Origin of the sequence: Nonomuraea sp. NPDC049309 (assembly GCF_043196965.1) — a bacterium.
Taxonomy (GTDB): Bacteria; Actinomycetota; Actinomycetes; order Streptosporangiales; family Streptosporangiaceae; genus Nonomuraea; species Nonomuraea fastidiosa.
Map to the genome: position 1 here is coordinate 563535 of NZ_JBICSH010000001.1, position 110596 is coordinate 674130.

112 protein-coding genes and 3 pseudogenes are annotated in these 110596 nt (G+C 72.8%); 63 read left to right on the forward strand and 52 right to left on the reverse strand.

Features of this window, described 5'->3' with window-relative positions; all coding sequences use genetic code 11:
* Positions 1-616 precede the first annotated feature (616 nt).
* From ACGFIM_RS02655 to ACGFIM_RS02665, 3 genes are all read left to right on the forward strand, one after another.
* Entirely contained in the window at positions 617-1036 is a 420-nt protein-coding gene (locus tag ACGFIM_RS02655) for a VOC family protein (RefSeq protein ID WP_393193455.1), read from the forward strand.
* Between the two features lie 83 nt (positions 1037-1119).
* Positions 1120-2520, forward strand: coding sequence for a hypothetical protein (locus ACGFIM_RS02660; RefSeq protein WP_393193458.1), 1401 nt, complete (start codon positions 1120-1122; stop codon positions 2518-2520).
* 210 nt (positions 2521-2730) lie between these two features.
* Positions 2731-3345, forward strand: coding sequence for a response regulator transcription factor (locus ACGFIM_RS02665; RefSeq protein ID WP_393193461.1), 615 nt, complete (start codon positions 2731-2733; stop codon positions 3343-3345).
* A 247-nt stretch (positions 3346-3592) separates the two neighbouring features.
* On the opposite strand, the gene ACGFIM_RS02670 is transcribed toward ACGFIM_RS02665, so the two are convergent.
* Genes ACGFIM_RS02670 through ACGFIM_RS02690 form a run of 5 tightly spaced genes read right to left on the reverse strand, consistent with a single transcriptional unit; the run spans position 3593 to position 9542 of the window.
* Positions 3593-5119, reverse strand: a complete 1527-nt coding sequence (locus tag ACGFIM_RS02670; RefSeq protein WP_393193464.1) for a glycoside hydrolase family 76 protein — start codon at positions 5117-5119, stop codon at positions 3593-3595.
* 24 nt (positions 5120-5143) lie between these two features.
* A complete protein-coding gene (locus ACGFIM_RS02675) occupies positions 5144-6421 on the reverse strand; it encodes an ABC transporter substrate-binding protein (protein ID WP_393193467.1) in 1278 nt (425 codons plus the stop codon).
* A 42-nt stretch (positions 6422-6463) separates the two neighbouring features.
* Complete coding sequence (locus ACGFIM_RS02680; protein ID WP_393193470.1) at positions 6464-7336, reverse strand: carbohydrate ABC transporter permease; 873 nt, start codon at positions 7334-7336, stop codon at positions 6464-6466.
* Positions 7333-8271: a carbohydrate ABC transporter permease gene (locus tag ACGFIM_RS02685; protein WP_393193473.1), complete on the reverse strand. Its 939-nt coding sequence runs from the start codon at positions 8269-8271 to the stop codon at positions 7333-7335. Before ACGFIM_RS02685 ends, ACGFIM_RS02680 begins: the two co-directional genes overlap by 4 nt.
* A complete protein-coding gene (locus ACGFIM_RS02690) occupies positions 8268-9542 on the reverse strand; it encodes a glycoside hydrolase family 125 protein (protein WP_393193476.1) in 1275 nt (424 codons plus the stop codon). The genes ACGFIM_RS02685 and ACGFIM_RS02690 overlap by 4 nt, the downstream gene beginning before the upstream one ends.
* A 143-nt stretch (positions 9543-9685) precedes the next feature.
* Here ACGFIM_RS02690 and ACGFIM_RS02695 point away from each other — a divergent pair, with 143 nt between their 5' ends.
* Together ACGFIM_RS02695 and ACGFIM_RS02700 are read left to right on the forward strand one after the other, a co-directional pair.
* Positions 9686-10813 carry a GntR family transcriptional regulator gene (locus tag ACGFIM_RS02695; protein ID WP_393193479.1) on the forward strand — a complete coding sequence of 376 codons (1128 nt, stop codon included), beginning with the start codon at positions 9686-9688 and terminating at the stop codon, positions 10811-10813.
* 14 nt (positions 10814-10827) lie between these two features.
* Positions 10828-11862: a glycoside hydrolase family 76 protein gene (locus ACGFIM_RS02700; RefSeq protein WP_393193482.1), complete on the forward strand. Its 1035-nt coding sequence runs from the start codon at positions 10828-10830 to the stop codon at positions 11860-11862.
* On the opposite strand, the gene ACGFIM_RS02705 is transcribed toward ACGFIM_RS02700, so the two are convergent.
* Both ACGFIM_RS02705 and ACGFIM_RS02710 read right to left on the reverse strand, forming a co-directional pair.
* The gene (locus tag ACGFIM_RS02705; protein ID WP_393193485.1) at positions 11854-12243 is read right to left on the reverse strand and encodes a VOC family protein; all 390 of its coding nucleotides are present in this window, start codon (positions 12241-12243) and stop codon (positions 11854-11856) included. The two genes, ACGFIM_RS02700 and ACGFIM_RS02705, sit on opposite strands and share 9 nt — an antisense overlap.
* Positions 12244-12310: 67 nt before the next feature.
* Complete coding sequence (locus ACGFIM_RS02710; RefSeq protein ID WP_393193488.1) at positions 12311-12559, reverse strand: helix-turn-helix domain-containing protein; 249 nt, start codon at positions 12557-12559, stop codon at positions 12311-12313.
* Between the two features lie 301 nt (positions 12560-12860).
* Between ACGFIM_RS02710 and ACGFIM_RS02715 the strand changes: the two genes are divergently transcribed.
* Entirely contained in the window at positions 12861-13604 is a 744-nt protein-coding gene (locus tag ACGFIM_RS02715; protein WP_393193491.1) for an alpha/beta fold hydrolase, read from the forward strand.
* A 4-nt stretch (positions 13605-13608) separates the two neighbouring features.
* On the opposite strand, the gene ACGFIM_RS02720 is transcribed toward ACGFIM_RS02715, so the two are convergent.
* A complete protein-coding gene (locus ACGFIM_RS02720) occupies positions 13609-13992 on the reverse strand; it encodes a hypothetical protein (RefSeq protein ID WP_393193493.1) in 384 nt (127 codons plus the stop codon).
* Positions 13993-13995: 3 nt separating this feature from the next.
* On the opposite strand from ACGFIM_RS02720, the gene ACGFIM_RS02725 reads away from it, so the two are divergent.
* The gene (locus ACGFIM_RS02725; RefSeq protein WP_393193496.1) at positions 13996-14418 is read left to right on the forward strand and encodes a sensor histidine kinase; all 423 of its coding nucleotides are present in this window, start codon (positions 13996-13998) and stop codon (positions 14416-14418) included.
* Between the two features lie 467 nt (positions 14419-14885).
* Here ACGFIM_RS02725 and ACGFIM_RS02730 read toward each other — a convergent pair whose 3' ends face one another.
* Entirely contained in the window at positions 14886-15635 is a 750-nt protein-coding gene (locus ACGFIM_RS02730) for an SDR family oxidoreductase (RefSeq protein WP_393193499.1), read from the reverse strand.
* 93 nt (positions 15636-15728) lie between these two features.
* Between ACGFIM_RS02730 and ACGFIM_RS02735 the strand changes: the two genes are divergently transcribed.
* Positions 15729-16346, forward strand: coding sequence for a TetR/AcrR family transcriptional regulator (locus ACGFIM_RS02735; protein ID WP_393193502.1), 618 nt, complete (start codon positions 15729-15731; stop codon positions 16344-16346).
* A 56-nt stretch (positions 16347-16402) separates the two neighbouring features.
* A complete protein-coding gene (locus tag ACGFIM_RS02740) occupies positions 16403-17239 on the forward strand; it encodes an alpha/beta fold hydrolase (protein ID WP_393193505.1) in 837 nt (278 codons plus the stop codon).
* Between the two features lie 444 nt (positions 17240-17683).
* Here ACGFIM_RS02740 and ACGFIM_RS02745 read toward each other — a convergent pair whose 3' ends face one another.
* Positions 17684-18340 (reverse strand): maleylpyruvate isomerase N-terminal domain-containing protein, encoded by a 657-nt coding sequence (locus tag ACGFIM_RS02745; RefSeq protein ID WP_393193508.1) that lies wholly within the window; start codon positions 18338-18340, stop codon positions 17684-17686.
* A 400-nt stretch (positions 18341-18740) separates the two neighbouring features.
* Positions 18741-19859: a LacI family DNA-binding transcriptional regulator gene (locus ACGFIM_RS02750; protein WP_393193511.1), complete on the reverse strand. Its 1119-nt coding sequence runs from the start codon at positions 19857-19859 to the stop codon at positions 18741-18743.
* Positions 19860-19891: 32 nt separating this feature from the next.
* Here ACGFIM_RS02750 and ACGFIM_RS02755 point away from each other — a divergent pair, with 32 nt between their 5' ends.
* On the forward strand, positions 19892-21139 hold the full coding sequence (locus ACGFIM_RS02755; protein ID WP_393193514.1) for an MFS transporter: 1248 nt from the start codon (positions 19892-19894) through the stop codon (positions 21137-21139).
* A gap of 20 nt (positions 21140-21159) precedes the next feature.
* Here ACGFIM_RS02755 and ACGFIM_RS02760 read toward each other — a convergent pair whose 3' ends face one another.
* From ACGFIM_RS02760 to ACGFIM_RS02775, 4 genes are all read right to left on the reverse strand, one after another.
* The gene (locus ACGFIM_RS02760) at positions 21160-23547 is read right to left on the reverse strand and encodes an ATP-binding cassette domain-containing protein (RefSeq protein ID WP_393193517.1); all 2388 of its coding nucleotides are present in this window, start codon (positions 23545-23547) and stop codon (positions 21160-21162) included.
* A 191-nt stretch (positions 23548-23738) separates the two neighbouring features.
* Positions 23739-24365 (reverse strand): TetR/AcrR family transcriptional regulator, encoded by a 627-nt coding sequence (locus ACGFIM_RS02765; RefSeq protein WP_393193520.1) that lies wholly within the window; start codon positions 24363-24365, stop codon positions 23739-23741.
* Positions 24365-25213, reverse strand: coding sequence for an oxidoreductase (locus ACGFIM_RS02770; protein ID WP_393193523.1), 849 nt, complete (start codon positions 25211-25213; stop codon positions 24365-24367). The genes ACGFIM_RS02765 and ACGFIM_RS02770 overlap by 1 nt, the downstream gene beginning before the upstream one ends.
* Positions 25214-25298: 85 nt before the next feature.
* The gene (locus tag ACGFIM_RS02775) at positions 25299-26654 is read right to left on the reverse strand and encodes an MFS transporter (protein ID WP_393193526.1); all 1356 of its coding nucleotides are present in this window, start codon (positions 26652-26654) and stop codon (positions 25299-25301) included.
* Positions 26655-26751: 97 nt separating this feature from the next.
* On the opposite strand from ACGFIM_RS02775, the gene ACGFIM_RS02780 reads away from it, so the two are divergent.
* The 6 genes from ACGFIM_RS02780 to ACGFIM_RS02805 all read left to right on the forward strand — a co-directional run bounded on the left by ACGFIM_RS02780 (position 26752) and on the right by ACGFIM_RS02805 (position 31438).
* Positions 26752-27633: a LysR family transcriptional regulator gene (locus tag ACGFIM_RS02780; protein ID WP_393193529.1), complete on the forward strand. Its 882-nt coding sequence runs from the start codon at positions 26752-26754 to the stop codon at positions 27631-27633.
* Between the two features lie 103 nt (positions 27634-27736).
* On the forward strand, positions 27737-28162 hold the full coding sequence (locus ACGFIM_RS02785; protein ID WP_393193532.1) for a hypothetical protein: 426 nt from the start codon (positions 27737-27739) through the stop codon (positions 28160-28162).
* A gap of 73 nt (positions 28163-28235) precedes the next feature.
* A complete protein-coding gene (locus ACGFIM_RS02790) occupies positions 28236-29009 on the forward strand; it encodes a maleylpyruvate isomerase family mycothiol-dependent enzyme (protein WP_393193535.1) in 774 nt (257 codons plus the stop codon).
* A 183-nt stretch (positions 29010-29192) separates the two neighbouring features.
* Entirely contained in the window at positions 29193-29918 is a 726-nt protein-coding gene (locus ACGFIM_RS02795) for an MgtC/SapB family protein (RefSeq protein ID WP_393193538.1), read from the forward strand.
* A 225-nt stretch (positions 29919-30143) separates the two neighbouring features.
* On the forward strand, positions 30144-30596 hold the full coding sequence (locus tag ACGFIM_RS02800; protein WP_393193541.1) for a GntR family transcriptional regulator: 453 nt from the start codon (positions 30144-30146) through the stop codon (positions 30594-30596).
* Positions 30593-31438, forward strand: coding sequence for an ABC transporter ATP-binding protein (locus ACGFIM_RS02805; protein ID WP_393193544.1), 846 nt, complete (start codon positions 30593-30595; stop codon positions 31436-31438). Before ACGFIM_RS02800 ends, ACGFIM_RS02805 begins: the two co-directional genes overlap by 4 nt.
* An 807-nt stretch (positions 31439-32245) precedes the next feature.
* Here ACGFIM_RS02805 and ACGFIM_RS02810 read toward each other — a convergent pair.
* Both ACGFIM_RS02810 and ACGFIM_RS02815 read right to left on the reverse strand, forming a co-directional pair.
* The gene (locus tag ACGFIM_RS02810; protein ID WP_393193547.1) at positions 32246-33697 is read right to left on the reverse strand and encodes an MFS transporter; all 1452 of its coding nucleotides are present in this window, start codon (positions 33695-33697) and stop codon (positions 32246-32248) included.
* A complete protein-coding gene (locus ACGFIM_RS02815) occupies positions 33694-34527 on the reverse strand; it encodes an alpha/beta hydrolase (RefSeq protein WP_393193550.1) in 834 nt (277 codons plus the stop codon). Before ACGFIM_RS02815 ends, ACGFIM_RS02810 begins: the two co-directional genes overlap by 4 nt.
* An 89-nt stretch (positions 34528-34616) precedes the next feature.
* Here ACGFIM_RS02815 and ACGFIM_RS02820 point away from each other — a divergent pair, with 89 nt between their 5' ends.
* From ACGFIM_RS02820 to ACGFIM_RS02830, 3 genes are read left to right on the forward strand one after another with little or no spacing between them, the layout of a single operon-like run.
* Positions 34617-35573 carry a LysR family transcriptional regulator gene (locus ACGFIM_RS02820; protein WP_393193553.1) on the forward strand — a complete coding sequence of 319 codons (957 nt, stop codon included), beginning with the start codon at positions 34617-34619 and terminating at the stop codon, positions 35571-35573.
* Positions 35574-35603: 30 nt separating this feature from the next.
* The gene (locus ACGFIM_RS02825; RefSeq protein ID WP_393193556.1) at positions 35604-36176 is read left to right on the forward strand and encodes a dienelactone hydrolase family protein; all 573 of its coding nucleotides are present in this window, start codon (positions 35604-35606) and stop codon (positions 36174-36176) included.
* A gap of 40 nt (positions 36177-36216) precedes the next feature.
* Positions 36217-36816 carry a TetR/AcrR family transcriptional regulator gene (locus tag ACGFIM_RS02830; protein ID WP_393193559.1) on the forward strand — a complete coding sequence of 200 codons (600 nt, stop codon included), beginning with the start codon at positions 36217-36219 and terminating at the stop codon, positions 36814-36816.
* 173 nt (positions 36817-36989) lie between these two features.
* On the opposite strand, the gene ACGFIM_RS02835 is transcribed toward ACGFIM_RS02830, so the two are convergent.
* Positions 36990-37772, reverse strand: a complete 783-nt coding sequence (locus tag ACGFIM_RS02835) for an SDR family NAD(P)-dependent oxidoreductase (RefSeq protein ID WP_393193562.1) — start codon at positions 37770-37772, stop codon at positions 36990-36992.
* 86 nt (positions 37773-37858) lie between these two features.
* Here ACGFIM_RS02835 and ACGFIM_RS02840 point away from each other — a divergent pair, with 86 nt between their 5' ends.
* The 4 genes from ACGFIM_RS02840 to ACGFIM_RS02855 all read left to right on the forward strand — a co-directional run bounded on the left by ACGFIM_RS02840 (position 37859) and on the right by ACGFIM_RS02855 (position 40777).
* Positions 37859-38704: a helix-turn-helix transcriptional regulator gene (locus ACGFIM_RS02840; protein WP_393193565.1), complete on the forward strand. Its 846-nt coding sequence runs from the start codon at positions 37859-37861 to the stop codon at positions 38702-38704.
* A 66-nt stretch (positions 38705-38770) separates the two neighbouring features.
* A complete protein-coding gene (locus ACGFIM_RS02845) occupies positions 38771-39361 on the forward strand; it encodes a TetR family transcriptional regulator (RefSeq protein WP_393193568.1) in 591 nt (196 codons plus the stop codon).
* A 64-nt stretch (positions 39362-39425) separates the two neighbouring features.
* The gene (locus ACGFIM_RS02850; RefSeq protein WP_393193571.1) at positions 39426-40637 is read left to right on the forward strand and encodes a cytochrome P450; all 1212 of its coding nucleotides are present in this window, start codon (positions 39426-39428) and stop codon (positions 40635-40637) included.
* Positions 40634-40777 (forward strand): hypothetical protein, encoded by a 144-nt coding sequence (locus ACGFIM_RS02855; protein WP_393193573.1) that lies wholly within the window; start codon positions 40634-40636, stop codon positions 40775-40777. Before ACGFIM_RS02850 ends, ACGFIM_RS02855 begins: the two co-directional genes overlap by 4 nt.
* A 5-nt stretch (positions 40778-40782) precedes the next feature.
* Here ACGFIM_RS02855 and ACGFIM_RS02860 read toward each other — a convergent pair whose 3' ends face one another.
* The 9 genes and pseudogenes from ACGFIM_RS02860 to trpB all read right to left on the reverse strand — a co-directional run bounded on the left by ACGFIM_RS02860 (position 40783) and on the right by trpB (position 47259).
* Complete coding sequence (locus ACGFIM_RS02860; RefSeq protein ID WP_393193576.1) at positions 40783-41133, reverse strand: alpha/beta fold hydrolase; 351 nt, start codon at positions 41131-41133, stop codon at positions 40783-40785.
* Entirely contained in the window at positions 41055-42521 is a 1467-nt protein-coding gene (locus tag ACGFIM_RS02865) for an alpha/beta fold hydrolase (RefSeq protein WP_393193579.1), read from the reverse strand. The genes ACGFIM_RS02860 and ACGFIM_RS02865 overlap by 79 nt, the downstream gene beginning before the upstream one ends.
* A gap of 11 nt (positions 42522-42532) precedes the next feature.
* Entirely contained in the window at positions 42533-43102 is a 570-nt protein-coding gene (locus ACGFIM_RS02870; protein ID WP_393193582.1) for a TetR/AcrR family transcriptional regulator, read from the reverse strand.
* Positions 43103-43343: 241 nt separating this feature from the next.
* Positions 43344-44057 (reverse strand): hypothetical protein, encoded by a 714-nt coding sequence (locus ACGFIM_RS02875; RefSeq protein ID WP_393193585.1) that lies wholly within the window; start codon positions 44055-44057, stop codon positions 43344-43346.
* 108 nt (positions 44058-44165) lie between these two features.
* The gene (locus tag ACGFIM_RS02880; RefSeq protein WP_393193588.1) at positions 44166-44315 is read right to left on the reverse strand and encodes a hypothetical protein; all 150 of its coding nucleotides are present in this window, start codon (positions 44313-44315) and stop codon (positions 44166-44168) included.
* A 178-nt stretch (positions 44316-44493) separates the two neighbouring features.
* Positions 44494-45249: a GntR family transcriptional regulator gene (locus tag ACGFIM_RS02885; protein WP_393193591.1), complete on the reverse strand. Its 756-nt coding sequence runs from the start codon at positions 45247-45249 to the stop codon at positions 44494-44496.
* Positions 45246-45768 (reverse strand): annotated as a pseudogene (gene trpA / locus ACGFIM_RS02890) (tryptophan synthase subunit alpha). Before trpA ends, ACGFIM_RS02885 begins: the two are co-directional and overlap by 4 nt.
* 109 nt (positions 45769-45877) lie before the next feature.
* Positions 45878-45982: pseudogene (locus tag ACGFIM_RS02895) on the reverse strand (tryptophan synthase subunit alpha); the annotation flags it as partial.
* A 71-nt stretch (positions 45983-46053) separates the two neighbouring features.
* Complete coding sequence (gene trpB / locus ACGFIM_RS02900) at positions 46054-47259, reverse strand: tryptophan synthase subunit beta (protein WP_393193594.1); 1206 nt, start codon at positions 47257-47259, stop codon at positions 46054-46056.
* A 207-nt stretch (positions 47260-47466) separates the two neighbouring features.
* On the opposite strand from trpB, the gene ACGFIM_RS02905 reads away from it, so the two are divergent.
* Positions 47467-48354, forward strand: coding sequence for an oxidoreductase (locus ACGFIM_RS02905; protein ID WP_393193597.1), 888 nt, complete (start codon positions 47467-47469; stop codon positions 48352-48354).
* Positions 48355-48386: 32 nt separating this feature from the next.
* Here the strand turns inward: ACGFIM_RS02905 and ACGFIM_RS02910 are convergent, their stop codons facing one another.
* Positions 48387-49148: a MerR family transcriptional regulator gene (locus ACGFIM_RS02910; protein WP_393193600.1), complete on the reverse strand. Its 762-nt coding sequence runs from the start codon at positions 49146-49148 to the stop codon at positions 48387-48389.
* 234 nt (positions 49149-49382) lie between these two features.
* Between ACGFIM_RS02910 and ACGFIM_RS02915 the strand changes: the two genes are divergently transcribed.
* A complete protein-coding gene (locus ACGFIM_RS02915) occupies positions 49383-50939 on the forward strand; it encodes an FAD-dependent monooxygenase (protein ID WP_393193603.1) in 1557 nt (518 codons plus the stop codon).
* On the opposite strand, the gene ACGFIM_RS02920 is transcribed toward ACGFIM_RS02915, so the two are convergent.
* Positions 50936-51124 carry a hypothetical protein gene (locus ACGFIM_RS02920; protein WP_393193606.1) on the reverse strand — a complete coding sequence of 63 codons (189 nt, stop codon included), beginning with the start codon at positions 51122-51124 and terminating at the stop codon, positions 50936-50938. The genes ACGFIM_RS02915 and ACGFIM_RS02920 overlap by 4 nt on opposite strands.
* Positions 51125-51136: 12 nt before the next feature.
* Between ACGFIM_RS02920 and ACGFIM_RS02925 the strand changes: the two genes are divergently transcribed.
* The gene (locus ACGFIM_RS02925; protein WP_393193609.1) at positions 51137-51481 is read left to right on the forward strand and encodes a hypothetical protein; all 345 of its coding nucleotides are present in this window, start codon (positions 51137-51139) and stop codon (positions 51479-51481) included.
* 313 nt (positions 51482-51794) lie between these two features.
* Here ACGFIM_RS02925 and ACGFIM_RS02930 read toward each other — a convergent pair whose 3' ends face one another.
* The 3 genes from ACGFIM_RS02930 to ACGFIM_RS02940 form a co-directional block, all read right to left on the reverse strand.
* Positions 51795-52664 carry an aldo/keto reductase gene (locus tag ACGFIM_RS02930; RefSeq protein ID WP_393193612.1) on the reverse strand — a complete coding sequence of 290 codons (870 nt, stop codon included), beginning with the start codon at positions 52662-52664 and terminating at the stop codon, positions 51795-51797.
* Positions 52665-52772: 108 nt separating this feature from the next.
* On the reverse strand, positions 52773-52919 hold the full coding sequence (locus ACGFIM_RS02935; RefSeq protein ID WP_393193615.1) for a hypothetical protein: 147 nt from the start codon (positions 52917-52919) through the stop codon (positions 52773-52775).
* 87 nt (positions 52920-53006) lie between these two features.
* Entirely contained in the window at positions 53007-53249 is a 243-nt protein-coding gene (locus ACGFIM_RS02940) for a winged helix-turn-helix transcriptional regulator (RefSeq protein ID WP_393193618.1), read from the reverse strand.
* A gap of 285 nt (positions 53250-53534) precedes the next feature.
* Between ACGFIM_RS02940 and ACGFIM_RS02945 the strand changes: the two genes are divergently transcribed.
* From ACGFIM_RS02945 to ACGFIM_RS02965, 5 genes are all read left to right on the forward strand, one after another.
* Positions 53535-54359 (forward strand): nitroreductase/quinone reductase family protein, encoded by an 825-nt coding sequence (locus ACGFIM_RS02945; protein ID WP_393193621.1) that lies wholly within the window; start codon positions 53535-53537, stop codon positions 54357-54359.
* 259 nt (positions 54360-54618) lie between these two features.
* The gene (locus tag ACGFIM_RS02950; RefSeq protein WP_393193624.1) at positions 54619-55257 is read left to right on the forward strand and encodes a TetR/AcrR family transcriptional regulator; all 639 of its coding nucleotides are present in this window, start codon (positions 54619-54621) and stop codon (positions 55255-55257) included.
* Positions 55238-55546 (forward strand): DUF6204 family protein, encoded by a 309-nt coding sequence (locus tag ACGFIM_RS02955; RefSeq protein ID WP_393193627.1) that lies wholly within the window; start codon positions 55238-55240, stop codon positions 55544-55546. The genes ACGFIM_RS02950 and ACGFIM_RS02955 overlap by 20 nt, the downstream gene beginning before the upstream one ends.
* 28 nt (positions 55547-55574) lie before the next feature.
* Positions 55575-56141, forward strand: a complete 567-nt coding sequence (locus ACGFIM_RS02960) for a helix-turn-helix domain-containing protein (RefSeq protein ID WP_393193630.1) — start codon at positions 55575-55577, stop codon at positions 56139-56141.
* A gap of 15 nt (positions 56142-56156) precedes the next feature.
* Entirely contained in the window at positions 56157-56684 is a 528-nt protein-coding gene (locus tag ACGFIM_RS02965) for a GNAT family N-acetyltransferase (protein WP_393193633.1), read from the forward strand.
* Here ACGFIM_RS02965 and ACGFIM_RS02970 read toward each other — a convergent pair.
* On the reverse strand, positions 56668-57492 hold the full coding sequence (locus ACGFIM_RS02970; RefSeq protein ID WP_393193636.1) for a MurR/RpiR family transcriptional regulator: 825 nt from the start codon (positions 57490-57492) through the stop codon (positions 56668-56670). The genes ACGFIM_RS02965 and ACGFIM_RS02970 overlap by 17 nt on opposite strands.
* A 64-nt stretch (positions 57493-57556) precedes the next feature.
* On the opposite strand from ACGFIM_RS02970, the gene thrC reads away from it, so the two are divergent.
* Positions 57557-58609: a threonine synthase gene (gene thrC, locus ACGFIM_RS02975; protein WP_393193639.1), complete on the forward strand. Its 1053-nt coding sequence runs from the start codon at positions 57557-57559 to the stop codon at positions 58607-58609.
* A 7-nt stretch (positions 58610-58616) separates the two neighbouring features.
* Here thrC and ACGFIM_RS02980 read toward each other — a convergent pair whose 3' ends face one another.
* Entirely contained in the window at positions 58617-60155 is a 1539-nt protein-coding gene (locus ACGFIM_RS02980; RefSeq protein WP_393193642.1) for a serine/threonine-protein kinase, read from the reverse strand.
* Between the two features lie 349 nt (positions 60156-60504).
* Here ACGFIM_RS02980 and ACGFIM_RS02985 point away from each other — a divergent pair, with 349 nt between their 5' ends.
* The 9 genes from ACGFIM_RS02985 (at position 60505) to ACGFIM_RS03025 (ending at position 67459) form a co-directional block, all read left to right on the forward strand.
* Complete coding sequence (locus ACGFIM_RS02985; protein ID WP_393193645.1) at positions 60505-61149, forward strand: DNA/RNA non-specific endonuclease; 645 nt, start codon at positions 60505-60507, stop codon at positions 61147-61149.
* Between the two features lie 91 nt (positions 61150-61240).
* Positions 61241-61852, forward strand: coding sequence for a biotin transporter BioY (locus ACGFIM_RS02990; protein ID WP_364051250.1), 612 nt, complete (start codon positions 61241-61243; stop codon positions 61850-61852).
* Positions 61853-61859: 7 nt separating this feature from the next.
* Entirely contained in the window at positions 61860-63335 is a 1476-nt protein-coding gene (locus ACGFIM_RS02995) for a class I adenylate-forming enzyme family protein (RefSeq protein ID WP_393193648.1), read from the forward strand.
* 1 nt (position 63336) lies between these two features.
* A complete protein-coding gene (locus ACGFIM_RS03000) occupies positions 63337-64467 on the forward strand; it encodes a thiolase family protein (RefSeq protein WP_393193651.1) in 1131 nt (376 codons plus the stop codon).
* Between the two features lie 3 nt (positions 64468-64470).
* Entirely contained in the window at positions 64471-65145 is a 675-nt protein-coding gene (locus ACGFIM_RS03005; RefSeq protein ID WP_393193654.1) for an energy-coupling factor ABC transporter ATP-binding protein, read from the forward strand.
* Complete coding sequence (locus ACGFIM_RS03010; protein WP_393193657.1) at positions 65142-65753, forward strand: energy-coupling factor transporter transmembrane component T family protein; 612 nt, start codon at positions 65142-65144, stop codon at positions 65751-65753. The genes ACGFIM_RS03005 and ACGFIM_RS03010 overlap by 4 nt, the downstream gene beginning before the upstream one ends.
* A 40-nt stretch (positions 65754-65793) precedes the next feature.
* Positions 65794-66144, forward strand: a complete 351-nt coding sequence (locus ACGFIM_RS03015) for an ArsR/SmtB family transcription factor (RefSeq protein WP_393193660.1) — start codon at positions 65794-65796, stop codon at positions 66142-66144.
* Between the two features lie 2 nt (positions 66145-66146).
* Positions 66147-66764 carry an SRPBCC family protein gene (locus tag ACGFIM_RS03020; RefSeq protein ID WP_393193663.1) on the forward strand — a complete coding sequence of 206 codons (618 nt, stop codon included), beginning with the start codon at positions 66147-66149 and terminating at the stop codon, positions 66762-66764.
* A gap of 59 nt (positions 66765-66823) precedes the next feature.
* Positions 66824-67459 carry an NAD(P)-dependent oxidoreductase gene (locus tag ACGFIM_RS03025; RefSeq protein WP_393193666.1) on the forward strand — a complete coding sequence of 212 codons (636 nt, stop codon included), beginning with the start codon at positions 66824-66826 and terminating at the stop codon, positions 67457-67459.
* 46 nt (positions 67460-67505) lie between these two features.
* On the opposite strand, the gene ACGFIM_RS03030 is transcribed toward ACGFIM_RS03025, so the two are convergent.
* Both ACGFIM_RS03030 and ACGFIM_RS03035 read right to left on the reverse strand, forming a co-directional pair.
* Positions 67506-68732: an SWIM zinc finger family protein gene (locus tag ACGFIM_RS03030; protein ID WP_393193669.1), complete on the reverse strand. Its 1227-nt coding sequence runs from the start codon at positions 68730-68732 to the stop codon at positions 67506-67508.
* Positions 68729-71632: a DEAD/DEAH box helicase gene (locus tag ACGFIM_RS03035; RefSeq protein WP_393193672.1), complete on the reverse strand. Its 2904-nt coding sequence runs from the start codon at positions 71630-71632 to the stop codon at positions 68729-68731. Before ACGFIM_RS03035 ends, ACGFIM_RS03030 begins: the two co-directional genes overlap by 4 nt.
* A 102-nt stretch (positions 71633-71734) precedes the next feature.
* Here ACGFIM_RS03035 and ACGFIM_RS03040 point away from each other — a divergent pair, with 102 nt between their 5' ends.
* The 5 genes from ACGFIM_RS03040 to ACGFIM_RS03060 all read left to right on the forward strand — a co-directional run bounded on the left by ACGFIM_RS03040 (position 71735) and on the right by ACGFIM_RS03060 (position 77658).
* On the forward strand, positions 71735-72352 hold the full coding sequence (locus tag ACGFIM_RS03040; protein ID WP_393193674.1) for a DedA family protein: 618 nt from the start codon (positions 71735-71737) through the stop codon (positions 72350-72352).
* Positions 72336-73439, forward strand: coding sequence for a sensor histidine kinase (locus ACGFIM_RS03045; protein ID WP_393193677.1), 1104 nt, complete (start codon positions 72336-72338; stop codon positions 73437-73439). The genes ACGFIM_RS03040 and ACGFIM_RS03045 overlap by 17 nt, the downstream gene beginning before the upstream one ends.
* Positions 73430-74074 carry a response regulator gene (locus tag ACGFIM_RS03050; RefSeq protein WP_393193680.1) on the forward strand — a complete coding sequence of 215 codons (645 nt, stop codon included), beginning with the start codon at positions 73430-73432 and terminating at the stop codon, positions 74072-74074. The genes ACGFIM_RS03045 and ACGFIM_RS03050 overlap by 10 nt, the downstream gene beginning before the upstream one ends.
* Before the next feature lie 81 nt (positions 74075-74155).
* Positions 74156-76759, forward strand: coding sequence for a DUF6493 family protein (locus tag ACGFIM_RS03055; RefSeq protein WP_393193683.1), 2604 nt, complete (start codon positions 74156-74158; stop codon positions 76757-76759).
* On the forward strand, positions 76756-77658 hold the full coding sequence (locus ACGFIM_RS03060; RefSeq protein WP_393193686.1) for a hypothetical protein: 903 nt from the start codon (positions 76756-76758) through the stop codon (positions 77656-77658). The genes ACGFIM_RS03055 and ACGFIM_RS03060 overlap by 4 nt, the downstream gene beginning before the upstream one ends.
* A gap of 2 nt (positions 77659-77660) precedes the next feature.
* On the opposite strand, the pseudogene mca reads toward ACGFIM_RS03060, so the two are convergent.
* From mca to ACGFIM_RS03080, 4 genes and pseudogenes are all read right to left on the reverse strand, one after another.
* Positions 77661-78523, reverse strand: a pseudogene (mca, locus tag ACGFIM_RS03065) (mycothiol conjugate amidase Mca).
* A 125-nt stretch (positions 78524-78648) separates the two neighbouring features.
* On the reverse strand, positions 78649-78777 hold the full coding sequence (locus ACGFIM_RS03070) for a hypothetical protein (protein WP_393199754.1): 129 nt from the start codon (positions 78775-78777) through the stop codon (positions 78649-78651).
* Positions 78753-79094 carry an NmrA family NAD(P)-binding protein gene (locus ACGFIM_RS03075; RefSeq protein WP_393193689.1) on the reverse strand — a complete coding sequence of 114 codons (342 nt, stop codon included), beginning with the start codon at positions 79092-79094 and terminating at the stop codon, positions 78753-78755. Before ACGFIM_RS03075 ends, ACGFIM_RS03070 begins: the two co-directional genes overlap by 25 nt.
* 161 nt (positions 79095-79255) lie before the next feature.
* Positions 79256-79966 carry a TetR/AcrR family transcriptional regulator gene (locus ACGFIM_RS03080; RefSeq protein ID WP_393193692.1) on the reverse strand — a complete coding sequence of 237 codons (711 nt, stop codon included), beginning with the start codon at positions 79964-79966 and terminating at the stop codon, positions 79256-79258.
* Between the two features lie 88 nt (positions 79967-80054).
* Here ACGFIM_RS03080 and ACGFIM_RS03085 point away from each other — a divergent pair, with 88 nt between their 5' ends.
* Positions 80055-80984 carry an aldo/keto reductase gene (locus ACGFIM_RS03085; protein ID WP_393193695.1) on the forward strand — a complete coding sequence of 310 codons (930 nt, stop codon included), beginning with the start codon at positions 80055-80057 and terminating at the stop codon, positions 80982-80984.
* A gap of 304 nt (positions 80985-81288) precedes the next feature.
* Here the strand turns inward: ACGFIM_RS03085 and ACGFIM_RS03090 are convergent, their stop codons facing one another.
* Positions 81289-82071, reverse strand: a complete 783-nt coding sequence (locus tag ACGFIM_RS03090; protein ID WP_393193698.1) for an SDR family oxidoreductase — start codon at positions 82069-82071, stop codon at positions 81289-81291.
* Between the two features lie 101 nt (positions 82072-82172).
* Between ACGFIM_RS03090 and ACGFIM_RS03095 the strand changes: the two genes are divergently transcribed.
* The 4 genes from ACGFIM_RS03095 (at position 82173) to ACGFIM_RS03110 (ending at position 84044) form a co-directional block, all read left to right on the forward strand.
* Entirely contained in the window at positions 82173-82775 is a 603-nt protein-coding gene (locus tag ACGFIM_RS03095; protein ID WP_393193700.1) for a TetR/AcrR family transcriptional regulator, read from the forward strand.
* Between the two features lie 71 nt (positions 82776-82846).
* Positions 82847-83272, forward strand: a complete 426-nt coding sequence (locus ACGFIM_RS03100) for an SRPBCC family protein (RefSeq protein WP_393193703.1) — start codon at positions 82847-82849, stop codon at positions 83270-83272.
* A 78-nt stretch (positions 83273-83350) separates the two neighbouring features.
* Positions 83351-83689: a hypothetical protein gene (locus ACGFIM_RS03105; protein WP_393193706.1), complete on the forward strand. Its 339-nt coding sequence runs from the start codon at positions 83351-83353 to the stop codon at positions 83687-83689.
* A 175-nt stretch (positions 83690-83864) separates the two neighbouring features.
* Positions 83865-84044, forward strand: coding sequence for a hypothetical protein (locus tag ACGFIM_RS03110; protein ID WP_393193709.1), 180 nt, complete (start codon positions 83865-83867; stop codon positions 84042-84044).
* Positions 84045-84156: 112 nt separating this feature from the next.
* Here ACGFIM_RS03110 and ACGFIM_RS03115 read toward each other — a convergent pair whose 3' ends face one another.
* Positions 84157-85488, reverse strand: coding sequence for a serine hydrolase domain-containing protein (locus tag ACGFIM_RS03115; protein ID WP_393193712.1), 1332 nt, complete (start codon positions 85486-85488; stop codon positions 84157-84159).
* Between the two features lie 126 nt (positions 85489-85614).
* Here ACGFIM_RS03115 and ACGFIM_RS03120 point away from each other — a divergent pair, with 126 nt between their 5' ends.
* The 3 genes from ACGFIM_RS03120 (at position 85615) to ACGFIM_RS03130 (ending at position 89660) form a co-directional block, all read left to right on the forward strand.
* A complete protein-coding gene (locus tag ACGFIM_RS03120; RefSeq protein WP_393193715.1) occupies positions 85615-87834 on the forward strand; it encodes an ATP-dependent RecD-like DNA helicase in 2220 nt (739 codons plus the stop codon).
* Between the two features lie 112 nt (positions 87835-87946).
* Complete coding sequence (locus tag ACGFIM_RS03125; RefSeq protein WP_393199598.1) at positions 87947-89128, forward strand: Ig-like domain-containing protein; 1182 nt, start codon at positions 87947-87949, stop codon at positions 89126-89128.
* 19 nt (positions 89129-89147) lie between these two features.
* The gene (locus tag ACGFIM_RS03130; RefSeq protein ID WP_393193718.1) at positions 89148-89660 is read left to right on the forward strand and encodes a GNAT family N-acetyltransferase; all 513 of its coding nucleotides are present in this window, start codon (positions 89148-89150) and stop codon (positions 89658-89660) included.
* 118 nt (positions 89661-89778) lie between these two features.
* On the opposite strand, the gene ACGFIM_RS03135 is transcribed toward ACGFIM_RS03130, so the two are convergent.
* Together ACGFIM_RS03135 and ACGFIM_RS03140 are read right to left on the reverse strand one after the other, a co-directional pair.
* Entirely contained in the window at positions 89779-90798 is a 1020-nt protein-coding gene (locus ACGFIM_RS03135; protein ID WP_393193721.1) for an NADPH:quinone reductase, read from the reverse strand.
* Positions 90799-91094: 296 nt separating this feature from the next.
* Positions 91095-91334, reverse strand: a complete 240-nt coding sequence (locus tag ACGFIM_RS03140) for a hypothetical protein (protein WP_393193724.1) — start codon at positions 91332-91334, stop codon at positions 91095-91097.
* Between the two features lie 490 nt (positions 91335-91824).
* Between ACGFIM_RS03140 and ACGFIM_RS03145 the strand changes: the two genes are divergently transcribed.
* From ACGFIM_RS03145 to ACGFIM_RS03155, 3 genes are read left to right on the forward strand one after another with little or no spacing between them, the layout of a single operon-like run.
* Positions 91825-92730, forward strand: coding sequence for a carbohydrate ABC transporter permease (locus tag ACGFIM_RS03145; RefSeq protein WP_393193727.1), 906 nt, complete (start codon positions 91825-91827; stop codon positions 92728-92730).
* Positions 92727-93581, forward strand: coding sequence for a carbohydrate ABC transporter permease (locus ACGFIM_RS03150; RefSeq protein ID WP_393193730.1), 855 nt, complete (start codon positions 92727-92729; stop codon positions 93579-93581). The genes ACGFIM_RS03145 and ACGFIM_RS03150 overlap by 4 nt, the downstream gene beginning before the upstream one ends.
* A gap of 26 nt (positions 93582-93607) precedes the next feature.
* Positions 93608-95002, forward strand: coding sequence for an ABC transporter substrate-binding protein (locus ACGFIM_RS03155; protein ID WP_393193733.1), 1395 nt, complete (start codon positions 93608-93610; stop codon positions 95000-95002).
* Positions 95003-95113: 111 nt separating this feature from the next.
* Here ACGFIM_RS03155 and ACGFIM_RS03160 read toward each other — a convergent pair whose 3' ends face one another.
* On the reverse strand, positions 95114-95770 hold the full coding sequence (locus ACGFIM_RS03160; protein WP_393193736.1) for a LuxR C-terminal-related transcriptional regulator: 657 nt from the start codon (positions 95768-95770) through the stop codon (positions 95114-95116).
* Positions 95755-96864, reverse strand: coding sequence for a sensor histidine kinase (locus ACGFIM_RS03165; RefSeq protein WP_393193739.1), 1110 nt, complete (start codon positions 96862-96864; stop codon positions 95755-95757). Before ACGFIM_RS03165 ends, ACGFIM_RS03160 begins: the two co-directional genes overlap by 16 nt.
* 133 nt (positions 96865-96997) lie before the next feature.
* Here ACGFIM_RS03165 and ACGFIM_RS03170 point away from each other — a divergent pair, with 133 nt between their 5' ends.
* Together ACGFIM_RS03170 and ACGFIM_RS03175 are read left to right on the forward strand one after the other, a co-directional pair.
* Complete coding sequence (locus ACGFIM_RS03170; protein ID WP_393193742.1) at positions 96998-97894, forward strand: ABC transporter ATP-binding protein; 897 nt, start codon at positions 96998-97000, stop codon at positions 97892-97894.
* Positions 97891-100149 carry an alpha/beta fold hydrolase gene (locus ACGFIM_RS03175; protein ID WP_393193745.1) on the forward strand — a complete coding sequence of 753 codons (2259 nt, stop codon included), beginning with the start codon at positions 97891-97893 and terminating at the stop codon, positions 100147-100149. The genes ACGFIM_RS03170 and ACGFIM_RS03175 overlap by 4 nt, the downstream gene beginning before the upstream one ends.
* 5 nt (positions 100150-100154) lie before the next feature.
* On the opposite strand, the gene ACGFIM_RS03180 is transcribed toward ACGFIM_RS03175, so the two are convergent.
* Positions 100155-101111, reverse strand: a complete 957-nt coding sequence (locus tag ACGFIM_RS03180) for a radical SAM protein (RefSeq protein ID WP_393193747.1) — start codon at positions 101109-101111, stop codon at positions 100155-100157.
* 154 nt (positions 101112-101265) lie between these two features.
* On the opposite strand from ACGFIM_RS03180, the gene ACGFIM_RS03185 reads away from it, so the two are divergent.
* Positions 101266-101589 (forward strand): DMT family transporter, encoded by a 324-nt coding sequence (locus tag ACGFIM_RS03185; RefSeq protein ID WP_393193750.1) that lies wholly within the window; start codon positions 101266-101268, stop codon positions 101587-101589.
* A complete protein-coding gene (locus ACGFIM_RS03190) occupies positions 101586-102458 on the forward strand; it encodes a DUF952 domain-containing protein (protein ID WP_393193753.1) in 873 nt (290 codons plus the stop codon). Before ACGFIM_RS03185 ends, ACGFIM_RS03190 begins: the two co-directional genes overlap by 4 nt.
* Before the next feature lie 55 nt (positions 102459-102513).
* On the opposite strand, the gene ACGFIM_RS03195 is transcribed toward ACGFIM_RS03190, so the two are convergent.
* Complete coding sequence (locus ACGFIM_RS03195) at positions 102514-102858, reverse strand: hypothetical protein (RefSeq protein ID WP_393193756.1); 345 nt, start codon at positions 102856-102858, stop codon at positions 102514-102516.
* Positions 102859-104514: 1656 nt separating this feature from the next.
* Here ACGFIM_RS03195 and ACGFIM_RS03200 point away from each other — a divergent pair.
* Positions 104515-104769 (forward strand): hypothetical protein, encoded by a 255-nt coding sequence (locus tag ACGFIM_RS03200; protein ID WP_393193759.1) that lies wholly within the window; start codon positions 104515-104517, stop codon positions 104767-104769.
* Between the two features lie 855 nt (positions 104770-105624).
* On the opposite strand, the gene ACGFIM_RS03205 is transcribed toward ACGFIM_RS03200, so the two are convergent.
* From ACGFIM_RS03205 to ACGFIM_RS03220, 4 genes are all read right to left on the reverse strand, one after another.
* Complete coding sequence (locus ACGFIM_RS03205; protein WP_393193762.1) at positions 105625-106521, reverse strand: RNA polymerase sigma-70 factor; 897 nt, start codon at positions 106519-106521, stop codon at positions 105625-105627.
* Between the two features lie 89 nt (positions 106522-106610).
* Positions 106611-106979 carry a hypothetical protein gene (locus ACGFIM_RS03210; protein ID WP_393193765.1) on the reverse strand — a complete coding sequence of 123 codons (369 nt, stop codon included), beginning with the start codon at positions 106977-106979 and terminating at the stop codon, positions 106611-106613.
* Between the two features lie 253 nt (positions 106980-107232).
* A complete protein-coding gene (locus tag ACGFIM_RS03215; protein ID WP_393193768.1) occupies positions 107233-107817 on the reverse strand; it encodes an NAD(P)/FAD-dependent oxidoreductase in 585 nt (194 codons plus the stop codon).
* Between the two features lie 89 nt (positions 107818-107906).
* Positions 107907-108284 carry a hypothetical protein gene (locus ACGFIM_RS03220; RefSeq protein WP_393193771.1) on the reverse strand — a complete coding sequence of 126 codons (378 nt, stop codon included), beginning with the start codon at positions 108282-108284 and terminating at the stop codon, positions 107907-107909.
* A gap of 607 nt (positions 108285-108891) precedes the next feature.
* Here ACGFIM_RS03220 and ACGFIM_RS03225 point away from each other — a divergent pair.
* A complete protein-coding gene (locus ACGFIM_RS03225; RefSeq protein ID WP_393193774.1) occupies positions 108892-110595 on the forward strand; it encodes an enoyl-CoA hydratase-related protein in 1704 nt (567 codons plus the stop codon).
* Position 110596: the final 1 nt, after the last annotated feature.

The following is a 110596-nucleotide window of genomic DNA, read 5'->3' on the forward strand; positions in this document are numbered from 1 at the left end:
GGCGTCCACCCCTCCGATCGCGTCCTGGCAGGCGGCGTTCATGAGCCACCGAATGTGCGCGCCACCGGCCAGGTGAGGCGGAACGGCGAATCACTCCAGGTGGATGAGACGCACGCCAGGTCTCGTGAGGGGACGACCCGCTCCGCGTGCCGTCTCGGGGGAGGCTGCGCCTGCCCCGAGAACCTCGCGCACACCGTTGCCGGAAGATCACTGTGAGCTACTTGCGGGAATTCTGCCTTCTCGCAAGTAGCTCCAGAGCATCGAACGTGCAACGGATCAGATTTTCTGATTTCTATTTTCTAGAAAATAGAAAATGGTAAGCTGGTCGGGTGACTCTGGAGATGGCCTCGGTGACTGTCTGTGCTCACGCGAGAAGGCGGATCATCGTCCGCCATGTCTCCGGTCTCTTCTGTCAGCAGTGCCCGCTGGCCTCGTGGCCGCCGCCTGCGCCAACGCGGGCCGGGCGCTCACCCATCCAACGGCACCGCGCGGCGCGGCACACCGGGGCTCCCCGCGCGACGGCCACCGCGCGCAGCGCGGCGGTGCGGTGGCATCGGCAAGCGGTCCTTTCCTCGCCCTCCCTGGGGGCTACGACGACACAGCGGAGGGTGAGGCCATGACGGGTGGGCCGGCGCGATTCGGTGGGCGAGAGGATGTCGCCCTGGTGATGGTCCTGGACTGCGCCGACCTCGATCGGTCGGCGGTGTTCTGGTGCGGGGTGCTCGAGTACGCCGCCGCGCCGGACGCGAACGCGCGCTACCGGGCGCTGCAACCGCCTGGCGGGAACGGCGTCGAGCTGCTTTTGCAGCGGGTTCCTGAGCCGAAGACGGCCAAGAACCGGATGCATCTGGACCTGCGCGTACCTGATGTGGAGGCGGAGGTGGCCCGGCTGGTGGCCCTGGGGGCGCGGCGCGTCACCGACGAGCCCATCGCGGAGGACGGCTGGACCTGGTACGTGCTCGCCGACCCCGACGGCAACGAGTTCTGCGTGTTGCAGCAGCCGAAGAAGCCCACGGATGGCGATCATGGCGACTAGCGCTCAAACCCAGGGCTTCGCATCGGTGCCTTTGCCCGTCCCGTTCCCGGAAAACCGCCAGTTGACGTGAGAGAGCGAGACCAGTGACCTTCCCCGAGACCAACGGCGAACCGCTGATCCCTGAGGCCGCCGCCCGCCGGCAGGCCGGTAAAGACGTCATCGTCACGCCGTGCAAGCACTGTGGGTCGCCGATCGAACAGCGGCGGGGGAGAGGGCGGCCGAAGTCGTACTGCCCGGAAAAGGACTGCCAGGCGGCGGCTAAGCGGGAACGCGAGCTGCGGCGGGCCACCCCCGGGCTTGAGGGGGCCCTGGCCAGGGCCGAGCAGCTGTACGAGCGCATGGAGGCCGGATTGGCGGCGGCGATCGAACCGCTGGCCAAAGCCCTGGCCGAGGAGCTGAGCCCGGCCGGGGTCGAGGCCAAGATCAGCGCGGTGCAGGCCGAGGCGCACACGCGGGTGGCGATCGCGCGTACGGAGCGGGAGCAGGCGTTCGAGCAGGTACGCCTGGCACGCGAGGCGGCCGAGCACGCCCGGCGGCAGACGGCGGAGATGCGCAAGCGGCTCGAGGAGGCCGAGAACGAGCGGGACACCGCGCTCGGCGACGCCGAACGGGCACGCGAGCAGGCGCTGGCGGCCCTGCGGGAGGCTGCCAGCACCGAACGCCAGGCGCTCCAGGCGGCCGAGGAGGCCAAGCGGCGGGCCGACCTGGCCGAGCGGCGCGCTGAGGAGGCGCTGCGGGAAGCGGAGCTGAACGCGCTGGCCAGGGACCAGGCCGTTCAGGAGCTGGCGGAACGGGTCGAGCTGGCCAACCAGAAGATCGCCGCAGCGCAGGCCCAGGCCGCCGAGGCCGAGGAACGTGCGCGAGCCGAGATCGAGCGGATCAGGGAGGAAGCGCAGGCGGAGATCCAGGCGGCCAGGGAAGAGGCCGAAACGCAGGTCGCGCAGGCGCGGGAGGCGGCGGACGCCCAGGTCGAGCGGGCCAAGGAGGAGGCGGAGGCGCAGGTCGTCCGGGCCAAGGAGGACGCCGCGCTGGCGCGCAAGGAGCGCGACCGCGCACGGAAGGAGGCGGCGGCGGCCGTACGGGAGCGCGAGCGTGCCGAGCGGGAGGCCGTCGGTGCGAAGGCCCGGGAAGAGGTGGCGGCGCAGGAACGCGAGCGTGCCGTCGAACGTGCCGTCACCGCCGAGCGCACCGCCGCCGAGGCCGAGCGGGACCGGGCGGTGGCGCTGAAGGACGCCGCGCGGGCCACGGCTGAGGCCGAACGCCTGGCCGAGCGGCTCGCGACGCTGGAAGAGCAGACCGCGGCGGAGCTGGCACGCGAGCGGTCCCGCGCGGACGCGGCGGCCAGGGAACGCGACCAGGCGCAGGCGGAGCTGCGGTTGGAGCGGGCGCGGTTGGAGGATCTGCGGGCCGAGCTCGAGACGGTACGGAGCGAGGCGGCGCAACTGCGGGAACGCGCGGTGGCGGCGGAACTCCGGTCGTCATAAGGCGGCGGTCCTCGTGAGGCGGGCGTTGGTCGCCGGTCGGGCCGTCCCTCGCACCGCCGCTTCCGCATCGGCGCCACGTACTCCGTTCGGTGTAGTGCGTACCGCGAACGGAGCAGGGCGAAGTGACGGTCAACGGACGATGTGCCCCTGGCGCCGCCGGGCCTAGCGTCTCTCACCGAGATGATCGAAGCCCGACGGAGAGGAACCGTAATGAGGGAAGATCGTGTGCTCGCCGCGATCGCCGGACTCGGCCTGACCGCCGGTCTGCTCGCCACGGCGAGCGCGCCGGCCGGTGCCCAAGCGGCTCAAGCGGCCCGACCGGTCCAGGCGGCCCAGACGGGTCAGGCGGGTACGGCGAGTGAGGCGGCTGCGCCGAAGAAGCAGCGGCCGCCGAAGGGCGCCAGGGCGGTGGTGCAGGTCAGCCCGAACCCGACGACCAAGCGCGGCCAGGAGGTGACGATCACCGGGCACTGCGGCGGCGGCAAGGGGCTCAAGGCCGTGCTCGCCGGCCTGGACAGGAAGCATCCGGTGCTGCGGAACATCCGTATCGTCAAGGACGACCCGAAGGGGTTCGTGGCCAAGGCCACCCTCGACCGCAAGATCGGTAACGGTGTGGGCCCGGTAGCGCTCACCTCGCGGGAGCTGGAGGCGGTGCGGCTGGTGGCGCTCGGCCTGTGCAACACCGAGATCGCCGAGCGGCTGGTCATCAGCCCGCTCACCGCCAAGACCCACATCACGAGGGCCATCGCGAAGCTGGGCGTGCGTGACAGGGTGCAGCTCGTCATCCTGGCTTATGAGAGCGGTCTGGTACGCCCCGGCACCTGATCGGCCCTGCCACGCAAGGTTCAGCAGAGGTAGCTTGCGATGGTCTTCGACCGCCGGGCGTAGGCGATGGGTGGCGGGCGCCTCGGCGGTCGCGATCACGCCGCAGCGGAGAGGCTTCCTGCCGGCCACCGGTGTAGCGGAGTGCCATCTCATCGAGGTCGAGCCAATTCGCGCTGCCCTTGGCGGAGCCGAACGTGATCGCGACCGTGTCGGCGCCTTGCCGGAGCGGCACGCCGGCGTGGGCGGACTAGGTGCCGGTGCCGCGCGGCACACCGGAGCCGGCCTGGGCGGAGACGTCGAGCCTGTCGAGGTTGAGGAAGTTGGAGCCCATCTCCAGCCGGATCGTGTTGTGCCCATCGGCGAGGGTGACGCCGCCGAGCACGACCGTGTTCCAGGCGCCCCAGTCGCCGGTGGAGGAGAACGGCTGGGCGGCGGCCACCTCGGTGCCGTTGACGAGGACGCGGCGGGTGGCGTCGCCCGCTCCGGCGGCGTAGCGCAGGCGCAGCTCGTACGGCCCGGCCGAGGCCACGTTGACGTGGAAGGTGAGCGTCTGGTTCGCGTCGTTCCAGCCGGCGAGGTAGCCGCGTCCGCTGAAGCCGGGCCGGCTGCTCTCGGCTCCGATGCCGGACGGGCGCGCGTTCTCGGCCTCGTAGACGCCGTTCTCCGGCTGGAGCCCGGCGTTGCCGTCCGGCCGGACGATCTGGAGCAAGCTGACGGGGGCGGCGGCGGTCAGGCTCTGCAGGTACGTATCGGGTGCGGGCGCAGACCAGTCGGGGCCCACCAGGTTGTCGGCGGCGCGGCGGTGGGTCCACGCCTGGGTGGCGTTGCGCTGCAGGAAGGGCAGGTACTGGCGCTGGCCGTGCTCCTTGACCAGCGTGTCGAGCGCGCGGACCAGCCGTGCTTTGAAGCCGCCGCCGTCGTCGACGCCCTCGTGCAGCAGCGTGCCGCCGTTGGTGAGGTAGGTGGTGGCCCAGTCGGCCGCCGCGCGCGCGTCGTCCAGGTAGGAGTCCGCTCCGGTGACCTTGCGCAGCGCGGCGGCGGCGCTGATGTAGGTGCCGAAGTTGTAGGTGAAGTCCCACTTCACGAGCGTGCCGTCGTCCTGGATGTGGTCGTAGACGTGGCCGTCCTCCTGGAGGTTCTCCTTGATCCAGGCGAACAGGCCGCGCGCCCGCTCCAGGTAGCCCGCCTCGCCGGTGGCGGTGTAGAGCTTGGTGGCGGTGAGCACGGCGGGGGCGTTGGTGGCGACGTTCTTCTGGTCGCGTACGCTTCTGCGCCACCAGATGCCGCCGCCGTACGTCGCGTCGTGGAAGGCCCAGATCCGCTCGAACAGCTCGCGCGACCTGTCCAGGTACGCGGTGTTCCCGGTGATCTCGTACGCCCGCGCGCAGGCCAGCGCCCACCAGCCCAGGTCGTCGTTGAAGTCGTTGTCGAACGTCGGGTAGGCGGCGACGAAGCCCGCGTAGACGTCGTCGATCATCTTGCGGTACCTGGAGCTGCGGGTGCGCTCGTAGGCGTCCATGACCAGCTCCCACAGCTGGGCCTCCCACCAGAAGTCGGTGTAGAGGCCGTTCTCGGGGCCGTGCGCGTGCTCGTGGATGCGGTGGTCGCTGTTGGTGTAGAAGTACTTCTTCTGCGGGTCCCAGAAGGCCGCGACGAAGGCCGACATGGCCGCATCGGCGTCGCCCGGGACGGTTGCGGCGGCCGGGGCGGGCTGGAGCGGCTGGACGAGGGCTGCCGATAACACGACGCAGGCAGCCGCGAGGCGTGATCTCACCGGCGTGTCCTTGATCAGTCGAGGTCAGTTGAGGTTGTTGTCCTTGAGCACCCGGTCGCCCTCCTGCTGGGCCTGGGCGAGGGCCTGCTCGGCGCCGACCTTGCCCTCCAGGAAGAGCTGGAGGTTGGGGATGACGGACTCCTCCTCCATCGGCGGGTAGCCGGCGCAGGTGGGGCGGATCTCGGCGAACTCCAGCGTCTCCAGGATGGGCTTCCAGAACGGGTCGCCGGAGAAGAACGGATCCTGTGCGGCCTCGACGTTGCCGGGGATGTTCAGGCTGGTCTTGGCCCAGAGCATGGCGTTGTCCTTCTCGGCGGCCCACCACTTGATGAACTCCCAGGCGGCGTCCTGCTGCTTGGAGGCGCGCGGGATCACCAGGCCGAAGCCGCCCATGAGGCTGGCCTTGTCGCCCTGTGGCCCCGCAGGCGGCGGCACGATGCCGAAGTCGAGGTCCTTGCCGTACTTCTTGTACGTGGTGATGTTCCAGGGCCCGGTGAGGATCATGGAGACCTTGCCGGTGGCGAAGGCGTCGGTGCCCTCGCCGAGGCCCTTTTCGAAGCCGCTCTGGTAGACGCCGGCCTTGGCCATCCGGTCCCACAGGCCGAGCACCTGCCGGCCCTGCGGGCTGTTGAACGCGGTGCGCGAGCAGTCGTCGGTGACCATCTGCCCGCCGGCCTGGCGCAGGTACATGCTGAACAGGCCGGTGTCGTCCATGGACAGTCCCGCGCGGACGAGCTTGCCGCCCTCGCGCTTGGTCAGCTTCACCGCGGCCTGTTCCAGCTCGTCCCACGTGCGCGGCGGCTCGATGCCGGCCTCCTTCAGGTGGGCCTTGTTGTAGAACAGGGCGCGGGCGTCCACGGTGAGCGGCAGCCCGTACAGCTTGCCGTCGTGCGTCAGCTCGCGCACGGCCTCGCCGTAGAAGCGCTCCTTGGGGATGCCGTCCTTCGTCAGCAGGTCGTCGAGGGGGAGCAGCACGTTCTTGGGCGCGTAGCTCGCGGTGCGCCAGCGGTCCCAGAACATCACGTCGGGGGCCTGGCCGGAGGTGGAGGCGGTCAGGAACTTGGTGAGGATGTCCTCCTGGACGACGTACTCGACCTGGATCTTCGGGTGGGACTTGTTGAACGCCTCGGTCATCGTTCTGAACTGCTGCTCGCCCTCGCCGGACCAGTCGCCCCAGAACGTGAGCCGGACGACCCCGTCGGACGACGAGGAGGCGGTGCCCGAGGAGGCGCAGCCGGTGGTGATCACCGTCGCGACGGCGAGTGCGGCGGCCGCCAGCCGCCTGGTCAGGGTCGCGTGCATCGGCGGCTCATTCCTTTCGTGAAGACCTTGGTGAAAGATCGGTCATTGGAGGCCGGAGCCGGTGAAGGCGAGGCCTCGGGTGAGGTAGCGCTGCGCGAAGGCGAACAGCAGCAGGGTGGGCGCCATGGCGACGATCGAACCGGCCATGAGCGGCCCGTAGTCGGTCTGGTGGTTGAAGGAGAAGGCGGCCAGGCTCATCTGGATGGTGCTCATGTCGGGGTCGTTGAGCACGATGAGCGGCCAGAGGAAGCCGTTCCAGCCCGCCACGAACGTGAACACCGCGAGCGTGGCCAGCGCGGGCCGGCACAGCGGCAGGTAGATCTTCCAGAAGATGCGGAACTCGGGGCAGCCGTCCACGCGGGCGGCCTCGCCGAGGTCCTTGGGCAGGGAGAGGAAGAACTGCCGCATCATGAACACCGCGAACGCGCCGACCGCGCCGGGCAGGATGACCGCCCAGTACGTGTTCAGCAGCCCGATGCCGCCCTGCCCGGTGATGTCGTTGCCGCCCGCGAGCGGGATGCTGCGCACGATGAGGAACGACGGCACCAGCGTGACCACGGCGGGCACCATCATCGAGGCGAGCAGCAGCCGGAACAGCAGCTTGCTGCCGCGGAACGGCAGCCGCGCGAAGGCGTATCCGGCCATCGCGCCGAGCAGCAGGTTCGTGATGACACCGGCCACGGCGAGCAGCATCGAGTTCGCGAAGTGGCGGGCGAACGGCACCATGGTGAACGCCGTCCAGTAGTGCTCGAAGGTGATCGAGCCGGGCAGCCACGTGATCGGCAGCGAGATGATTTCGTTGTCGGGCTTGAGCGACGTGCTGAGCGACCAGAGGAACGGCAGCAGCATGAACAGCCCGACGACCGTGAGCACGATGTAGAACAGCGCGATCCTGATCCGCCTGGCGATGGTCATGTCTCGTCACTCCGATTGATCCGCATGTTGATCACGGTGACCGCCACGATGATGAGGAAGAGCGTGAACGCCTGCGCCGATGCGTAGCCCATCTGCAGCCGGTTGAAGGCGGTCTCGTAGATCTGGTAGACGGGCGTGAGCGTGGAGTTGCCCGGTCCGCCCTTGGTCATCACGTACGCCTGGTCGAAGAGCTGGAAGGCGCCGATCAGCGACAGGGTCGTGACGAACAGCGTGGTCAGCCGGAGCTGCGGCCAGGTGACGTGGGCGAACGTCGCCCAGCGGCCCGCGCCGTCCAGCGCGGCGGCCTCGTACAGGTGCTTGGGGATGTTCTGCAGGCCGGCGAGGTAGATCAGCATGTTGGAGCCGACGCCCTGCCAGAGCGTGACGATCACGATGGAGAGCATGGCCGTGCTGCTGTCGCCCAGCCACGCGGGTCCGGGGATGCCGAAGAAGCCGAGGATCTCGTTGACCGGCCCGTAGTGGCTGTTGAGCATCCAGGTCCACACGGTCGCGGCGGCGACCGGGGAGGTCACGACCGGGATGTAGTAGACGGTGCGGAAGACGCCCATCGCCGGCAGTTTGCTGTTGAGCGCCACCGCGAGCAGCAGCGAGGCGGCGATCATCAGCGGTACGAACATCGCGCAGTAGAGCAGGATGTTCTTGAGCGTGGTGAAGAAGGTGGTGTCCTCCAGCAGCCTGGCGTAGTTCTCCAGGCCGGCCCACGACGGCGGGCTGAACACGTCGTAGCGGGTGAAGCTGAGGCCGAGGGCGCCGATCACCGGCAGCACGGTGAAGACGACGAACAGCACCATCGGCGGCGTGGCGAACAGCACCCCGGCGCGCGCCTGATGCCTGGCCGGCAGGGAACGCCGGGGCCGGGCGTGACCGGGTGAGGCCCGGCCGGCCGCGGGCCTGCCGGCGAGCGTCTGTGTCATGTCAGCGCCACCTCCATGGCGAACTGCGCGTACAGGCTGTTGGCCCAGCCGAACCAGGGGCGGGTGAACACGCCGGGGTCGTCGGGGTCGAAGCTCTCGTGGATGTAGCCGGTGCCGGCGGTGGTGGCGGCGAGCGTGGCCAGCAGCTCGGCGCGCTCCTCCTGGTCGGTGCTGGTGAGGCCCTGCATGGCCAGCGACATCGGCCAGACCTGGCCGGGCTTGGTGTGCGGGCTGCCGATGCCGCGCGCGTGCCGGCCCTCGCTGTAGTACGGGTTGCCGGGGCTGAGCACGAAGGCCCGGGTGTTGCGGTACGTCTCATCCGTGGCCGGGCGGTAGCCGAGGTAGGGGATGGACAGCAGGCTCGGGATGTTCGCGTCGTCCATCAGCAGGTGGTTGCCGAGGCCGTCGGTCTCGTACGCGTAGACGGGGCCGTGGCGGGGATGGTCGACGATCGCATGCCGCTGGATGCCCTCCTCGATCTCGTCGCGCAGCGCGGCGGCGTCGGCGGCCAGGGCGGCGTCACCGTAGAAGTCGTGGGCGAACGCGGCGACGTGGCCGAGCACGACGACCGCGAACATGTTGGCCGGGACCAGGTAGCCGTAGGTGCAGGCGTCGTCGCTGGGCCGGAACGCCGAGCGGACCATGCCGGTGTAGCCGCACTCGGGGCCGCGCCCGCCGTTGACGAGCGTGTCGGTGGGCAGCTCGGGGTGCGGGCGTTCGAAGCGGTAGGCCGAGGACTCGGGGTGCTGCTCGGCGCGCATGGTCGCGACGGCGACGGTGAGCATGCGGTGCACGTCCTCGTCGAACACCTCGGCGTCGCCGGTGGCCGTGTGGTACAGGTGCAGCAGCCGCAGCGGGTGGCAGAGCGAGTCCAGCTCCCACTTGCGCTCCCAGACCCAGGGGGTGAGCTCGGTGCGGTCGTCGTGGTGGCCCTGGCCGTCGGGGTTTTCGTTGAAGGCGTTGGCGTACGGGTCGAGCGCGACGTAGCGGGCCTGGCGGCGGATCACTCCGCGGACCATGGCCCGCAGGTCGTCGTCGTGTGCGGCGTAGCGCACGTACGGCTCGATCTGGGACGCCGAGTCGCGGAGCCACATGGCCGGGATGTCGCCGGTCAGCACGAACGTGGTCCCGTCGGGCAGCCGCCTGACCGTGGTCTCCAGCGTGTTGAGGAAGCACTGCCGGAACATGGCCGCGACCTCGGGGAAGCGGGGTTCGAGGCGCGTTCGTACGTCTGCGGCCACGTCGAGCAGTACTTGGGGGACGGAGTTCACGCGTTTCCCTTCGTGAGGTGCGCGAGATGTCACTTGAGGGAAACGTAGGAATTAAGTTGGCATAAGTCAATATGTACTTCATGCCGATTTATGAGATGATATATACCAAAATGAGTGGACATACCAACTTGTGAAGGGGAAGAGTGGCTGCGAGAGGCCCGCTCCTGTACGAGCGGATCATCGAATACCTCCTGGACGAGCTCCGGAAAGGAGCGCTGAACCCCGGCGACCGCGTCCCCTCGGAGATGGAGCTGGCCGAGCGCTTCGAGGTCAGCCGGATCACCTCGAAGAAGGCGCTGGAGGTGCTACGGCAGGCCGGCGTGGTGGAGCGGATCCGCGGCAAGGGCTCGTTCGTGGCCGCCGACCTGCCCGACCTCGACGCGCTGGACCTCTCACCGTCCCGATCCGCGGCGGCCGAAGGCGAACGGGTGCCCGGCACGATCGCCATGATCTATCCGGACGCGTCCGAGGCGTACGGCCTGGAGCTGCTCTGCGCCGTGGAGGAGCGCTGCGCCGAGCGCGGCATCAACCTGGTGATCAAGCGGACCCGCGGCAGCCAGGAAGAGGAGGAGAAGGCCATCGAGTCGATGGTCGACGCCGGGCTCGCCGAAGGGCTGATCGTGTTCCCCGTACACGGCGAGTACTACAACGCCGGCCTGCTGCGGACCATACTCGACGGCTTCCCGCTGGTGCTCGTCGACCGCTACCTCGCCGGCATCCAGGTGTGCGCCGTGCACACCGACAACGTCGCCGCCGCCCGTGCCCTCACCGAGCGGGTGCTCGATCAGGGGCACCGGCAGGTCGCGTTCGTCTCCCCGCCGCCCGAGAACACCTCCAGCATCGAGGAGCGCCTTGAGGGCTTCCGCGCCGCCTTCGCCGGGCGCGGCCTGTCACTCGACAACGCCCGCCAGCTCACCGGCCTGTCCAGCACGCTGCCCGGCGCGTTCACCCCGGACAACGTACAGGCCGACGTCGAGCGCATCCGCGGCTTCCAGGCCCGCGAGCCCGAGGTGACCGCGTTCGTGGTGTGCGAGTACAACCTGGCGCGGGTGATGAGCCGGGCCGTCGCGCAGACCGAGCCGCGGCCGCTCATCGCCTGCTTCGACTCGCCGCTCGACCCCGTCGCCGGGCCGCCGTTCCTCCACGTGCGCCAGAACCAGCGGGAGATGGGCCGCCAGGCGGTGGACCTGCTGCTCGCCCAGATGCGCGGCGAGACGGTGCCGCCGCGCTCCATCGTCCCGTTCTCGATCGTCGAGCCCGAGACCAGCTGAACCACGGAGGACCCTTGCCCGACATCTGGAGCGACCGCGCCGAGCTGGCGCAGCGCAGCCTCGACCACTACTTCGCCGCCCCCGGCGACCAGCTCTTCCACAACTGGCATCCGCTGGAGCCGGGCGACGACGACGTTTTCAACTACTGGTGGCTCGCGCACGCCATGGACGTGCGGATCGACGCGCACCGGCGCACCTCCGACCCGGCCAGGCTCGACCAGGCCGCCGGGATCCTCGCCGGCATCCGGCGGCGCAACGGCGGCGCGCTGTTCAACGACTACTTCGACGACATGCTCTGGCTCGCGCTCGCCACCCTGCGCCTGGCCGAGGCCACCGGCTCCGCCGGCCTGCGCCGCGACGCCGTCGTGCTCTGGCAGCACGTGCTCGACCACGGCTGGAACGAGCACGAGGGCGGCGGCATCGCCTGGCGGGTGCAGCAGCCGTACTACAAGAACACCCCGGCCAACGCGCCGTTCGTCATCCTGTCGGCCCGGCTCCACCGCGTCACCGGCGAGGACCGCTACCTGGAGTGGGGCGTGCGGGTCATGGACTGGCTGGAGGGCGCGCTGGTGCGGCCCGACGGGTTCGTGGAGGACGGCGTCAACCGGCAGCAGGACCACGCCATCGACGTGGACTGGCGCTTCACGTACAACCAGGGCCTGTACGTCGGCGCCTGCGTCGAGCTGGCCCAGCGGCTCGGCCGGGACGACTACCTCGACCGCGCGGAGCGCACCGCGACGACGGCGATCGCCGAGCTGAGCTCCGGCGGCGTCTTCGCCCGCGAGGGCGACGGCGGCGACGAAGGGCTGTTCAAGGGCGTCTACTACCGCTACGCGCACCTCCTGCTCGAGGTGCGCGACGTGCCCGACGTGCGGGAATTCCTGTTCGGCAGCACCGAGCGTCTGTGGAAGAACTGCCTGAGCGACGGCCTGCTGCGCGCCGGCCAGGACTGGAACCGCCCGCCGGAGCCCAAGGTCTCGCTGTCGGCGCAGCTCAGCGCGGTGATGGCGACCGAGGTGTGCGCCGCGCTCGCTGCCGGCTCAGCGTAGCGGTCCCGTGATGATCCACAGGTGGCCGAACGGGTCGCGGATCCGGCCCGAGCGCTTGCCGTACGGCCGGTTCTCGATCGGGACCGCCACCTCGGCGCCGTGAGCGACCATGCGCTCGCCCACGGCGTCCGGATCGTCCGCGTCGATCTCGATGAGCACCGCCGACCCGCCGAGATCGTCCGGCGACCGCCGGCCCCACGCATCGACGCTCGGCGACACCCGGAACGTCGCCCCGCCGAGGCGATGCTCGATGACGCTGGGCCTGGCGTCCCCGGCTCCGGCCGGAGGAGCGCTGAACACCCGCTCCGCGCCGAGGGTCTCCTGATAGAACGCTGAGGCGCGGTCGGGGTCGGGCACGATGAGGCGTGGGGAGAGGTTCATGCGCCTCATCGTGGGGGTGACGGAGTGCCCGGGTCTTGAAGATTGGGGAACGCCCCTGGCCGGGCGCCTACGCGGACGGTCCCTCGGTGCGCAGCCACTCGACCGGCGTACAGCCGGCCATGGCGTGCCACTCCCGCGTGAAGTGCGCCTGGTCCGCGAACCCCGCCGGCGCCGCCACCTCCGCCAAGCCGACGCCGCCGGATCGGGCGGCGGCCACGAGCCCGCCGCGCGCCGCCTCGAAACGCACCAGCCGCTGGTACTCCTTCGGCGTCACGCCGAGCGCGGCGCGTACCGTGCCGCTGAGATGCCGCCGCACCCAGTGGGCTCAGCGTCACCCACACACCCCGCCCAGAGCCCTCATGCCGCAGCTCGGCCGCATCCAGATTCAGCCCGGCGACGGCGGCCCGGAACCGTCCCGGCCGGCCGGGACGCCCGAGCCAGGCGATCTCCACCGGTTCGGTCTCCGGGATCGTGATCGAGATCGTGGCCGACGGCAGCCCGCGATGCGCGCGACGGCCCAGCTCGTACGCGCTGAGCGCCCCCACGTACGGCACCGCCTGACGAGTCATCCCCCACAGTAGGGGCTCTCCCGCCGAGGCCGATGGGAGGATGAGGTCGTGTACGTCCGTGAGACCGGCGACCCGCACGCCCCGCCCGTCCTGTTACTGCACGGCGGCGGCGTAGCGGGCTGGATGTGGCGCCCGGCGCTCGACCGGCTCGGCTCGCGCTTCCGCGCGATCGTCCCCGACCTCCCCGGCCACGGGCGCAGCGCGGCGGTAGCGTACCGATCGCATGAGGAGACCACGCGGGCCGTGGCGAAGATCCTCGAAGAACGCGCACCGGACGGCGCGACCGTCGCGGGGTTCTCGCTCGGCGCGCAGCTCACGATCCTCCTCGCCGCGACCCGTCCTGACCTCGTCGCCAGGGCCGTCGTGGTGAGCGCGCAGGCCAAGCCGCTCCGCTTCCCCCGGGCGGCGCTCGGGCTGCTCGCGGCGACCGCGCCGCTGGCCGGGCGGGAGTGGTTCGCAAGGCTCCAGGCCAGGCACCTGCTCATCCCGGACGGGCTGCTGGCCGACTATGTACGCGACAGCGCGCGTACGAGCCGGGAGACGCTGCTCGCCGGCGTCGGAGAGAACATCCGCTTCACCCTCCCCTCAGGATGGGCCGGCTTCCCGAACCCGGCCACGATCATGGTGGGGGAGCGCGAACGCGCGCTGATGCACGCATCCGCGCAGGCCGTCCACGCCGCCCTGCCCGGCAGCCGGCTGATCGCCGTACCGGGCTGCGGGCACGGCATCCCCCTGCAGCGCCCTGACCTGTTCGCCGAGGTCCTGACCGGGCGTCACCCCTTCGGCCCGTAGGCCGTCACGAGGACGTACACCGCCGCGAGGATCGCGACCCAGACGAGCGCGCGCCTGGTCGGCGGGGACCGTCGCGCAGCAGGGAGACGCCCAGAGGGACGAACGCGACGCACAGGCCGCCCACCGCGATGAAGGACTGCGGGATCTGAGTGCCTTTGAGCGGGCCGAGCGCGAGCATCGACATCAGGCCGAGCGCGACCGAACGCCCCAGCCCCAGAACGCCGGAGCGGTAGGCGCCTGCGGCCAGCACGACCCACCCGAAGAACGCCGGCCCCGAGAGCGCCCTGAACGGATGCCAGCGCGTGCCGCCCCATGCCGTGTAGTAGGGGCGCGCGCCGCGCTGGCCGTCATCGAGGAGACCAGCCGGAGCACGCTCACCGAGATCCACTAGGTGATCGGCCTCCTCCGCTCCGACGGCGACCCGCAGCAGGCCCACCTGCCCGTCCCCGGCATGGCCGACCTGCCCAAGCTGGCCGACGACGCCCGCTCCGCCGGAGTCGACGTCCACCTCACCGTCAGCGGGGACACCGAGCCGCCTCCCGCAGTCGCGATGTCGGTCTACCGCATCGTGCAACAGGCGCTGACCAACGTCGTCACCCACGCGGCGCCCACCCGCTGCACGGTCACCGTCGGCATCGACCACCGCGAAGCCGCGATCGACGTCATCGACGACGGACCCGTCCACGGCCGCCCACCCCGCGCGGGCCCCGGCGGCCACGGCCTGATCGGCATGCGCGAGCTTGTGAAGCTGTACGGCGGCACGTTCAGCGCCCGCCCCACGCCCCGAGGCCTGGCGCGGGCGGCGCCCCTCTGACGCGTGATGCTGCGAAGTGCGGTCCTCGCCGGGGCAAGGGCAGACCCTGCCAGATCACGCGTCGATTCGCGTAGGGGGTGATCGCTGTGGTGGGGAAGCGGATACGGGGAGATGGCTCGCGGCGGTCGTGACCGTGCGATGGCAAGACCGCCGCGAGCCGGAGCCGTTGCGGAGTGCTTCCGGCTCCGTGCCTGCGGGCGTGGCGTTGCTGCCGTTCACCGGTGCTCTGTTTCACCTGCGCCGCGGCGCACCCGGGGCGCACGATCGCATCCGTGGCAGGGGACGCGGGGTTCACTGGTGCTCTGCCTCACCCGCGGCGCGGTGCAAGGGCTGCATGCCGGTCCCGCGTGCGCCGGCTGTCGGTCCGCGGGTCCCGCGTGCGCAAGGTGGCGGTCGCGGGTTCCGGAGGTCTCGGTTGGGGCGGTCCTCGCCTTGATCAGTTCGGCGCAGGAACGTACGTACGGCCGCTAGATCTGGACCTCGCCGCCGTCCACGACCAGGTTCGCGCCAAGGAAGAAGCCGGCCTGGTCGGAGGCGAGGAAGGCCACCACGTTGGCGACCTCCTCGGGGCGTCCGATGCGGCCGATCGGGATGCCCGCCGCGAAGTCCTCCTTCTTGAGGGGCGAGTCCGAGCCGGAGACCAGGCTGTCGGCTCCGGGGGTGTCGATGGTGCCGGGGGAGATCGCGTTCACCCGGATGTTACGGCCTGCCAGCTCGCCGGCCCAGGTGCGGGCGAAGGAGCGGATCGCCGCCTTCGACGCGGAGTACACGCCGAACGCGGGCACGCCGTCGCCGGCCCGCACCGAGGAGTTGAGTATCACGGAGGCGCCGTCGTTGAGCAGCGGCAGAGCTTTCTGCACGGTGAACAGCGTGCCCCGGACGTTGACCCCGAAGATCTCGTCGATGTGCTGCTCGGTGACCTGCTCCAAGGTCGCGAACGACGCGGTGGCGGCGTTGGCGAACAGCACGTCGATGCCACGTCCCCGGTCGCGTACGGCGGCGTAGAGCCGGTCGAGGTCGGCGAGGTTGGCGATGTCGCCCTGGACGGCGGTCACCGACGTCGGGCCGAGATCCGCCACGACCTCATCGAGTACGGCCTTCCTGCGGCCGGTGATGAACACGTGCGCGCCCTCGGCCGCCAGTCTCCTGGTGGTCGCCAGCCCGATCCCCGTCCCGCCCCCGGTGATGACCGCGGTCTTTCCCTCGAACAGCATCATTGCCTTCACCTCATCAGATATCTGTACCGATCGGTACGGAAGATGACGATAGCACTTCTGCACCGATCGGTACACAAAGGTAGGATCGAGGACGTGCAACGGCAGGAAAAGGGCCCCATCGGCCGCCCGCGCGGCTTCGACACCGAAAAGGCGCTGGAGCAGGCCATGCGGGTGTTCTGGCAGCAGGGCTACGACGGCGCAAGCCTCACCGATCTGACCAGGGCCATGGGCATCAGCCGCACCAGCATGTACGCCGCGTTCGGCAGCAAGGAAGACCTGTTCCACCTGGCGCTGCAGCGCTACACCGACGGCCCCGCCTCCTACGTCCAGCGGGCCGTGGGCGAGCCGACCGCGCGCGAAGTGGCGACCGCGTTCCTCCACGGCGCCGTCCAGGCCACCACCACTCCCGGCGCCCCGGCGGGCTGCCTCGGCGTCCAAGGGTCGCTGGCCGCCGGAGAGCCGGGCCGTGCCGCCCGCGACACGCTCGCCGCCTGGCGGGAGAGCGGCGTCGCGCTCCTCGCCGAACGCCTCAAGCGCGCCGCCGCCGAGGGCGACCTGCCCGAAGACAGCGACCCCGAGCTGCTCGCCCGCTACCTCATGACCGTGGCCAACGGCATCGCCGTCCAGGCCGCCGGCGGCGCCTGCCGTGACGAGCTGCACCGCATCGCCGACCTCGCCCTCCTCCAGTGGCCGGCCCCGTCCGGCCGATAGCGGCCCCGCCCTGCTGGGGTACGGTCGTCTGGTGATCCGCGGAAAGGGGCGGCGTGATGATCGAGCTGGACGTCCAGGTGAGCGGGGGCCGCACCCTGCACGTCTACGACACCGCCCCGGAGGACGGCGATCGGGTGCCGATCATGTGGCATCACGGCACGCCGAACCTCGGATCGCCGCCCGAGCCGCTCTTCGCCGCCGCCGACCGGCTGGGGCTGCGCTGGGTGTCGTTCGACCGGCCGGGGTACGGCGGCTCCAGCGCCGCCCCGGGACGCACGATCGCGTCCGTCGCAGGTGACGCGGCGGCCGTCGCGGACGCGCTGGGCATCGGCCGCTTCGCCGTGGCGGGGTACTCGGGTGGCGGTTCCTGCGCTCTGGGGTGCGCGGCCGTGCTGGGCGATCGTGTTCGCGCGGTGCTGAGCCTGGCCGCCATCGCCCCGTACGGTGGCGACGGGCTCGACTGGTTCGCCGGGATGATCCCGTCCGGCGTGGCCGCGCTGGGCACGGCGGCCGCGGGCCGTGAGGTGCGGGCGGCGCTGGAGACGTCCGGCTTCGCGTACGACTGCGAGTTCACCCAGGCCGACCTGGCGGTGTTCGAGGGGCCGTGGGGGTGGCTGGGCAAGGTCTCCGAGCCCGCGCCGGCCGCCGGGCCGTACGGGCAGATCGACGACGACGTCTCCTACACCCACGACTGGGGCTGCGATCCCGCCGACATCAGCGCCCCTGTCCTGCTCATGCACGGCACCGACGACCGCGTGATCCCCGCCGCGCACGGATCCTGGCTCGCGGCCCGCTGCCCGTCGGCCGAGCTGCGACTGCTCCCGGGCGACAGCCACTTCACGATCGTCACGCGCGCCGAAGAGGGCCTGGAGTGGCTGTGCGAGAGGCTCTGAACCTCCCCCGTGGCGGGCGCGAATCACCCGGGAAGTGCCCTGCCTGCGACCTTGAATGGCCTCCTCCGCGCGCCGGCACTGAACGAGATCACTCACCGACCAGGGGAAGGTCGGTTCATGACCGTTCAGGCGAAGAGGACGCGGGGGCCTGCGGCCGGCGCGGCGTTCGTCCTCCTACCGGCGCTGCTCGCGACGGCCGCGCAGGCGGCGGAGACGGGTACGAGAACGCCGTGACGGCCCTGCGGGAGCGGGACGGAAGCACCTGCGCGCTGTACTGGCCGACCAGCGGCCCCGTGCGGACCGAGACCTGGACACCCGTCTGGTACCTCGGCGTCTGCTGATCGAGCGCTCGGTGAGCGGCTCCCCGTACAGCGGCGGGAGCCGCTTCGCGCGCTCGGCCCACGAGGGGTTCCGCGCGTTCAGCAGGCGACAGGTTCCACGCGATCAGCCCACCACGAACGGCAGCCGCCCGGCCGCCTCGCCCAGCTCTTCCTTCTCGCTCGCGGTCGGGGCGCGGCGGCCGGTGCCGACGAGCAGCGCCGTCTCATCGGAGAACGACGCGGGGAACGCCGCCCCGGCGATCTTCTCCAGCATCTCGCGCGACCGCGCCAGCCCCTCGGCGGGCGGCCCCGGCACCCCCTCCAGGTGGGCGATCAGGTCGAGGTGGTGCAGGGTCCATTCGAGCACGTACGCCGACAGGTAATCGCCCGTCGTCATCACCTCGTCGCGCGTGATGACCCGCTGGGCGGGATCGGCCAGCTCGGCGGCGCGGCCGGCGGCGGAGCCGACGTCGTCGAGGTGGAACTTCAGCAGGTACGGATCCTCGTACGCGGCGGCGAGCCGCACCGTCAGCTTGTCCAGCGGGTCGTCACCGGTCGGGGGCGTGTCGGTGACGTCCCAGTAGGTGATCGCGTCACGGGTGGGCGGCCGGTCGGTGGGCGTGACGAGCGTGATTAGGACGTCCTGGGCGTCCACGATCAAGTGGCACACCAGGTCGCGTACGAGCCACCCCGAACAGCCCGACGGCTCGGCGAAGGCGTCGTCGTCGAGACCGGCGACCGCCGCGCGCAGAGCGGACCATGAACGCGAGAAGTCATCCACGCGGCCACACGGTAGCGGTGCACCACGAGCCCGGACAACCACATTTGCCGTGCCTCCGGCTCCGGCCGGCGCGCCCAGCGGAACCTCCGGCTCGGCTCCGGTGCGGCGGTGATCCGGCAGCGGCTTCGGCGCGTCACGGTCCAAGGGGCGGCTGAGGCTGCACCGGTCGGGGAGTCCTGCGTTAGGTGTCGACCGGTGCCGCTCCAAGCAAACCCCCGCGTCGGCCGAGCCGAGCGCACGCTCCGATGCGGAAGGCGCATCGCGCCGGTGCCGCTCCAGGACAACGTCCGCGCCGGCCGAGCCGAACGGTCGCCGCGTTGCAGGTTGCGCATTCGCGCCTCAGCGGGTGCCGCTCCAGGACGACACCCGCGCCGGCCGAGCGGAGGTCGTGCGTCGTGCCTCAGCCGGTGATGCTCCAGGGGATCTCGCTTTCGGCGTGCCCGTCCGGGTCGAGGGCGAGCCGGGCACAGCGGCGGCCCTGGTCGCGCAGGGGGTTGGCGACGGAGACGATGCCGAGCTCCTGGGCGGCCGGTGAGGCGTCCCAGCCGAGGTAGGCGGCACCGGGGTGCGTGTCACGGAGGGCTTCGCGGGCGCCGATGGCCAGCTCGTCGCTCATCGCGATGACGAGCGCGTCCGGGGGGAGGTGCGGAGCGAGCGCGCGGGCGGCCGCCGCACCGTCGGCACGGGTGTTGCGGGCGACGACGGCGACCGGCGTCTCGGCCCAGTCCAGTCCGGCCTCCTCGATGGCGGCCCGGTAGCCGCGCAGGCGGGCGTCGGTGACGGGGAACGGGACGTGCGCGGGCAGGCCGGAGCCCGTGGTCGTGACGGCCGCGCGGCCCCGATCGAGGGGGAACGAGATGACGACGGGCCTGCGCGAGCGCCCCTTGCCATGACCTGCGTCGCCGGTGAGGGCTTTTCCGGAGGTGTCGCCAGTGCGGCGCCGTCCGGAGTCACCCTCGGCGCGGGGCTGCGCAGCGCCGCCGCGCAGTGCGCGGGCGACGATGGCGCGGGCGGCATCCTCGTCGTTCTGGGTGACGCAGGCGATGCCCGTACGCGCCGGGCCGCCCTGGATGACGGCGGGACGCGGGTCGGCGGCGACGGCCGCGAGCACCGGGTCGTCCTCCGTGGTGGTCCAGAGCACGAACGCGTCCACGGCCGACGACAGCACCCGATCGACGTCGCCCGCATCGCCCCGGGTCGGGATGAACGTCAGCCCCTGCCCCTCCTCGACGCACACCTCGGCGACACCGGCCAGGAACTTGGCCGTCTGCGGGTCGTCGAAGGCGTACACCAGGTGCTCACCGAAGACCACGCCGAGCTGCCGGGTCTTGCCGGATTTCAGGGCGCGGCCCACGGCGTCGGGGTGGTAGCCCAGCTCTCCGGCCGCGCGGTGCACGCGTTCGCGGGTGGCGTCGGCGACGCGGGACGGGCGGGTGAACGTGTAGGAGGCGGTCATCAGCGAGACTCCCGCGCGGGCCGCCACGTCCTTGAGCGTCACGCGTCTGCGGTTGGTGGACACGCCGCCAATCCTAGTTGTGTAGCGTTACACACATGCCGGGAACCAGCCCTCGCTCGAGGCTCTTCAGTACGTCGCCGTTCCTCGCCTTCGCCGGATTCGGCGTGTTCTGGGGTGTGTGGGGCGCCTGCCTGCCCCTGTTGCGCGCCCAGGCGGGGGTGAGCGATGCGCGCTTCGGCGTCGCGCTGCTGCTGGTGGGCGCGGGAGCGCTGCCCGCCATGCTGCTGACCGGGCGGCTCGTCGACGCCGCCGGCCTGCGGGTGGCCGGGGTGCTGCTCGCGCTGCTGGGGGTCTCGGGCGTGGTGCTGTGCGCGATCTCCACCGGCTACGCCGGGCTGTGCGCGGGCATCCTCGCCGTGGGCGCCGCGTCGGGGGCCTCTGACGTGGCCATCAACACGCTCGCCGCCACCGTGGAGAAGCGCAGGGGACGGCCGGTGGTGGCGCGCTCGCACGCCGCCTTCTCCGGCGCGGTCGCGGCGAGCAGCCTGGCGGCGGGCGCGCTCGCGGCCGCGACCGGCAGCCTGCTCGCCGCCTTCACGGCCGCCGCCGTGCCGGTCGCCGCAGTCGCGGCGACCGTCGTGACCGCGACGCGCCCGGCCGCCGTACGGGCCGCCGACGAGGTCCCGTGCAAGGACTCTGGCGTGCGGCAGGACACGGACCCGGACGTGAGAAGCGACGCCGGGGCGGGGCGGTCGCCGGGGTGGAGTGCGCTGGCCGTGATCGGCGGGATCGGGGCGCTGGCGTTCGCGGCGGAGAACGCGTTCCAGAGCTGGGCGGCGGTGCTGCTGACCGACACGTTCGCGGCGTCACCGGCGGTGGCGGCGGTCGCGCCGGCGGCGTTCGCCGCCACCGCGGCGCTGGCCCGGCTGGCGGGCGGGCCGGTGATGCTGCACCGCCCGATCGCCGCGCTGGTCACCTCAGGCGTGATCGCGACGGCGGGCGGCGTGCTGACGGCGACGGCCCCCTCGCTGCCGCTCGCCCTGGTGGGCGTGGTCGCCGCGGCCCTGGGCACGGCGACGCTCTTCCCCACCCTCCTGTCGTACGGCCTGCGATCGGTCCCCGATGCGTTCAGGGGAAGGGCCACCTCGGCGGTCTCCACGGTCGCCTACCTGGGCTTCCTCGCCGGCCCCGCGTACTTCGGGATGCTCGCCGACGCGGGCGGCGTGCAGCGGGCGTTCCTGGGCGTGGCCGCGCTCACCGGGCTGCTCCTGGCGACGCTTCCGGTGCTGCCGAGGCTCGGGCGCTCGGTGAAGATCGAGGCGCCCGAACGCGTACCCTGCTGATCAGGGCTGGTCAGGGCCGATCAGGCCCCCACGTACGCCGCCAGGTGCTCGCCGGTCACCGTCGAGCGGGCCTTGACCAGCTCGGCGGGCGTGCCTTCGAACACCACCCGGCCGCCGTCGTGACCCGCGCCGGGCCCGAGGTCGATGATCCAGTCGGCGTGCGCCATGACCGCCTGGTGGTGCTCGATGACGATGACCGACTTGCCGGCGTCCACGAGCCGGTCGAGCAGGCCGAGCAGGTGCTCGACGTCCGCGAGGTGCAGGCCGGAGGTGGGCTCGTCCAGGACGTACACGCCGCCCTTGTCCGCCATGTGGGTGGCCAGCTTGAGCCGCTGCCGCTCGCCGCCGGACAGCGTGGTGAGCGGCTGGCCGAGCGTCAGGTAGCCGAGCCCGACGTCGGAGAGGCGGGTGAGGATGGCGTGGGCGGCCGGCGTGCGGGCCTCACCGGAGCCGAAGAACTCCAGGGCCTCGGCGACCGGCATGGCCAGCACCTCGCTGATGTCGCGCCCGCCGAGCCGGTGTTCGAGCACCGACGGGTGGAACCGCTTGCCCTCGCACTCCTCGCAGACGGTGGTGACACTGGCCATGAAGCCCAGCTCGGTCTCGATGACGCCGGCGCCGTTGCACTCGGGGCAGGCGCCTTCTGAGTTGGCGCTGAACAGCGCCGGCTTGACGCCGTTGGCCTTGGCGAACGCCTTGCGGATCGGGTCGAGCAGGCCCGTGTAGGTGGCCGGGTTGCTGCGCCGGGAGCCGCGGATGGGGCTCTGGTCGATGGACACCACGCCGGCGCGGGCGGGGATGGAGCCGTGGATGAGCGAGCTCTTGCCCGACCCGGCGACGCCGGTGACGACGGTCAGCACGCCGAGCGGGATGTCGACGTCGACGTTCTTGAGGTTGTTGGTGGTGGCGCCGCGGATCTCCAGATGGCCGGTGGGCGTGCGCACGGTGTCCTTGAGCGTGGCCCGGTCGTCCAGGTGGCGCCCGGTGACGGTGCCGGAGGCGCGCAGCCCTTCGACGCTGCCCTCGTAGCAGATCTCGCCGCCGGCGGTGCCCGCACCGGGCCCGAGGTCCACGACGTGGTCGGCGATGGCGATGGTCTCCGGCTTGTGCTCGACGACGAGCACCGTGTTGCCCTTGTCGCGCAGGCGCAGCAGCAGCTCGTTCATGCGCTGGATGTCGTGCGGGTGCAGGCCCGCGGTGGGCTCGTCGAAGACGTACGTGACGTCGGTGAGCGAGGAGCCGAGCTGGCGGACCATCTTGACGCGCTGCGCCTCGCCGCCCGACAGGGAGCCGGCGGGGCGGTCGAGCGACAGGTAGCCGAGGCCGATCTGGACGAACGAGTCGAGCGTGTGCGCGAGCTTGGCCAGCAGCGGCGCGACGGCCGGCTCGTCGAGGCCGCGCACCCACTCGGCCAGGTCGCTGATCTGCATGGCGCAGGCGTCGGCGATGTTGATGCCGCGGATGCGCGAGGAGCGGGCCGGCTCGGTGAGCCGGGTGCCGTCGCAGTCGGGGCAGGTGACGAACGTGACCGCACGCTCCACGAAGGCCCTGATGTGCGGCTGCATCGCCTCGGGGTCCTTCGACAGGAACGACTTGCGGATCTTCGGGATCAGGCCCTCGTACGTGAGGTTGACGCCGTCGACCTTGACCTTGCGCGGCTCGGCGTACAGGAAGTCGTCGAGCTCCTTCTCGGTGTACTCACGGATCGGCTTGTCGGGGTCGATGACGCCGGATGCGGCGATGACGCGTACCGTCCAGAAGCTGTCGGCCTTGTAGCCGGGGATGGTGATCGCGCCCTCGGAGATCGACTTGGAGTCGTCGTAGAGCTGGGTGAGGTCGAGGTCGGAGACCGTGCCGCGGCCCTCGCAGCGCGGGCACATGCCGCCGGTGCGGGTGAAGGTGGCCTTGACGGGCTTCTTCTTCTCGCCGCGCTCGACGGTGATCGCCCCGGCGGCGCGCACGGTGGGCACGTTGAAGGAGAACGCGTTGGGCGAGCCGATGTGCGGCTGCCCGATGCGGCTGAACAGGATGCGCAGCATCGCGTTGGCGTCGGTGGCGGTGCCGACCGTGGAACGCGGGTCGGCGCCGAGGCGCTGCTGGTCGACGATGATCGCGGTGGTGAGGCCGTCGAGCACGTCCACCTCGGGCCTGGCCAGCGTGGGCATGAAACTCTGGACGAACGTGCTGTAGGTCTCGTTGATCATCCGCTGCGACTCGGCGGCGATCGTGCCGAACACCAGCGAGCTCTTGCCCGATCCCGACACGCCGGTGAACACCGTCAGCCGGCGTTTGGGGATCTCGACGGTGACGTCCTTGAGGTTGTTGACACGGGCACCGTGTACCCGGATCCAGTCGTGGGCGTCGGCGGCGTGGGGCGCGGGCGATCGCGGGTCCATGCTCGTGGCCATGCTGGTGGTGTCTCCATCTGTGGTGCGGTCGCTGCCACCGTCGGGCAGGTATGAGAAGTATGTCGGCTCTCATCCGGTTTTGTGCCGGGTGAGCCGCGCTTGCCCACCCACGCTAGGGCCGCGCCACCCCCCGGCGCTTCTCCAATACTGACCGCTTCTCGCCTCGTTCCCGCCTCACCTGTCGCCCCGCATCACTTGTCGCGGGCGGCCAGCCCCGCGCAGGTCAGCCAGATGTGCTCGCACGCCGACGACGCCCGCTGCAGCGCCTCGGGCGACTCCTGCGAGGCGTGGTAGAAGCTCCGCTCGATCATCCAGCACAGGGCGCGGGCCATCGCCGACGCCTGGTGGGGCTCGGTGCCCGCCGGGACGCCCGCTCGCTCGAGCACGGCGGTGATGGCGCCGGTGAACAGGTCGGCCGTGTGGCTCCACAGCGCGCCGATCTCCGGCACGGTCAGCGACAGGTCGATGGCCGTCCGCATGACCAGGCCGTGCTCGTTCCACAGCTCGATCGTGCGCCGCATGGCCGCCGCGATGGCCGCGCGCGGGTCGTCGTTCTCCGCCGTGGCCCGCGAGCGCTCCCACAGATGCTCGACCGTCCTGGCCACGAGCGCCGTGACCACCTCCTGCTTGGAGCCGAAGTAGAAGTACAGCGCACCGCGCGTGATGCCGGCGCCCTGGGCGATGTCGCCGACGGTCATCGCCTCGTAGCCCTTCTCGGCCAGCAGGGCCTCACAGGTGTCGAGGATCGCCCGTTCCCTGAGGTCGCCCTTGCGCTCGGCGGCGGTGCGCCGCCGCCGAGCGGGAGGGGTGGCGCGCATCAGAGCTGCGCGCCTTCGGGGAAGTCGGTCGTCCGGGACAGCGCCTCCCACGTGCGGATGTCGTCGTCCACGGCGGTACGCGCGGCGGCGACCAGGCGCAGCGCGTCGGAACCCAGGACGAGGTGGGCCGGCGGGTTCTCGATGGAGGCGATGTGCACGACCGCCTCACCGGCCTTGGCCGGGTTGCCGAGCTGGTTGCCGCTCGCCTTGCGCCGCGCGGCCCTGATCGGCAGGAACAGCTCGTCGTAGTCGGCGATGGAGTGCTCGGCGCGGGTCATGGACCGTCCGGCCCAGTCCGTACGGAACGACCCCGGCTCGATCGCCGTCACGTGGATGCCGAACTGCGCGACCTCCTTGCCCAGCGCTTCGAGGATGCCTTCGAGGGCGAACTTGCTGCCGCAGTACGCGGACATGCCGGGCACGGCCATGAGCCCGCCCATGGAGGTGACGGCCATCAGGTGGCCGCTCCTGCGCCGCCGCATGAAGGGCAGGGCCGCCCGCAGCGTGGACACCGCCCCGAAGACGTTGACCTCGAACTGCCGTCGCACCTCGGCCAGCGAGGTCTCCTCGAAGATGCCTTCCAGGCCGTAACCGGCGTTGGCGATCACGACGTCGAGCGGCCCGACGTTCCGCTCCACGTCGGCGACCACCCGGTGGACCGAGCCCTCGTCGGTGACGTCGAGGACGCGGCCGTGCGCGCGCCCCGGCTCGAGTGCCTCGAAAGCCCGCAGGTCCTCCTCGGAACGGACCGTTCCGGTGACGGTGTGGCCGGCCGCCAGCGCGGCCTGAGCGAAGGCCCGCCCCAGCCCCGAGCTGACGCCGGTGATGAGCCATTTCTGCTGTCGCATGTCCCCTCCAGGGGCTAGGTCGGGCGGGAGCCGGACGGCTCCACATCACAGAATCTACACTATGTCGATTTTTGTCGGCAAAGTGTCAATTCTGAGTGGGTGCGTCGCACGCGAACCAGACCCCGGCCGCCGCGCACACCGCCGCGGCCAGCGCCATCGCGGTCGCCGGCCCGCTCGTCCCGCCGAGCCCGACGACGCCGCCCATCGCGGCGACCCCGAGCGTGGCGCCGGCCTGCCGTACGGCGTTGAGCAGCCCTCCTGCCGCACCGGCCGCCTGCGCGGGTGCGGCGCCGATGACGGCCGACACCAGCGAGGGCAGCACGAACGACACACCGAGACCGCAGCTCAGCAGCCCGGCGGCCAGCCAGGCGTACCCGGCTCCCGCCTGGATCAGCACGGCGAGCGCGGCCCCGCCCGCCGCCAGCAGCGCCAGGCCGAGCAGGATCGGCGTCCTCGGGCCGACCCGCGCCACGAGCCGGCCGACGAGGGGCGGGTTCAGCACGAACGGCAGCGTGAGCGGCAGGAACGCAAGGCCCGTGGCGGCCGCGCCGAGCCCGCGGTCCTGCTGCAACAGCAGCGGCAGCACGAACAGGCCGCCGTTCAGGGCGAAGTTCACCGCAGCGCCCGCCGCCAGACCGGACAGCACGCCCCGGCTGCGCAGCAACGCGGGGGAGACGACCGGAGCGGCGCTACGCCGTTCCAGCGCCGCGAACACCACGCCCGCCGCCACCGTCGCCACGCCCGACACGGCCGCGTGCACCCAGGCCAGCCCACCGGCCGCCACCAGCGCGTCGGTCAGCAGCGCCGGCACCGCGCAGGCCGTCGCCTGCGCCCGCCAGTCGATCAGGCGCTCAGCGCGCGGGCAGTCCACCGCCCGCCCGGCGGTCAGGCCGAGCACCAGCGCCGCGATCGGCACGTTGATGAGGAAGACGGCCCGCCAGCCCGCCAGATCCACCAGTACGCCGCCGGCCAGCGGCCCCGCCGCCACCGCGGCGCCGCTGATGGCCGCCCAGGTCGCCACCGCGCGACCGCGCGCCGCCGGGTCCGGGTACAGCCGGGCGATCATCGCCATCGACGCCGGTACGCAGGCCGCGCCCGCCGCGCCGAGCACCACCCGCAGCGCGACCAGCACCCCCGCGGCGGGAGCCAGGGCGCACAGCAGCGAACCGAGCCCGAAGACGGCCACCCCGGCCCTGAAGACCCGGTGCGCCCCGTAGCGGTCGGCGACCGCCCCCGCCGACAGCAACAGCGCGCCGAACACCACCGTGTACCCCGTGGTCACCCATTGCAGCTCGGCGATGGAGGCGCGCAGCGAGGACCTCAGATCCGGCTCGGCCACCGACAGCACGGTCATGTCCAGCAACACCATGAAATAGGCCAGCGAAATGCCCAGCAGCGCCCGGGCGCGGCGACGCGTGGGCGGAGATTGCGCGACAGTCATGCGCAGCACCTTCGCGGCGCGCGTACCGGCCGCTCCACCGGCAGGTCCGCACGCCGCGTTCGGAATTTCCGAACGCCGCTCCCGGTTGGGCCGTCACATGGAGCTGCGCCAGCTGGAGATCTTCGAAGCCGTGGTACGCCACCGCACGGTCACCGACGCCGCCATCGCGCTCGGCCTGGCGCCCTCCAGCGTCTCGGCCCAGATCCGCGCCCTGGAGCGATCGCTCGGAGTGGAGCTGTTCGCGCGCACCACCAGGGGCATGCGGCTCACCCCGCGGGGCGAACGCCTCCTCACCTGGTCGCGCCGCCTGCTCGACCAGGCGGACCAGGCCAGGCGCGAGGTCAGCGGACAGGCCGCGCGGCTGCGGCTCGGCGCGCTCGAGACGCTCGCCGCCACCTACGTCCCGCGCGTGCTCGCCACCCTCGCGGAACGCCGCCCAGGACTCCAGGTGGACGTGCTGCCCGGCACGCGGCGCGACGACCTGCTCGCCGACGTCGCCGCAGGACGCCTGGAAGCGGCGCTGCTCCTCGACACCGGCGACGCGCTCGGAGACCTCGGCTTCGCCGCGCCCCCGCTGAGCTTCCTCGACATCGACACCGTGCCCCTCGCCTTGGTCGCCGCGCCCGGACATCCGCTGGGCGGGCGTCCCCTGCCGCCTCTGAGCGAGCTGTCCGGCGAGCGGCTGCTGGTGAACGTGCCCTCCTGCTCCTTCCGCCTGGCCGCCGAACGGCTCTTCGGGCCCGCCGTGGAGCGCGTGCAGGCCGGTGGGGTGCAGGTGATGCGGGCCTGGGCGGAGCAGGGACTCGGCATCTCGCTGCTGCCGGAGTTCGCCGTGTCCGCCGCGCTGCGGGCCGGCACCCTCATCAGGCTGGACGCCGGCGTGCCCGATCTGAGCCTGCGGCTGGTGTGGCGCGGCGACCGCGAATCGCTCCCCGGCCTGCGCGACCTCCTCTACGCCACCGTCCCCGCGAATTCCTGACCCCGGGGTGTCGGTCCGGGCCCGCCCGTCTCGTCATTCCCATGCCGGGCCGCACACGGCGGCCCGGCGGGGACAGGGAGTGACACAGGGAGTGACACAGGGAGTGACATCGCATGGGCACGCGGCGCGGCCCGGCGAGGCGCCCGGCCGGTTCCAGCTGGAGGCGGCGATCCAGGCCGTCCACTGCGACTGCGACCGCGCCAGGACCGGCGTGACGGACTGGCCCGCGCTGCGGACCCTCTACACCGCGCTGATCGCCGTCGCGCCCAGTCTCGGCGGCCGGATCGCGCACGCGGCCGTCACGGCCCGCACCGGCCCTGCCGATCAGGCCCTCGAACTGCTGGAGGCTCTTCCGCCGGAGCGTGAGCGGTTCCAGCCGTATCACGCGACGCGGGGCGACCTGCCGGCCAGGCTCGGACGGCACGAGGACGCGGCGGCGGCGTACGCGAAGGCCGCCGCGCTCGCCACCGACCCCGCGGTGCGGGTGTTCCTCGAGCGTCGCGCCGGCTCCGCAAAGTGTCGGACGTGACCGGTAGCGTCGGACGCGCCGCCGGACGGGCGGCACCCGGCACTCGGGCGATAAGGCACCTGGAGGTGCGGCGATGGACACATCCGCCTACTTGACGGCCGTCATCGAGCAGACCGGCACGCTCGCGGACTGGGTGGACGGGAAAGCCGCCTCGACCCCGGTGCCGACCTGCCCGGAGTGGACGCTGTCCGACCTCGTCGAACACGTCGGCGGCGTGCAGCGCATGGTGGCGACGCTCGTCGGCGAGCGGCTGGTCGATCCGGCCAAGGCGTTCGCGCCCGCCCCCGGGCCCGCCGGCCCCGGCGAGTGGCGCCAGTGGCTGATCGACGGCGCGGCCGAGGCGCGGCAGGCCTACTCCGGGGTGACCGACGACACGCCGGTGTGGGATCCGTCGGGCGCGGCCGCGGGTGTGCCGTTCTGGGCCCGGCGGCTGTTCGGCGAGATGTGCGTCCACCGCGCCGACGCCGCCGCGGCGCTCGGGCTGCCGTACGAGCTGCCGCCGGCCCTCGCCGTCGCCGCCCTGGGCGATTGGCTGGACACGATGACCTCGCGCGGCTACTGGGAGAACGTGCCGCGCTTCGCCGAGGCGATGGCCGGCGACGGCCAGACCCTCCACTTCCACGCCACCGATACGCCTGGCGAGTGGCTGGCCCGCCGCGAGAAGGACGGGATCGCTGTGGAGCGCGTCCACGGCGAGGCCGACGTCACGGTCAGCGGCCCGGTGACCGATCTCCTCCTCGTCATCAGCCGCCGCCGTCCCCTGGCCGGGGCTCCGGCGCTGGAGGTGCGGGGTGACCGCGCACTGTTCGAGCACTGGATCGACCACATGGACTGGGTCGCCGGCTGACCCGCCTCGGCCGCGGTCGCGGGCAGCCCGAAGAAGCGCCGCCGCCCACGCGCCCCGCCGGCATGCCCTCCGCCAGGTCTTCAGCGGTGGATCCCGCCGACCGCCTCACCCTGCGCTCCCAGGGCTGGCGCGTGACGTGCGCAGGAGGTGTGGCGGGGCGGTGGGTGGGGGAGAGGCCATGGAATGCAGGGAACGTTCGCGGTCGGTGCGTTCAGCGGTCAGGGATGGGCACAGCTCGGGGATCTCGGGCTGGCTTTACTGCTGTCCGCCGCGATCGGGCTGGAGCGCGAGATCCGGCAGAAGAGCGCAGGGCTGCGCACGCACACCCTGGTCGGCTTCGCCTCCGCGCTGATCGTCCTGGTCTCCAAGTACGGCTTCGCGGACGTGCTCGGCGATGACGTGACCCTCGACCCGTCGCGGGTGGCCGCGCAGATCGTCTCGGGGATCGGGTTCATCGGCGGCGGTCTCATCTTCGTCCGCCGGGACGCGGTGCGCGGGCTGACGACCGCCGCCGTGGTGTGGCTGACCTGCGCGGTCGGCATGGCGGCCGGGGCCGGGCTGTGGTTGCCGGCGATCGCCGTGACCGCCGGGCACTTCCTGGTGGTGTTCGCCTTCCCGCCGCTGACCGGGCGGCTGCCTCGCTCGAAGTACGCGCAGACGCCCCTGCGGCTGACCTACCTGGACGGCCGGGGCGCGCTGCGTCGGGTGCTGCAGACGTGCACGGACAAGGGGTTCGCGGTCGCGGAGCTGACCGTGGATCGGGAGCGCGGCGGCGAGGACCGGCGCGGCGTGTCGATCTGGATGGTGGTGCAGGGGCCGGGGCGGATCAGCGACCTGGCGGGCGCGTTGATGGACATCGACGGCGTGCTCACGGTCTCCGGCACCGATCTCGACGCCTCCGGCTCCTGATCGTCGGCGTGGCCGGCTGCCCCGGCCGCGCTCCGGCGGGCCGCTCGGCCGCGCCGGAGCGCGGCGCCGGCAGGGCCGCACGTCCAGGTCTGTATCGCGGGCCGGGGGCACCGGCCTGCGGCGCCCGCCCGCACGCGACCTTCAGACGCTCGGCCAGGCCGAGTTGACAAGCGATCAGCCCTCCACCACCCTTTCACTATTCAAATAGTGAAAGGGTGGTTTGGCGTGATCGAGTTCACCTTGGACCGCGGCTCGGGCGTCTCGACGTACCTGCAGCTCGTCCACCAGGTGAAGCAGGCGCTCCGGCTGGGCACGCTCCGGCCCGGCGACCAGCTGCCCACCGCCCGCGAGGTCGTCGAGCGGCTGGCCATCAACCCCAACACCGTGCTCAAGGCGTACCGGGAGCTGGAGCGCGAGGGGCTGGTCGAGGGGCGGCCCGGGATGGGGACGTTCGTCCGCGACGGCGTCGCGGGACCGACGCTCGCCGATCACACGCGGCTGCGGCGTGCGCTGGAGGGGTGGGTGCGCGAGGCCCGCGCGGCGGGGCTCGATCAGGAGGACCTGCGGGCGCTGTTCGCCGCGGTGCTGGCCGACTCTGCAAAAGAGGGCGCTGCAAAAGAGGGCGCCGCAAGAGAGGGCGCCGCAAAAGAGGGCGCTGCGAAGGAGGGTGTGGCATGAGACCGGCGCTGGAGGTGACCGGGCTGGGCGTGCGCTACCGCCGTACGTGGGCGTTGCGCGACTGCTCGCTGTCCGTCCCGGCGGGGCGCGTGGCGGCGCTGGTGGGCCCCAACGGCGCGGGCAAGACCACGCTGATGCACGCGGCCGTCGGCCTGCTGCGGCCGGAGACGGGCGGCGTGCGCGTGGCCGGCGAGGTGGCGTTCGTGGCCCAGGACAAGCCGCTGTACGACGGGTTCACCGTCGCCGAGATGCTCGCCTTCGGCCGCCGCATGAACCGCCGCTGGGATGACGCCGCCGCGCGGGACCGCCTGGCCGGATTGGGCATCCCGCTGGACCGCAAGGTGAGCAGGCTGTCGGGCGGCCAGCAGGCGCAGGTGGCCGTGACGCTGGCTCTGGCGTCCCGTCCCGACCTGCTCGTCCTGGACGAGCCGCTGGCCAACCTCGACCCGCTCGCCCGTCACGACGTGATGCGCTCGATCATGGCGGAGGTGGCCGGGCGCGAGCTGACCGTGCTGCTGTCCTCGCACGTCGTTTCCGACCTGGAGGAGACCTGCGACTGGCTGATCCTGCTGAACGGGGGCCGGCTGCAGGTCAGCGGCGACATCGATGAGCTGCTGGACGGGCATCACGTGCTCACCGGGCCGGAGCAGGGCTCGCTCGCGGGGGCGGACGCGGTGAGCGTGAGCCGTACCGGCAGGCAGGTGACGATGCTGGTCAGGGGCGGGCCGCCGCTCGACCCGCGCTGGCAGGCGCGCCGTCCCGGGCTGGACGAGCTCGTCATGGGCTACCTGCGCAGCCCCGAGTCGGCGGCGCTGCCCGGCCTGGCGGAGGTGCGCGCGTGATCTGGGTGACCTGGCGCCAGCACCGGGCGCAGATCCTCGTGACGGCGGGCCTGCTGACGCTGCTGGGCGTGCTGCTGCTCGTCTCGGCGCTGGAGGCGAACGCGTACGTCGCCGGGCACGCACCACCCGGCTGCCCCGGCCCCGAGGTGGCCTGCGGCGACGTGGCCGCGGCGCTCGGGCAGCGCTACGACGCGATCTACTCGGTGTTCGGCTGGCTGCCGCTGGTGGCTCCCGCGCTGATCGGCGCGTTCTGGGGCGCACCGCTGCTCGGCCGCGAGTACGAGCGCGGCACCCACCGGCTGGCCTGGACCCAGTCGGTGCCCGTGGGCAGGTGGCTGGCGGTGAAGCTGTCGATCCTGGGCGGCGCGGTCGTGGCGGGCGGCCTGCTGCTCTCGCTCATGGTGAGCCTGTGGCGGCCGGTGTTCAGGACCGACTCGGCGTTCGGCAACATCGGCGTGTTCAACATGGTCGGTGTGGCGCCGGCGGCCTGGTGGCTGTACGCGTGCGCGCTGGGCGTGGCGGCGGGGGCGTTCTTCCGCCGGACGCTGCCCGCGATGGCGGTGGTCGTGGCCGGGGTGGCGGTGACGATGTTCGTGCTGTTCCGGCTCAGCGACCACTACGCCGAGCCGGTGCGCGCCGAGCTGACCGGCTCGGTGGTGCTGCCCGACCAGGACGCCAGGCTGGTGCGCGCGGCCTGGGTGGAGCCGTCGGGCAGGGAGGTGGAGGACCCGGCGGGCAGCGGCTGCCCGCGCCGCGTGGACGCCGGGCAGAGCAGCAGGAACGCCGAGGCCTGGCAGGCCTGCCTGTTCAGCAAGGGCTACCGGTACGCGGTGTACTACCATCCGCCGTCCCGGTTCTGGCGCTTCCAGTGGACGGAGGCGGCGATCCTGACGCTCGCGTCGGCGGCCGCCGGAGGTCTGGCCGTGCGCCGCACCCTCCGCCGCCCCGGCTGAGGGCGATGCTGATCAGCGCGGTGGCGGCGAAGACCGCGGCCTCGTACGCCATCGCGTACCCGTACGACCCTCCGGGCACGGCAGAGTACGCAAGACCGCCCAGAGCCACCCCGATGGTCCCGCCGAGCTGCTGTGCGGTCGGCAGCAGTCCCGACACCGACCCGGCCGCGTCCCGCTCGACCCGGGCCAGCACCAGCGCGAACACCGACGCCGTGAACACGCCGAACGCCGCGCCGCCGGCCGCGAGCAGCGCCGCCGCCCACGGCCCGTCCAGCACGGGCGGAAGTGCCGCCGCGGTGACGGCGAGCGCGAGCGCGGCGGCGGTGAGCGCGCGCGGCCCGTGACGGGCCGACAGCGCGGGCGCGGCGCGGCTGCCCGCGATGGCCGCCGCCGCGAACGGCGCCGAGACGAGCGCGGCGGCGAGCGCCGACCGGCCGAGCGCGGTCTGCAGGTGCAGCAGCAGCAGGTACGTGAACGACGGCACGCCCGCGTTGAACACGAACACCAGCGTCACCCCCCACGGTGCGGTGCGGTCGCGCAGCACGGACGGGCGGATGAGCGCGTCGGGGCGCCGCAGCGTCAGCGCGAAGCCGGCGAGCAGCACCGCGGACGCGGCCGGACCGGCCCACGTCCACCAGGGCTCGCCCACCTCGCCGCCCAGGGTCAGCGGCAGCAGCAGCGCCCCGAACCCGGCGGTGACCAGCACCGCGCCGGTGACGTCGACCCGCTGCGGGCCCGTCCCGCGTGCGGCGGGCAGCAGGGCGGCGCCCGCGAGCGAGAGCAGCGCCATCGGCACGGTGATCAGGAAGACCAGCCGCCAGCCGAACCCTACGAGCAGCCCGCCGACCAGCGGCCCGGCCAGCGACGCGACGCCCATGGTGGCCCCGTACAGGCCCATGGCGCGGGGACGGTCCCGCTCGGGCACGGCGACCTGGATGATCGACAGGACCTGCGGCGCGACCAGGCCGCTGCCCGCGCCCTGCACCAGCCGCGCCGCGACCAGCCACACGGGGCCGGGCGCGGCGGCGCAGGCCAGCGATGCGGCGAGGAAGATCGCGGTGCCGATGGCGAACAGCCGGCGGTAGCCGTACCGGTCGCCGAGCCTGGCGGCCGTGATGAGCAGGCAGGCGTACGTCAGCGTGTACCCGGCGAGGACGAGCCGCACCGCGCCGGGCCCCGTGCCGAGCCCGGCCTGGATGGACGGAGCGGCGACCTGCGCGACGGTGACGTTCAGGAGCTGCACGAAGGTCGCGCTGAGCACCACCGGCAGCACCGCGCGCCCGGCCGGTGCGCGGGTGCCGGTCACGGGATCAGCGCCGCCGCCAGCTCGCCGGGCCGGGCGGCGAACGGGCTGTGCCCGCCCGGCAGGCTGCGCACGGTGAACGGCCGCTCGGGGAAGGCCGCGTCGGCCTCGGCGATCATCAGGTCCTGCACGGCGGGCGTCAGCGCCCGGTCGCCGGCGCAGCGCACGTAGGTCCGGGGGATGCGCCCCCAGCGTTGCGCCGTCAGCGCGACCGGCGTGGCGGGGACGGCCACCGGCAGGTCGGGGGTGAGCGAGAGGCGCCAGCGGTCGAAGGCGTCCTGCGGGAGGTCGTGGTAGTAGGCCCGCCACATCTCCTCGGCGTAGGCGGGGTCGGAGGAGAGCGGGTTGATGCGTACGGCGCCGATCGCGTCGGCGTCGCCGACGAAGAGGCCCCCGCCGAGGGCGGAGGCGTTCTCGGGCGCGGCGAGGTAGTCGAAGAACCGGGGACGGCCCGCGGGGACGAACGCGCTCAGATACACCAGCCGGTCCACCAGCTCGGGCGCCCGCTCGGCGGCCAGGGACGCGGGGCCGCCGCCCGCGCTGTGCGCGACGAGCACGACCCGGCGGTGGTGCGGGCGGACCTGGCGCAGCACGTCGGTGACGGCCTGGGCGCACTCGTCCATGGTGACGGTGGCCAGCGCGGACTTCTCCGACGCCAGGCCGGGCTGCCCGGGGCGCAGGTAACCGGCGGGCAGGGGCGCCTCCAGCCCGTGGCCGGGCAGATCGACGGCCACGGAGGCGGCGCCGAGCCCGGCGAGCGCCCGCTGGGTGGCCGCCCAGTGCCCGGAGTGATGCCAGGCGCCGTGCACGAGGACGAAGACGGTGCTGTTCATGGGGTTCATCCCACGGCACCGAACGTGCGGGGATCCACTTCGAGATATGATAGGCCGCTCGGCGATACACCACAGGTATAAAGGACGGCATGGAGGCACGTCACCTGCGCTACGCGCTCGCCCTGGCCGAGCACGAGCACTTCGGCCGGGCCGCCGCCGCGCTCGGCATCGCGCAGCCGCCGCTGTCGAAGCAGATCGCCGACCTGGAGCGCGAGGTCGGGGCACGGCTGTTCGAGCGCACCCGCCAGGGCGTGTTCCCCACGGCGGCCGGAGAGGCGTTCCTGGCCAGAGCGCGGCGGGCGCTCGACGAGATGGCGGCGGCGGTGTCCGACGCGGGCCGGGCCGCACGCGGCGAGACCGGCAGGCTGCGGCTGGGGTTCATCGCCTCGGCGCTGCTCGACCCGCTGCCCGGCGTCCTGCACCGGTTCGGGCGCGAGCGCCCCGACGTACGGCTCGAGCTGCACGAGATGGCCAGCAGCCGCAGCTCCGCCGCGCTGATCGCGGGCGAGCTGGACGTCGCGATCACCCTCGGCCCGCCACGGGGCGCGGGGGCCGAGCACCTGGTGTCGGTCCCCATCGGGCACGACCACGTGGTGGCGGTGGTGAGCACCGCGCACCCGCTGGCCGGCCGCCCGGAGGTGAGCGTGGCGCAGCTACGGCGGCAGCGGCTCATCGTCGCGGCGGGCGAGGACGAGCCCGCCGTACGGGCAGGACTGCACGCCCTGCTGGGCAGGGACGCGCCGGCGCTGGCGGGCGCGACGGTCGCGCGAGACGTGCACACGATCGTCGGCCTGGCCGCCTCCGGGGTCGGGGTCGGGCTGGGCCCGTCCAGGATGCTCGCCGCGCCCCGGCCGGGCACGTGGTTCTGCGAGGTCGTCCCGCGCACGCCGCTGCCGGACCTGGTGCTGTCGTTCGCCGCCCGCGATACGTCGCCGGTGCTGACCGCGTTCCTGGATACGATCCGCCGCAACTGTCCCACTGTGGGGGCCGCGCTCGACCACCGGCTGCGCGCCGCCGCGCCGCCGTCAGAAGCTCCGTCAGAATGAGCCGCCGCTCAGTGGCGCTAAGCTGCGCGCATGGCACGGATTCTCCTCTTGCACTCGATGTACGGGCTGCGGCCCGCCGTCCACCAGGCCGCCGACAGGTTCAAGGCGGCCGGACACGAGGTGCACGTGCCCGATCTGTACGACGGCCGGGTGGTCGACACGGCGGAGGAGGGCATCGCGATCAAGGAGGAGATCGGCCGCGACGAGCTGCTCAAGCGCGCCGTGTCCGCCGCGGCCCCGCTGTCGGAGGAGGGCCTGGTCTACGCGGGCTTCTCGCTGGGCGCGGCGCTGGCGCAGAACCTCGCGCTGGGCGATGAACGGGCGCGCGGCCTGCTGCTCATGCACGGCACCTCCGACATGGCCGAGGGCGTGTCGGCCGACGACCTGCCGGTGCAGCTCCACGTCGCCGACCCCGACACCAACGAGCCCGCCGACTGGCTCAACCACTGGTACATCCAAATGCGCCGGGCCAGGGCCGACGTCGAGGTGTTCCGCTACGCGGGCGCCGGCCACCTGTTCACCGACCCCGACCTGCCCGACTACGACGCCGAGGCGGCCGAGCGCGCCTGGGCGATCGCGCTGGACTTCGTGGCCGGCCTCTGAGCCGCGCGTCACATCGAGCGTTCGAGAGGGGGACGTACGGATGCCGACCGGCACCGCCATCCGCGACGTGCGCGCGCAGCTGTTCTCGGCGGCCGAGCGCGTGCTGCTGCGGGCCGGGCCCGAGGGCCTGACCAGCAGGGCGGTCACCGCCGAGGCGGGGGTCGCCAAGGGCGTGCTGCACCGGCACTTCGCCGATTTCGACGCCTTCCTCGCCGAGCTGATCCGCGACCGCATCGCCCGCCTCGACACCCAGGCCAGCTCGCTCACCGCCGTGGCGGGCACCGGCACCGTCGCGGGCAACGTCACGCGCGCGCTGTTCGACCTGTTCGACCCGGTCGCCGTGGCGATCGTCGGCCTGGTCATCTTCCGCGACGAGCTGCGCGCCCGGCTGCGCTCCACCACCCCGTCCGGCATCCCGCTGCTCGCCGAGGGCATCGAGATGGTGCGCTCCTACCTCACCGACGAGGTGGAGCTCGGCCGCCTCGCGGCCGACACCGACGCCGCGACGCTCGCCCTGACGCTGGTCGGCGCCGGCCACATGCTGTTCGCCGACCGCGCGGCCGGGCCGCCGGACACCGAGACGGTCGAGTCCATGGTCAGCCTGGTGCTCGCGGACGTCCTCCAGCGCCGCCTCCTCTGACCCTGCGAAGCCGCCTGCTCCGGCTCCGTCCGCGGATCGGCGCGCGCGAAGCTCTCGCCGAAAAGGCGGCTCACCCGCTGAAGGTCGGCCAGGCCGAGGCGCGCACGACACGGCCGACTGGGGCGGCGCGACGCTGGGAGCACGGCGAAGGCAGGTGATTCCGGCGGCCCGGGTCAGGCGCCGGCGCCGCCGTCCACCGGCACGATCGCGCCGGTCACCATCGAGGCGCGGTCGCTGAGCAGCCACGCCGCCACCTCGGCGACCTCGCGTGGCTCGGCCATCCGGCCGAGCGGGGTCATCGCGGTCGCCTGCTTCTGGACACCGGGCGAAATCGCCTCCCACTCGTCCATCATCTTCGTGGCGGTGCCGCCGGGGGTGATGCCGTTCACCCGGATGCCGTCGGCCGCCCAGCTCACCGCCGCGGTCTCGGTGATGCTGTTGAGCGCCCGCTTCATCGCCCCGTACGCGGGCAGCGCCGGGTTGGCACGGCGGCTGCCGATGCTGGAGGTGTTGACGATCGCGCCGCCGCCGCTCGTGCGCATGAGCGCGGCCTCGGCGGTCATGGCCGTCCAGTGACCGCGGAAGTTCACCGCGAACTGCCGGTCGATGTCCTCATCGCTGGTGATGTCGAGCGGTCCCGGCTGCGGCATCGCCGCGCCGTTGTTGAACGCGCCGTCCAGCCTCCCGTGCAACTCCTCAACGCGGCCGACGGCGGCGCGGATGCTCTCGCTGTCGCCCAGATCGACGCGTACGGCGTCCGCGACGCCGCCCTCCTCCCGGATTTCGGCCACGATCCGATCAAGGCTGTCAACACTGCGGGTGGCGAGCACGACGGCGGCGCCCTCACGGGCGAAGAGCCGGGCGGCCGCCTCCCCGATGCCGCGGCTGGCGCCGGTGATGAACGTGACCTTGCCCGTGAGCAGGCCGGCAGGTGCGGAAACAGTGGTGTTCGTCATGCCGGCCAGTCTCGGCGCGGCCCGGCGGCGTATGCAGGCACAAGCTGTACCAGGATGGACGGCTCCCGGACAGGCACACTTGAGAGATGGACAGAAAGGAACTCGGGGCCTTTCTTCGCAGCAGGCGGGAGCGGCTGCGCCCGGAAGACGTCGGGTTGCCCTCCGGGCCCCGGCGCCGGACGCCCGGCCTGCGCCGCGAGGAGGTCGCGGTGCTCGCGCACGTCTCCACCGAGTACTACGTACGGCTGGAGCAGGGCCGGGCGCCGCGCCCGTCGGGTGAGGTCCTGGCCGGGATCGCCACGGCGCTGCGGCTCAGCGACACCGAGTGCCGCCACCTCCACCTCCTGGCGGGCACCGCGCCGACGCGTGCCGCGGTGCTCAGGCGCGACGTGCGGCCGAGCATCCTCGCGCTGCTGGAGCGGCTGCCGCAGACGGCCGCGATCGTGCTGTCGGCGGCCTTCGAGGTGCTCGCCTGGAACCATCTCGCCGCCGCGCTCATGGAGGACTTCGGCAAGCTGCCGCCCAGGGAGCGCAACTTCGCGCGCCGCGCCTTCCTGCCCGAGGCGCCGGACGGGCCGCGGCCGTACGGGATCTCCAACGCCACCGAGTTCCGCCGGCACGTCGTGATGGAGCTGCGCGCCACCCAGGCCCGCTACCCGGACGACCAGGAGCTGGCCGAGCTGATCGCGGAGCTGCGTACGGGCAGCGGCGAGTTCGCCCGGCTCTGGGAGCGCCACGACGTGCAGCCCGCGTACACGCTCTCCAAGACCTTCCACCACCCGGTGGTCGGAGCGGTCACCCTGGACTGCGACCAGCTCGCCCTCACCGACCGCGACCAGCGGCTCGTGCTCTACAGCGCGCGCCCGGGCTCCCGCGACGCCGAGGCCCTGGCGCTGCTCGACGTGCTCGGCCCCGACTACGCCAGGACGTAAGTCAACGGCTATTTACACTCCTTGCGATCATGACTATTCTGCGGTGGTCGACCGGAAGGGACATCGATGACCGCAAGCGGCACCGAAGCCGTCCGCAGGCGCGATGCGGCGAGGACCCGGCAGCGGCTGCTCGACGCGGCGCTCAAACGCTTCGCCCACGACGGCTACGCCGCCACGACCGTCCGCGACATCACCGACGACGCCGGCGTCAACGTCGCCCTGGTCAACCGCTACTTCCAGTCCAAGGAAGGGCTGTTCGAGGCGTGCCTGGCCGTCGCGGCGGACGAGCTGCGGCGCGTCGCGGCGAACGCCCCGCTCCCCGACGCCATCCGGCACATCATCACCGCGACCGGCGAGGGCCGGATCACCGACGTGCTGCTGCTCCTGCTGCGCACATCCGGCGACGAGAACGCCGAGCGGATGCGGGTCGGGCTGCTCAGATCCGCCAGCGAGGACCTGGCCTCGGTGGCCGGGTGGCGGCCGGAGGACCCGGAGGGCGAGGCGCTCATGCTGCGCGCCCAGCTCGTGCTGGCCCTGGCGGTCGGGGTGGCCACGCTGCGCGTGTCCACCGAGCTGCGGCCGCTGGCCACGGCCGGGGACGAGGAGCTGGCGGTGCCGCTGCGAGAGGTCGTCGACACGTTGCTGCCCCGATCGTGAACAGGTCATGAAGGTCGTGAACAGGTCGTGAACGCCGTGCGCGTCCACCTTCGAAGGGAGAGCCTTGACCACCGAGTCCGCTGAGACGCTGGTGACCACCCGCGGTTGCCCGTTCGCCCCGCCCGAGCAGCACTTGCGGCTTCTGCGCGAGCGACCCGTCACCAAGGTCAAGCTGCCGACCGGCCGCGAAGCGTGGGTGACCACGCGGTATGAGGACATCAAGAAGGTGCTGAGCGATCCGCGGTTCAGCGCGAACCGCCGCCACCCCGCCGCGCCGCGCCTGGTCGAGGACCAGGTCGATCAGCCCGCCACGTCCCCGCTGCCGAAGATGATGCTGGAGATGGACCCGCCCGAGCACGGGCCGGTCCGGCGGGCGGTGGTAGGCGAGTTCACGCTGCGGCGCATCAACGCCCTGCGGCCGCGCATCCAGCAGATCGTGGACGAGCACATCGACGCCATGCTGGCCGGCCCGCGCCCGGCCGACCTGGTCCAGGCCGTCGCGCTGCCGGTGCCGTCGCTGGTGATCTGCGAGCTGCTCGGCGTGCCGTACGAGGATCACGACTTCTTCCAGACCAACTCCGCGCAGCTGCTCAACCGGCGCGCCACCGAGCAGGAACGCCGGGACGCGGTGCTGTCGCTGGTCGGCTACCTCGACAAGCTGATCGCCGCCAAGGAGGAGCAGCCCAGCGACGACCTGCTCGGCCGCCAGATCGTCAAGCAGCGCGAGAGCGGCCAGGTGGACCGCGGGGCGCTGCTCAGCACGGCGTTCCTGCTGCTCCTCGGCGGCCACGAGACCACCGCGAACATGATCTCGCTGGGCACGTACCTGATGCTCACCGAGCACCCCGAGGCGGCGCAGGCGCTGCGCGAGCACCCCGAGAAGGCCGAGTGGGCCGTGGAGGAGCTGCTGCGCTACTTCACCATCGCCGAGTTCGCGATGGCGCGGGTGGCGCTGGAGGACGTCGAGGTGGGCGGCACCGTCATCCCGGCGAACTCGGGCGTGCTCATGCTCGCCAACGCCGGCAACCGCGACCCCGAGGTGTTCGAGGACGCCGAGCGCTTCGACATCGAGCGCGGCGCCCGCAACCACCTCGCCTTCGGCTACGGCGCCCACCAGTGCCTGGGCCAGAACCTCGCGCGGGCGGAGCTGGAGATCTTCTTCGCCACGGTGTTCCGCAAAGTTCCGACGCTGAAGGTGACCGCGCCCGCCGAGGAGCTGTCGTTCAAGGAGGAGGCCGCCGTCTACGGCATGCACGAGCTGCCCGTCACCTGGTGAGGCGGGCGCTCCCCGAGGTGAGGACCGGCGACGCCGCCGCCGTCGCCGGCCTCCTGCGGATGCTGCAGGACGGGCAGGAGCGGCGCCTGTCCGCCTCGCTGCGCACGCTGGCGCTCTCCCTCCTCGACGCCGCCCGCTGAGCGCCTCAGCCCGCCCGCCGTGCCGCGGCGCCGTCACGGGGCGCGGCCGGGCGCGCGAGGTGGGCGGCGAGCGCATCGGGGTGGGTGAGCTGCGGGTAGTGGCCGGCGCCATCGATCATGGTGACCGGGACGTCCACCGCGACGGCGAGCGGATCGTCCGACCCGGCGACGATCTCCACCGGCACCTCGACCCGGTCCAGGAGGCGGCGCAGCTCGTCGCGCCAGGTGTGGTCCGCGCGCAGGGCGGCCACCACGGTGCGGGCGCGGCCGGGGCGGCTCACGTCGGCCAGGTCGTCCTCGGGGACGCCCAGCAGCGCCGCCAGGCGGGTCCTCGGCAGGCGGCGCAGCAGCGGCACCGCCGCCCACGACCGCGCCGCCCGGGGCCTGGCCGCTGCAGGAACGCCGGCGCCACCAGCACCAGCCTTGAGATCGCGTCCGGGTGCGCGGCGGCGTAGCGCAGCGCGGGGCCGCAGGCGAAGGAGTGCGCGACCAGCACGGGACGCGTCCGCACCGGCCGGAGCAGCCCGCCCACCCACGCCTCCAGCGCTCCCGCCGGCGGGCCGGACCCGCCCTGTCCCGGCAGATCGGCGGCCAGGGCCGGAGCGTCGAGCCGGCCGGTGAGCCGCCGCCAGGAGCCGGCGTCCAGGGGCAGGCCGTGCAGCAGCACGTAGCCGGGCTGCTCCCGCTCACCGACCACCCAGGTCCGCACGCCCGCCACGTCCTGGTAGCCGTACGGGCCGGTGGGGGCGGGCACGGCGCCGAAGCGGGCGGCCACCAGGTCGTCGGCCCACCTGGTCAGCGTGTCCTCGACGGGCGGCAGGCTGAGCCCGGCCCGCTCGGCGAACGCCCGCGCGGGCCCGGTGTCGTAACGGTCGGACGACAGGAACGTCAGCGTCTCGGGATCCACCCCGATCAGCGCCCTGGGCAGCCGCCGCAGCAGCCCGACCGGGATCGAGCGCCGGGGCGCGCGCACGCCCATGTGCCGGGCCAGCAGCGCGACCAGGTCCGGCAGGACGGGCGTGCGGTCGTCGAGGATCCAGTACGCCCGGCCCGCGGTCTCCTCGTGCTCGGGCAGCCGGGTCATGAACGCCGCCAGATAGCGCACGTCCACGACCGGCACGAACACCTCGCGCCCGCCCGGCAGGGCGGGCAGGCGGCCGTGCCACAGGTCCGACACCATCGACGCCAGCCCGAGGAACTGGCCGGGGCCGATGGCGGTGGAGGGGTTGGCGATGGTGAGCGGGATGCCGCGCTCGGCGGCGCGGGCCCTGATCGCCGTGTCGCCCTCCTTCTTCGACGCCTCGTAGGCGCCCTCCCGCCGGTAGTCGGGCGGCTCGCCCCCGGGTCCCGGGCTGACGCGGTAGCCGCTGATGTGCACGACCCGCCGCAGGCCGGGCCGTTCCGCGGCCCAGTCGAGGACGTTGAGCGCGCCGGTCACGTTGGCCGCCCGCGCCTCCTCCACGCTCAGCCCGAACGCGAAGCGGGCCGCGCAGTTGTAGACGTCGCGCACGCCGTCCAGGCCGGTGGGCGGCAGGCCGAGGCCGGCCTTGGTGATGTCGGCGCGCACGACGGTGAGCCCGTCGAGCGGCACGCCCTCGCTTTCCAGCCAGGAGGTGAGCCTGCCGGGGTTCCCGCGTACGGCGGCGGCCACCCGGTTGCCGCGGCGCAGCAGCTCGGCGACCACGGCACGGCCGATGAATCCGGTGGCGCCGAAGACGATGGAACCGGGGGAGTCTGGTGACACGAGCGGGCTCCTCACGAGGCGGTGAGCAGGATCGCGGCCCGGCGGGCCACGGCGTCGAGCGGCCGGCGGTCGCGCCGGGCTCTGGCGAGCAGCAGCGCGCCCTCGATCAGGGCGAGCACGGCCGTGGCCGTGCCCTCGGGGTCGGGGTGCCCGCCGGCGGCGAGCCGGTCGGACAGGATGCGCTCCCAGGAGTCGTAGACCTCGGCGCACACCTGCTGGAGCGCGTCGTGGGTGGCGGCCAGCTCCAGCGCGACGGTGGCCACCGGGCAGCCCTTGCGCCACCCGGACGACTCAAGGCGGTCACCGAGCATCGTGATCAAGCCCGTGACCAGGGCCGTCGTGTCCGGTGCCGTGGCGGCGAGCCGCTGCGCGGCCTCCGCGATCTCCCGTCCGGCGCGCCGCAGGGCCTCGGCGACCAGCTCGTCCTTGCCGCCGGGGAAGTGGAAGTACAGCGAGCCCCTGGGCATGCCGCTGGCCGCGATCACCTGGTTGAGCCCGGCGCCGGAGTAGCCGCCGGCCTCGATCAGGTCCTGGGTGGTGTCGAGCAGTCGTGTGCGCGTCTCCGCGCCCTTGCGTCCCATGCGTCAAGAAAATAGACCGGTCTACATATTTTGGCAATCACCCAAGCGGCGGGACGTGGTGGACCAGCGCCGCCTTCGGCTGAAGGGCACCTGAAAGGGGTCGGGAAGGTGGGTGGTCGCTGGAGGCGTCCGAGGGCGGGCGGTCGCTACAGGGGGCGGCGGGCGGGTGGTCGCGCTGACGGGTGCGGGCCGCCAAGGCCGGCTCACGAACCGGCGGCGCCCGCGCGCAGGCGGTGGGCGTTCAGCGCGCCGCCGGGAAGGGCTGTCCTGACGCCAGCCGTGCGATGAGGCCGGGCACGGCCTGCTCACCGCCGTTGGCGGTCACCCAGCGGCTCACCTGGCAGGCGGCGTCGGCGTACGTCAGAGGGTCGGCCGACGCCGCGCGCAGCCAGCCGTCGAGCGTGTCCGGCAGGGCCTGCCGGGGATCGCGCAGGCAGCGGTCGCCGGTCGGAGTGAGGTAGCGGGGATCGTCGCTGACCAGGACCCCCAGGCCCTCGTCGAACCACTGCGGGACGTCCGCGCCGCCGAGGCGGGCGTGCAGCTCGACGTGGGTCAGCTCGTGCGAGGCGATCACCGGATCGACGCCGCGCGGGGACAGCATGACCGACCGGTTGAGCACGGCGATGCCGCGTTCACCACCGCCGCCGATCCTGCTGTAGCAGGCGTCGGTCAGGCACACGAGGACGTCGGGGGCGCTGACCCGGCCGCCGAAGAAGGCGCGTATCCGCTCGTCCGCCTGCTCGAGGACCTCGCTCACGCGGCGGCGCTCCGCCGGGGCCAGGCCGGGCTCGGCGTAGACGCCGGGCGCGATGCGTTCCAGGCCGTAACAGCCGGGACACGTGGTGGCCGCGACGGACGGGAAGGCGATCGCGGTCGCCGCCACGGCCGCGGCGAGCACCACCGCGACCGCCGCACCTGCGATCCACCAGAATCCGCGGCGGCGCGTCAAGGGCATGAAATCCTCCTTACCGCCGTCGCGCGGCGGCGAGATGCGAGGCCCGCCGGGTGTGGTGGCCCAGCAGGCGAGTGAGCAGGTCCACGAACTGCTCGCGCTCCGCGGCGGTCAGCGGGGCGAGCAGAGCCCGGCGTTGATCAGCCGGTACGACTGCGCGGCCACGCTCGCCGGCAGGCGGCCGGGCTGCCGGCGGAGCCTCTCCGGCGTCTTCGCCTCGCCGGAGCGCGGCACGCCGGTCGCTTCGGCTCCGCTGCTCATGCGCTTGATCATAACCGGTTGCGTTAGTCGCCCTAACGACTTCGCGCTCCTGCTCGGCGCGAAGCGCCGGCAGGACGCGGGCACCGTCTTCACCGGCGGCCTGCGGCAGCGCTTCGGAGAGCCGGCGGCTGGGCGGGATGCGGATCACGCCCGCCTGGGCACGCCCCGCGTGATCGGGTCAGGAGGTGGCGCGCCAGGTGAGGGAGAGGCCGGTGGCGGCGCGTTCGGTCCGGATCTCCATCATGCTGCCCAGGATCGTGGCGTGGTCGGAGACCACGGGCGTGCCGTCGAGCGTGTGGGTGATGCGGGCGCTGAGCAGTACCGGGCTGCCCTCAGGCTCGCGCAGGTGGCGGGCGGCGGGGCCGTCGAGCAGGCCGGGCCGCACCACCTCGGACGCGCGGGCGACCGCCACCCCGGCGTCGGCGAGCGCCGTGTAGAGCGAGACCTCGGTGAAGTCCCGGTCGCGGATGCGGTCGGCCACCGGGCGGCGTACCCACGACACCTGGTGGACGGCCGGACGCCCGGCGAACTCGCGCACCCGCTCAAGGCGCAGGGCGCTCTCGCCGGGCGGCAGCCGCAGCTCGGCGGCGACCCGGGCGGGGGCGCGGCGCACCGCCCTGCCGACCACCGCGGTGCGCACGGCGTGGCCCTGCGTACGCAGGTCGTCGGCCAGGCTGCGCAGCGAGTCGAGCTGGTAGGCCAGGTGCGGCGGCGCGACGAACGTGCCCTTGCCGGGCCGCTGCACGATCAGCCGTTCGTCGCTGAGCTGCCGCAGCGCCTGGCGCAGCGTCATGAGCGTGACCCCGTAGGAGGCGCTCAGCTCGCGCTGCGGCGGCAGCGCCTCGCCGGGGGCGTAATGGCCGGACCGGATCTTCGCGGCGAGGTCGGCGGCGATGGCGCGGTATCTCGCCTCGTGTCCGGCGTCGGCGGTCATCGTGGTGGGTCACACTCCTGGTCGAGGGCCTGCCGCAGGGTCGTGACGAAGGCCCGCAGGTCGTCCGGTGCCGCCCCGTCGAGCACGCGCCGCATGACGGCGGCGCCGACCACCACGCCGTCGGCGTGCCGGCGGGCCTCGCGGGCCTGATCCGGGGTGGAGATGCCGAATCCTAGCAAGAGGCAGGTCGGTGACGTTCTTGAGGCGGGCGGCAAGTCGTGCCGCCGAGGCGGCGAGCGCGGTCCGCTCGCCGGTGGTGCCCATGACCGAGACCGCGTAGACGAACCCGCGGCTGCGCGCGCCGATCTCCGCCAGCCGGGCGTCCGGCGTGGTGGGCGAGGCGAGCAGGGCGGGTTCGATGTCGCAGGCGGCCGCCGCCTCCATCAGCTCGTCCGCCTCGTGCACCGGCAGGTCGGGCACGATGAGCCCGGTGACGCCCGCTCGGCGCAGCGCGGCGCAGAACTCCTCGGGGCCGTCGTGCAGCACGAGGTTGTAGTAGGTGCTGGCGATCAGCGGCACGCCCAGGTCCGGCAGCGCGGACAGCTCGGCGAGGATGCTCCGGGTGCTCGCCCCCCCTGGCCAGGGCCTCCTGGCTCGCCTGCTGGATGGTGGGGCCGTCGAGCGTCGGGTCGGAGAACGGCAGGCCGACCTCGATCGCGTCGGCTCCCGCGGCGGCGAACGCGCGCAGGTAGGCGGTCCAGCCGGGGCAGATGCCCGCGGTGACGTACGGCATGAGCAGGCCGCGCCCGGCGTCGCGGCGGGCCCGCAGGTGGCGCTCGACCGCGCCCGCGGAGAGGACCTTGTTCACAGCAGCTCCTTCAACGTCGCCATGTCCTTGTCGCCGCGGCCGGACAGCGTCATGAGCACCGTCGATCCGGGCGGCAGGTCGCCGTCGCCCGCCGCGCGGATGATCCAGGCGAGGGCGTGCGCCGATTCCAGCGCCGGCAGGATGCCCTCGGTGCGCGCCAGCCGTACGGCGGCGGCGACCGCCTCCTCGTCGGTCACCGTGACGTAGCGGGCCCGGCCCAGGTCGCGCAGGTGGGCGTGCTCGGGGCCGACGCCGGGGTAGTCGAGCCCGGCGGCGATGGAGTGCGCCTCGACGATCTGCCCGTCGCCGTCCTGGAGGAACAGCGAGCGGGCCCCGTGCAGCACGCCGAGCCGGCCCCTGGCGGCTCCCGCGCCGCCCTCGGCCTCGACGCCGACCAGCCGGGCCGAGGTGTCGGCGAACCCGGCGAACGTGCCCGCCGCGTTGGAGCCGCCGCCGACACAGGCCACGACGTGGTCCGGTACGCCGGCGGGCAGCGCGGCGGCGCACTGGGCGCGGGCCTCGTCGCCGATGACCCGCTGCAGCTCCCTGACCAGCCACGGGTACGGGTCGGGGCCGACGACCGAGCCGATGCAGTAGTGGGAGTCGCCGGTCGTGCTCACCCAGTGGCGCATGGCCTCGCTGGTGGCGTCCTTGAGCGTCCTGCTGCCGGTGGTCACCGGCACCACCTCGGCGCCGAGGACGCGCATGCGGAAGACGTTCAGCTCCTGGCGCTCGATGTCGCGCGCGCCCATGAACACCGTGGCCCCCAGCCCGAGCAGCGCGGCGGCGGTCGCGGTGGCCACGCCGTGCTGGCCGGCGCCGGTCTCGGCGATCAGCCTGGCCTTGCCCATGCGCTTGGCGAGCAGGGCCTGCCCCAGCACGTTGTTGATCTTGTGGGAGCCGGTGTGGGTGAGGTCCTCGCGCTTGAGGTAGAGCCGCACGCCCAGCTCGTCCGACAGGCGGGCGGCCGGGGTGAGCGGGGTGGGGCGGCCCGCGTGCACGGCCAGCAGGTCCGCGAGGGCGGTGCGGAAGCCGGGGTCGCTCCAGGCGGCGCGGAACGCCTCGCCCACCTGGCGGCAGGCCTCCACCAGGGATTCGGGTGCGTATCTGCCGCCGTACGCGCCGAATCTGCCCAGGTCGCGGGGCTCGGTCATGGTCGTGCCCGGCGGGGCGGGGTCCGTCCATGGCAGCACGCGGTCCATGCATGCCTCCCTCATTAGTTCTATAACTCTTCTCAGAGTTCTATAACAGTGAGTGTGGCACGAACGGCCCGGGATCACCACCGCCGGGGGAGCTGATATGATGATCGGGAACGCGTGAGCCTTCTCGGCCGGACTCCCGTCCGCTGCCGGGAAGGCTTTTTTCATGCCCGGAAATGGGCGTTCGGCTGACATCTGACGAGGATCGACATGACATCTGCGGCGAGTGCGGGCACGTGGCGGCTCGGCGACCTGACCGTCAACCGCATCGGCTTCGGCGCGATGCGCCTGACCGGGCGGGCCGCCTTCGGCTCCGGCAAGCGCGACCCGAAGCAGGCGGTCGCCGTGCTGCGGCGGGCGATCGAACTCGGCGTGAACCACATCGACACCGCGGCCTTCTACTTCACCGATGAGCTGGCGGCCAACGACCTGATCGCACGGGCGCTGGCCCCGTACCCCGACGACCTGGTCATCACCACCAAGGTCTGGCCGGGCCGCCGCCGCGTATCCGGGAACTGGTGGTGGGCCACGCCGGCGCAACTGCGCGACCAGGTGGAGGAGAACCTGCGGATGCTCGGCCGCGACCGGCTCGACGTGGTGAACCTGCGCGTGCCCGGCAGCAGGCGCGACGGCTCCATCGCCGAGCACTTCGGCGCGCTGGCCGAGCTGCGTGAAGCCGGGCTCATCCGGCACCTGGGCGTCTCCAACGTCACGGCCGCCCAGCTCGCCGAGGCCCAGTCCATCGCACCGGTGGTGTGCGTGCAGAACGCGTTCGGCATCGGCGCCCCGGCCGGGGAGCGCGAGCTGCTGCGCGTCTGCGGCGAGCAGGGCATCGCGTACGTGCCGTTCTTCGCGATCGCCGGCGCCGGTCGCGAGTCGGGAGCGGTGACCGGCGAGCCCGAGGCGGTGGAGGAGATCGCCCGCGCCCGCGGCGCATCACCCGCGCAGGTCCGCCTGGCCTGGACGCTCGCCCAGGGCCCGCACGTGCTCGCCATCCCCGGCACCGGCGACCTCGGCCACCTGGCCGAGAACGTGGCGGCGGGCGAGCTGCGGCTCACCGGCGAGGACCTGGCCCGCCTGAACGCGCTCGGCGGCTAGCTCGCCGGGCCTCGCCGAGCGGCGATCGACGTTCAGCGGGGCAGGCGAGCGCCGATGAGGCGGATCGCCCGGCGGACCACCTCGGCCTGCGCCGGGGCCAGGCCGTCAAGGAACGGCTCGACCACCTCGGCCCGCCAGCCGTCCGGCACCTGGTCGCCCAACATGTGCTCCAGGCTGAACGCGGCCAGCTCCTCGGCCAGCGGCTCCACCCGCGGATCGCCGGGTTCGGCACCTGCCAGCTCATCGAGCCTGCGATAGAAGTCGCGCCCGCGCGCCGCCGGCTCCGGATCGGCGGTCAGCGCGTCGAGCGCGGCGAACGTCCACCGCCCGCCCGGCGCGCGCGAGGCGCTGTCGACGAGCATGAGCAGGTCCCGGTCCCAGGCCGCCGACGGCGAGGCCGGCACGTCGATGGCCTTGAGGAACGACAACAGGCCGGGCGATGCGGTGTCGTCCGGGCTGAGTGTGCCGTCCTCGACCCGGCGCAGCACCTCGGCGAGCCTGGCCCGCCGCAGGCGGATGTCGCGCTCCTGCGCGGCCAGGTCGGCGTCGATCTCGGCGAGGATCTCGGGCAGCTCCCTGGAGCGCTCATCGGCCATGACGTCGCGGATCTCGTCGAGGCTGAGCCCCAGCCCTGCCAGCCGGCGTACGCGGGCGAGGGCGACGGCGTCGCGCATGCCGTACTCGCGGTAGCCGTTGGCCAGGCGCGGCGGCTCCGGCAGGACGCCCTGATGGTGGTAGTGGCGCACGGTACGGGTGGACACCCCGAGCAGCGCGGCAAGCTCTCCGATCCGCATGTGCCCAGTTAAGACGTTGACGCCACGTCAAGGTCAAGCCGCCGGGAAAAGCGGTGGACCGGGCGGTCGCCGGGCCGGTAGCGTACCGGCGACCGTGACACGGCCTGAGGAGGTGAGAGACCCATGAACGCTGTAGCGAAATGGGCGCTCCGCCCTCGCGCCACGGTCAGGCGAGCGAAGTAGGTGCCGCCGGGAGCGCCCGAACTCCGGCACTCCCCTCGAAAGGCACCGACCATGCACTCTTCGCCGGCTTCCGCCCAGCCCTCGCACACCCTGCACTCACAGACCGGGCCCACACGAAACGAGCCCTCACAAACCGAGGCCTCGCCCGCCCGGCCGCCGCGCGCCGAGCTCGCCGATCCGCCGTACGACGTGGTCATCGCCGGGTGCGGGCCGACCGGCGCGATGCTGGCCGCCGAGCTGCGCCTGCACCGCGTACGCGTCCTCGTCGCCGAGCGCGAGACCGAGCCGGGACCGATGGTCCGCATCGTCGGCCTGCACATCCGCAGCCTGGAGCTGATGGCGATGCGCGGGCTGCTCGACCGGCTGCTCCCGCACGGCAGACGGCGTCCCGCGGGCGGCTTCTTCGCCGCCATCCCCAAGCCCGCGCCCGAGGGCCTCGACAGCCGGTACGCCTACATCCTGGGCATGCCGCAGCCGGTCATCAACCGCCTGCTCGAAGAGCACGCCGCCGAGCTGGGCGCGCACGTCAGGCACGGCTGCGCGGTGACCGGCTTCGAGCAGGACGATGCGGGCGTGACCGTCGAGCTGAGCGGCGGTGAGCGGCTGCGCACCCGCTACCTCGTCGGCTGCGACGGCGCCCGCAGCGCGGTGCGCAGGCGGCTCGGCGTCGGCTTCCCCGGCGAGCCCGCGCGCAATGACACGCTCATGGGCGAGATGGAGGCGAGCGCGCCGCAGGAGGAGATCGCCGCCGTGGCCTCCGCGGTCGCCGCCCGGCAGTGGCCGTTCTGGATCAGGCCGTTCAACGGCGGCCAAACGTACAGCGTCGTCGTCCCCGCGGGCGGCGTGACCGACCGCTCGCGCCCGCCCACGCTGGACGACTTCCGGCGGCGGCTGCGCGCCGTCGCCGGCACCGACTTCGGGGTGCACTCCCCGCGCTGGCTGTCCCGCTTCGGCGACGCCACCCGGCTGGCCGAGCGCTACCGGGTGGGGCGGGTGCTGCTGGCGGGGGACGCGGCCCACATCCATCCGCCGTTCGGCGGGCAGGGGCTCAACCTCGGCGTCCAGGACGCGGTCAACCTCGGCTGGAAGCTGGCGGCGCAGGTGCGCGGCTGGGCGCCGGACACGCTGCTCGACACCTACCACGCCGAACGCCACCCGGTCGCCGCCGACGTGCTGGACAACACCCGCGCCCAGGCCGTGCTGGCCTCCCCTGAGGCGGGACCGCGCGCGCTGCGGCGGCTGCTGGCCGAGCTGATGGACATCGACGAGGTGAATCGGCGTCTCATCGAGAAGATCACCGCGATCGCGGTCCGCTACGACTTCGGCGCGGGCCCCGACCTGCTCGGCCGCCGCATGCCCGACGTCGAGCTGACGCGGGGCCGCCTGTACGACCTGCTGCGCGGCGGGCGCGGCCTGCTGCTCGACCGCACCGGACGGCTCACCGCCGGCGGCTGGTCGGACCGCGTCGACCGGCTCGCCGATCCCGGCGCGGCGGTGGACGCCCCGGGCGTGCTGCTCAGGCCGGACGGTCACGTGGCCTGGATCGGCGACGACCAGCGCGACCTCGATGAACGCCTGGCCCGCTGGTTCGGCGAGCCCGCCGGTTAGTCGCGGGCGGGGGCTCGGCGCTCCCGCAGGGGAGCGCCGAGCGCGCGCAGCGCCGGCACCGCGGCCTGCAGCGCGCCGCGCTGGTCAGGCGTCAGCGTGGCGAGGGCGTCGGCGAACATCTCCGCCCAGGCGTTCTCGATCATGGCCATGCCGTGCTGGGCGTCCACGGTCGGGTAGAGGCGCACGGCGCGGCGGTCGTGCGGGTCGGGCTCGCGGCGGATGAGCCCGCGGGCGCGCTGACCGCGACGGCCTCCACGCTGGCCGGCAGCCGTCTCGTCGGCCGCATCAGCCCCCGCCTGCTGCTGCCAGCAGGGCTGGCGCTCATGCTCGTCGCCGGTTTCACCGCCCTGTTCCTCACCCTCGCCGGGCAGCTGAACCGGTTCTGGGCACTGAGCCTGCTGGGCCTTGCCTTCGTCGGCTCGGCCAGGTCTGCGCCACCGCCACCGGCCTCGCACTGGAGCGCGTACCACAGGCGGCGGGCACGGGCTCGGCGGTGCTGGGCACGCTGCAGAACGCCCTCGGCGCGGCCGTGGCCCCCTTGATGGGCATCGCCGGAGGCCACACCGCCGTGCCGCTGTTCGCCGGAATGACGCTGTGCACGCTGCTCGCCGCGGCCGCGCTCCTGCTCACTCTCTCGCCCAGAACACCACCAGCACAGGCGCGCGTGCCGCGCCCGCCCCTCACGAGACGGCGGGAAGGCGATGTGGCTCCGGACGGCCGGGCTCCAGCGCGTGGCGGGTGCCGTCGAGCGTAGACCTTCGCCGCGCCGTGCTGGACGAGCGCCCGGGCGAACGCGCATCTCGCCGGGAGCTTCCCTGCCGCGCGTGACATCACGCCGCCCGCGTGCGCGGGGCGTCAGCCGGGTGAGACGGCCGAGGCCAGCTCGGCGAAGTCGTCGTCGGACAGCTCGATGCCGGCGGCGGCGACGTTCTCCTCCAGGTGGGCGATCGATGAGGTGCCGGGGATCGGCAGCATCACCGGGGAGCGGCGCAGCAGCCAGGCGAGTGCGAGCTGCGACGGCGTGGCCGACAGCCGCGAGGCGATCGTGTCGAGCGCACCGCCCGGCCTGGCGAGCTCCCCGGTGGCCAGCGGGAACCACGGGATGAAGCCGATCTCGTGACGTTCGCAGTACTCCAGCACGTCCTCGGCGGAGCGGTTGGCCAGGTTGTAGAGGTTCTGCACGGTGGCGATCGGGGCGACGGCGCGCGCCCGCTCGATCTGTTCGACGCCGACCTCCGACAGTCCGATGTGCGCGACCTTCCCCTCGTCCTGGAGCTTCTTCAGCTCGCCGACCTGGTCCTCCAGCGGCACCTCGGGGTCGACGCGGTGGAGCTGGAGCAGCGGGATCCGCTCGAGCCCGAGGATGCGCAGGCTCATCTCGCACTGCTGGCGCAGGTAGGCGGGCCTGCCGACGGGCGTCCACTGGTCGGGGCCCTGGCGGGTGAGCCCGGCCTTGGTGGCGATGACGATGCTCTCGTCGTACGGGGCGAGCGCCCGCTTCAGCAGCGGCTCGGCGACCAGGGGGCCGTAGGCGTCGGCGGTGTCGAAGAGCGTCACGCCGAGCTCGGCGGCGCGGCGCAGTACGCGTACGGCCTCCTCCTCGTCGGCCGGCGGCCCCCACACGCCGGGCCCGGTGAGCTGCATGGTGCCGTAGCCGAGCCGGTTGACGGGCAGAGTTTTCTCGATCATGAACTGGCCGGACGCGTCGGCCCGCACAGCGGTCATCGCGGAACTTCCCTTCTCGTGCCGGCCGCCGGGCTCGGCGGCGTGACCGGGTCGGCGTGCCCGGCGAGACCGCGTCCTACCTCAACCGCGGGCAAAGCCTGGTATCGATCACGGGTGGATGTCGATCACGACGTCGTCGCGGGCCACCTCGCGGCCCTCGCCGTTCACGAACGCGACGTGCACCGGCTCGCCGGTGGAGCGCGTCCTGCGCAGGGCCGGCGGCCCGGACGGGCGGGGCGGTGAGTGTCGCCCCACTGCTGCAGCGCGCCCAGCACCACCTGCAGGTCGGCGCCGGCCTTGGTGAGGTGGTAGCTGCGGCGCTGCCTGCTGCCTGGCTCCTGGTTAGGTGAGCGTGCGCAGCACCCCCGCGTCGACGAGCGTCTTCAGCCGGGCGCTCAGCAGGTCGGGCGCGATGCCCAGCGCCTTCCTGATGTCGGCGAAGCGGTGCCGGCCGCGGAAGATCTCGCGCAGGATGAGCGGCGTCCGCCGCTCACCGGGTAGCCGCAGGCTGCGCTCGATCGAGCAGGCCGGCTCGTCGGCGGACGAGCCCTTGCCGCGTACGGCCATCGCACCCACCCCCTTCATCACAGATACCGTCCTCGGCCCGATACCGGTTGACAGATCTTGGGCGATCTGGGCGTAATGACGACCGCGTCGCGTGTCGCGGTCCGGGAGGACGGTCGCGGCATGGAGGCGCCGTACCAAGGGGGTTGACGCCAATGGCCACTAGCACCGTCGGTCGTGCCTGAGCACACCGCGCCCGCGCGTCCCCTCATGCCTGGTCCGGTGTCGTAGCACCTGTACGCCGGCATGCCCGTGCGGGTCTCAGCATGTCCACGACACCCACTCACCAGAAGGCTTCTTCTCAGCATGCCGAACGACTTCAACCAGCAGATCATCGACGAGTTCCGGGCCAACCGCGGCAAGGTCGGCGGCCCCTTCGAGGGCGGCAGGCTGTTGCTGCTCACCACCATCGGCGCCAGAACCGGCCGCCCCCACACCACCCCGCTCGGCTACCTGCCCGATGAGGACCGCCGGCTCGTCATCGCCTCGGCGGGCGGCTCGCCCAAGCACCCCGACTGGTATCGCAACGTGCTCGCCAACCCCCGGGTGACGGTCGAGGACGGCATCTTCACGTACGAGGCCGACGCCATCGTGCTCGAGGGCGAGGAGCGCGACCGCCTGTTCGCCCGCGCCGTCGAGATGGACCCGGGCTGGGCCGCCTACGAGGAGCGCTCGGGCCGCACGCTGCCGGTGGTGGCGCTCGTCCAGGTCGATCCCGGGCCGCCGCACGGGCGGCGCATGGGCGACGCGCTCAAGGACGTCCACGACGCCTTCCGCCGCGAGCTGGCCCTGATCCGCAGGGAGGCCGCCGCCTCGGGGCCGCGCCTGGCCGCGCAGCTGCGGGTGAACTGCCTGACGATGTGCAGCGGCCTGCACGTTCACCACACCCACGAGGACAACGGCCTGTTCCGCGGGATCGAGCACCAGTACCCGGAGCTGGGCCCGGCGATCCGGCGGATGCGGGCCGAGCACGAGGTGGTGGCGCGGCTGCTCGACGAGCTGAAGGCGCTGCTGTCCGCCGACGACGTCGCCCCCGCCGACCTGCTCGCCGGGGTGGACCGGCTCACCAAGGAGCTGGAGGCGCACCTCGACTATGAGGAGCAGCAGCTCGTGGCGCTGCTGAACGGCTGACACGCGGCTCGCGCGTCCGGGGTGTCTTCTGTGACAACGGGGACACCCCGGACGTATGCTGATGGTGCGTCCGGGCCCGGCGCCACACGTCTTTCCTTTCTTCCGCCTCCATTTTCCTTTCTTCCGCCTCCATGCCGCCATGCCGGCGGCCGTTCCGAGGCGCCGCTCTCTCTTTCCTCTCTGTACGCGAAGCCGCCGTGCCTGGGGAGTCTCCGAAAAACTTGGAGTCCACTGAAAGTTTGCAGTACGCTCCAGCGCCATGACAGAAGGGCTCCGCGAGCGCAAGAAGCGCCTGACGCGGCAGCGCATCTCCGAGGTGGCCGTCGGCCTGTTCGTGGAGCGCGGCTTCGACAACGTGACGATCGCCGAGGTCGCCGACGCCGCCGAGGTGTCGGTGAACACCGTCTACAACTACTTCCAGTCCAAAGAGGACCTGGTGCTGCCTCCGGAGGAGGCCTCGCCCCGCCGGCTGGCCGACATCGTGGCCGGGCGCGCGCCCGGCGAGTCGGCGGCCGGGGCGGTGCTGGCGCGGCTGCGGCGAGAGGTGGGCGAGCGCGAGCGCCGGGTGGGCCTCAGCCCGGGGTTCGGCCGGGTGCTGCAGATGATGCGGGACGCGCCCACGCTGACCGCGCGCCTTGAGGACCTGGGCCGCGCGATGACCGACGAGCTGGCCGCGCTGCTGGCCGAGGAGTGCGGCGAGGGCCCGGACGACCCGCTGCCCCGCGTGATCGCCTGGCACATCGGCAGCCTGCACGCGCTGGTGATGAGCGAGATCGGCCGCCGCACGGCGGCGGGCGAGCGGCCCGACGAGATCGCCGCCGCGGTCCTTCGGCTGCTGGATGCGGCCGAGAGCGTGCTGGGGGAGAAGGTGCTGGGCTATGGCGTACGCGGGGAGTGAGGCGATGTTCCGGGTGACGATCAGCGGCAGGTTCCGGGGGATCGACGAGACCGGGCGGGCGGCGGTGCGCGCGGCGGCCGGCATGGCCTACACCGAGGCCGGCACGTTCACCCACGACCCGAGCGTGTCGGCGTTCACCTTCCGCTGCCAGGTGCCGGCCGGTCCCGACGACGGAGAGGACGAGGCGGCCCTGGGCGCGATGGCGGCGCTGGAGGCGTACGGGCAGGCGTACGAGGTGCTGCGCATCGGCGTGACGGACATGCGCGAGATCAAGATCCGCCGGCGCTGATTCTCAAATCTGGGATATTATCCCGAATATGGGACAGCCCGTGGATATGGAGGCCAGGCTCGCCGACCGGCTCGCGCGGCTGCGCGTCGAACACGGCTGGTCGCTGGAGGAGCTGGCAAGCCGCTCCGGCATCAGCCGCTCGACGCTGTCGCGGCTGGAGCGCGGCGAGATCAGCCCCACGGCGGCGCTGCTCGGCAAGCTCTGCGAGGTCTACGGGCGGACGATGTCGCGGCTGCTCGCCGAGGTGGAGTCCGAGCCGCCGCACATCGTGGCGGCCGGGGCGCAGCAGGTGTGGCGGGACGAGACGTCGGGGTTCGTCCGCCGCTCGGTCTCGCCGCCCCATCCCGGGCTGCGCGGCGAGGTCGTGGAGGGGCGGCTGCGGCCGGGCGCCGACATCTCCTACGACCAGGCGCCCGTACCCGGTCTCGAGCAGCACATCTGGGTGCTGGAGGGCGCGCTGGAGATCACCTTCGACGGCCGCACCCACACCGTGGGAGCCGGCGACTGCCTGCGCTTCCGGCTGTGGGGGCCGTCCCGCTTCCGCTGCCCCGGCCCCGATCCGGTCCGGTACGCGATCTTCGTCGTCCTGCCCTGACCCCCGAGGAGACCCATGCGCACCATCGCCCGCCTGACCCCGGCCGAGTTCGACACCCGCGTCAAGGAGCTGGCCGCGCTGCTCGTCGACGCCGTGGACGGCGGCTCGTCACTGGGGTTCGTCACGCCGTTCGACCACGAGGACGCCGCCGCCTGGTGGCGCGCGCAGGCCCCGGCCGTGGCCTCGGGCGAGCTCATCGTGTGGGTCTGCCAAGAGGGCGGCGCGGTGGTGGGCACCGTCAGCCTCGCCCCCGCGACCAAGCCGAACGCCCGGCATCGCGGGGAGATCGTCAAGCTCATGGTCCACAGCGCGGCGCGCGGGCGCGGTCACGCGCGCGCCCTGCTGGCCACGGCAGAGCAGGCGGCGCTCGCGTCCGGGCTCGACCTGCTGATGCTCGACACCGAGACCGGCAGCACGGCCGAGCACGTCTACCTCACCGGCGGCTGGACCTGTTACGGCGTCGTCCCCGATTACGCGGCCTCGCCCGACGGCACGCTGCGCGAGTGCGGCTTCTTCTACAAGCGGCTCACAGCGACCGGGTGAGCGCGTCCAGCTCGGCCAGCCGTTCGGCCGGGGCCAGGCGCGCGGCGGTGGCCACGAGCAGCAGCTCGGTGACCGCGATCTCGTGGGTGAGCGGCGCGATCGGCCCTGCGGCCTCGCGCGGCAGCGCGATCAGCAGCTCCGCCTCGGCGGCCAGCGGCGAGCCCCACGTGTCGGTGACGAGGATGAGCCGGGCGCCCCGGCCGCGCGCCGCGCGCACGAAGCGCTCGGTGGCGGGGGAGTAGCGGCGGAAGTCGTAGGCCACCACCAGGTCGGCGGTGCCCAGATCGAGCACGGTGCGGGCGCGCGCGTGCGGCGTCTGCGGCACCCGGTGCGCGCCGGGGCGCAGGCCGGCGAGCTGGCGGATCAGGTAGTCGGCGGCCAGCTCGCTGAGCGGCCCGCCGAGCGCCCAGACCGTCCTCGCCTCGGCCAGCAGGCCCGCGGCGCGGTCGCACAGCGGCGCGGGCACGGCGGCCAGCGTGCCGTCCAGGCCGGCGCGCAGCTCCTCGGCCGCCTCGCCCAGCCCGCTCGACGGCTCGCTCTTCTCGGTGACGTACTCCAGCAGGCGCGAGCGGTCTCTCGCGCCCTCCCGCACGGCGGCCTGGAACTCGGCGAACCCCGAATATCCGAGCCGGTCGAACAGCCGCGAGGCGGTCGGCGGGCTCACCCCCGCACGCTCGGCCAGCGCGCGCAGCGAGCCCAGCGCCGCGAACGGATGGTCGTCGAGCAGCACCCGCACCACCGCGCGCTCACCGGGCGGCAGCTCGGCGTAGACGGAGCTGAGCCGGGCCACGATCGCGTCGCTCTCCATGCTGACAAATGTTACATGAACCCGGTTGTATCGAAATGTTCTAACGAGTGTTACGGTGCTGCGCATGAACACCTGGCGTGGCCTGATCGACAGCCCCTACCGGCGCTTCCTGCCGGTCACCCCCGACACCCCGGCCGTCTCGCTCAACGAGGGCAACACCCCGCTGCTGCGCTCGGCCCACCTGTCCGAGCTGACCGGCTGCGAGGTCTGGCTCAAGGTCGAGGGGGCGAACCCGACGGGGTCGTTCAAGGATCGCGGCATGACGGTGGCGATCAGCCGCGCCGTCGAGGCCGGCGCGACGACCGTCATCTGCGCCTCCACCGGCAACACCAGCGCATCCGCCGCCGCCTACGCCGCCCGCGCCGGGCTGCGCGCCGCCGTGCTCGTGCCCAAGGGCAAGGTGGCGCTGGGCAAGCTGGCCCAGGCCGTACGGTACGGCGCGGAGATCGTCGAGGTCGGCGGCACGTTCGACGACTGCCTGCGGGTGGCCCGCGAGCTGGCCGCGCACCACCCGGTCGCGCTGGTCAACTCCGTGCGCAACGAGCTGCGGCTGGCCGGGCAGCGCACGGTCGCCTACGAGATCGTCGACGCCCTCGGCGGCGCACCCGACGTGCACTGCCTGCCGGTCGGCAACGGCGGCAACATCACCGCGACCTGGACCGGCTACCTGACCTACAGCCCGGACAAGCCGCCGCGCATGTGGGGATTCCAGGCGGCGGGCGCGGCCCCGCTGGTGCACGGCGCGCCGGTGGCCGAGCCGCGTACGGAGGCCAGCGCCATCAACGTCGGCCACCCCGCGACCTGGGACGGCGCGATCGCCGCCCGCGACGAGTCCGGCGGCCTGATCGCCGCGGTGACCGACGAGCAGATCTTCGCCGCGTACCGGATGATCGCCCGCCGCGACGGCGTCTTCGCCGAGCCCGCCTCGGCGGCCGGCGTGGCGGGACTGCTGGACCTGCACGCCAGGGGCGAGCTGCCGCCCGGCCTGCGCGTGGTGATCACGCTGAGCGGCAACGGGCTGAAGGACCTCGACGCCTCGCTGCGCGGAGGCTACACCGCCGCCGAGACCTCGGCCGCGACCGCGGATGTGGCCAGGGCACTGCGCCTGGCCGCCTGACAGGCGGTCACCAGTTCAGCTCGTCCGCCGTCAGGGGCCCCTTGCAGGCCGCCAGGGCGTTCTTCAAGTCGGTCCTGCGGGGGTCGGACAGAGGGCCGAGGACGCATACGGGCACCCAGTCGTCCTTCTCGATGGCGCGCCGGAAGATCTTGGGCACGGGGGCGTCCAGCGGCCAGCCGACCGGGCGGTACACCGCGGAGCCCGGCTGGTCCAGCCGCACGTGCAGGGCCAGCGGGTGGTGGGCGACGCCCATGGCGTCGTCGGTGTGGCGGACGGTGACCTGCCTGATCGCGGTCCAGGGGATGGTCTGGACGCCGGAGCCGTCGCTGCCGGTGACGCCGTCCCGGTCGAGGCGCACGCTTCTCGCGGGCATGCTCCTCTTCGTCGTGAAGCGCAACCACTGGTTCGCCAGGGGGCCGACCAGCATCAAGGCCACAAAGACCCCCATGCCCACCAAACTCGTCGAGTCGTCCAGCTCTCCGAGCGCTTGCCCGATCACGACAAGGATCGCGACGATGAAGGCGAGGCCCCGAAAGATCCACGCCAACAGCTCCGGATCTTCCTCCCAGCAGAACGCCGAAAGGCGCTCGTCACCCGTCCAGGACTCCTGGAAAGCAGGTGCGTCCTGAGGAGCGATGGGCGGGGAGGCCGGCGGGTCGGGCTTCTCCGGCGTCTTCTGCGGGACAGTGGGCGCGGTGACCGGTGTGGTGTACCTCTTCGTCGGCGCGGGTCCCTGGTCAGGGGTGCGGAGGAGGTCGAGGGCGTCGGGGATGGAGGGGCGCTTGCCGGGGTCCTTGGCCAGCAGGGCGTTCAGCAGCGGGGCGAGGCGTGTGGCGCGGGTGAGCGGCGCAGGCTCGTCACGGAGGACGGCGGCGATGGTGGCGGGGACGGCGCCGCGCCGGAACGGTGAGACGCCCTCCGCCGCCTGATACAGGGTCGCGCCCACGGAGAACAGGTCGGAGGCGGGCGAGCCGTGATCGCCGTTGAAACGCTCGGGCGCCATGTACTCGAAGGAGCCGATCACCGTGCCGGTCGATGTCATGCGGGTGTCGGTCTCGTGGATGGCGATGCCGAAGTCGGTCAGCATGATCCGACCGTCGGCGGCCAGCATGACGTTCGCGGGTTTGATGTCGCGGTGGACGACACCCGCGCCGTGGGCCGCCTCCAAGGCATGAAGGAGCGCCTTGGCAAGGTCGGCGACGTCGGGCTCCGCCAGCGGCCCGCTCCGCAGCCGGTCCTCGAGCGACTCGCCGTTGATCAGCTCCATGATGATCCACGGCCGGCCGTCCTCGATGACCACGTCGTAGACGGGCACGATGTTGGGGCAGTGGCGCAGCCGGGCGGCGTTGCGGGCCTCCCGCTCGGCGTACTCGAGTCGCGCGTTGCGATCCTCCTCGTCGAGGGTCGGAGGGAGGTACACCTCCTTGACGACCACGTCGGCGCGCAGCCGGTCGTCATGGGCCTTCCAGACGCGACCGAAGCCGCCCTGGCCCAGCGGGTGTTCGAGCCGGTAACGGCCGCCGATCAGTGTTCCTGGTCCGGTCATGCTGCGGTCTCGATCCATCTGGTCTGGTCAGTCGATGGCGACCGAATCCGCGGATTCGATCTTGCCGCAGATTATCGGGACGGATGGCCGTGAGAAGGGCGAATTCGCGAGGCCATCGCACCGTGGCCGCACCACGGGCGGCCACCGACCTGGCCAGGGCGCTGCCTTTCGCAGCCGGACCTGTCCGCGACAAGCGCTCAAAGTAGCCGATCGGTAACGTTACGTAGTACTCCTCGCGGGCACGGACGTCACGACAAAGCCGGCAGGCGGCCGATCGAGCTCCTCCATGCCGCCGGCCTTCCCTTCCCCTGCGCGGCGCATCCCCTGAATCCCGAGAGGACCTCCCGTCGTGCCCCCGACCCGGCTTCGCCGTGCCCTGGGCGGTGCGGGCGCCACCGCGCTCCTGCTCACCGCCGCCGCATCCGCCCCCGCGCTCGCCCCCGCGCCCGCGCCCGCCAAGCCGGACGCCGTCCCGTGCGCGCGCCTGCTCCGGCCTTCGGCCACCTATCGCGCCTACGACCACACCTTCACCACCGACGCCGCGGGCCGCCCCGTCGAGGCCGTGGCCAGGATCCTGGTCGACCGGGACGCCCCGCGCGGCTCCTGCGAGGGCGCGGTCGGCGACTGGGGCGGGCGCGGCGACTGGCAGGGCGGCCACCTCATCGCCGCCTCGTTCCGCGGCGTGAGCATGCGCTACAACCTCGTCCCCATGCGCGGGCGGCAGATCAACCAGGGGCTGATGAAACGGGTCGAGAACGGCGCCCGCGACTGCCTGGAGGACGGTGGCGAGGTCCGCGACTATCGCGTACGCCTGCACTATCCCAACGGCACGACGCTGACCCCGGACACGATCCGCGTCAGTCTCAAGGTGGCATCCCGGCTGGTCACGGTGATCCTGCCGAACCGTACACTGAGCGCCAAAGAGCTGCGATCCCGGCAAGACGGGCTAACTGCCGCGTTCGCTGCGGCGCCGTGCGGCAGGGACGGCGCGTGAACGCGGTATCGATCGCCAGCAGATGATCGGAGTGAATGTTGTGGGATACCTCCATGCCTGAGCGTGCCCGTTCTGGTGTGGGATCGACGCCATGAAGGATGAAGGGAAACAGCGCAGGAGGCTCGAGACGGGCACGCTCGCGCGGGTGGCCGTGTTCACCGCGCTGATCGCGGTGATGGGCCTGCCCGGCACGCTGAACGTCTTCGGCAACGCGGTCCCGATCACGCTGCAGACCATGGGCGTGATGCTGGCCGGCGCCATCCTCGGCACCTGGCGCGGCGCGCTGGCCGTACTGGTGCTGTACGTGCTGGTGGCCGCCGGCCTGCCGCTGCTGGCCGGCGGGCGAGGCGGGCTGGGCGTGTTCACCGCGCCGTCGGCCGGGTTCCTCATCGGCTGGCTGCCCGGCGCGGCCCTCACCGGCTGGCTGGTCGAGCGGGCCGGCCGCAGCCCGAGCACGCTCCGGCTGTTCCTGGCGAGCGTCGCGGGCGGCATGGGCGTGGTCTACCTGTTCGGGATCCCGATCCAGGCGTTGGTGTCGGGCGCCTCGCTCGGCGCGGCGGCCGGGCTCACGCTGGTGTTCGTGCCCGGCGACCTCATCAAGGCGGCGCTGACCGCCGTCGTGGTCAGGGGCGTCCAGCGGGCCTACCCCGACGCGGTGCCCGCCGTACACCAGGAGCGCCTGCGCGCCGGTGGGGAGCGTTGACGGCTCGATGCCCGTAGCAGAACACGTGCTGGCGCACGCCGCCGAGCGCCCCTCCAGGCTCGCGGTGCGCGGACCCGGTGGCGAGCTGACGTACGCGCAGCTCGCCGACCGGGTCAAGGGTGCCGCCAGGCACCTGGCCGAGACCGGGGCCGGGCCCGGCACCACGGCCGCGATCGGTCTGGCCGACCCGGTGGAGCTGCTCGTCGCCGTGCTGGCCGCCGACCTGGCCGGGGCGACGCCGCTGGTGGGCGAGCACACCTGGGACCGCGCGCGGTGGGCGGCGGTCACCGGCCCCCTGACGGCGGCCACCGGCCCTCTAACGGCGGTCACCGGGCCGTCGGCGACGGTGCCCGCCGGCGAGCCGGCGCCGCACGCGACCCGACCCGCCGACCGGCCCACGCCCGCCGCGCCGCCGGTGACGGTGCTGATCGACGCGCCCCTGCCGTACGCGGCCGGGCCCGATGTGCCGCGCCGCGCCCAACCAGGCGATCTCGCCTGGGCCTGCTTCAGCTCCGGCAGCACAGGACGGCCGCGCGCCATCGTCCGTACCCGCGCTTCCTGGACCGATTCGTACCCTCACCTGAACGCGCTGACCGGCATCGACCCCGACGACGTCGTGCTCGTCCCCGGCCCGCTGGTCTCCTCCCTGTACGCGTTCGCCGCCCTGCACGCCCTGGCCACCGGCGCCACGACGCTGCTGCCCGGCCGCTGGCCGGGCCGCGCGCTGGCCGATCACCTGGCCGAGGCGACCGTCGTGCACCTGGTGCCGCATCGGCTGCCGGACGTGCTGGAGCGGCCGGGCGGGCTGCGGGTGGCCGTGGTCGGCGGCGCGGCGCTCGCCCCCGGTGCGCGGCGGGTCGCGGAGCAGGCCGGAGTGCGGGTGGTCGCCTACTACGGGGCGACCGAGCTGTCGTTCGTGGCCGCCGACACCGACGGGAGCGGGCTGCGCCCCTTTCCCGAGGTGGAGATCGAGGTACGCGGCGACGGGCCGCTCGGCGAGGTGTGGGTGCGCTCGCCGTGGCTGGCCGAGGGCTACCTGGGCGCCGCGGCCGGGCCGCTGCGGCGCGACGGCGACGGCTGGGTGAGCGTGGGCGACATGGCCGAGCCGTACCGGAAGGGGGGCGTGCTCAAAGTCCGCGGGCGCGGCGACGGCGCGATCCAGACCGGCGGCGCCACCGTCGTGCCCGAGGACGTCGAGGAGGTGCTGCGCAAGGTGCCCGGCGTGGCCGACGTCGTGGTGGTCGGCACGCCGCATCCGTCCCTGGGGTCGGTGGTGACCGCCGTCGTCGAGAGCCCGTTCGGCGAGCCGCCATCGCGCGCCCTGCTGGAGGAGACCGCGCGCGCCGCGCTCGACCGGGCGCAGCGGCCCCGCCGCTGGTACGCGATGACCGGCATGCCCCGCACCCCCACGGGCAAGCCGGCGCGGGCGCGGGTGGCGGCCCGGCTGGCGGACGGCGACCCGGCGATCAGGCGGCTGGTGTGACATGGACCTGACCCCTGTGGTGGTGGCCGCCAGGCGCACCCCGATCGGCACGGCCGGGCACGCGTACAAGGAGCTGACCGCCGAGCACCTGGCCGCCCCGGTGATCGCCGCCGTGGCCGCCGACCTGCCGGGACGGCGGGCCGGCGACGTGATGCTGGGCAACTGCATGGGCCCGGGCGGCAACCTGGCCAGGGTCTGCGCGCTGGCCGCCGGGCTCGGGCACGAGGTGCCCGGGGTGACGGTGGACCGGCAGTGCGGCAGCGGGCTGGCCGCGATCCTGCTCGCCGGGCAGGCGGTACGCGCGGGCGAGGCCGACCTGGTGATCGCCGGAGGCGTGGAGAGCGCCTCGACCGCGCCGCTGCGCACGTTGCGCGGGGCCGATGCCCCGTACGCGCGGGCGCCGTTCACGCCCGAGGGCACCCCCGACCCCGACATGGGCCCGGCCGCCGAGGCGCTGGCCCGGGCCAAGGGCGTCGGCCGCGAACGCCAGGACGCCTACGCCTGCCGCAGCCACGCCCGCGCCCTGGCCGCCCGCGCGGCGGGACGGTTCGAGCAGGAGATCGTGCCGGTCGCGGGACGTCATGAGGACCAGCGCCCGCGCCCGCTACGCGAGGCGTCGCTGGCCCGGCTGCCGGCCGCGTTCGTGCCGGGCGGTACGGTGACGGCGGGCAACTCCTCCCCGGTCAGCGACGGCGCCGCCGCCGTGGCCGTGGTGCCCGAGCGTCTGCGGGAAGGGCTGCCGGGCCTGCGGCTGGTGGCCGGGGCGGTGACCGGGTGCGATCCCGAGCTGCCCGGCTGGGGGCCGGTGCCGGCGATCGAGCGGGTGCTCGCCCGTGCCGGAGCAAGCCTGGAGTCGGTCGCGGCGGTGGAGATCGTGGAGGCCTTCGCGGCGCAGGTGCTCGCCGTCACCGACGCGCTCGGGCTCGACCCGCTCGGCGCGGACGATGAGAGGGTCTGCCCCGACGGCGGGGCGCTCGCGCTCGGGCACCCGTGGGGTGCGACGGGCGCGGTCGTGGTGACCAGGTTGTTCAGCAGGCTCGTCCGCGCGGCGGCGCCCAAGGGCACGCTCGGCCTGGCCGCGGCCGCGGTCGGCGGCGGGATGGGCGTGGCCGCCCTGTTCGAGGTGGTGTGAGACATGATCGAATTCGCGGACGTGCACGTCCGGCTGGGCACTCGCGACGTGCTGCGCGGCATCACCGCGCAGCTGCCCGAGCGGCGGGTCGGCGTGGTGGGCGCCAACGGCTCGGGCAAGAGCACGCTGGCCCGGCTGGTCAACGGCCTGGCGCTGCCGACCTCGGGCAGCGTCACGGTGCTCGGCATGGACACCCGCCGCGACGGCGCCAAGATCAGGCGCGGTGTGGGCTTCCTGTTCACCGATCCGGACGCGCAGATCGTCATGCCGACGGTGGCCGAGGACGTCGCGTTCTCGCTGCGCCGCAAACGCCTGTCGCGCGAGGAGGTGGACCGGCGGGTGCGCGAGGTGCTGGAGCGCTACGGCCTGGCCGGTCACGCCGACCATCCCGCGCACCACCTGTCGGGCGGGCAGAAGCAGCTGCTCGCGCTCTGCTCGGTCATGGTGCTGGAGCCGGAGATCATCGTCATGGACGAGCCGACCACGCTGCTCGACCTGCGCCACTCCCGCCAGGTCGCCGAGCTGCTGGAGGAGCTGCCGCAGCAGGTGCTGCTGGTCACCCACGACCTGCCGCTGCTGTCGGGTTTCGACCGGGTGCTGGTGATCGACGAGGGGCGCATCGCCGCGGACGGCACCCCCACCGAGGCCATCGCCCACTACCGGAAGCTGATGGCGTGAACAGCCTGACCGGTGCCTACGTCCCCGGCCGCTCCCTGCTGCACCGGCTGCCGGCCGGGGCGAAGCTGGCCGCGCTCGCTCTCGCCTGCACGGTGCTGGTGCTGCTGAGCTCGCCGCTCGCGCTGGCCGGTGCGGGGGTCGTGACGGCGGGCCTGTACGTGCTCGCCAGGGTCGGCGCGGCGGTGGCGTGGGCGCAGATCAAGCCGGTGCGCTGGTTCGCGCTCGCGCTGTTCGCGGTGCAGTACGTGCTCGTGGGACTGGACGCGGCGCTGGCCACGACACTGCGGGTGGTGCTGGCGGTGGCGCTGGCCGGGCTGGTGACGGTGACGACCAGGTCGTCGGACATGACGGCGGCGCTGGAACGCCTGCTGTCGCCGGCCAGGTTCGTCGGCCTGGATCCGTTCCGCCTGTCGTTACTGCTGTCGCTGACCATCCGCAGCGTGCCGGTGGTGGCCGCGCTGGCCACGCGGGTCAGGGAGGCGCAGCGGGCCAGGGGCGTCGAGCGCAGCCTGCGCGCCTTCGCGGTGCCGCTGGTGGTCAGCTCTCTGCGGTACGCCGACGCCCTCGGCGAGGCGCTGAGCGCCCGGGGACTCGACGACGAAGATTAAGCCTTGACTTATATAAGCTGCACCTGAAAAACTCACGTGGGTGCACGCCTTTGACGTCCTCGGCGATCCGGTACGCCGCCGGATCCTGGAGCTGCTGGCAACCGGCGAACAGAGCTCCGGCGAGGTCACCGCCGTCATCCAGCGCGAGTTCGGCATCTCCCAGCCGGCCGTCTCGCAGCATCTGCGGGTGCTGCGCGACAGCGGGTTCGCGAGCGTACGGGCGGAGGGCACCCGCCGCCTGTACGCCGTCGAGCCCGGCCCGCTGCGGGAGATCGACGCCTGGCTGGAGCGCTTCCGCGCTTTCTGGGATCAGCGCCTGGACGCGCTGGCCACGGAGCTGGCCCGGGGCAAGCGCGAGCGCCGCATCGCCAACGAGAAGAAGGAGTCCTGACCATGGACATGGTCGAAGAGATCAATAAAGTCCACCGCGAGCTGATCGACGGCAAGCGCAAGGTGCAGGTGCTGCGCCGCCACTACGACGCCGAGATCGAGGACGTCTGGTCGGCCTGCACCGAGGCCGACCGGCTGGCCCGCTGGTTCATGCCGGTCTCCGGCGATCTGCGGGTCGGCGGTCACTACCAGCTCGAAGGCAACGCCCACGGCGAGATCCTGCGCTGCGAGCCGCCCAGCCTGTTCAAGGTGAGCTGGCTGTTCGGGCCGAACCCCGGCTTCAGCGAGGTCGAGGTGACCCTGACCGCCAAGGACGGCGGCACGCTGCTGGAGCTGCGCCACACGGCGGAGGTGCCGGAGCAGATGTGGGCGCAGTTCGGCCCCGGCGCCACGGGGGTGGGCTGGGACCTGAGCCTGCTCGGCCTGGCCCTGCACCTGACCGGCGCGCCCAAGCCCGACACCGACACCTTCCACGAGACCGAGGAGGGCCGCCGCTGCATCGTGGCCAGCAGCGAGGCGTGGGGCGAGGCGTGGGGCGAGGCGTACCGGGCGGCCGGAGGCCTGCCCGAGGCCGTCGCGGCGGCCGTGCGCGCGACCACCGGGTTCTACGCGCCTGAGTGACCGCGGCTCTCTCCGAGTAGGGTAGTGAGTACTCACTCACCCCTTGGGAGGAGTCGCCTATGAAGATCACTGTCTTCGGAGCGACCGGCGGCACCGGGACCCGGCTCGTACGCCAGGGACTGCAACGGGGCCACGAGGTCACCGCCGTGGTCCGCGATCCTGCCCGCCTGCCCGCCGAGCTGCGCGAGCGGGCCGACGTCGTGGTGGCCGACGTGATGGACCCCGACGCCATCACCCCCGCCGTCGCCGGTCGCGACGCCGTGCTCAGCGCGATGGGCCCGCGCGGCACCGGCCCCACCACCGTCTGCTCCAGCAGCGCTCGCTCGATCCTGACCGCCATGGAACGCACCGGGACGCGCCGCCTGCTCATGGTCAGCGCGGCCGGCCTGGAGAGCGACGCCGGAGACGGCCCCTTCACCCGGTACGTCCTCAAGCCCATCGTGCAGCGCGTCCTCCGCCACTCCTACGCCGACCTGGCGCGGGCCGAGCGGCTGCTGCGCGAGTCGGGCACCGACTGGACGATCGTGCGGCCCGCCCGCCTCACCGACGCCGACGCCACGGGCCGCTACCGCACGGCCCGCGACCTCAGCGTGCGCGGCGGGCACACCACCACGCGCGCCGACCTGGCCGACTGCATGCTCACGCTGATCGACGACCGTACGTCGGTGGGGCACGTGGTGTCGGTGGCCACGTGAGGGTGCCCGATGGCCGCTGTCTCGATGACCGCGTGAGGGTGGTGGCTCAGCCGATGAGCGCGGAGGGGTCGCGCTCCGGGGGACCGGCGGGCCACCACCGGTCGTCGTGGCGGGTGAACGGATACCAGCGGCCGTCGCGGCCGTAACGGAGCTGGATCGCCTCACCGAGCGTCCAGCGGTTGCGCCAAGCGTGCAGGGGCGGAGGCCGCTCGCCCTCCCAGGCCGCTTCGAGCCGGGCGCGCGCTCTGGCCAGGTCCTGGCGGGGCGGCGTCCAGGGGTGTTCGAGCACGGCCAGGCCCTCGGCGCCGCCGTGCCGCCAGGCGGCCACCGCCGGCCCGTCGTCGGCGCCTTCGTGGCCAATGTGCTCGGCGATCAGCCGTACGTGGTCCTCGTGCTCGGTCAGCTCCGGCCACCGGTCGTGCAGCAGCAGCTCGCGCGCCCTGGCGGCCGCCGAGGCGGCCAGCACCCGCAGGGCGGCCACGTCCACGCCGGGCGCCGGGTCGAGTGCGGGCGGGGTGAAGGCGACGTCGTACGGCGGCGGCTCGGGCAGCGGCGGCACCCCCGCCGCGAACGCCACGCTCGCCGGCGTGCCCGACGGCCGGGCGGCCTCAGCGGCCTGCGCCGCGCTCCCGGCACCGGTCGCGGAGCCGGCCGCCGGCCGTGCCGGATCTCTCGGACCGGCCGCGACGCCGGCGGCCGCCGCCCGGCTTCCCGAGCCGGGCACGTCGCGGTCCTGCAGCGCCTCGACCAGCTCGCGCGCGCCGCGCCCGCGCAGGAGCAGCAGCACGAACGGATCGGCGTCCAGCAGCCAGGACGCCTGATAGCACAGGGCGGCGGCGTGCACGCAGGGGTGGCCCCAGTCGGGGCAGGAGCACTCGGGCTCCAGGTCGCCGACGCAGGGCAGCAGCGGCACGGCGGCGTCCTGGGCCGCCTCCACCAGCTCGTGCGGCATGTCGCCGTCGAGCAGCGCGGCGATGTGGCCGGCCTTGGCGGCGACCTGATCAAGGAAGCGTTCCCACTCGGCGCCGGTGAGCTGCTCGACGCGCACGATGACGTCGTAGTCGTTCTCGGCGACGGCGGCGAGCCTGCCGGGGCTGACGGTGATCGGGCCGAGCCGCCCGGTCTTGGCGTAGGCGCGGCCCTTGCGCAGCAGGCCGGCGTCGAGCGAGGTGTCCTCCATGGCCTGGATCCAGGCGCGGCCCCACCAAGAGGTGGCGAAGCGGGCGCCGGCGCGCTGGCGGGGGAAGGCGGGGAAACCGCGGGCGGGGGTCATCGGAGCTCGACCAGGGCGGCGAGTTCGGCGTCGGTCAGCTCGGTGAAGGCGGCCTCGCCGGAGGCCAGCACCGCGTCGGCGAGCGAGCGCTTGGCGGCCAGCATGGCGGCGATGCGGTCCTCGATGGTGCCCTCGGCGATGAGCCGGTGCACCTGGACGGGCCTGGTCTGGCCGATCCGGTAGGCGCGGTCGGTCGCCTGGTCCTCCACAGCCGGGTTCCACCAGCGGTCGTAGTGGATGACGTGATCGGCGCGGGTGAGGTTCAGGCCCGTGCCGGCGGCCTTGAGCGAGAGCAGGAAGACGGGCACCTCGCCGTCCTGGAAGCGCCGCACCATCTCCTCGCGGCGGGCGACCGGCGTGCCGCCGTGCAGGAGCCGGGTGGCGATCCCGCGCCCGGTGAGGTGCTTTTCGAGGAGGCGGGCCATGGCGACGTACTGGGTGAAGACGAGCACGGAGCCGTCCTCGGCGACGATGGTGTCGATCAGCTCGTCCAGCAGCTCGAGCTTGCCGGAGCGGCCGGGCAGGCGCGGGTCGCTCTCGTGCAGGTACTGGGCGGGGTGGTTGCAGATCTGCTTGAGCCCGGTGAGCAGCTTGACGATGAGCCCGCGCCTGGCCATGCCGCGCGCATCGGCGATCCGGCCCATGATCTCGCGGACGACGGCCTCGTACAGGCCGGCCTGCTCGGTGGTGAGCGGCACGGGACGGTCGGTCTCGGTCTTGGGCGGCAGCTCAGGCGCGATGCCGGGGTCGCTCTTACGGCGGCGCAGCAGGAACGGCCCGACCAGCCGCGCCAGGCGTTCGGCCGCCTCGGTGTCGCCGGACTCGACCGGCCTGGCCCAGCGGGCGCGGAAGCGGGCGAGCGGGCCGAGCAGCCCGGGGGTGGTCCAGTCGAGGATGGCCCACAGCTCCGACAGGTTGTTCTCGACGGGAGTGCCGGTCAGGGCGACGCGGGCGGCGGCCGGGATCTCGCGCAGGGCCTTGGCGGTGCCGGATGCGGGGTTCTTGACGTGCTGGGCCTCGTCGGCGACCACCATGCCCCAGGCGTGGGCGGCCAGCCGGTCGGCGTCGAGGCGCATGGTGGCGTACGTGGTGAGCACGAAACCCTCGTCGGCGAGCGTGCGGCTGCCGCCGTGGTAGCGGCGTACCGGGACGCCGGGCGCGAAGCGGGTGATCTCGCGCTCCCAGTTGCCCAGCAGGGAGGCGGGGCAGACGACGAGCGTCGGCCCGGCCGCCCGGTTCAGGTTCAGGTGCAGGTGCAGCGCGATGAGCGTGACGGTCTTGCCGAGGCCCATGTCGTCGGCCAGGCAGGCGCCGAGGCCGAGCGAGGTCATCCTGGCCAGCCAGCGCAGCCCGGCGAGCTGGTAGTCGCGCAGGGTGGCGGCCAGGCCGGGCGGCGGCGCGACGTCGGCGGGCTCGCCCAGGCGGCGGCGCAGCTCCTCAAGCCAGGCGCTGGGCTCGACGGGCACCTGCTCGCCGTCCACCTCGACCGTTCCGGTCAGCGCGGCGGCGAGCGCCTCGATGCCGGTCAGCGGCTTCAGCTCGCGCCGGCGGGCCTTGCGCGCCAGGCCGGGGTCGATGAGCACCCACTGGTCGCGCAGCCGCACGACGGGGCGGTGGGCCTCGGCGAGCCGGTCCATCTCGGCGGCGCTCAGGCGCCGCCCGCCGAGCGCGAGCTGCCAGTCGAAGCCGACCAGGTGGTGACCGCCGAGGAAGGACGGCAGGTCGGACGGAGCGGGGTCGCGGTCGCCGACGACGGCGCGGGCGGTGAGGCCGCGGACGAGCGCGCGCGGCCAGTGCACGTCCACGCCCGCGGCGGCCAGCCGGTCGGCGGCCCCGGCCAGCAGCTCCTCCACGTCGCCGTCGGACAGCGCGAGCTCGTCGGGCACGGCGCTGTCGAGCAGCTCCTCCAGGCGGGGCCAGGCGCGGGCGGCGCGGCGTACGGCGAGGGTGGCCTCGATCCTGGCGCGGGGGCCGAAGCCCGGGTCGCGGCCGCGCCACAGGTCGGCGGCGTCCACGACGAGGCCGGGGTCGGCGAGGCTGTGCAGCTGGGCGACGGCGCGGAACTCGGCGCCGTCCGGATCGGCGGCCAGGTCGCCGGCCTCGATGCGCAGCGACAGCCGCAGGCCCGCCTCCAGCCCTGAGGAGACCTCCTCGGCCCAGCCGCGCAGGTGGGGCACCTTGACGGGGTGCGCGGCGGCGTAGGCGGTCTGTCCGGTGGCGCGTACGGCGCCGGGTGAGCGCGGCATGGCGTCGGCGACGGCGTCGAGGAAGGCCCGCAGCAGCGGCTCGGCGTCGGGCAGCAGCACGTCACCGGCGGCGGCCGCGGGCTCACCGTCGTGGAGCATGGCGCCGCCCTCCGGGCGCGCGGTCCCACCGCCGGGGAGCGCGGAGCCGCGTTCCGGCCGCGCGATCTCGCCGCCGGAAGGCGCCGAACCGTCCTCCGCAGGCGCGGCGTCACCGGCGGCGTGCGGAGTGCCGTCCAGGGAGAGCGGTACGGCGCGGGCGGCGGCGGGCATGGCGGCGGCCAGCTCGCGCACGCGGCGGGCGTCGTCGGCGTCCAGCGGCCCGGCCCGCCAGGCGTCGTGCTCGCCGGGGGAGAGGCCGGGCAGGATGCGGCCGCGGGTGACGAGCTGCAGCCCGATGAGCGCGGCGGCGCCCCAGAAGCGCGCGGCCGGGTGCGCGTGGGGGTCTTTGCGGGCTCTGGCCAGGGCGGCGACGGCCTGTCCGACGGGCAGGAGCGTGGCGGGGACGGATCGGGTGGCCACGCCGCCGTCACGTTCTTCCGCTACGGTCAGCGCACTGTCGCCCTCGGGGGTGAGGAAGGCGATGTGCCCGCTTCGTGGCGGGTCGCCGGGCTGGAAGACCGCAGGGTACCGGGCCAGATCCGTCTGAGAGCTCACGGCCGTACAGTGTACGGTACGCCAGGGGTGGGGTTTACCGCAGCAGCGAACGGGCAGCCGCCTCATTCCGCAGGCGTTCCGGTCATCCATAGCCTGGACCGCATGACTGACTGGCTGGTAGGACTCATGGACCGCCTCGGAGCACCCGGGGCGGGCCTCGCCGTCGCGCTGGAAAATCTTTTCCCGCCCCTGCCGAGCGAGGTGATCCTGCCGCTGTCGGGTTTCACCGCGAGCCAGGGCAGAATGCACCTGCTCGACGCGATCATCTGGACCACCCTGGGCTCGGTGATCGGCGCGCTCGCGCTCTACGGCGTGGGAGCCCTGCTGGGCCGCGAGCGCACGTTGGCCATCGCCGCCAAGCTTCCCCTGGTCAAGACCTCCGACATCGAGAAGACCGAGGCGTTCTTCGAGCGGCACGGCCGCAAGACCGTCTTCCTCGGCCGCATGATCCCCATCTTCCGCAGCCTGATCTCCATCCCGGCCGGCGTCGAGCGCATGCCGGTGCTCACGTTCACGCTGCTCACCACGGCGGGCAGCCTCATCTGGAACACGATCTTCGTGGTGGCCGGGTACGTGCTGGGCGAGAACTGGCACCTGGTCGAGACGTACGTCGGCATCGGCACCAACGTGGTGATCGCCATCGTGGTGGTGGCGATCCTGGTGTTCGTCGGCGCCCGGCTGGCCGAGCGGCGCAGGGGCAGGCATGCGAGCCGTCGCTGAGGGCCTGCGGGTGGCCGGCGCGGTCACGGCGGGCGGTCTGACCGCGCTGTTGGAGCTCCTCTTTCTCATCGCGGCGCTGCCGTTCCTGGCCGATGCGAACGTCCGCGCGGCCGGCCGGCGCCTGGCCCGGCTGGAGGCGCGCCGCCTGCGCCTGGACGCCTCCGGCCTGGACGCCCTGCACGAGGAGCGGGGCGATCGGGCGCTGCGCTACCTGGCGGCGCGGCTGCCCATCGGGATGCTCGGCGGCCTGGTGATCGCGCTGCTGGTGATCGGCGCGGTGGTGGTGACGCGGCTGCTGCTGGCCTGGAGCGTGGGCGAGCCGTACGACGGCATGCGGCCGACGCCCCTGCTGGTGGCGTACCTGACGATCAGCGGGTTCGTCCTGCTTTTTCTGGACTTGTCGGGCGTGGTGGGCGTGCACGCGCTGGAGCGCCGGCTGGCCGCCCGCATGCTCGGCCCCGACCCGACCGAGACGCTGCGCCGCCGCATCGACGAGCTGGCCGAGAGCCGGGCCGGCATCGTCGCGGCGGTCGACTCCGAGCGGCGCCGCATCGAGCGCGACCTGCACGACGGGCTGCAGCAGCGGCTCGTGGCGCTGTCGATGCTCATCGGCCGCTCCCTGCGCGGCCGTCCCGAGCTGCTGCAGCAGGCCCACCAGGAGGCGCAGCGGGCGCTGGCAGAGCTGCGCGAGGTGGCCTGGCGCGTCTACCCGAGCGGGCTGGACTCGCTCGGGCTCGGCGAGGCGCTGGCGGGGGTCGCCGAACGTTCGAGCGTCCCGGTCACGGTAGATTGCCGGCTGCCCGAACGTCCCCCGATGGCGGTGGAGACGGCGGCGTACTTCGTGGTGTGCGAGGCGGTGACGAACGCCGCCAAGCACTCGGGAGCGGCGGCCATCACGGTCGAGGTGCACAAGGAGGGGGCGGCGGTGCTCGTACGCGTGCGTGACGACGGCGTCGGCGGCGCACGGCCGTCGGGCGGCGGCCTGTCCGGGCTGGCCAGGCGGGTGGCGGCGCTGGACGGCCGGTTCGAGGTCGACAGCCCCGCGGGCGGCCCCACCACGGTCACGGCGGTGCTGCCGTGCGGGTGATCCTGGCCGAAGACTCCACGCTGCTGCGCGAGGGCCTGGTGCGGCTGCTGCTGGAAGAGGGCCACGAGGTGCCGGCCGCCGTCAGCGACGGCGAGGCGCTCATCGAGGCCGTCGAAAAGCACGAGCCCGACATCGTGGTGGTCGACGTGCGCATGCCGCCCACCCACACCGACGAGGGCCTGCGGGCGGCGCTGGAGATCCGCAAGCGCCGGCCCCAGGTGAAGGTGCTGGTGCTGTCGCAGTACGTGGAAAAGCGCTACGCCGCCGAGCTGATGAGCTCCGACGTCGAGGGGGTCGGCTACCTGCTGAAGGACCGCGTCGGCCAGGTCGGCGACTTCCTCGACGCGCTGGAGCGGGTGGGCGCGGGCGGCGCCGCCTTCGACCCGGAGGTGGTACGGCAGCTGCTGGCCCGCACCACCCGGCGCGACCCGCTGGCGCGGCTGACCGCCCGCGAGCGCGAGGTGCTGGAGCTGATGGCGCAGGGCCTGACCAACGCCTCGATCGCCCAGGCGCTGCACATCTCGCAAAGCGCGGTGGAAAAGCACGTCAACGCGCTGTTCGACAAGCTCGGCCTGTCGCACGCCACCGGTTACAGCCGCCGCGTGCTGGCGGTGCTGCGCTTTCTGGAGTCCTGATCGGTCCTTGATCGAAAATGTCGGACAGGTGTCGGCGAACTGTCCGCAAAGTGTCGGCATGACCGGTTACTGTCCCCTGACATGGATCATGAGGACGAGATCAGGAAACTGATCCGGCGGCGCGACGCCGGGCGGCTGGCCGAGCGCGTCAGGGCGCTCGACGGGCCGTCGCGCAAGCGGGTCGCGGCGATGCTGCCGGAGGTGCTCAAGGAGCTGTCGGCAGTCTCCAGCGGGCGGGACTCCAGGGGCCTGGCCGGCTTCGGTCCCGTGCTGCGGGTGGCGGGTGCGGGCACCCTGGGCGGCGCGGCGGCCGTCGCGTCGTGGCTCTACCGGCGCTCGTTCGCACCGCAGTGGGCCGGACCCGACGACGACGTCGATCTCGTCCTCGCCGTGCTCGCCCAACGTCCCGCCGCCTGGCGGGCCGACCTGGCAGAACGCCTGGCGCGGCGCCTGCGCTCCGCCGACGACCGCGGCATGCGGCTGGCGCTGGAGCTGCTGCGCCAGACCGGCATCGCGCCGCCGCGCAACGACGCGCTGGTGGCCGGCTGGGCCGCACAGCCGCCGGACGGCCTGGCCGGTGATCCGCTGCTCGGCCATCTGCTGCCCCGGCTGTTCGAGGCGCAGGGCGTAGGGCGGGTCCTGCAGTGGGACACCGACCCCGACCAGGGGTTCCTGGGCGCGCTGCTGCGGCTCGCCCGGAGCGGGCGGGTACGGCGGGCCGATCTCCTCGACGGCTGCCTGCGCCGGTTCCTGCTCGGCGGCACCCCTGTCGAGCTGCGCTTCTTCGTACGCCTGCACCAAGCCCTCGACCCGTCGCCCGCCGAGGTCGAGCCCCGCGCCCGCGACTACCTGCGGCTCCTGCCCGCCGCCCCTGGCACGGTGGCCGAGGCCGCCGCCAGGCGGCTGCGGGGCTGCCCGGCGCTGACCGCCGACGACCTGGCCGAGGCATGGGAGTCCTTAGTGTTACGCCCCGAGCGCAAGCTGGTGCGGGCCGGGCTGTCGTGGCTGCGCGCGGAGGTGCGCCGCGCGCCCGACCTGGCCGGACCGGCGGCCGCGCCGCTGGCCAGGGCGTTCGGGGCCGACTCCGCCGAGCTGCAGGAGCAGGCGGCCGAGCTGGCGCTGGCCTGCGCGCCCGCCCTCGACGAACCGGGCCGCCGGACGATCCGCGAGGCGATCGAGCTGCTGCCGCCCGAGCCGGGCGCCCGGGTGGCGGGCGCCTTCGGCGGCGGCAAGCGGACCGGCACGGTCGCCGCGGCCGAGCCGGTCCGCTTGCCGCCGCTGCCCGCCGCGCCCGAGCGCGCCCGTCCCTTCGAGCCGCCGCCCGCCAAACCGGACGAGCTGGTGGAGCTGTGGTCGGACACCCACCTGCATTCGTGGCAGACCTGGGAGCGGCTGCTCGCCGGGTTCGTCACGCTGGCCTACCACGAGCGCGACGCGCTGGCGGCGGCGCTGGCCACGATCAGGACCCCCATGTGGAGGTGGGGCGCCCGCGCCGGCAACTGGCACTCCGTCGACCGCTGGTTCCAGGGCCTGGCCAACCACCTCACCGATCAGGCCCCGGACACGGAGGTGTGGCGCACGGCGCTGCCGGAGGCGGAGCTGCCCACCCCGCAGCTGCTGGTGCTGCACCGTGCGGCCGAGATCCTGCGCGCGCTGGAGGAGGGCACGCTGCCGCCGCTGCTGCTGGCCACGCCCACGCACGACACCGGGCACGTGGCCGCCGCCGAGCTGGTGCGCCGCATGGAGGTGCTGGAGGCGGCGGGCGCCAAGCCGCTGGCCGCCGACCTGCAGCAGGCGCTGCTGCGGCTGCCGCCGGGCGAGCGTCCCGAGGCCGGTCACCTGACCTCGGCGGCCGGGCGCGTCCTGGCCGGATGGCGGCATCCCGAACCCGAGGTGGAGCTGCAGTGGTGGTGCGGCGGCGAGGGGCCGGAGCACGACTGGCACGACCGTGGCCACGACCACTCCGTCATGCTGTGGCCCGTCGTCCGCCGCCGGGTGCGCACGGGGCTGCCGCTGGTGGATGTGATGTTCCGCCGCTTCGAGCACCACATCCTGGCCGGCCACCTCGACTGGTGGCCCGCCATGCTGCCCTCACACCGCGAGGTCGCCGCGGCGCACTTCGCCCCCGGCCTGCTGCGCGGCACGGACGGGCCGACGATCCACGCGCGGTACGCACGGTCGCTGGCGCGGGCCGAGGGACCGGCGGGCGCGTCGTTCGCGGCGGTGCTCGCGCGGGTGCTGGGCGATGCCGGGCAGCATCCGGAGCCGGTGGAGGTGCTGCTGGAGGTGGCCGCGCGCGGCGAGCTGCCGTGCCAGGAGCTCGGCAGGCAGGCCGGGCTCATGCTGGCCAGCGGCAAGGCGCGGATGGGCGACATGGTGGCCGCCCTGGGCGAGGCCGCCGAGCGGGGCGCGCACGCGCAGGTGTGGTCGATCGCGGCGGCGGCGCTGCCCGTCCTGCTGCCCGCACCCGGGCAGCGCCCGCGCAACGGCCTGGCCGGTTTCGTCGAGCTGGCCGCCAAAGTCGCCGGATGGTGCGGGGCGCGCGGAGAGATCCCGCAGGTGCGCGACCTGGCGGCGCGCGCGGGGAACAGCGCGCTGCTGCGCGAGCTGCGCACCCTGCACGCCCTTGTGACCTCGCCCGATGCGAAGGACGGCACCGCGGATCTCAAGGAAGGCCGAGCATGATGCGTCACCTCAGGGGCGAGGCCCACGCCCTGCGCCTGGACATCGCCGACCTGGTGCGCGCCGCCGCCGGACCGGACGCCTCCCGCATCACGGTACGGCGGGCGCAGGTGGGCGCGGCCGGGACGACGACCGTCACCTGCGACGGCCGGCCGCTCGCGGTCGGCGGCCTGGACGAGCCCTTCGAGCGGCTGCGCGAGCTGTCGTACCGCACCGGCCAGGGCACCTGGTTCACCTGCGAGCTGGAGCTGCCGGCGGGCAGCCGCGGCTACGTCTGCAGAACCGACGGCGAGGCGATGCCGTTCGCGCAGGTCGATCCGCTGGGGGCGCTGGGGGAGATGACGCTGTTCCCCCGCGACGAGCCGCCCGGCTGGCTGGTGGCGGCGCTGCCCACGGCCGCGCCGCTGAGCCTGCCCGTCTCCGCGCTCTCCCGCCCGCCCGCGCCGCCGGCCGGCGCCGTGCCCGAGTGGCGCGACCACCTGGGCGAGTGCCACCAGCCGCCGATCACCGGCGAGGTCCGCTACACCCCGGCCACCGGCATGACCGCCCGCGCCGCCCGGCTGGACGAGGGCGCCGGGCCGGTGCCCGGGCAGCGGTTCTTCTACCTGGAGTCGCGGCCGGGCGACCCCACGGCGGAGACGCTGTTGGTGACCGCCTACGACGACGTGTACTGCCTGGCCCGCCACCCGTACGGGGTCACCGACCACGGCGTGCGGTCGCTGGCCCTCGACGGCGCGACGCTGCGGCTGGAGCTGGCGGCGGGGGCCGCCGACCAGCTGCAGACCGAGACCGTCTTCGAGGTCGCCCTCGACCTGGACGCCGGGCAGGCGGCCACGCTGCGGGCCGCCGTCCCGCGCGTGCTGGGGCAGGCCGCGGGCGGGCCCGAGCTGATCGGCTTCTGAACTCAGCCCGCGGGCCGCAGCCCGGCGAACAGGTCGTCCTCCGGCAGCGTCACCTCCACGTGGCTGCGGGCCAGGTGGTAGTCCTCGGTCGGCCAGACCTCGCGTTCGACGTCGCGGTCGTGGAGCATGAACCCTCCTGCCGGGTCGACCTGGGTGGCGTGCGCGAGCAGCGCCCGGTCGCGGGTGGCGAAGTGCTCGGCGCACGGCACGCGGGTGGTGAACGCGGGCTCGGGCACGTCGGCGGGGAACTCGGCCAGGACCTCCGCCATCGGGGAGCCGAGCCCGCGCGCGATCAGGGCATCGTGCATGGTCTGGAACCACGCCTTGGACAGCGCGCCGTGGTAGTAGAGCTTGCCCGGCTGCCACGGCGGGCCCGCCTCGGGGTAGCGGGCGGCCTCGCCCGCCGCGTCGAAGGCGGCCACCGTCACCCGGTGGGTGTGCACGTGGTCGGGGTGCGGGTAGCCGCCGGTCTCGTCGTACGTGATGATCACGTGGGGGCGGGAGGAGCGGATGAGCGCCGTCAGCCGCCCGGCCGCCTCCTCGACGGGCGTGCGGGCGAAGCAGTCCTCGGGCAGCGGCTCGCCCGGGCCGGGCAGGCCGGAGTCGACGTGACCGAGGAACTGCTGCCGCACGCCGAGGATCTCGCGGGCGGCGGCCATCTCGGCGCGCCGGATCTCGGAAGGCGCTCGCGGACGCCGGGTTCGTCCATGGCGGGGTTGAGCACGTCACCGCGTTCCCCGCCGGTGCAGGTGACGACGAGCACGTCCACGCCCTCGGCGGCGTACTTGGCCAGCGTGGCGGCGCCTTTGCCGGACTCGTCGTCGGGGTGTGCGTGCACGCTCATCAATCGCAGGGGCGCGGTCATGGAGTCCTTTCGCAGGTGGGGTCCGCCTGGCGGCGGGGTGGTGAGACGGGGTGCCTTGCTCAGCGGCCCTTCCTGCCGTACGGCAGCTTGAGCGGGACGGGCTTGACGGGGCCGAGGCCCTGCGTTCAGGTGACGGGGCGGAGGGCACGTCCGGCCCACTCCTCGAAGCTCGTCACGGGAAGGCCCAGCTCGCGGGCGAACTCCGGCCGCGCTGGCTGGGTCCGGACGTTCATGTACGCGTGCGCGATCCCCATGTCCGGCATCCCCGCGGCCGTGGCCTGCTCGAGCGTCTTGTCGGGCGCCTCCAGTGGGACGCCCAGCGCACGCGACAGGACCGCGGCGATCTTCTTACGCCGGCCGACCTGGCGGCCTCGATGAGGTTGAGGCCCATCTTCACCTCGGCGTCGAAGTCGAATCCGGTCCCGGTGAAGGGCGCCGTCTGCACGGAGAAGACGGCGCGGGCGCCCTCGGCGGCGCGATCCTGTGAGGCGCGGTCGAGCAGGTCGCCGGTGACCAGCTCGGCACCGGCCGCCTGGACGGCCCTGGCGGTCTCGGCGTCAGGGGTGCGCACGAGGGCCCGGACGGGGACTCCGGCGGCGAGCAGGGCGCGAACGCCTCGCTGGAGCAGATCGGCGAGCCGCTGCTGCGCCGGGCGGGCGCTGGACGGCGCTTGCGGGCAGGCCGAGAAGCCGGGGCCGGTCCCCCCGATCGCACTGAGGGCCGGCCCGGCGGTCAGCGGGCGAGGCGGTCGAGCCAGTCGCGCAGCAGGGCGGTCTCGGCCGGGCGGAGGGGGAGGGCGCCGTCCGGAGCGGCGGCGAGCGCGGCGTCGAGGGCGAGGGCGCGCGCGGCGAGGCCGGGGTCCGCAGCGGGCTGCGGGTCGGTGGTGAGCGAGCCGATGAGGATGTCGCGCATCCTGGCCGAGATCTCCGGCACGCGGGCAGGCGGGTCCTCGGCGGGGGCGCCGATCAGTGACAGGGTGACGCCGGTGATGGCGGCGTGCAGGAGCTGGGCGGCGGTGCGGGGCGGGACGCGCAGGCGGCCGGCGGCGGCGACGCGATCGAGGTGGCTCAGCAGCAGCTCGTGCGCCTCCTCGGCGGCGGGCGGGCGGCGGCCGGGGCGGTCGGTGCCGAACATCAGCACGTAGAAGGCGGGGTGGCGCAGGCCGAAGTCGACGTGCATGTCCCAGCCGCGGCGCAGGTCGTCGACGGGGTCGTCGGTACGCCGCAGCTCGTGCTTTTCGGCGAGGTAGAGGTCGAAGCCGTGTACGGCCAGGGCCGCCAGGAGCGCGTCCTTGTCGCCGAAGAGCTGGTAGAGGGAGGCGGCGCGGATGCCGGCCGCCGCGGCGACCGAGCGGGTGGAGACCGCCTGGGCGCCCTCGCGCTCCAGGATGCCGGCCGCCGCCTGGAGGATCCGCTGCCGGGTCCGCGTCTTCGCATCGTCCACGTTGCAATGTTACGGCATTCGGCGTAACACTGATACGTAACAGCGATACGCGCTCAAGCGTTGCACTGATACGACGAGGAGGGGCCGGATGAACCGGATCGGATACGGCGCCATGCAGCTCGCCGGGCCGAACGTGTGGGGCCCGCCCAAGGACCCCGAGGCGGCCAAGCGCGTGCTGCGCCTGGCGGTCGAGCTGGGCGTGACGTTCTTCGACACCGCCAACGCCTACGGCCCGCGCACGGTCAACCGGCTGATCGGGCAGGCGCTGCGGCCGATGCCCGGCGACGTGATCGTGGGCAACAAGGTCGGCGCGGAGCGCGGCCCCGACGGCTCCTGGCGGGTGGTCAACGACCCGGACACGGTCCGCAGGCAGGTCCACGAGGCGCTGGCCGACCTGGGCACCGACACCAGCGAACTGACCTACCTGCGGCTGGCCGGTGACATGCCGGGAGACCACAGCGACGTACCGCTGGAGGACGCGCTCGGCGTGCTGATCGAGCTGCGCGATCAGGGGCTGATCCGCAGGATCGGCCTGTCGGGCGCCTCACCGTCGGCGCTGGCCCGCGCGCTGGAGATGACGCCGATCGCGGCCGTGCAGAACCGCTTCAACCTCCTCGACCGCAGCGGCGTCGAGGTGCTGGCCACCTGCGAGCAGCACGGCATCTGGTTCGTGCCCTACTTCCCGCTGGCCGCGGGACGGCTGGCCGGCCACCCCGAGCTCGCGGGCCCGGCGCGGCGCCTGGGCGTGACGCCTGCCCAGGTGGCGCTGGCCTGGCTGCTGCGCCGCTCACCGGCCATCGTCGCCATCCCGGGCACGGCCGACCCCGACCACCTGCGCGCCAACATCGCCGCCCCCACCGTGGCCGCCGCGCTGACCGATGCGGAGGTGGCCCGCCTGACCGGCCTGTCCGACGAGTCGCAGGCGGCGCTCGAGCACCCCCACCCCTCGACGCTGGATGCGCTCAAGGCCGCGATGCGTCGCCACCGCGCGGGCACCGCCGGCGGCGACGTCCGCTGAATGTCCTACCGGCGACTGGACGGGCTCCTGGGGCGAGCAGGGCCCCGGGAGGCTCGCGCACCGGCTCGCCTGCCACCGCGCCGAGCAGCGGATGGTCGTCGGCGCCACCACGCCACCACGTTCCGTGCGTTCGTACGGATGCCGGCCGAGGCCGGCGAGGGCGCCGACGTGCACGATGCCCGGGCGACCCGCATACCGAGCCTGCCGGCCACCGTGATCTTCGATCTGGAGCCGCTGGAGAGCCGGACGCTCGACGGCCGCATCCAGGAGCCGGTCTGCCGCCCACACTGCACTGACGGCGGGCTCAGACCAGGCTCTCGCCGCCGTCGACGGTGATGATCTGGCCGTTGACGTAGTTGTTGGCCATGCAGAACAGCGCCGCGGCGGCGGCCTCCTCGGCGGTGCCGACGCGGCCGAGCGGCGTGCTCGCACCGGCGGCCGCGACGCTCTCATCGGAGTCGAGACCGGGGATCGAGCGCAGCAGCGGGGTGTCGATGCGGCCGTAGCGGACGGTGTTGACCCGCACCCGCGCGGGGGCGAACTCGACGGCCAGGGCCTTGGTGAGGACCTCCACGGTGCCGGCGCCGGCCAGCGGGGCGGTCATGCCGGGCCTGGGACGCACGATGAGGATGCCGGAGCTGTAGGTGAGCGAGCCGCCGGCGGGCAGGCGGGTCGCGGCGGCGCGGGCGATGGCGAAGGGCCGCCAGGCCGTCTGCGCGAGGGTGTCGCGGATGCCTTCGGGGGAGAGGTCTTTCAGCAGGCCGGCGCCGCTGATGCCGCCCGCGGTGGCGTAGATGTGGTGGATCTCGCCGGCCCGCTCGAACGCCTGCTCCAGCGTGTTCTCGTCGCCGGCGTCGCCGGCCACGGTGAGCACGTCGTCCTCGCCGCCCGGCGCGGCGGCGCGTACACGGCCGGCGGCGGCCTTGAGCCGCTCGGGGTCACGGCCGACCAGCACGACGCGGGCGCCGACCTGGCGTAGCAGGGTGCCGGCGGCCAGGCCGATGCCGGAGCTGCCGCCCAGCAGCAACACGGTGGAGCCGGCCAGCGATGCGGGCAGCGGCGTGCGGACGGGGATGGGCGTGGTCATGGGGATGCCCTTCGAAAAATAAACCAACCGGATGTTTTTGTCCTGGGGTCGATCCTGCACGCCGGCACCCCCAGAGTCAACCAAATGGTTTAATTCGGTGCATGGCCTACGACGCGGACGACACCAGACGGCGCATCTTCGAGGCGGCGACGGCCGAGTTCGCCCAATACGGCCTGGCGGGCGCGCGGGTCGCCCGCATCGCCGAGGAGGCCAAGGCCAACAAACAGGCCATCTACCTCTACTACGGCAGCAAGGAGAAGCTGTTCGCCGCCGTCGTACGGGCCAAGCTGGAAGAGGTCAGCTGCGCGGTCACGATCGACCCGGACGCGGTCGCCGAGTCGGTCGGGCAGATGTTCGACTGGTACCGGGAGCATCCCGAGCTGATCAGGCTGCTGCTGTGGGAGGCGCTGGAGGCCGACGACTGCTTCGTCGGCGAGAACGAGCGGCGGGCGGCCTTCCGCGACAAGGTGCGTTTCCTCGCCGACAGCGGCGTGGTGCCGGCCTCCGACGACCCCTCGTGCGTACGCGCCGGGCAGGACCTGCTGTTCACGCTCATGGGGCTCATCGCCTGGAACTTCGCGGTCCCCGGCATGTGCAGGGCCGTCCTGGACGAAGACGACGAGCAGGCCGTGTACGAGCGCCGCCGGCAGTACGTCATCGACACGGCCCGCCTGCTGACCACCGCCCGCCTGCAGATGTCCTGACCGGTGCGAGCATCAGGCGGGCACCGGCGGGCAGGGAGTGGCTCCGGCCGGAAGAAGGGGAGTGCGCGAGGGTGAGACCCGTCTACGCCGCCGTCGCCGAGCACGTGGCGGCGCCGCCCGAGCAGGTGTTCGCGCTGATCACCGACTGGCCGCGGCACCGGGAGTGGATGTTCATGACCACCGCCCGGCAGGTGGGCGAGCACGGCGTGGAGGCCTACACGGGGGTGCGGCCGTTCGGCTTCCTCGACACGATGACGATCACCCATTGGGAGCCGCCGTCGCTGCTGCGCGTCACCCACACCGGCCGCCTGGTGCGCGGGCGCGGCGCCATCCGCGTACGCGCCGTGCCCGGCGGCAGCCGGGTGGTGTGGGCCGAGGAGCTCGACCTGCCGCTGGGGCTGCTGGGGCAGGCGGCCTGGCCGCTGCTGCGGCCGCTGGTGACCGCCGTGGCGCGCCATTCGCTGCGCAAGCTGGCGGCCCTGGCCGCCGCGGGCTGAGGGCGCTTCTCAGGAAGGCCCTCCGCTGGACGCGAACGCCCGCCACCGGGCGGCGGGCCGGCGTGGCAGGTTGGAGTCGTGATCAGCGATCTGCGTCCCGGCCATCTCACCTGGGATGAGGTGGACCCGGCCCGCCACCCGTTCGATCCCTCCTCGGCCGCGCAGGTGGTGGCCTCGCTCGGACCGGCCCGCCGCGTGCCCGGCCAGGACGCCGGCAGGGACGAGGACGACCTGTGGGCGGACGCCATGTCGTACGCCCTCGTCGCCCGCTACGGCCGCTGGGTGCTGGGCCGGCGCTGGTCCCACGACGAAGGCGACTTCGACGGCGGCCCGGTCGGCGCCTGGTGCTGCCCGGGCCACTCGATCGGCACGCCGGAGGAGACGATCGCCCGGGTCGCCGAGGCGCTGTGCGAGTGACGCTGGCTGGAGATCCGCGCATGCGTGCCGTGGCACGACGCCTCGGACGGCGACCACGGCGGCCCGGTGACCCCGTCCCGTGACGGCGCCGCCGACGACATCCGGTTCTTCGACGGCGCCATCGACCCCGCCCGCGCCGACGGCCTGCTGGCCGCCCTGGAGCTGGCCCGCGCGGATGCCGCGCGCGGCGTTCCTCGCCCTCGTCTTCGTCCTCGCCCGCGAGGGCGTCGGGCTCGACGGGGTCGGCCTGCTCCGGCGCGTGAGCTTCCGGGCCGACGACCCGAACGATGCGCTGGCCCTCACCCGCTTCATCAACGTCCACCTGGCCTCGACCAGGCGCCAAGCCGCCCGCTGACCGTGTCAGGTCCTCACCGTGGCGGCGTGGCCGGCGACCGCGGCGGCGAACGCCGACAGCACCGGATGCGGGCGCCGCCCGCCCAGGTGGCCGCGATCCTGGCAGGCGGCTGTCAGGCGTGCCAGTCGCTCACGCCACCGGGCACCGGCGCGCCCGGGTCGTACGGCTCGCGGGTGAAGATGAAGGTGTTGAGGTTGAGGTGGTCGGGCGCCACGCGCAGCGTCTCACCGGCGTAGTAGCCGTCCAGGCCGAGCCAGGTGCCGTCGTCCTGCGGCACGAACCGTGAGGCCCGCCCGGCGCCGCCGACCGGCTCCAGCGACAGGCGCCGCTCGGGCAGCAGCCGCAGCACGTACGGTTTGGGGCCCCAGTGCCACAGCCCGGTCAGGGCGAGCAGGTCGGGGTCGGCGGGAACGGGCCGCCACTCGTCGGGCATGCGCGGCTCGAACTCGTGCAGGATGTCGAGCAGGTCGTCGGTGAGGGTGCCGCTCATGCCGGTGGTGGTGTTGGCCATGAACAGCACGCCGACGTCGTCGCCCGGGTCGGTCCACACGGTGGCCAGGAAGCCGGGCATGGAGCCGGTGTGGCCGGACAGGCGGCGGCCGCGCGAGCGCGACAGCTGCAGGCCGAGCCCGAAGCCGGAGGTCCAGCTGTCGCCGTCGTCGACGCCGGCCGGCTCGCGCATCTCGGCCAGGGTGTCCTGCGACAGCACGCCGCCGGTGTGCCCGCACAGGAACGCGGCCCATCGGGCCAGATCGTGCGGGGTGGACCACAGCTGGCCGGCCGGGCCCATGGCGTCGGCGTCGTGCTCGGGCTCGGCCAGCACCACGTCGGCGAAGGGATGCACCGCATAGCCGGTGGCGTGCGGCGGGCGGGGGCGCGGGGTGGTGTCGCGCATGCCGAGCGGGTCGAGCACCTCGGCGCGCAGCGCCTTGAGCCAGGTGGTGCCGCGCAGGCGGCCCACCAGCTCGCCCAGCAGCGCGAACCCGACGTTGGAGTAGTGGAAACGGCGGCCCGGCCGGTGCTTGAGCTCCTTGTCGTCGAGCCGGTCGACGAGGTCGTGGACGGGGATGCCCGGGGTGCGCTCCCACCACTCGGTGGGCGGTTCGGCGGTCAGGCCCGCGGTGTGCGACATCAGCTGGGCGATGGTGAGGTGGCCGACCTTGGTGCCGGGCAGGTGCCGCTCGAGGGGGTCGTTGAGGTCGAGCAGGCCCTCGTCGCGCAGCCGCATGACGACGACGGCGACCATGCTCTTGGTGATGGACCCGATGCGGTACTGGGTGGCCGGCGTCGGCTCGGCGTCGCCGACGCGGCCCCTGCCGCCGAACCACGCCGTGCGCCCGTCGCGGACGATCGCCGCCGTCAGCGACGGCACCCTGCATTCGGCCTGCTCGACGGCGAGCCTGCGCAGCAGGGCGCGCGCCGTCGTTTGTCCCACCTGACTCATGAGCCCCAAGGGTAGTCGCTGATCGCGCGCTCAGCGGGAGCCGGCGCGGTCAAGGCCCGCGATCACATCCCCAGGCCCCGTTCCTCTACTCTTGCCACCGATGAGCAGGCGGAGGAGGGCTGGCGCGTGAAGCCTGGCGACAACAGGCCGGTCGGGTCGACGCTGGAGGCGGTCCTCGAACGCATCACCTACGCCAACGAGGAGACCGGCTACACCATCGCCCGCGTCGCCACCGACCGCAGCGGCCCCGACCTGCTCACCGTCGTCGGGCCGCTGCTCGGCGCGCAGGTCGGCGAGTCGCTGCGGCTGCACGGCCGCTGGACCTCGCACCCCCGCTACGGCCGCCAGTTCGAGGTGTGGTCCTACACCACCGTCCTGCCGGCCACCGTCCAGGGCATCCGCCGCTATCTCGGCTCCGGCCTGATCAAGGGCATCGGCCCCAAGATGGCCGAGCGCATCGTCGACCACTTCGGCACCGGCACCCTCGACATCATCGAGCACCACCCCGAACGCCTCGCCGAGGTCCCCGGGCTCGGCCCCAAACGCACCAAGATGATCGCCGCCGCCTGGGAGGAACAGAAGATCATCAAAGAGGTGATGATCTTCCTTCAGGGGGTCGGCGTGTCCACCTCCATCGCGGTGCGCATCTTCAAGCAGTACGGCGAGGGCTCCATCGACGTCGTGCGCACCCAGCCGTACAAGCTGGCCGACGACGTGTGGGGCATCGGCTTCAAGACCGCCGACACCATCGCCCAGGCCGTCGGCATCCCCCACGACAGCCCCGAACGCGTCAAGGCCGGCCTGCGCTACACCCTGTCGCAGGCCGCCGACGACGGCCACTGCTACCTGCCCGCCCCCAACCTCGTCGCCGACGCCGTCAAGATCCTCGACGTGCCGCCCGACCTCGTCACCGCCTGCCTGGAGGAGCTGGTCGCCGATGAGGGCGTCATCCGCGAGGAGGTGCCCGCGGGCGACAACCACGTCCCGGCCGTCTACCTGCCGCCCTTCCAGCGCGCCGAGACCTCCCTGGCGGCGAGCCTGCTCGGCCTGCTGCGCAACGGCCACGACCGGCTCGCGAGCTTCGCCGACGTCGACTGGGAACGCGCCGAACGCTGGCTGCACGGCCAGACCGGCGCCGAGCTGGCCCCCGAACAGCGCCAGGCCGTCCGCCTGGCGCTGACGCACAAGGTCGCCGTGCTCACCGGCGGCCCCGGCTGCGGCAAGAGCTTCACCGTCCGCTCGATCGTGCTGCTGGCCCGCGCCAAACGCGCCAAGGTCATCCTGGCCGCCCCCACCGGCCGCGCCGCCAAGCGCCTGGCCGAGCTGACCGGCCACGAGGCCACCACCGTCCACCGGCTGCTGCAGCTGCGCCCCGGCGGCGACCCCACCTTCGACCGCGACAACCCCCTCGACGCCGACCTCGTCGTCGTCGACGAGGCCTCCATGCTGGACCTGCTGCTGGCCAACAAGCTCGTCAAGGCCGTCGCCCCCGGCGCCCACCTGCTGTTCGTCGGCGACGTCGACCAGCTGCCCTCGGTCGGCGCCGGCGAGGTGCTCAAAGACCTGCTGGCCGCCCCCGGCATCCCCCGCGTGCGCCTGACCCAGATCTTCCGCCAGGCCCAGCAGTCCGGCGTCGTCGTCAACGCCCACCGCGTCAACACCGGCCGCCACCCCGTCCTGGACGGCATGAAGGACTTCTTCCTGTTCCCCTGCGAGGAGCCGGAGGAGATCGCCGCGCTCACCGTCGACGTCGTCGCCCGCCGCATCCCGCGCCGCTTCGGCCTGGATCCCCGCCGCGACGTCCAGGTCCTGGCCCCCATGCACCGCGGCGCCGCCGGGGCCGGCAACCTCAACGCCGCCCTGCAGGAAGCCCTCACCCCCGCACGCGAGAACATGCCGGAACGCCGCTACGGCGGCCGCGTCTTCCGCATCGGCGACAAGGTCACCCAGCTGCGCAACAACTACGACAAGGGCGCGGCCGGGGTGTTCAACGGCACCGTCGGCATCGTCACCGACATCCGCCCCGACGAGCACAAGCTCACCGTCCTCACCGACGAGGACGAATCGGTCGACTACGCCTTCGACGAGCTCGACGAGCTCGCCCACGCCTACGCCGTCTCCATCCACCGCTCCCAGGGCAGCGAATACCCCGCCGTGGTGATCCCGCTGGCCACCAGCGCCTGGATGATGCTGCAGCGCAACCTCCTCTACACCGCCATCACCCGCGCCAAGAAGCTCGTCGTCATCGTCGGCTCGCGCCGGGCGCTGGCCCAGGCCGTGCGCACCAAAGGGGCCGGCCGCCGCCACACCGGCCTCACCCACCGCCTGGCCGGCCTCGACAAGTAATGGAAATGTGATCGAACTCGCCTAAACGATTCGGCGTCTTATATGCGTAAGCATTAAGGTTCTTGACGTGCCCTTTGCGGGCACCGTTGGGGAGAGGAAGACGTTGAACGCAGTGACCGTCCGCAGGAGACCCGCCGCCCTCGCACTGCTGGCCGCGGCCGCCCTGACGACGTCCTGCTCAGGCGGCCCCGCCGGCCCGCCTCCCGACGCCCCCGACGCCACCATCGTCGCCACCCCGCAGGCGCCCACCGTCGCCATCACCCCGGCAGAAGGCAGCAGCAAGGTCCACCCCGACAAGAAGGTCGTGGTGACCGCCGCCGGCGGCGCGCTGGACGACGTCACCGTCGAGGCCGACGGCGAGCAGGTCGCGGGCAAGTTCAACGCCGACAAGACCCGGTGGATCTCCAAGACGCCGCTGAAGCCGTCCACCCGCTACAGCGTCTCGGCCACCGCCGGCGCCACCACCGCCACCAGCACCTTCACCACCGCCAAGCCCGAACGCGCCCTGCAGGTGGTCGACGTCACGCCCAACCGCAAGGGCGAGAAGCTCGGCGTCGGCGCGCCCATCATCGTCACCTTCAACCAGCCGGTCACCAATAAGGCCGGCATCGAGCGCGCCCTGAAGGTCGAGGCGGAAAAGCCCGTGCCGGGGGCCTGGCGCTGGATCAACGACAAGGTCGTCATCTACCGCACCGCCAAGTACTGGCCCGCCCACCAGACGGTCACCTTCAACGCCGACATCACCGGCATCAAGGCCGGCAAGGGCCTCTACGGCGTCAAGGACTACACCGCCGACCTCGAGATCGGCGCGCGGCAGATCAGCAAGGTCGACGTCCGCAAGCACATGATGTACGTCTACCGCGACGGCAAGCGCGTGCAGACCATGCGCATCAGCGCCGGCAACGGCACCACCCGCGAGTACACCACCACCTCCGGCGTGCACCTGACCATGGAACGCGGCAACCCCGTGCGCATGATCTCCCCGGGCCGCAAGAAGGGCGACCCGGAGTACTACGACGTCATGATCAACCACGCGGTGCGGATCTCCAACTCCGGCGAATACGTCCACGCCAAGGACAACGTCTGGGCCCAGGGCCGGCAGAACGTCAGCCACGGCTGCATCAACGCCCGCCCCGACCAGGCCAAGTGGTTCTACGACACCATGCAGCGCGGCGACGTCGTCGAGATCACCGGCACGGACCGGAAGCTGGAGTGGAACAACGGCTGGGGGTTCTGGCAGATGTCGTTCTCCCAGTGGAAGAAAGGCAGCGCCCTGAAGGACGCCACGCCCTGACCGAGGAAGACACCGCACCGTGATCCACATCCGCCCCGCCGGTCCGCAGGACGTACCGGTCGCGCTGGGCATGTTCGACAGCGCCGTGGCCTGGCTGACCGCCCAGGGCCGCACCGGCCAGTGGGGCAGCCGCCCCTTCACCGGCGATGCCCGCCGCACCGAACAGGTCACGAGCTGGCAGCGCGGCGGCGGCATGCACATCGCCGAACGCGACGGCGAGCCCGCCGGCATGATCTCCGTCGGGCCCGCCCACGACTACGTCGCCCCCGCCGGGGAGCCCGACCTGTACGTCCAGGCGCTGGTGACCGACCGCCGCCACGCCGGCCACGGCGTCGGCCGCGCCCTGCTCGACTGGGCCGCGGCCCAGGCCGCCGAGCGCGGTCTGGGCCTGCTGCGCGTCGACTGCTACGCCGGCGGCGACGGCCGCCTGGTCGCCTTCTACGAAAGCTGCGGCTTCTCCCGCGTGGCCCCGTTCAGGGTGGGGGAGTGGCCCGGCATGCTGCTGCAGCGCCGCATCGACCCCGCCGCCTGAGACACACCGCCGCCTGAGACACCTGAGAGGCGCCGCCCGACGTCCGCCGGCCTCCCGAAGCACCGGCACCCGTGAGCCCGGGCGTCCACGGCGCCCGGGCCGCCACCACGAACGCCGGTCAGGACGCGACGTCCACCACGACCTTGCCGACCGCGCCGCCCTCCACCGCCCGATGGGCCTCGGCGGTGCGCTCCAGCGGGAAGCGGATCAGCGGCAGCCCGTGCTCCTCGCCGACCGGCATCGCCCCGTCGGCCACCGCCGCCGCCACGTCCTCGGCGCCCGCCAGCAGCGCCTCCTCACCGACGGTGTAGAGCACCAGGAACTGAAAGCGGGTGTTGAGCATCATGTTCCGCCGCACGTCCAGCTCCACCGGCTTGCCGCCGTCGTTGGCGTAGGTGGAGATGACGCCCCGGGTGCGCAGCACCGCCAGATCCAGCTCCAGGTTCGCCCCCAGCGCCACCTCGGCGATGATGTCCACCCCGTCCGGCGCGATCTTCCGGATCTCCCCGGCCGGGTCGCCCTGCCGGTAGTTGACGACGTGGTGAGCGCCTCCGGCGGCGGCCAGGCGCGCCTTCTCCGGCCCGCTGACCGTGGCGATCACGGTCGCACCGGCCCAGCGGGCCAGCTGAACGGCGGCGTGCCCCACCGCGCCCGCCCCGCCGGCCACCAGCACCACCTGGCCCTCCAGCGCGCCGGGCCGCAGCCGCCGCGACCCGTCCTCGGCGACGGTCAGCGCCCGGTGCGCGGTCAGCGCCGGCACCCCCAAAGCGGCGCCGACGTCGAAACCCACCTCATCCGGCAGCGGCACCGCCTGCGCGGCCGAGACGACGGTGTACTCGGCGGCGGTGCCGGTCGGCCGGCCCTGCGTGGCCATGTACAGCCACACCCGCTGGCCGATCCTGCCGGGATCGACCCCCTCGCCGACGGCGTCGATCACCCCGGCGCCGTCCAGGTGCGGAGTCACCTCCGGGAAGACCTTCGGATTGGTGGCGCCGGAACGGGTCTTCCAGTCGGTCGGGTTGACCCCGGACACGGCGACGCGGACCCGGACCTCGCCGGGACCCGGCTCGGGCGTGTCCCGCTCGACGAGCTCCAGCACGCCGGGATCCCCTGTGGTGCGGTAAACGATGGCCTTCATAGCGAACCCTTCCTTACCGGTTCATCAGCGGCATCGCTCTCCTACCCACCGATGAGCACCTGCCCGCGCCCGCCGCCGGCACCGCCCGCGCCCGCCGCTCCAGCCGGCGGAACCCGCACGCCGCGGCGATCGCGGCGGCCTGCCCGGCCAGGCCGCGCGCGCCGTGGCGGGGGCGCCGGGCCAGAGCAGGTCGATGAGCTCGTCCTGGCCGGCCGTGGTGCCGGGGGTGAGCGCCGGCCGGCAGCTCGCGCAGCAGGCCGCCGTCGCTCATCCGCCACGCCGGATGAGCGCCACCGTCACGCGCGGCCTTGACGACACCCCGCGATCAGGGCAGGAACGCCACCGGGGCCCAGAGCGCACATCGCGCCCCCGGGCCCGGCGAAACGGTCGCGGGTCAGCCGGTGACGGTCGCCACGCCCAGGATCCGTAAAGGCCGCCACGCACGCATCGCGCAGGCCGCCCTCGGGGTGAACGCTCACCTTGGCGCCCGGCTCCAGCGCGTCCAGCACGTTGCCGTCGCCCTCCCAGAACGCCACGTGCCCGACCGGCTCGCTGGTCGTCTCGGAGAAGATCAGGTCACCGACCGTCAGATCCGGCCAGGCGACGGACTTGGCGCAGAACTTCGACGGCGACCGGGGTTGCCCAGCCCGGCGGCCGAGGCCGCGGGGTGCGGGCGAAGACGGTCGCGGCGGCGGCCAGGGCCGCGACGCAGGCCGAACGTTTCCGCACGAGGGGTCCTTTCACACACCACAGAGGGGGTGCCGCCGGGGCCGCGACCGCCCGGCGTACGCACCGGACGCCAGGCGGCGCCGCCGGCGCGGCGCCGTCCGTACCGGCCCCCGTACCTCCCGTACCGCCCGGGGCGCGAGCATGTGATCGTGAACGGCGTGCCGGCCTCGCGGATAACGTTCCGCGAACGTTCATGGTGAAGTCACTGGTCAGACCTACCGCAAGCCGACTCGGCTGGGCAGAATCCACCAAGCACAAACGTGAACCACCGATGAACGAAAGCAGGACGGCACGACGATGGAAGCGCGCGCTAGCAGCCAACGGGGACCGACACGCGAGCGCCGGTTAGCACTGCTCTATCTCGCGCCCTCCCTCCTCATCTTCGCGATCTTCGTCTTCTATCCGCTGGGCAGGACCTTCTACCTGTCCACCATGGGCACCGACATCATCGGCCGGGCCAACAAGTTCGTCGGCCTCGACAACTTCACGGCCATGTTCGCCGATCCCACCTTCTTCAAAGCCCTCGGCACCACGGCGCTGTTCGTGCTGTTCACCGTCGTGCCCGGCATCCTCGGCGCGCTGGTGATCGTGCTGCTGCTGGAGTCGCGCATCCGCGGGCAGCGCATGTTCCGCACCGTCTTCGCGCTGCCGTTCGCCTTCTCCGTGGCGACCGCGTCAGTGATCTTCGCGCTGATCTACAACCCCGCCGTCGGCATGGCCAACGGCATCCTCAGCCACCTGGGGATCGAGCGGATCGGCTGGCTCACCGAGCCCGACCTGGCCCTCGTCTCCGTCTCCATCACCACCGTCTGGATGACGCTCGGCTACAACGTCCTGGTGCTGTCGGCCGGGATCGGCACCATCCCCATCGAGGTGGTCGAGGCGGCCCGGCTGGACGGCGCCACCGGGTGGCGGCTGCACTCCCGCATCACCATCCCCATGCTCTCGCCGCAGCTGTTCTTCCTCATCGTGATCTCCACGATCCACGCGCTGCAGAGCTTCGGCCAGATCCACATCCTCACCAAGGGCGGCCCCGACGGCGCGACGTCCACGCTCGTCTACTGGATCTACGAAAAGGCCTTCAGCTACGGCTCCTCCGACTTCGGAACGGCCAGCGCCGCGGCGATCGTGCTGCTGGTCATCGTGCTGATCTGCACGGGCATCCAGTTCGGCGTGCTGGAAAGGAAAGTCCACTACCGATGAGCCGCACCCCCGCTTCCCCCACCTCCTCGTCGCTGGCGAGCAAGCTGGTCGTCTACCTGGTGCTCATCGTCTGCGCCCTGCCGGTGGTCTTCCCGCTGTACTACGCGGTCGTCGGCGGCATCATGACGCCGAGCGACCTGGCCAGCTACCCGCCCAAACTGGTGCCCACCGGCATCGATCTGGGCAACTTCTCCTCGGCGCTGGAGACGATCCCGCTGGCCCGCCAGTACCTCAACTCCGCCATCCAGACCGGCATCGTCACCATCTGCCAGCTGATCACCAGCGTGCTGGCCGCCTACGCCTTCGCGTTCTTGCGCATGTGGGCCAAGACCGCGATGTTCGCGCTGTTCATGGTGACCCTCATGGTGCCGTGGGAGGCGATCATCCTGCCGAACTACCTGCTCATCTCCGACCTCGGCCTGACCAAGGGACCGCTGACCTACCTCGGCCTGACGCTGCCGTTCCTCGCGCACGCCTTCGGCACCTTCCTGCTGCGCCAGTCGTTCCTGCAGTTCCCGCTCGAGGTCCGCGACGCCGCCGTCATGGACGGCTGCGGCCACCTGCGCTTCCTCTGGCGCATCCTCATCCCGCTGTCGAAACCGGCCATCGCCGCCGTCGGCGTGTACGTGTTCATGACGACCTGGAACCAGTACTTCTGGCCGCTCATCCTCGGCAACGACGACCGCTACAAGACGCTGCAGATCGGCGTGTCGATGCTCAACGACGCCGAATCCTCCAGCCCCACGCTGATCCTCGCCGGCGTCACCCTGGCTCTTCTTCCCACCCTCGCACTCGTGATCTTCGGGCAGCGTTTCATCATCCGCGGGCTCACCGCGGGCGCCGTGAAGTGATCGTGAATAAGAAACGGAGTTCCTCCATGGCACGACCCCGATTCCGCCGCACCCGCGGCGCCCTGGCCGTCGCAGCGGCCCTCAGCCTGGCCCTGACCGGCTGCGGCGGCGACAGCGGCTCAGACGAAGGCGGCGAGGCCGCCACCGCCCCAGGACCTGATGCGATCACCGAACCGGTCGAGATCGAGTTCTGGCACTCGATGAAGGAGAAGAACGAGCGGGCCATCCAGGCCATGGTGGACGACTTCAAGAAGGTCAACCCCAAGATCACCGTCAAGCCGGTGTTCAAGGGCGACTACGACCAGATGATCGTCGCCTACAAGCAGGCCGTCCAGCAGAACGCCACCCCGCCGCTGGTCCAGATCTACGACATCGGCTCGCGCTTCATGTACGACTCCCAGCAGGTCGTGCCGATGTACAAGTTCATCGAGGCCGACAAGTTCGACCAGAACGCCAACATCGAGCCCAACATCGCCAGCTACTACAGCATCCAGGGCAAGCTCTGGTCGATGCCGTTCAACTCCTCGGCCCCGCTGCTCTACATGAACGCCGACGCCGTCCGCAAGGCCGGCCTCGACCCCGACAAGCCCCCGGCGACCCTCGACGAGATCGCCGAATGGGCCAAGAAGCTCACCGTCAAAGACGGCGGCACCGTCACCCAGTACGGCTTCAACGCCGCCCTGTACGGCTGGTTCGTCGAGCAGCTCATGGCCCAGGACAACACCGAGTACTGCGACAACGGCAACGGCCGCAACGGCCTGGCCACCAAGGTCAACTTCGGCAGCGGCGCCGGCGTCAAGTTCGCCCAGTGGCTCGGCGACCTGGTCAAGCAGGGCTACGCCACCAACACCGGCCGGCCCACCGACCAGGCCCAGAACGCCTTCAAGACCGGCACCGTCGCCCTGCACCTGGAGTCCACCAGCGCCCTCGGCAGCTACACCGAGGCCGCCAAGGGCAAGTTCGAGCTGAAGACCGCGCCGTTCCCCAAGCCGTCGGCCGACTCCAGCGGCGGCACCATCATCGGCGGCGCCTCACTGTGGATCAACGCCGTCGGCCACACCGACGCCGAAAAGCGCGCCGCCTGGGAGTTCGTGAAGTTCGCCAACACCCCCGAGCAGCAGGGCAAGTGGCACGCCGCCACCGGATACGTGCCGGTCAACCCGCAGGCCACCTCCAACGACGACCCCAACTTCCAGGTCGCCGTCACCCAGCTGCGCGCCCAGCAGCCGTCGACGGCCACCTCCGGCTGCCTGCTCGGCATCATGCCCGAGGCCAGGAAGGCGGCCGAGGTCGGCCTGGAGCAGGCCGTCCCCGCCGGCGCCGGCCAGGAGCCGAAGACCTCCGCCGAGCAGGCCATGCAGGCCGCCGCCGACAGCCTGCAGCAGGCCATCCAGAAGTACAACGCCAACGTCGGCCAGTAACCCCCGCACAAGCTCCGGCCGCCCCCGACCACGGGGGCGGCCGGACGGCCCCACCACCTCGCACCCGATGTGCACCCCGGCCCCGGCCGGACGCACCCGACACCACCCGGCTCAGCGCGGCACCGCCTCCAGATACGCCAGCACCGCCATCACCCGCCGATTGTGATCATCACACGGCGGCAGGCCCAGCTTGGAGAAGATGTTGTTGGTGTGCTTGCCCACCGCCTTACCGCTCACCCCCAGCCGGGCGGCGATCGCCAGATTCGACAACCCCTCCGCCATCAGCGCCAGCACCTCACGCTCACGCGGCGTCAAGCCCGCCAGCGGCCCGCCCCGCCGATCCCGCCGGGTCAGCAGCTGCGCCACCACCTCCGCATCCATCGCCGTACCGCCGGCGGCGACCTGACGCACCGCATCGACGAACCGCTCCACATCTCCCACCCGGTCCTTCAGCAGATACCCCACCCCGCCGCCGCGATCCGACAGCAGCTCACGCGCATACAGCTGCTCGACGTACTGCGACAAGATCAGCACCGGCAGCCCCGGCATCCGCTCACGCGCCTCCAAGGCCACCCGCAGCCCCTCATCGGTGAACCCCGGCGGCAACCGCACATCGATCACCGCCACATCCGGACGATGCCGCAGCAGCGCCGCCCGCAGCATCGGCCCGTTGTCCACCGCCTCGGCCACGGTGAACCCGTGAGCCGACAGCAGCCGTACCAGCCCATCGCGCAGCAGCGCGAGATCCTCGGCTATGACAACACGCACGGAACCTCCATCGTCAGCACCGTCGGCCCACCGGCAGGGCTGCTGACCGCAAGCGACCCGTCGAACACCGACAGCCGCTCCTCGATACCCCGCACCCCGCCACCTGCATCACGCCGCACCCCGCCACGCCCGTCGTCACCCACCACCAGCCGCACCACCCCGTCCCCATACCGCAGGCGCACCCACGCCCGAGAGGCGCCGCTGTGCTTGGCCACGTTCGTCAACGCCTCGGCCGCGGCGAAATACACCGCCGACTCCACCGGCGCCGGCACACGCCCCGGCAGATCGATGTCCACCTCCACCGGCATCGGGCACAGCAGCGCCGACGCCTCGATCGCCCCGGCCAGCCCGCGATCGGCCAGCACCGGCGGATGAAGACCACGCACCAGATCCCGCAGCTCGGCCAGCGCCTCACCGGCCACCTCACGCGCCTCATCGATCATCGCCCGCACCTGCTCCAGATCACCCGCACCACGCGCCAGACCCAGCTGCATCCGGATGGCCACCAGCTTGGCCTGCGCACCGTCATGCAGATCACGCTCGATCCGCCGCAACTCCGCCGCCCGCGCATCCACCACCGCCGCCCGCGAAGCGGCCAGCTCCCTGATCCGCTCCCGCGCCCCCACACCCGACAGCAGACGCCGCGCCAGCAGCGCCTGACCGCGCCGCAACACCGGCACCGCCAGCACCACCACCACCGCCATCGCCGCCGTCGCCACACTCAACGCGAACGTGTTCAGCCCGCTCGCCTCGACCGGCTGCACGCGCAACAACACATACTCCAGCGCCGCCACCATCGCCCCTAGCACCACCACAGGCGCCGGCCCGGCCACCGCATGCACCGCCAGCCACACCACCTCCCGCCGCCCGCCCACCCGCCTGCCCGCACCCAGAACCCGCCCGGCATGAAACCCGGCCACCCCCGCAACCGCCCGCCGCACACGCGCCCACGGCCCCGCCACCCCCGCCACCAGCGGCACCGCGCACACCGCCAACGCGGCCAGCAGCACCAGCGCCACCAGCCCGGTGACCACACCGAGCGCCAGATCCACCACCCCGCCCAGCACCGCCGCCGCCCAGACTCGCACTCTCACACCAGGCAGTCTGCCGTGCCCGCACCCCACAAGCGGTAGGCCTAACCCCACCCCGAAGGAAGCATTCCCCCCACCCAGGCGGTGGGCCCGCACCCATGGAACCCCGCCCGCCCGGCCACCAGGCTGTCCGACTGTGATCGACGTACAAGACCTGACCATCCGCTACGGCCGCACCCCCGCCGTGGACCACCTCACCTTCACCGTCACACCAGGCCGCATCACCGGCTTCCTCGGACCCAACGGCGCCGGCAAATCCACCACCATGCGCGCCATCCTCGGCCTGCACACCCCCACCGCCGGCCGAGCACTCATCGACGGCCGCCCCTACACCGCGCTGCGCCACCCCCTGCACACCATGGGCGCGCTACTCGACGCCACAGCCGTCCACGGCGGCCGCACCGCCCGCGCCCACCTCACCTGGCTGGCCCGCAGCAACCACATCCCCCCGCACCGCGTCACCCAGGTCCTCGACGAAGCAGGCCTGCACCAAGCCGCCGACCGGCGCATCGCCACCTACAGCCTCGGCATGCGCCAGCGCCTCGGCATCGCCGCCGCACTGCTCGGCGACCCACAGGTGCTGATGCTCGACGAACCCCTCAACGGCCTGGACGTCGACGGCATCCGCTGGATCCGCACCCTGCTGCGCCGCCTGGCCGGCCAGGGCAGGACCGTGCTGCTGTCCAGCCACCTGATGAACGAGCTGGCCCTGACCGCCGACCACGTCATCGTCATCGCCCACGGCCGCCTCATCGCCGACACCCCGGTCGACACGCTCGCCGCCCGCTTCCACCGCGACGTGCTCGTCCGCGCCACCCAACCCGACCGGCTCGCCGCGATCCTGCGCGCCCACGGCGCCACCGTCACCCCCGGCCCCGACGACCTGTCGGTACGCGGCCTGACCGCACAGGCGATCGGCGAGCACGCCCTGGCGGCCGGCATCGCCCTGCACGAGCTCACCCCGCGCACCGCCACCCTGGAAGAGGCGTTCCTGGAACTCACCGACGACCAGCCGCAGGAGACCCGCCGATGACACCCGCACAGGACGCCATCGCCGCCGAATGGATCAAACTCCGCACCCTGCGCTCCAACGCCTACCTGCTCGCCGGCACCCTGCTCGCCGTCGCGGCCTGCGCCGCCGTCGCCTACCTCATCGGCCGCGGCTTCGACACACAAACCCCCGAAGAACGCCTGCGCTTCACCGGCAACGGCACCGGCCTCGGCCCCGGCCTGCCCCTCGCACACGTCGTACTCGGCACCTTCGGCGCGCTGACCATCACCTCCGAATACGCCACCGGCATGATCCACACCAGCCTGACAGCCGTACCCCGGCGGCGGCTGCTCCTGCTGGCCAAGATCCCCGTCCTGACCGCCGTCACCCTCCCCGCCGGGCAACTCCTCGCCTTCGCCATGCACCTGGCCGCCCAGGCCGTGCTGGGGGAGCGGGCCGGGCAGATCCTGCTCGACGGGCAGACCCTCGCCATCCCGCTCACCGACCCCGGCGCCCTCACCACCCTCGTGACCGCCGGACTGTCCATGACCGCCGCAGCGCTCACCGGACTCGGAATCGGCGCGGCCCTGCGCTCCACACCGGGCAGCCTGGTCGCCCTCGCCACCCTCTTCCTGCTGCTGCCCGTCGCCACCCAGGCACTGCCCGGAACCCTGCGCGCACAGGCCGCCGCCTACACCCTCGCCGCCCTGCCGGAGCAGATCGCCGGAACCGGCGGCCTGCTGCCCCCACCGGCCGCCGCCGCCCTGCTGGCCGCCTACCCGCTCGCCGCGCTCACCGCCGGAGCCACCACCATCGCCCACCGCCGCCACAAAGCCGCGACCCTCGCCACAGGCACCGCCCTCACCCTCCTGACCGGCCTCATCACCCTGCCCGCCGCAGGCGCCGCACCCGCCCGGCACCTGGCCTGGCACACCTGCACCCAACCCGGCCTGCCCCGCGACATGCGCTGCGCCACACTCCAGGTGCCGCTCGACTGGAACCGGCCCGAAGGACGCACCCTCACCATCCCGCTCGCCATGCTCCCCGCCTCCGGCACCCAGCGCCGCATCGGCACCGTCATCTCCATCCCCGGCGGCCCCGGAGGCTCCGGCATCGACGACCTCACCCACTACCAAGGCAGGCTCACCCACCTGCGCCAGCGCTTCGACATCATCAGCTTCGCCCCGCGCAACGCCGTCACCCCCGACGGGCCGCTGCCGTACGAGTGCCTGGCCACCGGCCCCTACCTCACCCTGCCGCGCAACCGCACCGAATACGCCGCACTCGCCCGCACCAACCGCGCCTACGCCGAACGCTGCCGCGCCACCGACCCCGAGCTGTTCGACCACATGGACTCCGCCTCCGTCGCCCGCGACATCGACGCCCTGCGCACCGCCCTCGGCGAAGCCCGCATCAACCTCCTGGCCAACTCCTACGGCGGACACCCCGCCGCCGCCTACGCCCGCCTGTTCCCCTCCCGCATCCGCGCCCTGGTCATGGACGGCACCAGCAACCACGTCGACACCGCCGCCGCCGGCGAACCCCGCCTGTACCAGCAGGCCGAGCAGCAACTGGACCGCTTCGCCGCCTGGTGCCGCACGGACACCACCTGCGCCCTGCACGGCCGCGACGCCGAAGACGTATGGCGGCGCCTGATCGAACACGCCGACCACACCCCGATCCCCGTCCGCGGCGACCCGGACGGCACCACCTACACCGGGTTCGACATCATGGTGGCCGCGGCCCCCAGCTTCACCTCCCCAGGCCGCCAACCCGACCTGCCGCGCTGGGTCCAGCTCGCCGACGCCATCGCCAAAGCCGCCGACGGGGACGCCTCCGGCTTCGCCGCCTACGTACGCCAGGCCACCGGCCGGCCCAAAGTCCCCTCACCGGTCGGCCAGAACATGACACGCTGCCTCGACGGCGAGGGATACGCCGGATACGACGCCTACCGCGCCGCACTGGCGCACGCCCGCAAGCTCTCACCGCACTTCGCCGGGCAGCGCGCCTGGTGGGCCCTGGCCTGCGCAGGCTGGCCCGCACCCGTCACCAACCCGCCCGCCCCGCTGCCCGGCCACGCACTACCGCCCATCCTGGGCGTGGGAAGCTGGACCGACCACGACGAGGTCGCCGCCATCGTGCGCCAGGTCCCCGGCTCCCCGACCATCCGCTACGACGGCCACGGCCACATGGTCTACCTCAACAGCGCAAGCGGCTGCATCACCGCCCACGTCAACCGCTACCTCACCACCCTCAGGCTCCCGCCACCGGGCACCGTCTGCCCCGCCGTCGAATGACCGGGCTACACCAAGGCCAGCTGCGCCGCCCTCGGCTCGCGCCGCACGGGCTCGGGGGCGCCGCACGCCATCCCGTACACCCGGCACAACTGCGCGATCTGCCCCGTGATGCGCCGCTCATAGGTCTCGGCGGGCAGACCCGCACGGTCGTACAGCTCCTCGTAACGCCCCACCAGCGACGGATGCGCCTGCTCCAGCCACCGCAGATACCACTCACGCGTGCCCGGCGGCAGCCGCAGCACCACCGGCTCCACCGCCCGCGCCCCCGTCGCGGCGATCCGCCGCACCGTCGCCGCCAGCTGATCGGCGGCATCGCTCAGCAGCGGCAGCACCGGCGCCATCAGCACCCGGCACTCCACACCCGCCTCCACCAGCGCCGACACCAGCTCAAGCCGCGCCTGCGCCGAGGGCGCCCCCGGCTCCACCGCCCGCCGGATCCGCTCATCGACGAACGCGATCGACACCGCCACCCGGCCGCCCGCCCGCGCCAGCAACGCCGCATCCCGCAGCACCAGAGCGCTCTTGGTGTAGACGGTGAACGGCGTGCCCGAGCGCGCCAGCGCCCCGATCACGCCCGGCATCAACCGGTAGGTCTCCTCGGCCGCCTGGTAGCAGTCACCGCCGAGCCCCACCGCCAGCTCCCGGCCGTCCCAGCGCGCCAGCTCGGCCCGCAACCGCTCGGCCACGTTCGGCCGCACCACGATACGCGTGTCGAAATCCGCGCCCGTGCCCAGCCCCAGCCTGCGGTGCCCGGCCCGCGCGCCGCAGCCGCGGCAGGCGTGCGCACACCCGCGATAGGGGGAGACGGCCCACTCCTGCACGATGCCCGCCGCCGGCGGCACCCTCTCGATCACCGTACGGGCCTGCATCTCGTAGAAACCGTTACGCACCACCGCACGGCGTTCGATCAGCGGCCGGTCATCGGCCGTGGAATCGACCAGCGCCAGCACGTCCCAATCCACGCCCACCAGTGGAACACGTTTTCGACAGCGTTTTCAAGCGGATCACGCCAACACCGAAAGCACAGGCCGGAGGAGCACCCCGCCCACACGCGGCCGGGGGAGCGGCACCCCTAAAATCCGGTACACCCGTACCACTTCCACTCAGGGAGACCCCATGGCCTGGCTCCTGCTCGCCCTCGCCATCGCCTCCGAAGTCATCGCCACCAGCGCACTCAAACTCAGCAACGGCCTGAGCAACCTCGGCTGGAGCATCGTCGTCGCCGCCGGCTACCTCACCTCCTTCACCCTGCTCGCCCGCGTCCTGAAACTCCAGCTCGACATGGGCACCGCCTACGCCGTCTGGTCCGGCGCCGGCACCGCCGCCATCGCCCTCATCGGCGCCGCCTTCATGGGCGAAACCCTCACCGCCCTCAAGATCGGCGGTATCCTCCTCATCATCGCCGGCGTCGTCCTCCTCAACCTCGCAGGTGGCCATTGACCCAGCACCGCAGCCCCGCCCAAGACCGCAGCAGACGCCGCCGCGCCACCCTCCTCGACGCCGCCGTCCACCTGCTCACCGACGGCGGCTTCGCCGCCGTCACCCACCGCGCCGTCGCCCGCCACGCCGGCCTGCCCCTGGCCGCCACCACCTACTACTTCACCTCACGCGACCAGCTCATCGCCGAAGCCTTCGCCGCCCTCGTCGACCGCGAACTCGCCACCCTGCGCACCTGGATCACCCGCCACGGCCTGCCCGGCCTCCTCGACGCCGTCGCCGCCGCCGACCGCACCCGCCAGCTCGGCCTGTGGGAGCTGTACGTCCACGCAGGACGCGACCCCGCCCTGCAGGCCATCGCCCGCCGCTGGACCGACGGCTTCCTGCAGATCCTCGCCGACACCCTCCACCTGCCCCCGCACGAGCCCCGCCTGCGGCTGCTCTACACCACCGTCTCCACGCTCTGGCTCGAGCACCTCGTCGAACAACGCCCCCTCGACGAGGCCCGCTCCCTCCTCGCCCACGCCGCCCAAGCCGCGCAGCCCGCCATAATGAAGCCCATGATCCACCACCTCGCCCTGCGCACCGACTGGCAGCAGGCCCAAAGCGCGGGGGAGTACCGCATCTCCACGCTCGGCCGCACCCTCGACGACGAAGGCTTCATCCACTGCAGCCGCGACATGGACCAGCTGCGCACCGTCCACGCCGCCTTCTACAGCGAGGTCACCGAACCGCTGCTCGTCCTCGACATCGACCCCACCGGCCTCGACGTCCGCATCGAGAACGGCTACCCCCACCTGTACGGGCCGCTGCCCCTGTCGGCCGTCACCGCCGCCCGCCCCTTCACACCCTCAGACGCCGGCGACCCCTGAGACACGGGCACCCTGAGACACGACGCGTCCTCAGGCGCGGACGGGCGGCAACCGATCAGCGCACCGCACGCAGCGGCACCCGCCCCGCACCCGCGACCGCGGGGGAGGAGCCCTGCCGCGTCATCGGCGCCGTCGCCTGCTGCTGCTTCTGAGGCTCAGGCTCGGACCGGCCCACCGGTACCCCGGGCTGCGGCTGCCCGCCCTCCTGCGAGCCCACCGGCTGCTGCCGGGCACGCCGCTGCGCCTCCTGCTCGGCGGCCTCCGCACGCCGCTCCACGCAGCCACCCGCGCAGTAGCCGTTCGACACGATCAACCGGCCGCGCAACGTCGTGTACGCATCCTTACCCGACGCGGGCAGAACCCCCCGGCACACCGGACATAACACCGACTCGGTCCCCACGTACTGCTCCTCTCGCGGCGCGAACGGCAGGAGCTCCACCCTAAAACGCCACACCCCGGCGGCGACAGCCAATCAACACAAAGTCAAAACCGCAGTCAATGCCGCGCGACCCGCCTCCGAAACGCCGAAACCCCCTGCTCAAAGCCCAGAAATCACCCTGCGCACACGAGCCGACACCACCCAAAACCGCCCCACCAGACACCACCATCTCACCGGCAGGGGAGTACCCACACCCCCAGCCACCAGCACCTTCACCACGCGGCGCGAACCCGCTCACCCCCTCACGACCCCGCACAGTGTGACGTTCACCACCCCTAGAATGCGCATTTCCGCGCAATACCCGCCATAAATCGCCCACATTCGCCTCATAAAAACCGCCACAACACCACCCACCTCGCACAACCCCAAAACGCGTGCCATTCTCAAATTCAAAGCCCCTTCAGAACCGCTCTCCGAAGCCCCCGCCCACCACCATCGCCACCCTCCTCACCACCGCCGGCACCGCACTCCCTCTCACCCCCGGCACCCTCCTCATCATCGCCACCCACCTGCGCACCCTCGCCGCACTCCTGGCACGGACAACCGGGGGAGAAGCCCACCAATCGACGCCCCCGAACAAAACCCAACCGATGACCACCCGAACCCCAACACCGACCCGCCGCCGCCCTACACCGGAGGAGAACAAGCCGACCCCACCACCAGCACCCAGCCAGGGGCAAGCCGAAACGGCCACACCGAGCACACACCGACACTCCCATCACCGGCAGCACCACATCCAGCCCACCCACCGAGACTGCCCGCCCGCAACACGGCAACGGCGGATGACAAAGCGGCGAAACCGACGGAGCAACAGCGACCTCGGAATTCGCCCCGTTAACCAGACCTCGCCGCCGCTCACACAACCACCGGCCACCCGGCAAGACCCCTCAAGCCCACCGGGCCGCCTCACACCCGCCACACACCCGACGAGAACCGAAAACGGTCCCGGGGGCGGGACGCCCGAGCAGGGGAGAGGCCCAAGCACCCCCGGCGATGACGGCCCGCCGCCCACTCGGCCTCAGCGGTGAGCGCCCGGTGCCGTCGACGCTGCGCTGGAGGCGCTGTGGAGGAGACGTCGGCTCTCCACCAGCACCCGAGGCGAATGCAGCGGCCCCACACCCGGCCGAGCCGTCTCACCGCTTCGACTCCGATACCCGACAGAGGCACGCGCTCACCGGGCCGGAGCAGGCGTCACCCGGGGGAGCGGACACGGAAGAGCGGCATACCCCAGCTGCGGCCCGCCCGGCATCGAAGACGAAGACCGAGGCAAGTGGCGGACTGCCTGGCCGCGCTCGCCTTCGGCTTCGACGCCGCGGCCAGGCAGCCCGCCGCTCGTTGACGAAACGATCGACAGCCACGCCGGCGTCCGTGCCGCGACGGCCGCTCAGGACGCCCGCGCCGCACGGGACACGCAGGCCCGCCCCGCCGATCTCGCCGGGCCATCCACCTCCGCATCCAGCGCGGCGCCGCCGGCGGCGAGGTGGTGTACCGCATAAGGGGGCAGTGGCCACCGCTCTCCGCCGCGCCCCGGGAACCGTCTACTTGACATAATGTTCATTATCAAGCAACCGGGAACGCCCGCGACTAAAGGCATTCCGCACGGGCAGGCGCCCCAGCATGCCCGCCTTAGCAGTCTCCGCACCCGGCCTCGTCGCGATCACCGCGGTGATCACCGCCGCGGCCATCTGGCTCATCATCTTCGCCGTACGGCTCACCAGGAACCCGCGCAACCGGCCGACGATCAGCATCGACCTCGTCGATCGGGCCCGGGAACTGAAGGCGCTCGGGCAGATCCGCGAGGCCGTCTTCCTCGTACGCGGCGAGACCGGCATGAGCCAGCGCACCGCGGCACGTTTCGTCAACCGCCTGTGAGCCTCTCAACCCCAAGTTCCCGCCGCCTGACACCCCTCGGCGCCGGTGCCCTGCAGGCCCGCAGCCCTCTAGCGGCGCCGGCGAGAGCTCGGCATCGAGCCGCCCGCGTGAGTGCGCGGTCGGGCCGACGTCGGCCCCTGGTCGGCACGACGTGGCCAGACTCTTGGACGGCCCCGCCCCCGGCACGCTTTTTACCACTTCGTTTCCGATACCAGACAGAATGCAGGTTCTGTCTGGTATAACGCTTTTCGTGCCCGTTCAGGTTGATTTCGGAGGGCACGACGTGCGGCGGATGTGAACGGACGGAAACCGACGGCAGCGGCATACCGGCGGAAGTGAAGCCGACTGCCCTGGCACCGGGAAAGGCGGTGGCAGGGCTTCACTGCCGGCCGGCTCGGCCACCCCGCATCAGCCCCCTCCCCTATCCCGGCGCGGCACGGCACCCCTCCATCTCGAGGACGCCGTTCGCCCCGCTCCCCTGGAGGCCTCGACGCCGGAGCCTGGCAGTTTCAAGATCACCAAGTGGCACTCCTCCGAGCACGGCGACCGGCGCGCGAGACACTGAATCCGCAGGTCAGCTATGCCGCCGCCGATGGCGCTCTCCCCCGGCTTCACCACGCCGATGGCGCTCTCATCCCGCCGATCCGCGCCACTGCGTCCTCACGCCTGTGCACGTGCGGGCTGCGATGGTCGGGTGTCCGGCCGATCTGCCGCAGCCGTAGTGCTGTGGCGATTTCGGCGATGCCGAAGCCGACGAGATCAGTGTTCGGCGGCCGGCGTAGTTGCTGGTGGCGTGCATGAGGTTTCTTGGTGAGGCTGCGGGCGGGCCTCGGCGGGTGGTGGTGCGGCGGGTGTTCAGCGCAGGGTGAGCGGGGTGTGGCTCGTGAGGTGGGTGAGTTTGTCGGGGTTGCGTACGTAGTACAGGCCGGTGATGCGGGTGTCTTCGACGCGGACCGCCAGGACGCCGTCGATGTCGCCGTCGAGGCGGACGAGGAGCGCGGGGTTGCCGTTGATGACGGTGGGCTCGCCGGTGAGTGTTCCGTCGACCTTGCCGAGGCCGCCGAGGAACATGCGGGCCACTTTGCCGGCGCCGGTGATCGGGCGTAGGGCCGCTTGTTCGAGGCCGCCGCCGTCGCTGATGAGGGTGACCTCGGGGGCGAGCACGTTCAGGAGTTTCTGTGGGTCTGTGGTTTGGATGGCGTGCTGGAACGCCTCCAGGGCCGCGCGGGTCTGGCGGGGGGAGGTTCTGGTGCGGGGGCGGCGGGCTTCGACGTGGCGGCGGGCGCGGTGGGCGATCTGGCGGGCGGCGGCGGGGCTCTTGCCGATCGCGGCGGCGATGTCGTCGTAGCCGATGTCGAAGACTTCGCGCAGCACGAAGACGGCGCGCTCGGTCGGTGTGAGTGTTTCGAGCACGAGCATGAGCGCCCTGGACATGCTTTCGGCGAGTTCGGTGTCGGCGGCGACGTCCGGGGTGGTGAGCAGGGGTTCGGGCAGCCAGGGGCCGATGTAGGTCTCTTTGCGGCGCTTCATGCTGCGCAGCCGGTTGAGTGATTGGCGGGTGGTGATGCGGACCAGGTAGGCGCGTTGGTCGTGCACTTGCCGCAGGTCGATCTTGATCCACCGTAGCCAGGTTTCCTGCAGGACGTCTTCGGCGTCGGCGGCCGAGCCGAGGATTTCGTAGGCGACGGTGAACAGCAGGTTGCGGTGGGCCACGAAGAGTTCGGTCGCGGTGTCAGCGGTGTGGTCGTGCACGTGCTGGTCCTTTTCTCCGTGGCCGGGTTCTGGCCGGAGGTGGGTTTCAAGCATGCATCTGCGGGATGTGTCCGTGCGGTGGGGTCCGCTCATGGCCGGCCGGGGCGTCGGTGCATGCCCGGCTGGACGGTCTGGTGGGTTCTGGTCCGCAGCAGCTGCCGGCGTTTGTCGTCCTTGACCCAGGTGAGCGAGCCGGGCTTGCGGGCCTCCTCCGCCAGGTGTGTGAGGGTGCTGCGGCAGACGAGTTCTTTGAGCGTGGCGCCGAGGCGGCCGCTGATGTGGAAGGGGGTGGCGGTGTCGTCTCGGTGGGCGAACTGGAAGATGCCGGCGCGGCGTCCCAGGCTGATGCATTGGCCGAAGAATCCGAGGTTGAGCGGTGCGGGCTGGTCGCCTGTGATGCGGCGGAGCACGGTGTCGGCGGCGTGTGCTCCGATTCTGGTGGCGGATTGGCAGCTCATCCGTAGGGGCAGGTTCGATGGTGCGGCCGCGTCCCCGGCGGCGACGATGCGTGCGTCGTCGACGCCGGTCAGTGTTTCGTCGGTGAGCAGGCGGCCCAGGGCGTCGACGCTGAGTCCGCTGCGGGCGGCCAGGCCGGGGACACCGAATCCGGTGGTCCAGAGGTCACCGTGCTCGGGAGTTCGCGTCCGTCGCCGAGGTGGACCGTGTCGTGTTCGACCGCGGTCACCTGGGTGCCGGGGCCTTGGATGACGGTCACGCCGAGTGTGGAGAGCCGTTTGGCGACCGAGCGCCGGCCTCGTGGGTGCAGGTACGGCCGAGGATGTGGCCGCATATCAGGGTGACGGTGCGGCCTGCCTCCGCGAGCTCGGCGGCGGTCTCGATGCCGGTAGGGCCTGCTCCCACGACCGTCACCGTGGCTGTGGCGGGGGTGGTGTCGAGGATCGAACGAAGTCGCTGTGCCTGTTCGAGGGTGGCGATGGGGTGGGCGTGTTCGGCCGCTCCGGGCACGCTGGGGTCGGCGCTGCCGCTGCCCACTGCGTAGATGAGGTAGTCGTAGCCGATGGTGGTGCCGGTCGCCGTGGTCACGTTGCGGTCGGCCGGGTTGATGCGGGTGACGGTGTCGATGGTGAGCTGGACGTCGTCGGCCAGGACGTTGTGGTAGGCGGTGGTGGCGTCGTGGGATCCGGCGATGAGCTGGTGGAGGCGGATGCGTTCGACGAAGTGCGGGCGGGCGTTGATGAGGGTCACGGATGTGTCGTCGCGCTGGGTCAGCCGGTTTGCGGCGAGAACGCCCGCGTATCCGCCGCCGATCACGACCACGGTGATGTTCTTGGTCACAGGATGCCCTTCTCGTCGGTGTCGGCGTGAAGACACCGCCGGATCGGGCTCTGTGACAGGGTGTGAGGCGGATCACTTGGTGTGCGTGGTCAGGTGAGGGTGACGTCGCCGCCGTCGGGGTGCAGGCAGCGGCCGTGGGGGCGGGGGTGGTCGAGCCGGCGGCATGCCCAGGTGGCGCCGTCGACGTTGATGGTGAAGTTGGGCAGGTCGTCGCCTGGGGCGGGGTGGTTGCGCTGGTAGGCGTCGGCGACGTGGCGTGCGGTGGTGCAGGCGGTGGCGGGGGGTGCGGAGGGCAGGTCGGCGGTGATGTGGACGCCGGTGGGGGTGCGTCCGCAGTCGGTGGTGCGGGCGGCGGCCGGTGGCGGGTGGGTGTCGGAGGGTGCGGATGGGGTGGTGGTGCAGGCGGCGGTGAGGGCGAGGGCGGCGGTGGTCCAGGCGGTGCGCGCTGTGGTCCGGGTGGTGTGCATGGCGGGTCCTTTCGTTTCGTTCAGGATGGGGTGCGGGGGCGGGTGTGCGGGTGTGGGCGGGGTGAAGGGTGGTTCAAGGGGTTTTGGGGGTGCGGGAAGTCGGGGTGGGGTGGGGGGTTTGGATCGTGGTGGGGCGGGGTTGGGTCAAGGGGCTGTCGGCGGATTCTGTCGTGGGCGTGACCTGCTGGTGGGGGGTGGGGCGGGATGCTGGTGGTGTGGTGATGTGTCCTGCATGGGCGGACTGTCATCGCCGGGGGCGCTCGGGCCTCTCCCCCGCTCGGGCGCCCCGTCCCCCGGGAGGTTTTCGGTCTCGTCGGGCGTGGCGGGGTGTGAGGTGGGCGTGAGGGGTCCCGCCCGGGGGGTGTGCGGCGGGTGGTGCGGTGACCGGGTGGGGTCTTCCTGGCAAAGCGGGTCAATCTTGGACCTCCGACCAGGGTTTTTGTCGGGTTTGGTCACCAGCAGTGGAAATTTCATGTCAGCATCTTGAGCATGTATGGGTCATATGGGACTGCCGTAAAGGGTTGTGACACGTGCGGCGACGCGCCGCCCGCCCGGTAAGTCCCGCCCTGGTGACCGCTGCTCCCCTGTTCGGAAAGAAGTTCCCGCGTTGCGTATCTTGCTGCTCTGTTCCTCCTTCAACGGCCTGACCCAGCGAGCCTGGCTGGAGCTGCGTCGCTCCGGGCATGACGTCGGCGTGGAGCTGGCGATCTCACCGGAGCAGATGACGGAGGCGGCCGAGCTGCACAAGCCCGATCTGATCATCTGCCCGTTCCTGAAGGAGCGGGTGCCGGACGCGCTGTGGCGCACCCGCCGTACGGTGATCATCCACCCGGGGCCTCCCGGGGACCGCGGCCCGTCCTCGCTGGACTGGGCGATCACCGACGCCGAGCCCGAGTGGGGGGTGACGGCGCTGCAGGCGGTGGAGGAGATGGACGCCGGCCCGATCTGGGCGTACCGGACGTTCCCGATGCCGTCGGAGCCGCCGCGCAAGTCGGCGCTGTACAACGGGCCGGTGGCGGACGCGGCGGTCGAGCTGGTGGCCGAAGTGGCCCGCAAGGCGGCCGACCCGGCGTTCGTGCCGGTGCCGCTGGACTATCGCAACCCGGAGGTGAAGGGCCGGCTGCGGCGGCCGATGCGGCACGCCGACCGGGAGTTCTCCTGGAGCGAGCCGACCGAGGCCATCCTGCGGCGGGTGCGGGCGGCCGACGGCGCGCCGGGCGGCCGGTCGGTGCTGTGCGATCTGCCGGTGCGGGTGTTCGACGTCTACCGGGGTCCCGAGCTGGTGGGCACGCCCGGTACGGTGGCCGGCCGGCGTGAGGGCGCGGTGCTGGTGCACACCGGTGACGGCACGCTGTGGGTGGGCCATGTGAAGGTCGAGCGGGAGGGCGGCATCAAGCTGCCGGCCACGATGGCGCTGGGCGATGCGGTGGCCGGGGTGCCGCAGCGGTCGGGCTACAGCGAGATCACCTACGACCGCAGCGAGGGCGTGGGCGTGGTGAGCTTCGACTTCTACAACGGGGCGATGTCGACCGAGCAGTGCCGGAGGCTGGCCTCGGCGCTGCGGTATGCCGTCAGCCAGGACACGCGGGTGCTGGTGGTGCGCGGTGGTGAGGTGTTCTCCAACGGCATCCATCTGAACGTGATCGAGGCGGCGCGGCAGCCGGAGCTGGAGGCGTGGATGAACATCAACGCCATCAACGCCGTGTGCCGGGAGATCGTGGGGTGCACCAGCCAGCTGGTGGTGACGTCGATCGGCGGGAACGCCGGTGCGGGCGGGGTGATGATGGGGCTGGGCGCCGACCGGGTGATCATCCGGGATTCGGTGGTGCTGAACCCGCATTACCGGACGATGGGGCTGTTCGGCAGCGAGTACTGGACGTACTCGCTGCCGCGCCGGGTGGGCGCGGATGTGGCGCGGCGGCTGACGCAGGAGGCGTTGCCGATCGGCGCCGCGGAGGCGGTGGAGGTCGGGCTGGCCGACAAGGCGCTGGCGGGGCCGCGGCTGGATTTCGAGCGGCGGGTGCTGGAGTACGCCGAGCGGCTTGCGGCCGATCCGAACTATGAGCGGTTCCTGGCGGCGCGGCGGCAGGCGCGGGAGGCCGATGAGCGGCGCAAGCCGCTGGATGCCTACCGGGCCGAGGAGCTGGCGGAGATGAGCCGGGACATGTTCGACGATCGCAGCGGGTTCCGGCGGGCGCGGCATGCGTTCGTGCACAAGCTGAAGCCGCAGGCGACGCCGGAGCATCTGGCGCGTCTTCGGGAGGTGTCCGGCGCGTCGGCACCCTGGAGCGAAGGTACATCTCATATGTGAG

Excerpts from the sequence above, each read along its gene's own strand:
- ACGFIM_RS03090 (WP_393193698.1), bottom strand. The coding sequence starts at position 82,071 with ATGACCACGCCCATCCCCGTCCGCACGCCGCTGCCCGCATCGCTGGCC.
- ACGFIM_RS02945 (WP_393193621.1), top strand. The coding sequence starts at position 53,535 with ATGCCGAACGACTTCAACCAGCAGATCATCGACGAGTTCCGGGCCAAC.
- ACGFIM_RS03150 (WP_393193730.1), top strand. The coding sequence starts at position 92,727 with ATGAGCCGCACCCCCGCTTCCCCCACCTCCTCGTCGCTGGCGAGCAAG.
- ACGFIM_RS02755 (WP_393193514.1), top strand. The coding sequence starts at position 19,892 with ATGCCGGGAACCAGCCCTCGCTCGAGGCTCTTCAGTACGTCGCCGTTC.
- ACGFIM_RS03070 (WP_393199754.1), bottom strand. The coding sequence starts at position 78,777 with ATGGGGATCGCGCACGCGTACATGAACGTCCGGACCCAGCCAGCGCGG.
- trpB (WP_393193594.1), bottom strand. The coding sequence starts at position 47,259 with ATGGACCGCGTGCTGCCATGGACGGACCCCGCCCCGCCGGGCACGACC.
- ACGFIM_RS02685 (WP_393193473.1), bottom strand. The coding sequence starts at position 8,271 with ATGACACAGACGCTCGCCGGCAGGCCCGCGGCCGGCCGGGCCTCACCC.
- ACGFIM_RS03055 (WP_393193683.1), top strand. The coding sequence starts at position 74,156 with ATGGATCATGAGGACGAGATCAGGAAACTGATCCGGCGGCGCGACGCC.
- ACGFIM_RS02910 (WP_393193600.1), bottom strand. The coding sequence starts at position 49,148 with ATGCGGATCGGAGAGCTTGCCGCGCTGCTCGGGGTGTCCACCCGTACC.
- ACGFIM_RS02995 (WP_393193648.1), top strand. The coding sequence starts at position 61,860 with ATGCCCGTAGCAGAACACGTGCTGGCGCACGCCGCCGAGCGCCCCTCC.
- ACGFIM_RS02965 (WP_393193633.1), top strand. The coding sequence starts at position 56,157 with ATGCGCACCATCGCCCGCCTGACCCCGGCCGAGTTCGACACCCGCGTC.
- ACGFIM_RS02730 (WP_393193499.1), bottom strand. The coding sequence starts at position 15,635 with ATGATGCTGTTCGAGGGAAAGACCGCGGTCATCACCGGGGGCGGGACG.
- ACGFIM_RS03115 (WP_393193712.1), bottom strand. The coding sequence starts at position 85,488 with ATGAGTCAGGTGGGACAAACGACGGCGCGCGCCCTGCTGCGCAGGCTC.
- ACGFIM_RS02955 (WP_393193627.1), top strand. The coding sequence starts at position 55,238 with ATGGCGTACGCGGGGAGTGAGGCGATGTTCCGGGTGACGATCAGCGGC.
- ACGFIM_RS03175 (WP_393193745.1), top strand. The coding sequence starts at position 97,891 with ATGACACCCGCACAGGACGCCATCGCCGCCGAATGGATCAAACTCCGC.
- ACGFIM_RS03020 (WP_393193663.1), top strand. The coding sequence starts at position 66,147 with ATGGACATGGTCGAAGAGATCAATAAAGTCCACCGCGAGCTGATCGAC.
- ACGFIM_RS03030 (WP_393193669.1), bottom strand. The coding sequence starts at position 68,732 with ATGACCCCCGCCCGCGGTTTCCCCGCCTTCCCCCGCCAGCGCGCCGGC.
- ACGFIM_RS02820 (WP_393193553.1), top strand. The coding sequence starts at position 34,617 with ATGGAGGCACGTCACCTGCGCTACGCGCTCGCCCTGGCCGAGCACGAG.
- ACGFIM_RS02775 (WP_393193526.1), bottom strand. The coding sequence starts at position 26,654 with ATGACTGTCGCGCAATCTCCGCCCACGCGTCGCCGCGCCCGGGCGCTG.
- ACGFIM_RS03210 (WP_393193765.1), bottom strand. The coding sequence starts at position 106,979 with ATGAGCTGCCAATCCGCCACCAGAATCGGAGCACACGCCGCCGACACC.
- ACGFIM_RS03145 (WP_393193727.1), top strand. The coding sequence starts at position 91,825 with ATGGAAGCGCGCGCTAGCAGCCAACGGGGACCGACACGCGAGCGCCGG.
- ACGFIM_RS02970 (WP_393193636.1), bottom strand. The coding sequence starts at position 57,492 with ATGGAGAGCGACGCGATCGTGGCCCGGCTCAGCTCCGTCTACGCCGAG.
- ACGFIM_RS02845 (WP_393193568.1), top strand. The coding sequence starts at position 38,771 with ATGACCGCAAGCGGCACCGAAGCCGTCCGCAGGCGCGATGCGGCGAGG.
- thrC (WP_393193639.1), top strand. The coding sequence starts at position 57,557 with ATGAACACCTGGCGTGGCCTGATCGACAGCCCCTACCGGCGCTTCCTG.
- ACGFIM_RS02675 (WP_393193467.1), bottom strand. The coding sequence starts at position 6,421 with ATGCACGCGACCCTGACCAGGCGGCTGGCGGCCGCCGCACTCGCCGTC.
- ACGFIM_RS02815 (WP_393193550.1), bottom strand. The coding sequence starts at position 34,527 with ATGAACAGCACCGTCTTCGTCCTCGTGCACGGCGCCTGGCATCACTCC.
- ACGFIM_RS02795 (WP_393193538.1), top strand. The coding sequence starts at position 29,193 with ATGCAGGGAACGTTCGCGGTCGGTGCGTTCAGCGGTCAGGGATGGGCA.
- ACGFIM_RS03110 (WP_393193709.1), top strand. The coding sequence starts at position 83,865 with ATGCCGCGCGCGGCGTTCCTCGCCCTCGTCTTCGTCCTCGCCCGCGAG.
- ACGFIM_RS02950 (WP_393193624.1), top strand. The coding sequence starts at position 54,619 with ATGACAGAAGGGCTCCGCGAGCGCAAGAAGCGCCTGACGCGGCAGCGC.
- ACGFIM_RS03040 (WP_393193674.1), top strand. The coding sequence starts at position 71,735 with ATGACTGACTGGCTGGTAGGACTCATGGACCGCCTCGGAGCACCCGGG.
- ACGFIM_RS02760 (WP_393193517.1), bottom strand. The coding sequence starts at position 23,547 with ATGGCCACGAGCATGGACCCGCGATCGCCCGCGCCCCACGCCGCCGAC.
- ACGFIM_RS03220 (WP_393193771.1), bottom strand. The coding sequence starts at position 108,284 with ATGCACACCACCCGGACCACAGCGCGCACCGCCTGGACCACCGCCGCC.
- ACGFIM_RS03185 (WP_393193750.1), top strand. The coding sequence starts at position 101,266 with ATGGCCTGGCTCCTGCTCGCCCTCGCCATCGCCTCCGAAGTCATCGCC.
- ACGFIM_RS02780 (WP_393193529.1), top strand. The coding sequence starts at position 26,752 with ATGGAGCTGCGCCAGCTGGAGATCTTCGAAGCCGTGGTACGCCACCGC.
- ACGFIM_RS02905 (WP_393193597.1), top strand. The coding sequence starts at position 47,467 with ATGACATCTGCGGCGAGTGCGGGCACGTGGCGGCTCGGCGACCTGACC.
- ACGFIM_RS03005 (WP_393193654.1), top strand. The coding sequence starts at position 64,471 with ATGATCGAATTCGCGGACGTGCACGTCCGGCTGGGCACTCGCGACGTG.
- ACGFIM_RS02705 (WP_393193485.1), bottom strand. The coding sequence starts at position 12,243 with ATGAACCTCTCCCCACGCCTCATCGTGCCCGACCCCGACCGCGCCTCA.
- ACGFIM_RS02940 (WP_393193618.1), bottom strand. The coding sequence starts at position 53,249 with ATGAAGGGGGTGGGTGCGATGGCCGTACGCGGCAAGGGCTCGTCCGCC.
- ACGFIM_RS03200 (WP_393193759.1), top strand. The coding sequence starts at position 104,515 with ATGCCCGCCTTAGCAGTCTCCGCACCCGGCCTCGTCGCGATCACCGCG.
- ACGFIM_RS03060 (WP_393193686.1), top strand. The coding sequence starts at position 76,756 with ATGATGCGTCACCTCAGGGGCGAGGCCCACGCCCTGCGCCTGGACATC.
- ACGFIM_RS03000 (WP_393193651.1), top strand. The coding sequence starts at position 63,337 with ATGGACCTGACCCCTGTGGTGGTGGCCGCCAGGCGCACCCCGATCGGC.
- ACGFIM_RS02840 (WP_393193565.1), top strand. The coding sequence starts at position 37,859 with ATGGACAGAAAGGAACTCGGGGCCTTTCTTCGCAGCAGGCGGGAGCGG.
- ACGFIM_RS02655 (WP_393193455.1), top strand. The coding sequence starts at position 617 with ATGACGGGTGGGCCGGCGCGATTCGGTGGGCGAGAGGATGTCGCCCTG.
- ACGFIM_RS02790 (WP_393193535.1), top strand. The coding sequence starts at position 28,236 with ATGGACACATCCGCCTACTTGACGGCCGTCATCGAGCAGACCGGCACG.
- ACGFIM_RS02875 (WP_393193585.1), bottom strand. The coding sequence starts at position 44,057 with ATGCCCTTGACGCGCCGCCGCGGATTCTGGTGGATCGCAGGTGCGGCG.
- ACGFIM_RS02765 (WP_393193520.1), bottom strand. The coding sequence starts at position 24,365 with ATGCGCGCCACCCCTCCCGCTCGGCGGCGGCGCACCGCCGCCGAGCGC.
- ACGFIM_RS02870 (WP_393193582.1), bottom strand. The coding sequence starts at position 43,102 with ATGGGACGCAAGGGCGCGGAGACGCGCACACGACTGCTCGACACCACC.
- ACGFIM_RS02830 (WP_393193559.1), top strand. The coding sequence starts at position 36,217 with ATGCCGACCGGCACCGCCATCCGCGACGTGCGCGCGCAGCTGTTCTCG.
- ACGFIM_RS03095 (WP_393193700.1), top strand. The coding sequence starts at position 82,173 with ATGGCCTACGACGCGGACGACACCAGACGGCGCATCTTCGAGGCGGCG.
- ACGFIM_RS02770 (WP_393193523.1), bottom strand. The coding sequence starts at position 25,213 with ATGCGACAGCAGAAATGGCTCATCACCGGCGTCAGCTCGGGGCTGGGG.
- ACGFIM_RS02980 (WP_393193642.1), bottom strand. The coding sequence starts at position 60,155 with ATGACCGGACCAGGAACACTGATCGGCGGCCGTTACCGGCTCGAACAC.
- ACGFIM_RS02880 (WP_393193588.1), bottom strand. The coding sequence starts at position 44,315 with ATGAGCAGCGGAGCCGAAGCGACCGGCGTGCCGCGCTCCGGCGAGGCG.
- ACGFIM_RS03045 (WP_393193677.1), top strand. The coding sequence starts at position 72,336 with ATGCGAGCCGTCGCTGAGGGCCTGCGGGTGGCCGGCGCGGTCACGGCG.
- ACGFIM_RS03085 (WP_393193695.1), top strand. The coding sequence starts at position 80,055 with ATGAACCGGATCGGATACGGCGCCATGCAGCTCGCCGGGCCGAACGTG.
- ACGFIM_RS02960 (WP_393193630.1), top strand. The coding sequence starts at position 55,575 with ATGGGACAGCCCGTGGATATGGAGGCCAGGCTCGCCGACCGGCTCGCG.
- ACGFIM_RS02835 (WP_393193562.1), bottom strand. The coding sequence starts at position 37,772 with ATGACGAACACCACTGTTTCCGCACCTGCCGGCCTGCTCACGGGCAAG.
- ACGFIM_RS02825 (WP_393193556.1), top strand. The coding sequence starts at position 35,604 with ATGGCACGGATTCTCCTCTTGCACTCGATGTACGGGCTGCGGCCCGCC.
- ACGFIM_RS02915 (WP_393193603.1), top strand. The coding sequence starts at position 49,383 with ATGCACTCTTCGCCGGCTTCCGCCCAGCCCTCGCACACCCTGCACTCA.
- ACGFIM_RS03025 (WP_393193666.1), top strand. The coding sequence starts at position 66,824 with ATGAAGATCACTGTCTTCGGAGCGACCGGCGGCACCGGGACCCGGCTC.
- ACGFIM_RS02885 (WP_393193591.1), bottom strand. The coding sequence starts at position 45,249 with ATGACCGCCGACGCCGGACACGAGGCGAGATACCGCGCCATCGCCGCC.
- ACGFIM_RS02930 (WP_393193612.1), bottom strand. The coding sequence starts at position 52,664 with ATGACCGCTGTGCGGGCCGACGCGTCCGGCCAGTTCATGATCGAGAAA.
- ACGFIM_RS02740 (WP_393193505.1), top strand. The coding sequence starts at position 16,403 with ATGATCGAGCTGGACGTCCAGGTGAGCGGGGGCCGCACCCTGCACGTC.
- ACGFIM_RS03135 (WP_393193721.1), bottom strand. The coding sequence starts at position 90,798 with ATGAAGGCCATCGTTTACCGCACCACAGGGGATCCCGGCGTGCTGGAG.
- ACGFIM_RS02990 (WP_364051250.1), top strand. The coding sequence starts at position 61,241 with ATGAAGGATGAAGGGAAACAGCGCAGGAGGCTCGAGACGGGCACGCTC.
- ACGFIM_RS03155 (WP_393193733.1), top strand. The coding sequence starts at position 93,608 with ATGGCACGACCCCGATTCCGCCGCACCCGCGGCGCCCTGGCCGTCGCA.
- ACGFIM_RS02805 (WP_393193544.1), top strand. The coding sequence starts at position 30,593 with ATGAGACCGGCGCTGGAGGTGACCGGGCTGGGCGTGCGCTACCGCCGT.
- ACGFIM_RS02680 (WP_393193470.1), bottom strand. The coding sequence starts at position 7,336 with ATGACCATCGCCAGGCGGATCAGGATCGCGCTGTTCTACATCGTGCTC.
- ACGFIM_RS02665 (WP_393193461.1), top strand. The coding sequence starts at position 2,731 with ATGAGGGAAGATCGTGTGCTCGCCGCGATCGCCGGACTCGGCCTGACC.